Source organism: Xanthomonas sp. XNM01, assembly GCF_014851915.1.
Classification (GTDB): Bacteria; Pseudomonadota; Gammaproteobacteria; order Xanthomonadales; family Xanthomonadaceae; genus Pseudoxanthomonas.
The window spans coordinates 1,244,253-1,357,231 of the sequence record NZ_JACVAP010000001.1; the positions used below are offsets into that span (position 1 = coordinate 1,244,253).

The following is a 112,979-nucleotide window of genomic DNA, read 5'->3' on the forward strand; positions in this document are numbered from 1 at the left end:
TCCTCAAGCTGCTGCACAAGCACCGCATCGAGAAGGTGCTGGTGGTCAACGGCGACTACGCGCTGCGCGGCCTGATCACGGTCAAGGACATCCAGAAGAAGACCGACAACCCGAACGCGGCCAAGGACGCGTCCTCGCGCCTGCTGGTCGGCGCGGCGGTCGGCGTCGGCGGCGACACCGAACTGCGCGTGGAAGCCCTGGTGGCGGCCGGCGTGGACGTGATCGTGGTCGATACCGCGCACGGCCACTCGCAGGCGGTGATCGACCGCGTGGCCTGGGTCAAGAAGAACTTCCCGCAGGTGCAGGTGATCGGCGGCAACATCGTCACCGGCGATGCCGCGCTGGCGCTGTACGACGCCGGCGCCGACGCGGTGAAGGTCGGCGTGGGCCCCGGCTCGATCTGCACCACCCGCGTGGTCGCCGGCGTCGGCGTGCCGCAGATCACCGCGATCGACATGGTCGCCGAGGCGCTGCAGGACCGCATCCCGCTGATCGCCGACGGCGGCATCCGCTACTCGGGCGACATCGGCAAGGCGATCGCCGCCGGTGCCTCGACGGTGATGGCCGGTGGCCTGTTCGCCGGCACCGAGGAGGCGCCGGGCGAGGTCGAGCTGTTCCAGGGCCGCGCCTACAAGAGCTACCGCGGCATGGGCAGCCTGGGCGCGATGGAGAAGGGGTCCAAGGACCGCTATTTCCAGGACGCCTCGGATGCCGACAAGCTGGTGCCGGAAGGCATCGAGGGCCGGGTCCCGGTGCGTGGTCCGCTGGCGGCGGTGATCCACCAGCTGCTCGGCGGCCTGCGTGCCACCATGGGCTATGTCGGCTGCGCGACCATCGAGGAGATGCGCAGCAAGCCGAAGTTCGTGGTGATCACCGGTGCCGGCCAGCGCGAAAGCCACGTCCACGACGTGCAGATCACCAAAGAACCGCCGAACTACCGCGCCGGATGAGACCGGGCGTGGCGAAGGTGGCCGCGGCGACACTGACCGTCGCGGCCGCGCTGCTGGCCGGCGGTTGCGCGCAGGGCCGTGCGACGGCACCGGTCGTCTCGCAACCGGCGTCCACCGATGGCGCCGTCGGCGCGGCAGACGCCGCCGATGCCGGGCAGCAGCCCGGGCAGATGTTCACGGCCTGTGGCGCGCGATTCCGCATTCCCGACCAGTGGCAGCCGGCCGCGCTGGATGAGCTGCACTGGCAGCTGACCGGTGCCGGTGGGCTCGGAAACGGCTTCTCGGTCAGCGTACGCTGCATCGAGGAGCCGGCATCGCCGGCCACGCCGTTTACCGACCTTGCCCAGGTCGTTGCCGAACTGGGGGGCGAGGGGCCCGAGTACGCCGCCGCATTCCGGCTCCACACGCTCTGGCTGGAGTCCTCGCCACGACGGCCGCAGGCCCTGATCGGCCTGCGCCAGGAACAGCATGAAGGCCCAGGCCGGAGCGAAGTGGTGGTCTGGACCGACGGTGACCGCCGCACGCCCACCTCGCCGCGCCGGGAGCATCAGGGCATGCTCGCAGTGCACTGGTCGGCAGACGATCCAGACCAGGTCCGGCAGTACCAGGCATTCCGCGCACTCATCGATCCATCCTTCACCACGACGTCGCCCAGGATCGGGCGCAACCGGGCTACTACGCGATGACCGACATCCACAGCGACAAGATCCTCATCCTCGATTTCGGCGCGCAGTACACGCAGCTGATCGCCCGCCGCATCCGCGAGATCGGCGTCTACTGCGAGATCTGGGCCTGGGACCACGATCCGGCCGAGATCGCCGCATTCGGTGCCAGGGGCATCATCCTGTCCGGCGGCCCGGAATCGACCACCGTCGACGGCTCGCCGCGCGCGCCGCAGCAGGTGTTCGATGCCGGCCTGCCGATCCTGGGCATCTGCTACGGCATGCAGACGATGGCCAAGCAGCTCGGTGGCGACACCGAGGCCGCCGACCAGCGCGAGTTCGGCCACGCCGAGGTGTCGCTGGTCGCGCAGGACCGCCTGTTCGACGGGCTGAAGGACCATCCCGGCTCGCCGCCGCGGCTGGACGTGTGGATGAGCCATGGCGACCACGTGTCGGTGGCGCCGCCGGGCTTCACCGTCACCGCGAAGACCGACCGCATCCCGGTCGCGGCCTTCGCCGACGACGCACGCGGCTGGTATGGCGTGCAGTTCCACCCGGAAGTGACCCACACCAAGCAGGGCCAGGCGCTGCTGCAGCGCTTCGTCACCGAGATCTGCGGCTGCCAGACGCTGTGGACCGCCGCTCACATCATCGACGACCAGATCGCGCGCGTGCGCGAGCAGGTCGGCAGCGACGAGGTGATCCTCGGCCTGTCCGGCGGTGTCGATTCGTCGGTGGTCGCCGCGCTGCTGCACAAGGCGATCGGCGACCAGCTGACCTGCGTGTTCGTCGACACCGGCCTGCTGCGCTGGCAGGAAGGCGACCAGGTGATGGCGATGTTCGCCGAGCACATGGGCGTCAAGGTCGTGCGCGTCAACGCCGCCGAGCGCTACTTCACCGCGCTGCAGGGCGTGGCCGACCCGGAAGCCAAGCGCAAGATCATCGGCAACCTGTTCGTCGAGATCTTCGAGGAAGAGTCGAACAAGCTGAAGAACGCCAAGTGGCTGGCGCAGGGCACGATCTATCCGGACGTGATCGAGTCGGCCGGCAGCAAGACCGGCAAGGCGCACGTCATCAAGAGCCACCACAACGTCGGTGGCCTGCCCGAGCACATGAAGCTGGGTCTGGTCGAACCGCTGCGCGAGCTGTTCAAGGACGAAGTGCGGCGTCTGGGCGTCGAACTCGGCCTGCCGCGCACCATGGTCTACCGCCACCCGTTCCCGGGCCCGGGCCTGGGCGTGCGCATCCTCGGCGAAGTGAAGCCGGAGTACGCCGAGCTGCTGGCCCGCGCCGATGCGATCTTCATCGAGGAACTGCGCGCCTGGGACCTGTACGACAAGACCAGCCAGGCGTTCGCGGTGTTCCTGCCGGTCAAGTCGGTCGGCGTGGTCGGTGACGCGCGCGCCTACGAGTGGGTGATCGCGCTGCGCGCGGTGGAGACCATCGACTTCATGACCGCGCACTGGGCGCACCTGCCGTACGAGTTCCTCGGCAAGGTGTCCAACCGCATCATCAACGAGCTGCGCGGCGTGTCGCGCGTGGTCTACGACATCAGCGGCAAGCCGCCGGCGACGATCGAATGGGAGTGACCGCGCGGTCGCGCTGATCAATGGACAGGGCGCCCAAGGGCGCCCTGTCCGTTTCCGCCGGCCGTGGTGCTTACCAGCGCGACCGGCGCGCGTCCGGGCGCGGTTCGAATGCCGGCACCACCTGCTGCTGCAGGGGCTTGCCCGCATTGTTCCAGACACTGGTCTGGACCGGAAATTCCTCGCTGCGGGTGAGCGTGTCGACGATGGAGACCAGTGCCTTGCCGGAAGCCGCGTTGTCCGGGTTCCATGCGAATACCCCGGCCTGCGGGTAGAACACCACGGCCGCATCGCCTTCCAGGCGCCGGTCCGGGCAGAGCACGAAGTCGCGCCGGGCGAGCACCCGCAGCGCACCCACCGGCATGGCGCGGACGGTCGGCCCGGTCCGCTCGGCCGAGTGGCCGGGGCAGACGGCGGCACTGACCTCGATCGCGCGTTCGGCGACCTCGCGGTCGCTCTGGGCGAAGACGGCTGCGGGCATGAGCCCGGCGGCGAGCAGTGCGGAAGGCAGGAGCAGGGGCGGTCGCATCGGTTCCTCGTCGTCGTGCGCGCTGGCGCGTTGCACCGGATGATGTCGCGGCACAGGCGCGCGGGTGTTAGCGACGCGTGCAGGCTCGGACGCGGATGGCAGGCGCGGTTCATGCGCGGCCTGCCGGCATGCAGGAGTATCCTTGGCGGCCGCGGCGATGGCGCCGCGCGCAGCCTGCGGAGCATTCCATGCGACACAGACCTTTCGGCCGCAGTGGCCGCACCGTCGGCGAGATTGGCTTCGGTGCCTGGGCCATCGGCGATGCGTGGGGGCAGGTGGACGACGGTGCGTCGATCGCCGCCCTGCATGCCGCACTGGACGCCGGGCTCGACTTCATCGATACCGCCGATGTGTACGGCGACGGCCACTCCGAGCGCCTGATCGCGCGCGTGCTGCGCGAGCGCGGCGGCCCGCGTCCGTTCGTCGCGACCAAGGCCGGACGCCGGCTGCCGGTCCAGGACGTAGCCGGATACAGCGAGGGAAACCTTCAGGCCTGGATCGACCGCAGCCGGCGCAACCTCGAGGTCGACACGCTCGACCTGCTCCAGCTGCATTGTCCTCCGACCGATGCGTACTACCACCCTGAGCTGTTCGAGCGGATGGAGCGGCTGGTCGAGCGTGGCGCCGTCGCCGCGTACGGGGTCAGCGTCGAGCGCGTGGAAGAAGCGGTCAAGGCGATCGAGTACCCGGGCGTGGCCAGCGTCCAGATCATCTACAACCTGTTCCGGCAGCGCCCGGCCGAGCTGTTCTTCCGGCAGGCGCAGCAGCGTGGCGTGGCGGTGATCGTGCGCGTGCCGCTGGCCAGCGGCCTGCTCAGCGGCAAGTTCGACGCCGGCACGCAGTTCGAAGCCAACGACCATCGCCGGTTCAATCGCAACGGCGAGGCCTTCGATGTCGGCGAGACCTTCGCCGGCGTGCCGTACGAGATCGGTCTTGCCGCGGTGGAGAAGCTGCGTCCGCTGGTGCCCGGCGGGACCACGCTGGCGCAGCTGGCACTGCGCTGGATCCTGATGGACGAGGCGGTCAGCGTGGTGATTCCCGGCGCCCGCAACCGGCAGCAGGCCCTGGCCAACATCGCCGCGGCGGGGCTGCCGGCGCTGGACGATGCGCGGATGGCGGCGATGCGGGCGATCTACGACGCCGACATCCGTCCGTACGTGCACCAGCGCTGGTGAGTGCGGCGATGACACACGGAAACACCCCTGCGGACACGGCTGCCGCCGTCCCGGTGCCGCCGTGCAGCGACGACGACCTGCGCTGGATGCGGCATGCGCTGGCGCTGGCCGAACGCGCGCAGCGCGAGTTCGACGAGATCCCGGTCGGCGCGCTGCTGGTCGGTGCGGATGGCCGGCTGCTGGGCGAGGGCTGGAACCGCAACATCGTCGACCATGATCCCAGCGCGCATGCCGAGATCGTGGCGATGCGCGAGGCGGGCAGGGCGCTGGGCAACCATCGGCTGGTGGGGGCCACCCTGTACGTGACCCTGGAGCCCTGCGCGATGTGCGCGATGGCGCTGGTGCATGCCCGTGTGGCGCGTGTGGTCTATGCGGCGACCGATCCGAAGACCGGTGCCTGCGGCAGCGTGTTCGACCTGATGGGCGATCCGCGCCACAACCATCGCATCGCGGTCACCGGCGGCATCCTCGGCGACGAGGCCGGGCGGCGCCTGACCAACTACTTCCGTGCCAAGCGCGGCCGCCCGCCGCTGCCCTGACCGCGCCTGCTCACGCCTTCGCGCGTGGCACGTGGCGGTGGTCCATCTCTTCGTTGATCGCGGTGACCGCGAGCGAGGATTCGTGCGCCAGCAGCAGGCTGGCCACCAGCATTGCCAGCACGCCGAAACCCGCAAGGACCGTCGGTGTCATGCCGAGCCTGTGGTCGAGCACCGAGTCGGCGGCCACGGCCAGGCTGGTGCCCACGAAGAAGCAGATCGCCGCGTACAGGAGCTGGCCGGCGCGCATCACGATCAGGCTGCGGCGACGCTGCAGCGCGATGCGCTGTTCGTACAGCGCGCGCTCCACCTCGTCGCCGGCGTCCGGAAGTTCGCGCAGCAGGCCACGGGCGCGATCGATGATGCGCGACAGGCGGTTGTTGGCCGACAGCAGCAGCGAGGCGGTGGCGGTCAGGAAGAACGCCGGGGCCAGCATCGCGGTGAGCACGGCATAGTGGCTGGTCATCGGGTTCATCGGCCGGCGGGTGGTGGGTCCTGCGTTATCATGCCAGCCCGCGCGCGGCTGGCAAGCACGCTGCCGTGCACTCCAACGCACAGGACACACACGCATGCGCGCAGCCTCCACCGGCCAGGACCGGCTGATCTGGATCGACCTCGAGATGACCGGTCTGGATACCGACCGCGATTCCATCCTGGAGATCGCCACGGTGGTGACCGATGCGCAGCTCAACGTGCTCGCCGAAGGCCCTGAGCTGGCGATCGGCCATGCGCTGGAGACGCTGGAGGCGATGGACGAGTGGAACCGCAACCAGCACCGCCGTTCGGGCCTGTGGGAGCGGGTGGTGGCCAGTGACGTCACCCTGGCCCAGGCCGAGGCGCGCACCGTCGCCTTCCTGCAGGACTGGGTTCCGGCCGCGACCTCGCCGATGTCGGGCAATTCGATCTGCCAGGACCGGCGCTTCCTGCACCGGCTGATGCCGCGGCTGGAGAAGTACTTCCACTACCGAAACCTCGACGTGTCCACGATCAAGGAACTGGCGCGCCGCTGGGCGCCGGACGTGCTGGCCGGGGTGCGCAAGCAGTCCTCGCACACCGCACTGAGCGACGTGCACGACTCGATCGACGAACTGCGCTACTACCGCCAGCACATCGCCCGGCTTGCCGCCGAGTAGGAGTTGAGCGGCATGGACGTCGACATCAGGAATCCCGATCCACGCCTGCGTCCGTTTCCCGATGCCGGCGAGGTTTTCGCCGACGACCAGGCCTGGCTGGCCCGGCACCTGCATCCGCTGGTTTCGATCGACCTGGCCGCGATCGAGCCGTCGTGGCAGGGCTGGCTGCACCTGCTGAACCCGCTGGAGCCTCACGAGGGCTACGTCGGCGACCACAGCACCGCATTCCACGACCGGCATGCGCGCGAGAACTGGCTGGCGTTCCGTCGCGATGGGGACGGCCGCTACCGCTTCCTCGGGCGCCAGGGCTATTTCCTGCTCGAACAGGACGCCGCTGGCGCCGATGCGGACGCCATGCGCCTGCGTGACGGACTCAAGGCCCACTACGCCGCCCAGCAGGCCGCCTACGAGGCGTCGCGGCAGCGCTATGCCCGGTATGGCGTGCTGACCTTCGCCGACGATGACGATCCGTCGCAGCGCAGCAGTTCGGGCGGTGAGGGACATCTGCTCGACCAGCTCGGCGGGACCACCGGCTATGCCAACTGGACGGTCTGCCCGGACCCGCCCGATGCGTTTGAGCTCGATACCCGCGACGAAGACGACGTGTTTCCGCGCTGGAAGGACGGCGCTGCGTTCCGCTTCATCGCCAGCGTGTCCGGCTATCCCTGGCAGCATTCCGGGGCGGACGCGATCATGCTGTTCTACGAGCCGCAGTCGGACACCGTGCTGCTGACCTTCGACTGGAGCTGAGCCGCTCCAGCCACCGCAAGATCGCAGCTGCCGCGCCTGCGGAAATCTGGCGTTCATCGGTCGACGGCGGCGAACGCCCTATGATCGGCCCATGCAGATGCCGACGCTTCCTCCTCGCGCCATCGACGCCCATCCGCGCGACCTAGCCGACCTGCAGCGCGCCGTCGCCCTGCTTGAAGCGCCGACGATCACCGCGCGCATGGCCAACCTGGTCGGCGCGCCACTGGAGTTCGCGGTCAAGCGCCTGCCCGATGGCGTGACCCGACGCATCCACGGCGCGGTCGAGGCGGCGCTGCACAAGGCCGTGCAGACCGCGCTGTGGAGCATGGACAACACGCCGGGCCGGGCGGCTTCGCCGCGCTGGCACAAGCTTGCGGCTGCCACCACCGGCGCGGTCGGCGGTGCCTTCGGCTTCACTGCGCTGCTGGTCGAGCTGCCGGTGTCGACCACGATCATGATGCGTGCGGTGGCCGACGTGGCCCGCAGCGAAGGCTTCGACCTGCGCGACCTCGCCACGCGCCAGGCGTGCCTGGAGGTGTTCGCGCTGGGCGGCAACAGCGGCGGCGACGATGCCAGCGAGACCGGTTACTACCTCGCGCGCGGATTCACTGCCGACGTGGTCCGCCACCTGTCGGCCGAACTCGCCGGCCGGGTCGCGACCGGGCAGGGGCTCACGCTCGGCGTCGCCCCGAAGGAGGCCGGCAAGCTGTTGGCCAAGCTGGTGGAGAAAGTAGCCGCGCGGTTCGGCGTGGTCGTCGGCGAGAAGTTCGCCGCACAGGCGGTGCCGGTGATCGGTGCGGCGGCCGGCGCGACGCTCAACACCATGTTCACCGACTACTACCAGGACGTGGCGCGCGGGCATTTCATCGTGCGCCGGCTCGAGAAGACGTACGGCGAGACCGCGGTACGCGAGGCCTACGACAGGATCGCGGCGGGCCGGGACTGAGGCCGGGCGCATCGCGCCACCTCTTGCGCCAGGTGCCGATCGCAGCACGTGCGTGACCGATGATGTGCGGCCATGTGCTGCCCCGTCATCGGCGCCTGCAGGATGCTCCGCAGACGAAAAACCCCGCCGAAGCGGGGTTTTCGTTGCAGGCGGCGTGGTGTCGTCAGCCCGCGGCCTTGGTCTTGGCCAGACGCAGCCAGGTATCGACCACGGTATCGGGGTTGAGCGACACCGACTCGATGCCTTCCTGCATCAGCCATTCCGCCAGGTCCGGATGGTCGGAGGGCCCCTGGCCGCAGATGCCGACGTACTTGCCCTTGGCACGCGCGGCCTTGATCGCCATCGACAGCAGCTTCTTGACCGCCGGATTCCGCTCGTCGAACAGGTGGGCGACGATCGACGAATCGCGGTCCAGGCCGAGGCTGAGCTGGGTCAGGTCGTTGGAGCCGATCGAGAAGCCGTCGAAGATCTCCAGGAACTCGTCGGCGAGCAGTGCGTTGGACGGCACCTCACACATCATGATGATCTTCAGGCCGTTCTCGCCCTGCTTCAGACCGTTCTGTTCCAGCACCTCGACGACCTTGCGGCCTTCTTCCAGGGTGCGCACGAACGGGATCATCACCCACAGGTTGTCCAGGCCCATCTCGTTGCGCACGCGCAGCACGGCCTTGCACTCCAGCGCGAACGCCTCGGAGAAGCTCGGGTCGACGTAACGACTGGCGCCGCGGAAGCCGATCATCGGGTTCTCTTCATGCGGCTCGTAGTTGCTGCCGCCGATCAGGTTGGCGTACTCGTTGGACTTGAAGTCCGACAGGCGCACGATCACCGGGTTCGGGGCCACCGAGGCGGTCAGCGTGGCGATGCCTTCGGCCAGGCGGTCGACGTAGAAGCCCACCGGATCGGAGTAACCGGCGATCTTCTCGTCGATCTTCTTCTTCGTGGCGGCGTCCTGCCTGTCGTATTCCAGCAGCGCGTTCGGGTGGATGCCGATGTGGCTGGCGATGATCATTTCCAGACGGGCCAGACCGATGCCGGCGTTGGGCAGCTGGCCGAAGTCGAAGGCACGCTCCGGGTTGGCCACGTTCATCATGATCTTCAGCGGGGCCGGCGGCATGTTGCCCAGATCGGTGGTGGTGCGCTCGAAGGCCAGCTTGCCTTCGTAGATGAAGCCGGTGTCGCCCTCGGCGCAGCTGACCGTCACGTCCTGGCCGTCCTGGATCAGGTCGGTCGCGTTGCCCGACCCGACCACTGCCGGCACACCCAGTTCGCGCGCGATGATCGCGGCATGGCAGGTGCGGCCGCCGCGGTTGGTGACGATGGCCGATGCGCGCTTCATCACCGGCTCCCAGTCGGGGTCGGTCATGTCGGCGACCAGCACGTCGCCGGGCTGCACGCGGTTCATGTCGTCCAGCGAGCGCACCACGCGCGCGGTACCGGCGCCGATCTTGGCGCCGACGGCGCGGCCTTCGGCCAGCACCTTGCCGTCCTTGTCGCCCAGCGCGAAACGCTCGATCTGGGTGGCATGGCTGCGCGACTTCACCGTCTCCGGGCGCGCCTGCACGATGAACAGCTTGCCGCTCACCCCGTCCTTGGCCCACTCGATGTCCATCGGGCGGCCGTAGTGCTTTTCGATGGTCAGCGCCTGGCGCGAGAGCTCGGCGACGTCTTCATCGCTGATCGAGAAGGTGCTGCGCAGTTCGGCGGGCGTGTCCTCGGTGCGCACACGCTCGCCCGGCACGTCCGAATAGACCATGCGGATCGCCTTGCTGCCCAGCGAACGGCGCAGGATCGCCGGCTTGCCGGCCTGCAGCGTGGGCTTGTAGACGTAGAACTCGTCGGGATTGACCGCACCCTGCACGACCATCTCGCCCAGGCCGAACGAAGAGGTGACGAACACCACGTCGCGGAAGCCCGATTCGGTGTCCAGCGTGAACAGCACACCGGAGGAGCCCACACCCGAGCGCACCATCAGCTGCACGCCGGCGGACAGGAACACGTCCTCGTGCTTGAAGCCGTGGTGGACGCGGTAGGCGATCGCGCGGTCGTTGTACAGCGAGGCGAAGACTTCCTTGACCTTGTGCACGACATCGTCGGCACCGGTGACGTTGAGGAAGGTTTCCTGCTGGCCCGCGAACGAGGCGTCGGGCAGATCCTCGGCGGTGGCCGAGGAGCGCACCGCCACCGCGACATCGCCGCCGCCGTTGTCGGCGGAAAGCTTCGCGTAGGCGGCGCGGATGTCGGCGTCGAGATCGGGCTGCAGCGGTGCGTCGATGACCCAGCCGCGGATCTCCTTGCCGGCAGCGGTCAGCGCGCCGACGTCCTCGACGTCCAGCGTTGCCAGCCTGTCGAAGATGCGCTTGGACAGATCGTTGTGCGCGATGAAGGCCTTGAATGCCTCCGCCGTGGTCGCATAACCGCCGGGAACCGAGACGCCGAGCCCGGCCAGGTTGCCGATCATCTCGCCCAGCGACGAATTCTTGCCACCTACGCGGGCCAGATCGGCCAGGCGCAGTTCGTGCAACCACAGGATGTTGTCGTTCAAGCGCGATGCTCCGTAGGACCATCGCCCGGCCGGGCGATGGCCGCGTCCAAGGTATGTGGAACCGTTATGATGCAGCCCAGCATCCGGGCATATCAAGCGTGAAAACGGCTACATATGGTGACGACATGGTGACGAACGAAACCACGACCATCCGCCCGGTGTTCTACGTGTCCGATGGCACCGGTATCACTGCCGAAACCATCGGCCATAGTCTGCTAACGCAGTTCAGCGGCTTCCGCTTCGTCACCGATCGCATTTCCTTCGTCGACGATCCGGAGAAGGCGCGCGAGGCGTGCGGCAGGATCGTGGCTTCCGGGCAACTGCATGGCACGCGTCCGATCGTGGTCAATTCCTGCGTGGATCCGGCCCTGAGCCTGATCCTGGCCGAGAGCGGCGCGCTGATGCTCGACGTGTTCGCGCCCTTCATCGATCCGCTGGAGCGCGAACTGAACGAGCCCAGGCAGTCGCGCGTGGGGCAGGCGCATGGCATGGTCGATTTCGATACCTACCATCGCCGCATCAATGCGATGAACTACGCGCTGACCCACGACGACGGCGTGGCGATCAACTACGACGAAGCCGACGTGATCCTGGTCGGCGTGTCGCGCGCCGGCAAGACCCCGACCTGCGTCTATCTGGCGCTGCATTACGGCGTGCGTGCGGCCAACTACCCGCTGACCGACGAGGATCTGGAGGACGACCGCCTGCCCCCACGGCTGCGTGCGCACCGACGCAAGCTGTTCGGCCTGACCATCGACCCGGTGCGGCTCCAGCAGATCCGGCAGGAGCGCAAGCCCGATTCGCGGTATGCGCGGCTGGAGACCTGCAAGCGCGAGGTGCTTGCCGCAGAGACGATGTTCCGCATGGAGCGCATTCCCACGCTGAGCACCACCTACACCTCGATCGAGGAGATCTCGAGCAAGGTGCTGAGCACGCTGGGACTGCAGCGTGAGATGCTCTGACAGCCGTCCGGGCTGAACGGCGTGCTGAATGGAACGGGGCGTGTCGTCAGGCGTCTGTCGTGCCGCCGGTGCGGTGTGTAGGATCGTCCCATGCAGCAGGTGATCCCGCGTCACACCCGGTTCCCCCGGCTCAGCCGTTTCGGCTGGCTGATGGGTCTTTATGGCGAGAACCACCAGCGGCTTTCGCGGCTGTTCGCGCCGATGGCCCTGGCCGAAGGGCGCTATGTGTCCTCGGTCGGCGATGGGCTGGACCTGCGCCTGGACGTGCTGGAGCGCCATCGCTACACGGTCGAGCTGCGCCTGACCTACGATCTGGTCGATCCATTGACCGGCGAGCCCGATCCTTCCGCCTACCTGCGCGTCTATGCCGACACCGGGCAGGTCGAGACCACCCACTGCTACGTGGGCCGGCGCTGGCAGGACGTGGTCGGTTTCCATCCGCCTGCCGCCGAACTGATCGGGCACCGGCTGCGGATGAACACCTTCCTCGGCAAATGGCTGGAGTATCTGGCCGAACGCGGCCATGGCGTCGCCACCCTGGTCCGGGAAGGGCCCTACATCGCGCCCCGGGCGGTCCGGCCCGAGCGCGCGCCGACCGCCTAGAGGTTTACCGGTGTCATCGATTCCGCTTTCCGTCCTCGACCTGGCCCCCGTCTGCGAGGGCAGCGATGTCGCTGCCGCGTTCGCCAACAGCCTGGACCTGGCCCGTCACGTCGAGGCGCTCGGCTACAACCGGTTCTGGCTGGCCGAGCACCACAACATGCCCGGCATCGCCAGCGCCGCGACCTCGGTGCTGATCGGCCACATCGCCGGCGGCACCCGCCGGATCCGGGTCGGCGCGGGCGGGATCATGCTGCCCAACCATGCGCCGCTGCAGGTGGCCGAGCAGTTCGGCACGCTGGCCGCGCTGCATCCGGACCGGATCGACCTGGGTCTGGGCCGTGCGCCCGGCACCGACCACGCGACGATGCGGGCGCTGCGCCGCTATGCCGACAGCGCCGACACCTTCCCGCAGGACGTGCGCGAGCTGCTGCATTACTTCGCCCCGGTCCAGCCGGGCCAGCTGGTGCAGGCGGTCCCGGGCGGCGGGCTGCGGGTGCCGGTGTGGATCCTCGGCTCCAGCCTGTTCGGGGCCCAGCTGGCCGCCGCGCTGGGCCTGCCGTTCGCGTTCGCCTCGCACTTCGCGCCCGATGCGATGGACCAGGCGCTGATGCTCTATCACCGCGATTTCCGCCCGTCCGAGCATCTCAGGCAGCCCTACGCGATGCTGGCGGTGAACGTGATCGCCGCCGACACCGATGCCGAGGCCAGGCGCCTGTTCACCACCGCCCAGCAGGCCTTCGTCAACCTGCGCCGCGGCCGGCCAGGCCTGATCCCGCCGCCGATCGACGACATCGAGGCCTACTGGTCGCCGGAGGAGCGGGCAGGGGTGGAGCGGGCGCTCGCCTGCAGCGTGGTCGGCGGTCCGGCGACGGTCGCGCGTGGGCTGGCCGATTTCGCCTCCCGGCATCGTCCGGACGAGCTGATCGTGGTCGCCAACATCCACGACCATGCCGCGCGGCTGGCGTCCTACCGGATCGCCGCGGAGGCCTGGCGGGCGGGGCCGGCGGAACTTTGACGGGGGGACTCGCTATTCCGCGGAAATCCGGGTATGGTGCGCCCACTGTGTTCGCATGGGTCACCGTGAATCGTGGCCTGGTGCAGTCGATCTGACGATCAGCTACATCGTTCCGCTTTGCCTAACACCTGCAACCCAGTACCGCCACGGGGGTTCCGTGGTCGGTTTTCCATTTCAAAGTTGAGGAGTTAGCAAACATGTCCGATCGTCAGACCGGTACCGTCAAGTGGTTCAACGATGCCAAGGGCTTCGGCTTCATCACCCCGGAGAGCGGCGCCGACCTGTTCGTGCATTTCCGTTCGATCCAGGGCAACGGCTTCAAGTCGCTGCAAGAAGGCCAGAAGGTCTCCTTCATCGTCGTGCAGGGCCAGAAGGGCCTGCAGGCCGACCAGGTCCAGGCGATGTAATCGCCTTGCGACCGGCCCAGGCCGGGTCGCAGCCTGAAACGCCGGGGGCGCAAGCCTCCGGCGTTTTTCGTTGTGGAGGGCACTCAGCCAGTGGCGGGAATCCGTCTCTTGCCGCTGCGGGTGCCCGATCTGCGGTGGCGGTGCCTGCGGCACGCCATCCGCGGGGCTGTCGATGGCGTTTCCGCGCCCGCCGATTGTCCCTAGCATGGGCTTCCTTCCGGAGACCCTCCATGCTCACCCTGCATCATCTTGAAAGCTCCCGGTCGCAGCGCGTGCTGTGGCTGCTCGAGGAGCTGGCACTGCCGTACCAGATCGTGCGGTACGCGCGCGATGCCGGCACCCTGCTGGCGCCGGCATCGCTGCGTACGATCCATCCGCTGGGCAAGTCGCCGGTGCTGGAGGACGATGGGCTGGTGCTGGCCGAGTCCGGCGCGATCCTCGAATACCTGGTCGAACGTTACGACACCGGCGGCCAGTTCTCGCCCGGCCCGCAGCCGCTGCAGTCCGACGAGCGCCTGCGCTACCGCTACTGGATGCACTACGCCGAGGGCTCGGCGATGCCGCCGCTGCTGATGAGCCTGATCTTCGGCCGCATCCGCAGCGCGCCGATGCCGTTCTTCGCCAGGCCGGTGGCGCGCGGGATCGTCGACAAGGTGATGCGCGGTTTCGTCGGGCCGCAGCTGAAGCTGCATCTGGGCTGGATGGAACAGGCGCTGGGCGAGCGCACCTGGTTCGCCGGCGAGCGCTTCACCGCGGCCGACATCCAGATGAGCTTTCCGGTCGAGGCCGCGGCGGTGCGTGCCGGGCTGGATGGCCATCCGCAGCTGGCCGGGTTCCTGCAGCGGATCCATGCGCGACCGGCCTACCAGCGGGCGTTGGCGCAGGGCGGCCCGCTGTCGCTGTCCGCCGGCTGAGCCGTCCGCAGGCGGTGGCTGGCGAACGCGCCGGGCCGCCCCCATCTGGGTGCCATGCAGATCGAATTCGACAACAGCGCCCTGCGTGAGCTGCCGGGCGATTCCGAGCGCGGCCCGCGGGTACGCGAGGTGCTGGGCGCAGCCTGGTCGGCGGTCGAGCCGACCCCGGTCGCCGCGCCGCGACTGCTGGCCTGGTCGCCGGACGCGGCGTCGCTGATCGGCCTGGATGCGGGCGATGCGGAGGAATCCGACTTTGCCAGGGTCTTCGGCGGCAATGCGCTGCTGCCGGGCATGGCGCCGTGGGCAGCCAACTACGGCGGGCACCAGTTCGGAAACTGGGCAGGCCAGCTCGGCGACGGCCGCGCGATCTCGCTGGGCGAGGCGATTGCCGCCGACGGCCGGCGCTGGGAACTGCAGCTCAAGGGCGCCGGACGCACCCCGTACTCGCGCTTCGCCGATGGGCGCGCGGTGCTGCGCTCGTCGCTGCGCGAGTTCGTCTGCAGCGAGGCGATGCATCACCTGGGCGTGCCGACCACGCGGGCGCTGAGCCTGGTCGGTACCGGCGAGGCGGTGGTGCGCGACATGTTCTACGACGGCCGCGCCCGGCCCGAGCCCGGCGCTGTCGTGTGCCGGATGGCGCCCAGCTTCCTGCGTTTCGGCAGTTACGAGCTGCCGACCTCCCGCGGCGATGTCGCCCTGCTGCGGCAGCTGGCCGACTACACCATCCGCCACCACTACCCGGCGCTGGACCTGCCCGCCGGTCCCGACTACGGCGAGTGGTTCGGCCAGGTCTGCGAGCGCACCGCGCGGCTGGTCGCCGAGTGGATGCGGGTGGGCTTCGTGCACGGGGTGATGAACACCGACAACCTGTCGATCCTCGGCCTGACCATCGATTACGGCCCGTATGGCTGGGTCGAGGACTACGACCCGGACTGGACGCCGAACACCACCGACGCCCAGGGCAGGCGCTACCGCTTCGGCTGGCAGTCGCGCATCGCCGGCTGGAACCTGACCCGGCTGGCCCAGGCGCTGGCGCCGCTGTTCGAGGATGTCGCGCCGCTGCAGGAAGGCCTGGAGCGCTTCCAGGCGGCCTGGGACGAGGCCGAATGCGAGACCGCCGCGCGCAAGCTCGGGCTGTCGGTCGCCGATGCCGGCACGCTGGCACTGATGGCAGATCTGCATGAACTGCTGCAGGACGGCATGGTCGACATGACGCTGTTCTTCCGCGGTCTGCTCGACGTCGACCCGCAGGCGCCGTCGGCCGCGCCCTTGGAGCATGCGTTCTACGACCCGCACCGCCGCGCCGCGGTCGATGCCCGGCTGCAGGATTGGCTGGCGCGGCATGCCGCCCGGCGCCTGGCCGATCCGCTGTCGCCGCAGGCCGGGCGCGAGCGCATGCGCCTGGCCAACCCGCGCTACGTGCCGCGCAACTGGCTGGCCCAGCAGGCCATCGACCGGGCCGAGCAGGGCGATCTGGCGGAGCTGCACACGTTGATGGACGTGCTGCGGCTGCCCTACGACGACCAGCCCGGTCGCGAGGCCTACGCCGTGCGCCGGCCGGACTGGGCGCTGCAGCGCGCCGGGTGCTCGGCGCTGTCCTGCAGCTCCTGATGACCATGCCGTCGGCTGACGGCGCACGACCCGGTCCCGCGGCGGAGCAGGGACGGTTGCCGCACCCACGCCCATGCGCGCGGCCGTGGCGCTGTCTTTCCTTCGCATGCTTGCGCGCCAGTCGCACTGGATGAGATCGGGATCACTGGCATCGGTCCAAGGCTGCGTCGGTCTGCTGGCGCTGTTCTCCGGATCGACTCGCGCCTGCTGGCGGCCATGCTCGCGCCTGCTGGCGGCCATGGACGTCATGCCGCCGCGCGACACCAGCGCTGGATGACGGCTGTGCAATCCGGCGCGACGGCACAGGGTGCGCGGGTGCCCGCGGCAGGTGCCGGGCTGCAGGCATCGTGATCAAGGCACCCGAGAGCGGGAGAGGCCATCAACTCGCCCATGCCTGCCCAGCCGCTGGAACGCCCGGTCAGTCGGGCCAGGCAGCCCGGACCTCCGCGCAAAGCAACTCGCGGCCCTTCGGACATTCCGCTCCGCTGCGTGGCTGATGACGGCTGGGCTGATGACGGCCGACGCCGCCTCGACTGCAGCGCGCTCACGCCGGCGTGATCCAGCGTTCACCGGGTTTTCTCCGTGATCCGGCTTGAATCGAGTCCTCATTCGATCCCGCGGAGTCTCAGATGCAGCAGCCCCCCCACCACCCCGACCGCCACGAGGCCATCGCCGCCCTGCGCGAGATGATCAAGGACGTCGAAGTCGCGATGCTCACCACGCGCCAGGCCGATGGAAAGCTGGTCAGCCGGCCGCTGGGCACCCAGGACGTCGAGTTCGACGGCGACCTGTGGTTCGCCACAGGCGCCGACAGCGAGAAGGTGCGCGAGATCCAGGCCGATCCGCGGGTCAACGTGGCCTACGGCTCGCGCGGCAGGAACACCTACGTTTCGGTGTCCGGCACCGCCAGCATCGTGCGCGACCAGGCGAAGATCGACGAACTGTGGTCGCCGGCGATGAAGATCTTCTTCCCCGGCGGCAAGGATGACCCGAACCTGGTCCTGATCCGGGTGCAGGCCGAGAGCGCCGAGTACTGGGACGGCCCCGGCACGGTGCTGGGCAAGGCGCTGTACTTCCTGATGGCGGCGATGAAGGAAGACCCGGGCACGATGTCCGACCAGGGCACGCTGCAGATCCGCTGAGCGCGTCTGTTGCGCGGCACCGCCCGCGGGCAGGACACTCACTCATACGTGCGTCCAGCGGACGCGTTGCCCCGACGCGTCCGCTGGGCGGGTGACTGTCCGTGCGCTGGCGCCCCCACCGTGACCCGCGCGACCCGACGGCGCGATGCGCCCGGCCCGGAACCCGCGAGGATCAGCGCGGCGCACACCGCGTCGCGTCTTCGTTCATCGGCGAGATCCAGATCCCGCGCTTGCATTCGTGTCCGACGCGGCTCCGGGAGCCTCTTGGTGCACGTGAGCGGCGTATCGCGGGGACGTGCGGGCGGACCGGCAGTGGCTCCCGGCTAGAATGGCCGGCCCCACGCCGAAGCGCCGTCATGCCCGAATCCGTTTCCACGCCCCACTGGTCCCAGCTCGTTCGCGACGTGGCCGATTTCCCGAAACCGGGCGTCACTTTCCGCGATTTCTCGCCGCTGCTGGCCGACCCGGTCGCATTCGGCCTGATGCTGGCCGAACTGGCGGCGCCGTGGCGCGACGCGGGCCTGGTGGCGGTGGCCGGGATCGAGTCGCGCGGCTTCATTCTCGGCGCCGCGCTGGCGCGCGAGCTGGAGGTCGGCTTCGTGCCGGTGCGCAAGCCGGGCAAGCTGCCTGGCGCTGTGTTGGAAGAAAGCTACGCGCTGGAGTACGGCAGCGATCGCCTGCAGGTGCAGGCCGATGCGCTTCCGCCGGGTGCGCGCGTACTGCTGGTCGATGACGTGCTGGCCACTGGCGGCACGCTGGCCGCGGCTGCGGCGTTGCTGCAGCGCCAAGGCGCGGAACTGGCCGGTGCGGCGGTGCTGGTCGAACTACCGGCACTGGCCGGGCGCACGCGCTGGGTGTCGCCGATGCCGCTGCAGGCGCTGCTGGCGCTCTGAGCTGCATCCGGGCCAGGCATGGATGAAGCGCCTGGCCTCTGATCGACGGCTTGGATTGATTGCGGACGCCACGTGGAAGCTGGCGCGGCGCACCGTGTGCATCCTGCTGCCTGACGGCGGTTGGTGCCGGGGTCCAGCAGTCGTGGCCCGTTGTCGTCGGGAACGTCGCGCTGTCGAGCGCAACGGATGCGTCGTCCTGATCGACCGCGATGCATCGGCCGATCCGCGCTGAAGCCGAGCATCGGCAATGGCGTCGTGCATGGAGCCAGCCGAGGCGCTGCCCGCATGAGGAGCCGCTTCATCCGCGGTGCGCGGACCATCCGGCCCGCGCATCCGCTGCATCAGCCGCGTACGACGCTCAGAGCCTGCGCACGCGGAAGCGGCGGCCCTTGATCTTTCCGGCTTCCAGCTGGGCCAGCGCCCTGGCGACATGCTGGCGGGCGATGGCGACGTAGGAGCGGGTGGGGAAGATCGCGATCTTGCCGATCGCCGCGCCGGACAGCCCGGCCTCGCCGGTCAGCGCGCCGAGGATGTCGCCCGGACGCAGCTTGTCGGTCTTGCCGCCGTCGATGCGCAGCGTGGTCATCGCCGCGGCCGGCGGCTGCGCCGGGCGGCCGGTGGCCAGCGGCGAGTTGGAGCGGCGCACGCTGTGGCCGAGTTCGGCCTCCACCGCCTGCGCGCGCGGCAGCTCGCGCGAAGCGATCAGGCTCAGCGCGCTGCCGGTCTTGCCGGCCCGGGCCGTGCGGCCGGTGCGATGGCGATAGGTCGCCACGTCGGTCGGCAGTTCGTAGTTGACCACCGCATCGATGTCCTCGACGTCCAGCCCGCGTGCGGCCACGTCGCTGGCGACCAGCACGTTGCAGCTGCGGTTGGCGAAGCGCACCAGCACCTCGTCGCGGTCGCGCTGCTCGAGCTCGCCGTGCAGCGCCAGCGCGGAGAAGCCGAACTGCTGCAGCGAGTTGGCGACCTCGTCCACGTCCTTGCGGGTATTGCAGAACACCACCGCCGATTCCGGGGCGAAGCGCAGCAGCAGCCCGGCCACGGCCTTCTGCCGGTGCGCCGGTTCGACGTCGAAGAACTGGTGGTCGATTGCCGGCGCACTGTCGGCGCCGTCGACGGTGACCTCGACCGGCTCCTTCAGCAGCTGCCGGGCCAGTTCGCGGATCTCCTCGGGGAAGGTGGCCGAGAACAGCAGACTCTGTCTGTGCTTGTCGCAGCGGCCGGCGATCTCGGTGATCGGCTCGGCGAAGCCCATGTCGAGCATGCGGTCGGCCTCGTCCAGCACCAGGGTGCGCACGCCGCCCAGATGCAGGACGCGCTTGCGGGCCAGCTCCTGGATCCGGCCGGGGGTGCCGACCACGACCTGCGGATCGTGCGCCTGCAGCGAGGCGATCTGCGGCTCCAGCGCGACGCCGCCGGTCAGCACCGACAGCTTCATGTTCGGGATGCCGGTCGCCAGCCGGCGCAGCTGCTTGCCGACCTGGTCGGCCAGTTCGCGGGTCGGGCACAGCACCAGCGCCTGGGCGCGCGACAGGCCGGGATCGAGCCGGTGCAGCAGGCCCAGGCCGAACGCGGCGGTCTTGCCGCTGCCGGTGGGGGCCTGGGCGATCACGTCGCGGCCCTCCAGGATCGGCGGCAGGCTGCGCTCCTGGATCGGGGTCAGGGTGGTATAGCCCAGGGCATCGATGCCGGGAGCGAGTGCCGGCGAGAGCGGCAGCGAGGTGAAGGCGGTCATGCGGCATTTTCGCACGCCGCGGGCGAGGGCATGCGTCCCGGTGCCGCGGGACCGGGGCGCTGGCGCGACAGGATCAGACCGCGTGGTCTGGAGACTGCGAGGCCGCTGCCCGGCAGGCCGCTCCCGTACAATGCGCAGATGTCCCTGATCACCCTGCAGAACGTCGACTACAGTGTCGGCGGCCCGTTGTTGCTGGAAAAAGTCGACCTGTCGATCGAGCGCGGCGAACGCATCGCCCTGATCGGCCGCAACGGCGCCGGCAAATCCACCTTGATGAAACTGATCGCCGGCGAGCTCAAGCCCGACGACGGCGAAGCGCGCGTGCAGCCGGGCGTACGCATCGCCCGGCTCGAGCAGGAGGTGCCGCAGGGCACCGGCGGCAGCGTGTTCGACGTCGTGGCCGGCGGCCTGGGCGAGCTGGGCCAGTGGCTGGCCGAGTTCCACCACCTGAGCCACGCCGAAGAGTTCGACGGCGACGCGATGGGCAAGGTGCAGGCGAAGATCGACGCCGCCGACGGCTGGGCGCTGGACCAGCGCGTGGCCGAGACCCTGACCAAGCTGGAACTGGATGGCGAGGCCGAGTTCGCGCGCCTGTCCGGCGGCATGAAGCGGCGCGTGCTGCTGGCCCGCGCGCTGGTGTCGGCGCCGGACCTGCTGCTGCTGGACGAACCGACCAACCACCTGGACATCGAGGCGATCGACTGGCTCGAGGGCTTCTTGAAGGGCTGGGCCGGCAGCGTGCTGTTCGTCACCCACGACCGCCGCTTCCTGCGCGCGCTGGCCACCCGCATCGTCGAGATCGACCGTGGCCAGGTCAGCAGCTGGCCCGGCGACTGGGCCAACTACGAGCGCCGTCGCGAGGAGCGGCTCAATGCCGAGGCGCAGGAGAACGCGCGCTTCGACAAGCTGCTCGCGCAGGAAGAAGTCTGGATCCGGCAGGGCATCAAGGCCCGCCGCACCCGCGACGAAGGCCGCGTGCGCCGCCTGAAGGCGATGCGCAGCGAACGCGGCCAGCGTCGCGAGCTGGGCGGCAACGTGCGGATGGAAGCGGCCCAGGGCGAGAATTCGGGCAAGAAGGTCATCGACGTCAAGGACGTGTCGTTCTCGTTCGGTGCGCGCCGGATGGTCGACGATTTCTCCACGGTGATCCTGCGCGGCGACCGGATCGGCCTGATCGGCCCCAACGGCAGCGGCAAGACCACGCTGCTGAAGCTGCTGCTGGGCGACCTGCAGCCGCAGTCCGGCGAGATCCGCCTGGGCACCAACCTGCAGATCGCCTATTTCGACCAGTACCGCTCGACGCTGCGCGAGGACTGGAGCGCGATCGAGAACGTGGCCGAAGGCGCGGACTTCCTCGACATCAACGGCAAGCGCAAGCATGTGCATGCCTACCTGCAGGACTTCCTGTTCACCCCGGAACGCGCGCGCGCGCCGATCACCCGCCTGTCCGGCGGCGAGCGCAACCGCCTGCTGCTGGCCAAGCTGTTCGCGCAGCCGTCCAACCTGCTGGTGATGGACGAACCCACCAACGACCTGGACGTGGAGACGCTGGAGCTGCTGGAAGAACTGCTCGGCGAGTACACCGGTACCCTGCTGCTGGTCAGCCACGACCGCGACTTCATCGACAACGTGGTCACCTCGACGATGGTGATGGAGGGCGAGGGGCGGATCGGCGAGTACGTCGGCGGATACACCGACTGGGTGCGGCAGCGTCCGTCGGTGCCGGTCAGTGGCATGCAGGTGGCCAAGGCTTCCGCCACGGCCGCTGCGACCACGCCAGTGGCGGCCGCTGCGCCTGCACCGGCCGTGGAGGCTGCACCGAAGCGCAAACTCAGCTACAAGGATGCGCGCGAACTGGAGCAGCTGCCCGGTCGTATCGAAGCGCTCGAGGCCGAGCTGGCCGCGCTTGCGGCGGCGATGGCCGATGCCGGGTTCTACCAGCAGGATACCGGGCAGGTGACCGCGCATACCCAGCGCATGGCGGCCGCGCAGGCCGGGCTGGACGCGGCCTACGCGCGCTGGTCCGAACTGGACGGCTGAGCGGCCTCGCTCGCGACGACCGCGCGCCCTGGCGTCGCGGTTCGACCGGATGCGCCTGCCGGGCATGAAGGCAGGTGGCGTCGAAGATGATGTAACCGGCGCTCGCTGCGCCGCGGCGCGGCACGATCGGTCGCGCTCGCTGCCGCACCGGCGCGGTCCTGACACGCGCGTTCGGTGCGTGGCATCACGGAAGCAGGGCCGTGGGACGCATCGCGCTGGGCCGGGACCGGCGTTTTTTGCTTAAATGCGGCGAGCGGCCTGGATGGTCGTCGCGCGCGCCCGGGGAGTCCGGCGCGTCGCCTGCTCCGACAACGTTCGAGGAACCGTCAATGTTCAAGCGCCTGGCCAATGTCTTCCGGGGTTTCCTCGCGTTGTTCGTCAAGGATCTCGAACGCCGCAATCCCGAGGCGCTGCTGGAGCTGGAACAGGAGAATCTGCGCAAGCAGATCGCCGGCTACAACCAGGGACTGGCCTCGCACGCCGGCCTGGCCGAGCGCCTGATGAGCCAGGTGCGCAAGCTCGAGGCCGAGGAGCGCGACCTGCGCGCGAAGACCACCGCGCACCTGCGCGCCGGCAACACCGACTCCGCCGGCCAGTACGCGCTGCGCCTGCAGACCATCGCCCGCGAACTGGAAGAGAACCGCCGCCAGCTGGAGCAGGCCGAGGCCACCTACCAGGATCTGGTCAAGGCCCGCGACGTGGCGGTGGCCGCGGCCCGCGCCAAGATCGAGAGCCTGAAGGGCGCGATCAACGACATGCGGATGAAGCAGGCCGTAGCCGAGATGAGCGAAATGGCCTCGGGCATGATCGGCCAGATCGGTGGCTCGGGCGACACGCTCAACCGGCTGCACGAGATGGTCGAGGAAGAGCGCACCCGCGCCGCCGGCCGCGCCCGTGTCGCCCGCGATTCGCTGGACATGGGCGAGGTCAACCTGAAGGAAGCCGAGATGAAGGCGCTGGCCGACCAGGCCCTGGCCGACTTCGCCGCCAGCGAGGGCATCAGTCTGGGCACGGCCGAGGCCGCACCGGCACCGCGCACGATGGGGGCGGCCACGCCGGCCCGCGCCAGCGACAGCGAAAGCTGAGCGCCGCACGCGGCGGCACGGCATGAGCATCTCCGATTCCACGCCTGCGTGGCTGGACGAACTGCGGCTGGCCTACGAGAGCGGTGCGCACGGCCAGTTCGTGCTGTACGGCAACGTCGGCGACCGCTTCCCGCTGGACGGCCGCCTGACCGGGCTGGTGCGCTATCTGGATGCGCGTTTGCTGGGCGGCTTCGATCTGGTCTTCGTCTACGACCCCGGCAACGGCCTGCAGCTGCTGCGCGGCGCCGAACGCTTCCATGAGTGGCCGGCGACCAGGGACCTCGGCCCGCTGCCGCGCGATCCGCAGGCGGCGGTCGAACTGCTCGGACGATGGCTGCGTTACCACGCCAACCTGGTCGCGATGGGGCGGGCCACGCCGCTGCACGTGGCCTGCCTGCTGCGCGGCGCCGACCAGGTGCTGCCGGCCGCGTCGGGCGCAGGCTTCGATGCGGCCAGCCTGGCCAGCCAGGTGCGCGACTGGGCGTCGGAACCGCCGTTTACCGAACTGAGCTTCGCCAGCATCCTGATCGCCGACAACCTGGCCGATCTGGACCAGCGCATCGCATCGAATCCGCGCGCGGCGAAGATCCGCGTGCCGCTGCCGGAAGCGCCGATGCTGGAGCAGGTGCTGGCGCAGCTGCGCATCGATCATCCGCAGGCGTTTCCGGCCGGGCAGGGCGATGTCGAGATCGCCGCCGCGCTGTCCGGCGTCGGCGTCAGCGCGTTGCAGAGCCTGGTCCGCACCCGTGCGCACCAGGGCCTCGAGCTGGCGCCATCGGACTGGAGCGGGATCAAGAAGCGGCTGGTCGAAGAGGACGCCGGCGAGCTGGTCGAGTTCATCGACTCGCGCCGCACGCTGGACGACTACCACGGCCAGGACGCGCTGAAGCAATGGCTGCGCCAGGACATCGCGCTGTGGCGCGGTTCGGACCTGCGCGCGCTGCCGATGGGTTACCTGCTCGGCGGCCCGGTCGGCACCGGCAAGACCTTCCTTGTCGAATGCCTGGCTGGCGAGGCCGGCGTGCCGGTGCTGAAACTGAAGAACTTCCGGGACCGCTGGGTCGGTTCCAGCGAGGGTAACCTGGAGAAGATCTTCCGGCTGATCCGGGCGCTGGGCCGCTGCATGGTGTTCATCGACGAGGCCGACCAGACCCTGGGCCGGCGCGATGCCGGCAGTGGCGACAGCGGCCTGTCCGGGCGCATCTATTCGATGATCGCGCAGGAGATGAGCCGCAGCGACAACCGCGGCCGGGTGATGTGGCTGCTGGCTTCGTCGCGCCCCGACCTGATCGAGGTCGACCTGAAGCGGCCCGGCCGGGTCGACATCAAGATCCCGCTATTGCCGACCACGAGCATCGAGGAAAGTGCGCTGCTGCTGGGCGCGCTGCTGCGCCGCTTCGACCTGCAGATCGATGCCGAGGCGCTGCGCGCGCTGCCATTGCCGTTGCTGCTGACCCCGGGTGCGGCCGAGGCGCTGGCGGTGACCGTCTACCGGCGCGCGAAGACCGGGCCGATGTCGGCGCTCGAGGCGCTGCGCGCCAGCCTCGACGGCTACCAGCCGCCGGTGCCGGCGGACGTGATGGAGTTCCAGATGCGCATCGCGGTGCGCGAGGCCAGTCACATGCAGTTCGTGCCGCCGTCGCTGCGGCATCTGGGCGACGCCGGAGCCGGCGCATGAGCGCGCTGCGCTACCTGCGTGCGGCGTTCAATGCGCGGCCGCTGGGCATGCCGATCCCGCCGAACTGGCTGGGCCTGGCCGCGGTCGGCATGCTCGGCTGGGCGCTGAGTCCGGGCTTCCTGCTGGTCGGGCTGGGGCTGGAAGTGGCCTATCTCGCGTGGCTGTCGAGCAACCCGCGTTTTCGCGCGGTGGTCGATGCGGGTGAACCCGTGGCCGAGGATCCGGCCGAGCGCGAGTACCAGACGATGCTCGGCCAGCTGGCGGCGCAGGCGCGACGCAGGCAGGAGCGGCTGGAAGCGCGCGCGACCGAGATCGTGCGCACGCTGGAGCGCTCGCCGGTGATGGCCTCGCACGTGGACAGCGTCGAGCAGCTGGTCTGGCTGCACCTGCGTCTGCTGGTCGCGCGGCAGACCATCGCGCGCGTGGTCGAGAACGCGCGCGCCGACCGCGAATCGCTGCGCCAGCAGCAGACCCAGATCGGGCAGCGGCTGGAGCGCGAGGATGCCAGCGCCGAGCTGCGCCGCAGCCTGGAGCAGCAGCTGCAGGTGATCGAGGCGCGGCAGGCCGCGCACGGCGATGCCACGCGCCGGCTGGAGCACGTGGAATCCGAACTCGAACGCATCGACCAGCAGGTCGCGCTGATCCACGAACAGGCGCTGCTGGCCACCGACGAGGAGCGCATCGGCACCTCGCTCGATGCACTGGCCGCGTCCTACAACGAGGCTAGCCGCTGGCTGTCCGGCCAGCGCGACCTGCTGGGCGCGCTGGACACCTTCGATACACGACGTCTGCCGCGGCGCGTGCTGCACGGCGGCGATCGCCCCAACGCCATCAAGGAAGGAACTTGAAATGAGCCGAAACACGTCTCCGTCGGGCGGCAGCCGCAAGAGCGGGCTGCTGGTCACCCTGGTGCTGGTCGCCGGTCTGATCGCGCTGGGCGTGTGGCTGATCGGGCGGGATGTGGGCGGTGAAGGCGGCGACAAGGCCATCGCCTCGTCCAGCGCCGCGCGCGCAGGCAGCGGCGAGGCGCCCGAACCGATCGAACCGGTCACCGGCGCGCCGACGCTGGACCGTGCGGCGGCCTACCAGCCGAAGGACGGCATCGTCGATGTCGACATCAGCGAGTACGCCGGCTACGCCGGCCTGATCGTCGCCAACGGCGGCCTCGAGCCGAATCCGGATTCGTTCTTCGCCCGCGAGTACGGCTTCCAGGTGCGGCTGACGCTGAGCGAGGAGGAGGGCTGGTCCAAGCTCAACAACGGCCGCGTCGCCGCGTCGGTGACCACCGCCGACACGCTGGCCGTGCTCGGCCGCCAGTTCGAGGTCGCGGTGCCGGCGCAGATCGGGTTCTCGCGCGGCGCCGACATGGTCGTGGTCGACACCGGCATCACCAGCATCAACCAGCTCAAGGGCAAGGTGCTGGCCGCCTCGCAGTTCAACGAAAGCGAGTTCTTCATCCGCTACCTGGCCAGCGAGGCCGGGGTGCCGGTCAAGGTGCTGCGCGACCTGGAAGCCCGGCCCGGTGCCAACGAACTGGGTCTGGTGTTCTACGAGGACGCGTTCGTCGCCTGCGACGCGTACGCGGTCGAGCTGGAAGCGCGCGCGCCGCGCCTGAACGGCTGCGTCGGCTGGGCGCCGCGCACCGACGAGGTGATCGCCGGTTCCGGCGGCCGCGCCAAGTCGCTGGTCTCCAACCGCAACCTGCTGATCGTGGCCGACCTGCTGCTGGTCAACAAGGGCTATGCCGAAGCGCATCCGGAGCAGGTCAAGGGCCTGGTCCACGGCCTGCTGGAAGGCAACCGCCTGGTCCGCGAGAACGCCGAGCCGCACCTGGGCACGATCGGTCGCGCGTTCGGCTGGAACGAGGGCGATACCCGCACCGAGCTGTCCAAGGTGCACCTGTCCAACCTGCCGGAGAACCTGGCGTTCTTCGAGGGCACGATCGACGCGGCCGGCTCGTTCCAGGGCATCTTCCAGTCCTCGGTGCTGGCCTACGGCAGCCTGATCCGCAATCCCGCCGATCCGGCCCGCTTCGTCGATCTCAAGGCGCTGCAGGCGCTGAAGGGCGAGGGCCGCTTCGCCGACCAGCAGATCGCGATCGCGCCGATCCGCACCGGCGGCGCCAACATCGCACTGGAAGGCGACGCGCTGCTGAGCAAGGACATCCGCTTCTACTTCCTGCCCAACTCCGCGCAGCTGGACCGCGAGGCGAAGGAGAACGACGCCTACCTGGAGACGATCCGCAACTTCCTGCAGGTCAGCCCGGGCTCGGTGGTGGTGCTGCGCGGCCACGTCGACAACGCGCGCCTGGCCGAGTTCGAGCGCCAGGGGGGGCAGCAGCTGGTGCGCTCGATGGCGTTGAAGGCGATGGAGCTGTCGCGCCAGCGCTCGCAGGCCGTCAGCGACGAACTGCGTCGCAAGTATCCCAAGATCGACGGCTCGCGCGTCGAGGTGGTCGGGCGTGGCTGGGAAGAGCCTGCAGGGCCGGACAGCGACCTCAACCGGCGGGTCGAGGTGCAGTGGTTCACGCTGGAGTGACCGCCACGCATGGCCCGCCATGGTGCGCGGGCCATGCCGTCGTGGCGGGCGATTCATTCCGTACCGGTCGCCATGAACGCGTGGAACGGGACGTCGTCCTGCATCCACCACTGCGCGGCCTCGTCCAGGATGTCCAGCAGGGTCTGGCTGTCCTGCGGCCGCAGCGCATGCAGCTGGTCCGCCGCTTCGAACAGCAGCGCGTAGCCGGGGGCCGGCAGCCAGGACAGGTCGCGCAGCGCATCCGACAGCCCATCCCAGTTGCGGCCGATGCCCGACGGCAGGTCCAGCACCGTGGCCAGCCGCAGCAGCAGGCCCTGCTTGTCGCGGCAGCCGTCCAGGTCGATCCGCCGCACCAGCAGGCCGGCATCGCGCGCCGCGGCCGCCAGCGCCGGCAGGTCGCCGGCGTGCACTTCGTAGACGCCCGAGCGGCTGGCATCGCCCAGGCCGAGATCGAATCCGCCGCTCATCGGGCCGGCCCCGCGGTGCGCGGCTGGAAGCTGCGGAAACTGTCGTAGTGGTCGTCGGTGTAGTACCAGTCCCGTGGCGGATCGCCACCGGTCACGATGCGGCGCGCGCCGCGGTGCGACAGGCCGGGCGTGGCCACCGTGTACTCGCGGTAGTAGCCGCGCGGTCGGGCCGGCAGCCGGCCTTCGCGGTTCTGGAAGGTGGTGCCGTCCTGCCGGTGCGGGAAGGGGCCTCCGCGCTGGATCAGGCCGATGGTCTGCTGCGCCTGCGGCGGAAGGAAGGCATCGGCAGCGGCCGTCGCTCCGGCTGGCGATGCCGGTGCGCGGCCGGTCAGCGTCGGCGACAGCTGCGGCCACAGCACCCCGGCGGCGATCAGGACGATGGCGAGGAGGGCGAGCGTGGGCTTGCGCATGGACGACGGCATCGAGGCGGCCGGCCAGTATGCGCGCGTCGCCGGCGGCGGACTTGAACGCCGGCTGCGCCACGCAGTTCACCCCCACGCAACCCGCACGGTCGCAGACTGTGCGCAGTGGCGAATGCAGCCTGCCTGCGCCGACGGGATGCTGATTCCCCGGCCGGGGCCTTGGTAAGCCCGGCACGCATCCCTACACTTGTTCATGCACCGTCCGGACCCCGCCGGGCGACCCATTCAAGGAGACCACCATGGCCTATACCCTTCCCGAGCTGCCGTACGCCTACGATGCGCTGGAACCGCACATCGATACGGAGACCATGAAGATCCACCACACCAAGCACCACCAGACCTACATCAACAACGTCAACGCGGCGCTGGAAGGCACCGAGTTCGCCGATCTGGCGGTCGAGGAGCTGGTGAAGAAGACCAAGTCGCTGCCGGAGAAGCTGCAGGGCGTTGTGCGGAACAACGGTGGCGGCCACGCCAACCACAGCCTGTTCTGGACGGTGATGTCGCCCAACGGCGGCGGCAATCCGGTCGGCGACGTGGCCAAGGCCATCGACAAGGACGTGGGCGGTTTCGACGCGTTCAAGGACGCCTTCACCAAGGCCGCGCTGACCCGTTTCGGCAGCGGCTGGGCCTGGCTGAGCGTCACCCCGGACAAGAAGGTCGTGGTCGAGAGCAGCGCCAACCAGGACAGCCCGCTGATGGACGGCAACACGCCGATCCTCGGCCTGGACGTCTGGGAGCACGCCTACTACCTGAAGTACCAGAACCGTCGTCCTGACTACATCGGCGCGTTCTTCAACGTGATCGACTGGAACGAGGTCGAGCGTCGTTACCAGGACGCGGTGAAGTAAGCCGCCGGCCCCGGCTGGCCGGCAACGGTCGCCGATGCTGATTGGACGCCCCCGCATGCCGGGGGCGTCTGCGTTTCAGGGGGGCGCGTTGGTGGTGCGCTGCTGGCCGTCGCGTGCACGGGCGTTGGATGTCGCGACGGATCCGATGGAGCAGGGCTGGCGGATGGGCGCGTGGCCCGCATGCATCCGATCGTCGCTGCGTGCGCTGCGACCGCGCCGCGCTGCTCGACCGTCGCGACTCCGCCAGCCGGACACGGCTGTGTACCCGGCGTGACGCGTCACGGATCGGGGCCGGCGAATGGCCCCTCCCGGGAAATCCCGAAGCTGGGGCAACTCCGGCACGAGGCCGCCGTGGGCACGGAGCGGGAGTCGGCCACGGCAGCGGACGACCACGATCCGGCACCGCCGCCTGGGGAGTGAACGCCACCGCCGCAATCGCGCGCCTTGCCGGACCACGCTGCAGCGCTCCGGATACGACACGGCCCCGGCGTTGTGCGCCGGGGCCGTGGATCACGAACGGTGATGGTCCGGATCAGTGCGTGGCGGGCGCCTGGCCCTTGCGCTGCTGCTCCAGGTACTCGCGCGAGGGCTCGTCCATCCGGTCGCCAAGCATGCGCCGGACCACGATGAAGAACACCGGGATCATCAGCAGGCCCAGGAAGGTGGCGAACAGCATGCCGCCGATCACGCCGGTACCGATCGCATGGCGTGCGTTGGCGCCGGCGCCGGTGGAGATGGCCATCGGCACCACGCCCATGATGAACGCGAACGAGGTCATCAGGATCGGGCGGAAACGCAGGCGTGCCGCTTCGATCGTGGCCTCGCGCAGGCTCTTGCCGGCCGCCCGCTGCTCGACCGCGAACTCGACGATCAGGATCGCGTTCTTGGCCGCCAGGCCGATGATGGTGATCAGGCCGATCTTGAAGAAGATGTCGTTCGGCAGGCCACGCATCAGGCTGAAGACCACCGCGCCGAGCACGCCCAGCGGCACCACCAGCAGCACCGCCACCGGGATCGACCAGCTCTCGTACAGCGCCGCCAGGCACAGGAACACGACCACGATCGACAACACCAGCAGCAGCGTGGCGGTGTTGCCGGCCAGGATCTCCTGGTAGGACAGGCCCGACCAGTCGTAGCCGAATCCCGGCGGCAGGTCGTTGTCGACGATGTCCTCCATCGCCTGCATCGCCTCGCCGGACGCGCGGCCCGGGGCCGGCGAACCGACGATGTTCACCGCCGAGTAGCCGTTGTAGCGGCTCAGCGACGGCGCGCTGGTGGTCCACTCGGTGCTGACCACGCTGGTCAGCGGGATCATCTCGCCGGCGGCGTTGGGCGTGTAGAAGCTGCCCAGCGCCTCGGCACCCATGCGGTAGGGCGCTTCGGCACGCAGGTTCACGCGCTTGATGCGGCCTTCGTAGAAGAAGTCGTTGGCGTAGACCGGGGCCAGCATCAGGCCGATCGCGTTGTAGATGTCGCTGACCGACAGGTTCATCGACTGCGCCTGCACGCGGTCGACGTGCAGCTGCAGCTGCGGTGCGTCCTCGAGACCGTTCGGACGCACACCCACCAGCCCCTGGTTCTGCGATGCGGCACCCAGCAGCATGTTGCGCGCCTGGGTCAGGGCGGCATTGCCCTGGCCGGTGCGGTCCTGCAGCCACATGTCGAAGCCGCCGAACTGGCCCAGGCCCTGCACGGTCGGCAGGTTGACCACGAAGATGCCGGCCTCCTTGATGCCGTACAGCGCGCCATTGGCCTCCTGGATGAACTCCGGTGCGGTGTGGTCGCGGTCGGCCCAGTCCTTGAGCTTGATGAAGGCCATGCCGACGTTCTCGCCCGAACCGACGAAGCTGAAGCCGGCCACCTGCAGCATGCTCTCGTAGCCGTCCAGGCCTTCCAGCCGGCCACGCATCTGGTCGAACACCGCCTGGGTGCGCTGCAGCGAGGCGCCCGGCGGCAGCTGCACGATGGCCATCGCGTAGCCCTGGTCCTCTTCCGGCAGGAAGCTGCCCGGCATCCGGGTGAACAGGAAGCCGCACAGGATCGACAGCACAGCGAACAGGATCATCCAGCGCGGCGCGTGCTTGACCGCGCTGCCGATGTGGCCGACGTAGGTGTGGCTGATCCGGTCGTAGTACTTGTTGAAGACGCGGAACACCACGTTGGAGTTGGCGTGGTGGCTGGGCTTGAGGAAAGTGGCGCACAGCGCCGGGGTGAAGCCCAGTGCCAGGAACGCCGAGAAGCCCATCGCGATGGCGATGGTCAGCGCGAACTGCTTGTAGATCTCACCGGCCGCGCCGCCCTGCAGCGCGGACGGGATGAACACCGCCGCCAGCACCACGGTGATGGCCACGACCGCGCCGGTGATCTGGCCCATGGCCTTGACCGTGGCCTCGTACGGCGGCAGGCCTTCCTCGGTCATGATGCGTTCGACGTTCTCGATCACCACGATCGCGTCGTCGACGACGATGCCGATCGACAGCACCAGCGCGAACAGGGTCAGCTGATTGACGGTGAAGCCGATGATCGACAGGCCCAGGAAGGTGCCGAGCAGGGCGACCGGGATGACCAGGGTAGGGATGATCGTCGCGCGGAAGTTCTGCAGGAAGATCAGCATCACCAGGAACACCAGGATCACCGCCTCGACCAGGGTCTTGATGACTTCCTTGATCGAGATCTTGACGAAGGTGGTGCTGTCGTACGGCGACATCCAGCTCACACCCTGCGGGAACGTGGGCTGCAATTCGTCCATCTTCGCGCGCACGGCGTCGGCCACGTTCAGCGCGTTGGCGCCCGGCAGCAGCTGGATCGCGAACGCGCCCATCGGCTTGCCGTTGTACTTGGTGTCGAACCCGTAGCTGCCGGGGCCGAACGCCACGCGGGCGACGTCCTTCAGGCGCACGGTGGTGCCGTCGCTGTCGGCGCGCAGGATCACGTTCTCGAACTGGTCCGGCGAGCTGAAGCGGCCCTCGGCCGAGACCGTGGCGGTGAACACCTGGCCTTCCGGCGCAGGGTCGGCGCCGACCGAACCGGCGGCGAACTGCACGTTCTGCGCGCGCACCGCGGCCAGCACCTGGCTGGCCGACAGGCCGTAGCCCTGCAGCTTCTCCGGGTTGAGCCAGATGTTCATCGAATACTCGGAGCCGAACTGCTGCACGCTGCCGACGCCGGGGATGCGCGAAATCTGCTCGATCACGCGCGAGCCGTTGATGTCGTTGAGCTGGTTGCGGTCGACCGCCGGGTTGTCGGAGATCAGGCCGACCACCATCAGGAAGCCGGCGTTGGCCTTGGCCACCACCACGCCCTGCTGGGTGACCTCGGTCGGTAGGCGCGGCGTGGCCAGCGAAACCTTGTTCTGCACCTGCACCTGGGCGATGTCCGGATCGGTGCCGGTCTCGAAGGTCAGGGTGATCGAGGCGCGGCCGTTGGCGCTGGACGAGGAGCTGAAGTACAGCAGGTGGTCGATGCCGGTCAGCTGCTGCTCGATCACCTGGGTGACGGCTTTCTCGACCGTGTCGGCGGAGGCGCCGGGGTAGGTGGCGCCCACCGTGACCTGCGGCGGCGCGATGTTGGGATAGGACTCCACGCCGAGGCCGAGGATCGCGATCACGCCCGACAGCGAGATCAGGATCGCCACGACCCAGGCGAAGACCGGGTGGTTGATGAAGAACTTGGGCATCGGGGCGCTTCCTTAAGCGGCCGGCTCGGCGGCCGCGTCGCTGCGTTCCGCTTCCGGGCCCGGCGCGGTGGCGGGCGCCTGCGCCGGCTTGGCGGCGTCCTCAGGCTTCCACGGTACGGCGTTGACCGGCGCGCCCTCGGCGGCCTTCTGCACGCCGGACACGATCACCTTGTCGCCGGCAGCCAGGCCGCCGGTCACGATCCAGTGGCCCGGGGTGCTGCCGCCGGTCTGCACCGGCTTGCGCACCACGTTGCCATCGCCGCCGACCACGCGGGTGTAGGCGCCGGTGGCGTCGCGCAGCACCGCTTCCTGCGGCACCAGGAACACGCCGCTCTGTTCGCCCAGATTGACCTTCAGGGTCACGAAGCTGCCCGGCAGCAGCGCCTGCTGCGGATTGGGCAGCTGCGCGCGCAGCGAGACCGCGCCGGTGGCCGCGTCGACGGTGGTGTCGGAGAAGTCCAGCGTGCCGGTGTGCTCGTAGGTACGGCCACCCGACAGCAGCACCTGCACGGTCGACTTGCCGGTTCCGGCCAGGGCGACGTTGCTGGAGGTGCGCAGCGACTCGAGCTCGTTCGAGCTGATCGAGAAGTTGGCGTACAGCGGGTCGAGCTGGTCGATGGTGGTCAACAGGGTGGCTTCACCCTGGCCGACCAGCGCGCCTTCGGTCACCTGCTGCTTGCCGGCGCGGCCGGAGATCGGCGCGACCACCTTGGCGTAGCCCAGGTCGATCTGCGCGTTCTGGACCTGGGCGCGGGCGGCCTGGGCGGCCGCGGCGGCGCTGCGCTCGGTCGCCACGGCGTTGTCCAGATCGTTCTGCGAGACGTAGCGCTGCGGCGCCAGCTGGCGCGCGCGCTCGGCCGCGGTGCGGGCATTGGCCGCGGTGGCCTCGGCCTGGGCGAGCTGCGCCTGCGCGGCGGCCAGCGAGGCGCGCAACGGGGCCGGGTCGATCTCGAACAGGACCTGGCCTTCGGTGACGTCGCTGCCTTCCTGGTAGACGCGCTTGAGCAGCACGCCCGGCACCCGCGCGCGCACGTCGGCGCTGCGGTACGGGGCCAGGCGGCCGACCAGGTCGCGCTGCACCGGCACGGTCTGTGGCTGGATCTCGATCACGCCGACTTCCGGCGGCGGTGGCGCGGCGGCTTCCTGCTGCTTGCAGGCGGCGAGGGCCAGCACGGCACAGGCCAGTGCGATGGAACGGGCGGGGGCGGACATGGGGAACTCCGGCGTCTTGAGTCTGGTGGAATGCGGGTTACTGGCGCGGCGCGGGTGGCGCGAACGCCCTGAGAAAGCCATCGACGGCGAAGCGTGCCCACCGGGCACGGGCATCGGCGTCGCGATGCGGCAGCAGGCAGTGCTGCCGGTCCAGGTCCAGACCGGCGAGCATGCCCAGCAGCAGTTCGGCCGCACAGTGCGGATCGTCATGGCGCAGCAGGCCACGGCGCATCGCCTGCTGCAACCAGCTGGCGATGCGGACCACCAGCGCGCCGGCGCCGGCCTCGAACAGGTCGGCGACCTCCTCGGGGAAATGGCTGGCCTGGGCGGTGATCAGGCGCGAGGCCCCGACCGCGTCGGGCTCGCCCAGCCGGGCCAGGTGGCTTTCGGCGAACTGCTGCAGCTCGCTGCGCAGATCCTCGGCGGTGAGCGCCGGCTGCAGGCTGGCATGGGCCAGGCGCTGGCCGATCACCCGCAGCATCAGTGCCTGCTTGGAGCCGTAACGGGCATACAGCGTCTGCTTGGAGCAGCCCGCGCGGGCGGCCACCGCATCCATGCTGATCTGCACGCCCTGTTCGGCGATCAGGGCGCGCACGGCGGCGTGCACCCGCTCGTCGCGGGCGTCGCAGGAAGTGCCCGGCGGGGACTGGATCGACATGCGGAGTGGACTATACCGTCCAGTTCATTATTTTGAAAGTGACGATTCTTGACGCTGTGCAGCACGAGTTTCGCGCGCGGACGGCTACAATCCGGCCACTTCCTTCCACGGTGTGCGTGTCCATGAAAACCCGGCCTCAGGCCTCCAAGGGCAAGAAAGTTTCCTCCAGCGCCGTCAAGGCCGCGTCGACGGGCGTGACGACCGTCGCGATCGAGGCCGGCACCGGCTTTTCGCTGGCGCCCGTGCATGCAGCGGCGCGCAAGCTGGTGCCGGCGGCCCGGCATGCGGAGCTGAAGGAGTTTCTCGACGAGTTCTACCGTCGGATGGAAGAGGACGAGTACCCCAACCACGCCCCCGAGGCCTGGGCGGCGATCGGCGTGGACATGCTGGAGTTCGCGCGCAAGCGCAAGCCGGGCACCGCGAGCGTGCGCGTGTTCAACCCCAGCGCCAAGGCGGACGGCTGGGAGACGCCGTACACGGTGCTGCAGATCGTCAACGACGACATGCCGTTCCTGGTCGATTCGGTCAGCATGGCGCTGGCCGACATGGGCGTGGGCGTGCACGTGCTCGGCCATCCGCTGGTGCGGATCGAGCGCGACAAGGCCGGCAAGCTGCTCCAGGTCGGCGACGGCAAGCCCGAATCGCTGATGCTGCTGGAGATCGACCGCCAGCCGGCCGAGGCGATGGATGCCATCGCCGCCCGCGTCGGCAGCGTGCTCGACGAGGTGCGCGGCGTGGTCCGCGACTGGGGCCTGATGCGCGACCGCATGCAGGTGCTGGCCGACGACCTGGCCACCCGCCGCCTGCCGATCGACGACACCTCGCGGCGCGAGGCGCAGGAGTTCCTGCGCTGGGCCGCGGCCGATCACTTCATCCTGTTCGGCTATCGCGAGTACCGCGTGGTCAAGCAGGGCGGCGAGGACGTGCTGGCGGCGGTCGACGGCTCCGGCCTGGGCCTGATGCGCGGCAAGGACAAGGCCGCGCCGCGCCCGGTGCGCACCCTGGCCGCGCAGGGCCTGAACGAATCCGGTGTCAGCGAGGCGCTGATCCTGACCAAGACCAACGGCCGCTCGCGTCTGCACCGCAAGGGCTACATGGACTACATCGGCGTGCTCGAGTTCGACGCCAGGGGCCGCATCGTCGGCGAGCAGCGCTTCCTGGGCCTGTACACCTCCAGCGCCTACAACCGCCGCCCCTGGGAGATCCCGCTGGTGCGCGGCCGTCACGAGTACGTGATGCGCAAGAGCGGGCTGGCGCCCAACAGCCACAGCGGCAAGGCGCTGCGCCACATCCTGGAGACGCTGCCGCGCGAGGAACTGTTCCAGTCCAGCGAGGAGGAACTGTTCCGCACCGCGACCGGCGTGCTCGGCCTGCAGGAGCGCGTGCGCAGCCGCCTGTTCCTGCGCCGCGACCGCTACGGCCGCTTCTTCTCGGCGCTGGTCTACATCCCGCGCGAGCGCTTCAACACCGATGTGCGCCTGCGCATCGAGGCGCTGCTCAAGGATGCGCTGCACGGCGAGCAGATCGATTCCAGCGTGGTCCTGGGCGAATCGCCGCTGGCGCAGCTGCACCTGATCGTGCGGCCCAAGGCCGGCGAAGTGGTCACTCTGGACACCGCCGCGCTGGAGGGGCGCCTGGCGCACCTGCTGCGCAACTGGCAGGACGACCTGCGCGAACTGCTGATCGCCCGCCACGGCGAGGCCGAGGGCCTGCGCATGGCGTCCGGCTACGGGCGTGCGCTGCCGGCCGGCTACATCGAGGACATCTCGCCGGAGCTGGCCGCCAACGACGTCGAGCAGCTGGCCGCGCTGACCGGCCCGGACGACCTGCGCCTGAACCTGCAGTCGGTGCCGCGCGAAGGCACCGCCGGACTGCGCCTGAAGCTGTACCGCCAGCATGACGACATCCCGCTGTCGGACGTGCTGCCGCTGATGGAGAACATGGGCCTGCGGGTCATCTCCGAACATCCGTACCGCCTGCAGGCCAACGTGCCCGGCGAGGGCGTGCAGCCGATCTACATCCAGGACTTCGAGGTCGAGTCGGCGACGCTGGAAGGCGCCGACGTGGCCGCGCTGGCGCCGGCCTTCGAAGCCGCGTTCGCCGCGATCTGGGCCGGCGACGCGGAGAACGACGGCCTGAACCGGCTGGTCCTGTCGGCCGGCCTGGAGTGGCGCCAGGTCGCGCTGCTGCGCGGCTACTGGAAGTACCTGCTGCAGACCGGCGTGCCGTTCTCGCAGAACTACGTCGAGGAGACGCTGGGCCGTTATCCGCTGCTGGCGCGCCTGCTGGTCGAGCTGTTCGAGGCGCGCTTCCATCCGGTCACCGGATCGGAGTCGGCGGCCGACGTGCGTGCCGGCCAGCAGCGCCTGGCCGATGGCCTGCGCGTGCTCGCCGCCGGCGACGAGGCGACCATCAAACTGCTGCAGGAGGTGGTCGACGCGCGTGCGGGCGACCGCGGCGCGCAGACCGATGCCACCCGCGACGCGCTGCTGAAGCTGCTCGACCGGGTTTCCAGCCTGGATGACGACCGCATCCTGCGCGGCTTCATCGGCGCGATCGACGCGACCCTGCGCACTAGCTACTTCCAGACCGGGGCCGACGGCCGTCCGGGGCACTGCATCAGCTTCAAGTTCGATTCGGCGCTGGTGCCCGACCTGCCCAAGCCGCGCCCGTACCGCGAGATCTTCGTCTACGGCCCGCGCGTGGAAGGCGTGCACCTGCGCTTCGGCCCGGTCGCGCGTGGCGGCCTGCGCTGGTCCGACCGGCGCGAGGATTTCCGTACCGAGGTGCTGGGCCTGGTGAAGGCACAGATGGTCAAGAACACCGTGATCGTGCCGGTCGGCGCGAAGGGCGGCTTCTTCGCCAAGACGCCGCCGGCCAACGGCGACCGCGACGCGGTGTTCGCCAATGGCGTGGCCTGCTACAAGCTGTTCATCCAGGGCCTGCTCGACATCACCGACAACATCGTCGAAGGCAGGATCGTGCCGCCGCTGGACGTGGTCCGCCACGACCAGGACGACCCGTATCTGGTCGTCGCCGCCGACAAGGGCACCGCGACCTTCTCCGACATCGCCAACGGGCTGGCGCTCGACCATGGCTTCTGGATGGGCGATGCGTTCGCCTCCGGCGGCTCGGTCGGCTACGACCACAAGGGCATGGGCATCACCGCGCGCGGCGCCTGGGAGTCGGTCAAGCGCCACTTCCGTGCGCTCGGCCACGACAGCCAGAGCGAGGACTTCACCTGCGCCGGCATCGGCGACATGTCCGGCGACGTGTTCGGCAACGGCATGCTGCTGTCGCGCCACATCCGCCTGGTGGCCGCGTTCGACCACCGCCACATCTTCCTGGATCCGGATCCGGACGCGGCGACCTCGTTCGTCGAGCGCGAGCGCCTGTTCGCGTTGCCGCGCTCGAGCTGGGCCGATTACGACGCCAAGCTGATCAGCAAGGGCGGCGGCATCCATCCGCGCAGCGCCAAGTCGATCGAGATCACCCCGCAGGTGCGCGCGGCGCTGGGCATCGACGAGGGCGTCAAGGCGCTGTCGCCGGCCGAGCTGATGAGCGCGATCCTGAGGGCGCCGGTCGACCTGCTGTGGAACGGTGGCATCGGCACCTACGTCAAGGCCAGCACCGAGCAGCACAGCGATGTCGGCGACCGCGCCAACAACGCGCTGCGCGTCAACGGCGGCGAGCTGCGCTGCAAGGTCGTCGGCGAGGGCGGCAACCTGGGCCTGACCCAGCAGGGCCGCATCGAGGCCGCGCAGGCCGGCGTTCTGCTCAACACCGACTTCATCGACAACTCGGCCGGCGTGGACACCTCGGACCACGAGGTCAACATCAAGATCCTGCTCAACGACGTGGTGCAGGCCAGGAAGCTGACCCTGCCGGCGCGCAACAAGCTGCTGGCCTCGATGACCGACGAAGTCGCGCAGCTGGTGCTGTGGGACAACTACCGCCAGAACCAGGCGATCAGCCTGATGGAGCGGATGAGCGTCAAGCGCCTGGGTTCCAAGCAGCACTTCATCCGCACGCTGGAGGCGCAGGGCCTGCTCGACCGCCAGATCGAATTCCTGCCCAGCGATGCCGAGCTGTCCGCACGCAAGGCGCGCGGCCAAGGCATGACCCGGCCGGAGCTGTCGGTGCTGCTGTCCTACTCCAAGCTGGTGGCCTTCCAGCAGCTGCTGGACTCGGACATCCCCGAGGATCCGTACCTGTCCAAGGAACTGCAGCGCTACTTCCCGGCGCCGCTGCAGAAGAAGTACGCCGATGCGATGGAACGGCACCGCCTGAAGCGCGAGATCATCGCCACCGCGGTGACCAACACCACCATCAACCGGATGGGCGCGACCTTCCTGCTGCGCATGCAGGAAGACACCGGCCGCAGCCCGGCCGAGGTCGCCAAGGCCTACACGATCAGCCGTGAGACGCTGGACGCGCGCAGCCTGTGGAACCAGATCGACGCGCTCGACGGCAAGGTGCCGGAGGCTGCACAGATCGACGCCCTGCAGGTGATCTGGAGCCTGCAGCGCTCGTTCGTACGCTGGCTGCTGAACCGCCCGGGCCCGATGCCGAGCATCACCGAGGCCGTCGAGCGCTACCGCGATCCGTTCAACGACATCCGCGTCGCGTCCGGTGTGCTGCCCGATGCACAGCGGCCGGCCTACGAGGCGGCGCTGCAGGAGTGGAAGGACAAGGGCATGCCGGCGGCGCTGGCGCAGCAGCTGTCCGAACTGCCGCACCTGGAACGGGCGTTCGACATCATCGAGCTGGCGCGTTCGCGCAAGCTCAAGCCGGTCGATGTCTCGCGCGTGCATTTCCGCATCGGCGACGCGCTCGGCCTGCCGTGGCTGTTCGAGCAGATCGACGCGCTGGCCGTCGACGGGCGCTGGCATGCGGTCGCCCGTGGCGTGCTGCGCGACGAACTGTCCGCGCACCAGCGCGTGCTGGCCGGGCAGGCCATCGCGCAGCCGGCCGGCGATGCCGATGCCAAGGTCCAGCAGTGGCTGAACCGCGAGGATGCCTCGCTGCGCTTCACCCTGGGCATGCTGGCCGAGCTGTCGGCGCAGAAGACGCTCGACTATCCGACCCTGTCGGTGGCCGTGCAGAAGCTGGGCCAGCTGGCCGCACATGGCTGAACCGGCGCGCCCACCGCGGACCGTCCCGGTCCGCGGTGAGGCGTCCATCGTGGTGATGGCGGAGTCTGCGCGTGGGCCGGGCAGGACGGTATCCTGAGCCGGTCCACACGGAGCCAGCGATGAGCCTCACCCCACGGATCGCCTTCCTCGCCAGTACCGCGCCGGCCGCGCAGGAAGCCCTGGCGACCATGGTCGCCAGGCACGGCCAGCACGCGCCCGACGAGGCCGACGTGATCTGCGCGCTCGGCGGCGATGGTTTCATGCTGCAGACGCTGCACCGGCACGGCGCCAACGGCAGGCCGGTGTATGGCATGAAGCTGGGAACGGTCGGGTTCCTGATGAACCAGTATCCCGGCGACGATCTGCTCGAGCGCCTGGCCGCGGCCGAACCGGCCACGCTGCGACCGCTGGAGATGCTGGCCCAGACCGAGTCGGGCAGCAGCACCGGCTCGCTGGCCTACAACGAGGTCTCGCTGCTGCGCCAGACCCGGCAGGCCGCGCATATCCGCATCGGCCTCAACGGGCAGACCCGCCTGGACGAGTTGATCGGCGACGGCGTGATGGTCGCCACCCCGGCCGGCAGCACCGCCTACAACTTCTCCGCGCATGGCCCGATCCTGCCGCTGGGCTCGCACACGATCGCGCTGACGCCGATCGCCGCGTTCCGTCCGCGCCGCTGGCGTGGGGCCATCCTCAAGGCCGACACCGAGATCCGCTTCGAGGTGCTCGACCCGTACAAGCGGCCGGTCAGCGTCACCGCCGATTCGCACGAGACCCGCAACGTGCTGGAAGTGGTGATCCGCGAATCGAGCGAACACACCGTGACCCTGCTGTTCGACCCCGAGCACAACCTCGAGGAACGTATCCTCAGCGAGCAGTTCGTGGTATGACGTCCACGCCCGTCCGCGCCCTGCGGACGGCGGCGGACGGGCCGAGGGGAGGATCCTTCCCGCTCCGGAAAAACCGAGCAAAGCTTCAACTGAAGGGGAGGGGTCCCGTGAAGTTGGTGTATCTGGTCCTGCTCTGCGCCGTGTCGGCGCAGGCGGCAGGCGCATGCGTGTTCAAAAGCAATTTGTCGCCGTTCCCGGCAGAGGCGGCCACGCTGGTCGACACCGCCGAGCTGCCGGCGCCCGAGATCGAGGCGACGCAGGTCACCCGGGGGCTCGGCGGCGGCGCGACCTGCGACGCGCTCGGGTTCCTGTCGGTGCAGCTGCGCTGGCCGCGCGGCAGCCGCTGGAACCTGGAGCAGATCGGCTTCGAGTACCGGCTCGTCTCGGGCGAGGCGCCCGACGGCATGCTGCCGGACGGCATCGTGCGCTCGCCGGCGTCGGGGCGCCGGGCCGAGCATCAGTTCACCTGGCCCGACGGGACGCCCGACCGCCAGCAGGCGTTGCGGCTGCAGCTGGAGGTGCGCGCGGTCACGCCCGACCGCCAGCGCGGCCCGCCGGTGCTGCTGCGCATCGATGCGTCGCCTGGCAGCTGAGCCGGCAACGGCCGGCTGCGTCGTGGCGGCGGTTTGCGGATAATGCGCGCATGAATCCACTCGACGACAACGCCACCCGCCTGCTGACCATCGCCGTCACCTCGCGCGCCCTGTTCGATCTCGAAGAAAGCCATGCGATCTACGAAGAGCAGGGGCTGGAGGCGTATGCCGAGTACCAGCGGCAGATGGAGGACGAGATCCTCGAGCCGGGCGTGGCCTTTCCGGTGGTGCGCAAGCTGATGGCGCTGAACCGGATCCTGCCGCCGGAAGTGCCGCGGGTCGAGGTGATCCTGCTGTCGCGCAACTCGGCCGATACCGGCCTGCGGATCTTCAACTCGATCCAGCACTACGACCTGGGCATCATCCGCGCGGTGTTCACCTCCGGCGAGCCGACCTGGCCGTACGTGGCGCCGTTCGGCACCAACCTGTTCCTGTCGGCCAACCCCGAGTCGGTCCGACGCTCGCTGCAGCACGACGTGGCGGCGGCGACGATCCTGCCGGCGCGTGCGGTCAATGCGCCGCGCGACCAGCTGCGCATCGCCTTCGACGGCGATGCGGTGATCTTCAGCGACGAGAGCGAGCGCATCTCGCGCGAGCAGGGCGTGGAGGCGTTCGGCCTGCACGAGCGCCAGCGCGCACGCGAGGCGCTGTCGGGGGGGCCGTTCCGCAGCTTCCTGTCGGCGCTGCACGAACTGCAGGCGGTGTTTCCGCCGGGCGAGAACGCACCGATCCGCACCGCGCTGGTCACCGCGCGCTCGGCGCCGGCCCATGAGCGGGTGATCCGCACGCTGCGCGAATGGGGGGTGCGCCTGGACGAGGCGCTGTTCCTCGGCGGTCGCGCCAAGGGACCGTTCCTGGCCGCCTTCGGCGCGGACATCTTCTTCGACGATTCGGCGCACAACATCGACAGCGCCCGCCTGCATGTGGCGGCGGGCCACGTACCGCATGGCGTGGCCAATCCGGAAAACGACTGACCGGTTCCGCCGGGAAAGCTGCACTGCACGGCGCGGCGATCACCGATGGCGCGTCCACGCGAGGTTCCGGCAGCCTCGAAGAGCATCCGCGCCGCCTGTCACACGCCCAGGCACATGGACGCATGCGCTGTCCGCGGAGGCACCGGGCACGGCGTCGCGCGGTCAGGGCATCTGCTGCAGCGCCAGCTGCACGTCCACCACGCGCCAGCGCAGGCCCTGAGGCTCCAGTACGACCTGCAGCGGCGGCAGGTCCGGCCCGCGCGCGATCTCGAGCACGAAGCGGTCCAGGCGTTCGAAGCGGTGGTGCGCGTCCTGCAATGGACGCGCGGGCTCCACCGGCGCATGGATGCTCTCGCCCTGCAGCTCGTTGCGGCCGCGCTGCCACAGCACGTGGCCCTGCAGCATCGCGCCGATGCCCAGCGGGGTCAGCAGCGTGTCCAGCGCCGCTCCGCCGAGCTGGTCGCCCAGTCCGTGCAGCAGGGCGCCGAACGGCCCGGCGGCGATGTCCGGCCCGGCCCGTCGCAGCAGATGGTCGTTGAGCTGTGCACGCAGGCTGGCACGCACGCGCGGGAAGTCGACGTAGCGGTCCAGCTGCGAGACGTCGCGCCGCTCGATCGCGCGCGACAGGCCGTGCACCGCCAGATAGGGGCCGGAGAACCACCAGCCGGCCAGCAGCACGGCCAGCACGACGAGCAGGGCAAGCGTTTTCTTCATGGCGGCACCGGGCTGGGCAGACCACGCAAGACTGCCGCAGCGCGTGCGCGGCCGGGTGAAGGCTCAGTGACTGGGGGAGCCGCTGCCATCGCCGAAAGCCGTTCGCAGGCGCGCGAACGATTCGGCGTCCAGCGCATCCGGGTCGGTGCGCAGTATCTGGGCCAGGTTGCCGGGCCGGGTCGTGCCGAGGATCGCCGAGGCGACGCCGGGGTGCCGGAGAACGTAGGCGAAGGCGTTCTGCGCCGGCGACTGGCTGCCGATCGAAGCGAGCGCCCTGCGCATCGTCGCGGCGCTGCGCATCAGCCGCCGGCTGCTCGGCTTGAGCAGGGCGCGGGCCAGATACCAGCCGTCGGCCAGCCGTGGCCAGTGCAGTCGCCGTGGCAGCAGGTGGCCCTGGGCGAGCACGGTGCCGGCCAGCACGCCGATCCCGGCCGCGTGCAGGCGCTCGATCAATGGCGCGCGATCCTGCTGCAGCGCGTTGAAGTCCAGCAACACCGCATCGAACAGCGTCGGCTGCGCGATCATCCACTCCACGGTCGATGCGCTGTGCGTGTTGATTCCCAGGTGACGCACCAGCCCGCGTTCGCGCAGTCGCTGCAGTGCCTCCAGCAGCGGCGCATCGACCTGGTGTTCGCCGATGCCGTGCAGTTGGAACAGGTCGAGGTAGTCGGTGCCGAGGTTGCGCAGCGAGGCCTCGCAGCTGGCGATGATCGCGGCCGGGGAGAAGTCGCGGTGCTCGATGCCGCGCACGCCAGCCTGCCCGGTCAGGGTGCCGGCCTTGCTGGAGATCACCAGCGTGTCGCGCGGGAAGCGGGACCACAGCGGACGCAGGATGCGACCCAGGCGCGGCTCGGCATTGAAGCCCGAATAGTTGTGGCCTGTGTCCAGCAGGTTGACGCCCGATTCCAGCGCCTGCGACACCACGCGCGCCGCATCGGCTTCCGGAAAGCGGCGATGGCCCCAGAAGCCGGAACAACCAAGCCCAACCGGCGAGACCTCGATCCCGCTGCGTCCAAGCACGCGTCGCTGATGCGGCAGTGCGACCGGTGCCGGCATCGCGCTCAGAACTCCAGGTCCAGCGCCGCGCACAGGTAATCGACGAATGGGGCCAGCGTGACCAGGTCGGCCTCCAGCGTGCTGCGCAGGCGCGGGCCGGTCATCGCCGCGTCGTCCAGTGCGCGCAGGAACACCCAGTTGCGGTGCTTGAGGTCGTCGATGAACGCGAAGTCGGCCGGGAAGCCGCGCGGCGGCCGCACCAGGGTCTCCGAGTCGTCCAGGGTGAACTTCCGGCGCAGTTTCGGATCGTGCGCCGCGGTCTTCCAGCTGCCGGGGTTGTCGAAGATGAACTGGCGCACGCGACGCTGGGTGTCGGATTCGGGATGCCACAGCCCGGCGCCGACGAAACTGCCGCCGGGCTGCAGGTGCACGTAGAACGACGGTGCGGCCACTTCGCGCCGCCGCGCATGGAACAGACGCGCCCCCTGCCAGGTCTTGTAGGGAGACTTGTCGTTGGAGAAGCGCGCGTCGCGGTGGATCCGGAACAGCGAACCGCCGACCCCGCGCGTGTCGGCGCGGAAGTGCGGGCTGATGCCGGCCAGCGCCGGCTGCAGGTCGCCGATCAGGCGCAGGAACGGCTGGCGGACGTGGTCCTCGTACTGCTGGCGGTGGTCGTTGAACCAGGCCTTGTCGTTGTGGCGGGCGAGCCCGCGCAGGAACCTGAAACTGGCATCGCTGAAATAGGTGGTCATAGCGTGTTCTGCAGGTCGCGGCCCCACCGCTCGAGCTGGTCGAGCAGGACCAGCCGCCCGCCGTCGCCGGCGTGGGTGCCGCGCAGTGTGGCGATCTCGTCGAAGAAGCCGGTGAAGGTGTACTCGGACAGCCCGCTGTCGTCGCACAGGCGTCGGCGGCGGTAGTCGTCCCAGCGCTGGCGCTCGTCGCCCGACAGCGTCTCGGGCCAGTTCCGTGCCCGGTAGCGGAACAGCAGTTCGGGCAGCCGCGCATCGCGGAAATCGAAGCTACGCGTGGCCAGGTCGGTGGGCGAGGTCGCCCGGACCTGGCCGATCAGGCGGCGGTCGCCTTCGCCGGTGAACCCGTCGTAGAGCGAGGCGTCGACATCGGACGGCGCGCGGGCCTCGGCACGTGCGAACACCTGGCGCGCCTTCTCGGCGAGTTCCGGACCGAGCGCGCGAATGCGTTCGGCCCTGGCCAGCATGGTGTCGGGGTCGATGCCCAGGCGCGCGAAATCCGGCGCGCGCAGATGTGCCCACGGCACCAGCATCGGCGAACGGTTCAGGTGCACTTCCTTGAGCGGCACCCGCTGCACGTCGGGCGGGAGATCGGCGGCCGGCGTGTACAGACGGTCGGCGATGGCGTCGGCCGGCAGCGACAGCAGCGCATCGACATCGCCGTCCAGGTCGAACACGATCGCGCGATTGCCGATCGACGGATGCATCGCCAGCGGCAGCACCGGCGCGGCGCACAGGCGGGTAGCCGGATAGCGCTGCGACACGTGCAGCAGCGGCTGCATCGCGACCGGATCGACCAGGCTGGCCGCGTGGCGCTTGTCGCGCAGCTTCAGCGCGTAGTCCCAGAGCCGCGGCTGCGCCTGGCGGAACAGCCGGGCCAGGCCGATCGTGGCGTACACGTCGGACAGCGCCTCGTGCGCGTCGCCTTCGCGCACGTCGTTGGCCAGGGCCAGGTGCTCGAGCTTGAACGAGGTCGCGCCATCCTCGCGCCTGGGCCAGACGATGCCGTCCGGACGCAGCGCATGCGCCAGGCGCATCACGTCGAGCAGGTCCCAGCGCGAGTTGCCGCCGCGCCACTCGCGCTCGTACGGGTCGTGGAAGTTGCGGAACAGCGTGTGCCGCACGTACTCGTCGTCGAAGCGCAGCGAGTTGTAGCCCAGCGTGCAGGTACGCGGACGCGCCATCTCCTCGGCGATGCGGCCGATGGCGTCGGCCTCGGTCAGGCCCTCGCGCAGCGCATGCTGCGGGGCGATGCCGGTGATCAGCGTGGCCACGGGCGAGGGCAGCAGATCGTCGGCCGGGCGCACGAACAGGCTGATCGGCTCGTCGATCACGCGCAGCTCCACGTCGGTACGGACCGCGGCGAACTGGGCGATGCGGCTGCGGCGCGGATCGGCGCCGAAGGTCTCCAGGTCGTAGAAGAGGAAGCTGTCGGACATGGGCGGCCGGATCGGGAATCTGCGGCCATTGTAGGGCGCCGCCGGTGGCTTGCCGACCTTGCCGCGTCGGGAATTCAGCGCGCGCCCGGCAGCGGCTGCAGCAGGGCGAGGACCTGCTGGTCCAGCGCATCCCAGTCGATCCGCGACAGGTCGTCGTGGCCCCGGGTGGCGCGCACCAGCAGCTCGTGCTGGATCCGGGTGCGTTCCAGCGCCACCGCGTACGGCGTGCGCAGGAAGGTGACCATCGTGTAGTGCGGGACGAAGCGCTGCGGGTGGCGCGCCTGCAGCGCCAGTTCCAGCGCGCGTCGCAGCTGGAAACCGGGATCGGCCACGCGGTCGCGCATCTCGATGTAGTTCTCCAGCGCCATCGCCTGGATCGCCGCGGCGTTCGGCCGGCGTTCGGCCTCGAACGCTGCGAACGCCGACTCCAGGTCGCCATGCGCGTCCATCGCCTCGGCCAGCGCCACGCAGTCCTCGAACGCGCAGTTCATGCCCTGGCCATGGAAGGGCACCATCGCGTGCGCGGCGTCGCCCAGCACCACAGCGCGCCCGTCCAGATGCCAGCGATCCAGCGTCAGCGTGCCGAGCAGGCCCGGCGGATGCCGTTCCCAGTCCTGTTCCAGGTCCGGCATCAACGGCAGTGCATCGGCGAACTCGCGTGCGAACAGTGCCCGGACTTCGGCGCCGCTGCGTACGCTGGCGAAGCTGGGTTCGTCACTGCCTGCCGTGGTGTGGTTGGGCAGGAACAGGGTGACGGTGAAGCTGCGCTCGTCGTTGGGCAGGGCGATGCACATGTAGCGGCCGCGCGGCCAGATGTGCAGCGCGTTCGGCTCGATCCGGAACCCGCCATCGGCGGCGGGCGGGATCGTCAGTTCCTTGTAGGAGTGGTCCAGGAACGCGGTGTGCTCGCCGAAGCCGGCCCTGCGCACCATCTCCGCGCGCAGCGCCGAACCGGCGCCATCGCTGCCGATCAACGTCCGGAAGCGGATGTCCTCGGGCTGGTCGTCGCGGTCGTCGATCAGGCGTGCGGTGCCCGCGTCGAAATCCACCGTGTGCAGGCGGCGGTGGAAATGCACGGTCGCGCCGGCGCGCTCGGCTGCTTCGAGCAGGGTGATGTTGAGATCGGCCCGGTGCACCGACCAGATCACTTCGCTGTCGTCGCGCCCGTAACGCTGCAGCGTGGTGGTGCCATCCAGGGCATGCAGCATGCGCCCGCGCATCATCACCGCCTGCGCCATCACCGCCGCGTCGACGCCCGCCGCGCGCAGCGCATGGCGGCCACGTTCGGCCAGGGCCAGGTTGATCGAGCGGCCGGATTCGTAGCCCTTGATCCGCGGATCGCCGCGGCGCTCGTAGACGGTGACCTTCCAGCCGCGCTGCGACAGCAGCACCGCCAGCAGCGATCCGGCCAGGCCGGCACCGATCAGGGTCAGGTCGCGCGTGTCGGAGCTGTTCAATGCGGTGCTTTCCTGGTGCCGCGCGTGCATGGGGGTGTATCGCGCGGGATGTTCCGATGGCCGATGCCGATCGGAGGATCGTGTTGGTGGCTGTCCGATGCGCTGGCGCCGCCGGTTCGGAACGCCGGTGACGGCCGACGGCACGGAAGCCGCGGGATGCCGCCCTCAGACGCCGCGCCAGTGCTCGACTTCCTCGACGAAGCGCAGCACGTCGGCATGGCGGTTGTACAAGGGCACCGGCGAAATGCGGATCACGTCGGGCTCGCGCCAGTCGCCGAGAACGCCGGTGTCGCGCAGGTAGTCGAACAGGGCGCGGCCCTGCGTGCGCCCACCGGCCACGCGCAGCGACAGCTGGCAGCCTCGCTGGCGCGGGTCGGCCGGAGTGACGATCTGCAGCACGGCCGACAGCCGCTCGTGGATCAGGTGTTCCAGGAAGCCGGTCAGCGATTCGGACTTGCGCCGCAGCGCCTCCATGCCTGCGCGCTCGAACTGGTCCAGCGAGGCGCGCAGCGGCGCCAGCGCCAGCACCGGCGGATTGGACAGCTGCCAGCCGTCGGCACCGGGAGCGGGAATGAAGCCTGCGGCCATCTGGAAGCGGCTGGCCGGATCGTGGCCCCACCAGCCGGCCAGGCGCGGCAGATCGGCGCCATGGTGACGCGCATGCACGAAGCAGCCGGCGACCGCACCGGGGCCTGAATTGAGGTACTTGTAATGGCACCAGACCGCGAAGTCGGCGCCGTCGTCGTGCAGGGCCAGCGGCAGGTTGCCCACCGCATGGGCCAGGTCGAAGCCCGCGACCGCGCCCTGCGCGTGCGCCAGCCGCGCGATCTCGCCCAGGTCGAAGGCCTGGCCGGTGCGGTACTGCACGCCCGGCCACAGCACCACCGCCAGCCGCGGGCCATGGCTGGCGATGGCCGCGGCGATCGCCTGCATCGACAGTGTGCCGTCGGCCTGGTCGGCCTCGACCTCGATCAGGTCGGTGGCCGGGTCGAAGCCGTGCAGCAGGATCTGCGATTCCACCGCGTGCCGGTCGGATGGAAACGCGCCGGCCTCGATCAGGATCGCGGGCCGTTCGCGCGTGGGCCGGTAGAAGCTGGCCAGCATCAGGTGCAGGTTCACCGTCAGCGTGTTCATCGCCACCACTTCGGCCGGCTCGGCGCCGACCAGGCGCGCCAGCGGCTCGCGGACCAGGCCGTGGTAATGCATCCACGGCGCTTCGCCTTCGAAATGGCCTTCGACCGCGCGTTCGGACCAGGCATCGAGCACCTGCTGCACCTGCGCGCGCGCCGCGCGCGGCTGCAACCCCAGCGAATTGCCGACGAAGTACGTCTGCTCGCCATCGCGATGGCGCGGGATCAGGAACTCGGCACGGAAGCCACGCAGCGGATCGGCGGCATCGAGGGCAAGCGCGTGGGTGCGGGCGGACAGTGCGGTCATCGGGTCGCTCGTCGGTGGCGGTCGGTGGGCAGCGGCGACGCGGAGGCGGCTCAGGCCGGATCGGCGTCGTAGCGGGCGGGGCGCGGATGCAGATGCCCGCACTGCGTGCAGGTCCGCAGCGCGTCCGATCCGTAGAAGCGGTCGAACACGGGCGGGAAGTCCTGCTCGATGTCCTGCAGCTGGAAGAACTCCTCGTGCAGCTTGTGGTTGCAGCGTTCGCAGTACCACAGCAGGCCGTCGCGCTCGTGCGGCATGCGCCGGCGTTCGATCACCAGGCCGACACCGCCGGCGCTGCGCTGCGGCGAGTGCGGCACGCGTGGCGGCAGCAGGAAGATCTCGCCGGCGCGGATCGGGATCTCGCGCAGGGCCCCCGGACCACCAGCGGGATCGTCCTGCACGCGCAGCACCATCTCGCCCTCGAGCTGGTAGAACCACTCCGGACCTTCGTCCCAGTGGAAATCGGTGCGTGCGTTCGGCCCGCCGACGACCATGACGATGAAGTCGCCGTCGTGGATGCACTTGTTGCCGACCGGCGGCTTCAGCAGGTGCCGATGTTCCTCGATCCAGCCGAGCAGGTTCAGCGGTGCGGACAGCGCGTTCATTCGCTCGCCTTGCCGGCGGCGGCCGCGGCACGTTCGGCACGCAGTGCTTCCAGGGTCGGCGCGGATGTCCGCACCGGCATGCCGAGCCGCTCGGCACCCTCGGAGACGCGCGCCTGGCTGGCGGCCAGCGTGGGCACGCCCATTGCCTCGCGCTCGGCGTCGGTCACCGCCTCGGCGTCGACCGGATACAGGTACATGCCCTGGCTGTCGGAGCGGTACTGGGTGCCATACCACTGCGGCGCCAGCCGGCTCATCAGCATCCGGTCGAAGGCCGCGGCGCTGAGCCAGCGCGCGCGCGGGTAGTCCGGATCGATGGCCGCGGCCATGGTCGCCAGCGCGAACGCCAGCCGGTAGTCCTCCAACGTGTCGCCGTGCTGGAAGACCATCGCCGCATGGTGATGGTCGGCGGCGCTGCGCAGCCCGCCCTCGGCCATGATCGCGCGTACCCGCGCACGGCGGATGCCGTCTTCGGCGTTGAGCCTGGGCCAGTCGATCGACGGTTGCCTGCGTGCGGCCTGGTCGGCCTCGTAAAGCGCGGCCAGTTCGGCATTGTCGCCAGGCGTGGCCGCCATGGACGGAATGGACAGGGTGAGGCCGAGGGCCAGCAGCAACGGCGTGAAAGCGCGCATCGAAACTCCAGTGGACGGGTGGTTCAACGATCCTCGCGATCGGCCTGGATCCGGGCCAGCGAGATCTCGTAACGCTGGTCGAGCCCGTCCAGCGTGTCGATGTCCATGCCCAGGTCGTGGACGCGGCCATCGCGCAGGCTGTAGACCCAGCCGTGCACGGTCAGGTCCTGCCCGCGCGCCCAGGCATCGCGGACGATCGTGGTGCGGCAGACGTTGATCACCTGCTCGAGCACGTTGAGTTCGCACAGGCGCGCGTGCTGCAGGGCGATGTCGCCGGCCTGGTGCAGGCAGTCGGTATGGCGCTCGGCCACGTCGGTGACGTGCCGGATCCAGTTGTCGACCAGGCCCAGGCGCTGCTGGGTCAGGCCGGCATGGACGCCGCCGCAGCCGTAGTGGCCGACCACCAGGATGTGCTTGACCTTGAGCACGTCGACCGCGAACTGGATCACCGACAGGCAGTTCAGGTCGGTATGCACCACCACGTTGGCGACGTTGCGATGGACGAACACCTCGCCCGGCGCCATGTCGATGATCTGGTTGGCCGGTACGCGCGAGTCGGAACAGCCGATCCACAGGTACTCCGGCGCCTGCTGTTGCGAGAGGCGGCTGAAGAACTCCGGATCCTCGGCGCGGACGCGTTCGGACCAGGCGTGGTTGCGGGCGATCAGGGGCTTGAGGTTGTCGGGCATGGGTGTTGTCCGGGGCGGAATAGGGGGCGCGCGTCGGTGCGTCAGGCGGAAGGCGGCCGCTGCGCCTGCATCATCGCGGCCATCTCCAGTGCCGACGAGGTGCCGAGCGCGCGCAGGCCGTCGATCACGCCATCGACGTTGGCCGACGGGTGGTTCTGGCTGAGTTTGAGCTTCAGGCTGGTGTGCGCGACATCGAAGCGGAAGCCGACGATGCCGCGCAGCTGGCGACGCTCGGCCGGCGCATCGTGGTCGTAGCGCCAGTCGCCGCCGACTGCCGCCTCATGGCGATCGCCGAGCGCGGCGACGATGGCGGCCAGGTCGGACTCTCCGTGCAGCGCATGCAGCGTGCCCTGCAGATGGGCGATGGCGTAGTTCCAGGTGGGCACGCGCGTCGCTTCGGCCTTGTCCGGGTACCAGCCCGGTGACACGTAATGATGCGGCCCCTGCACGATGACCAGTGCAGGTCCGGTGTGGCCGGCCTGCGGATTGGCCCGCGCCCAGTGGCCGCGCAGCACGTGCCGGTCGCCGTCACGGCTGGACAGCACGGGCAGGTGCGAGGCGAACGGCAGCCCCTGCGCATCCACCGTCACCAGAGTGACGAAGGCGTCGCGCTCGAGCAGGGCGTCGAGCGTGGCCGGGTCGTCGCCGGCAAAGGCCGAGGGCAGGTACATGCCGGCCGTGGTCCTGGTCAGGCGCGGCCGCCGAGCGACAGCATCATCTGCGAGGCGAGTCCGGCGTCCTCGTCGGCCCGCGGCGGCGAGACCTCATGCAGCGAGAAGCCCTTGGCCAGCGCGTCGTCCTCGTCCATGCCGTCGAATTCGACGTAGCCGGCGTCGAGCAGCATCGAACGCGCGGTATCCAGGCTGTCGTAGACGTGCAGCTTGCCGTCGTTGTCGAAGACCTCGGCGATGCCGGCCTCGCGTTCGCGCAGGCGCGCCCAGACCAGGGTGCGGCCGAGCACGGCCAGCCACCAGGTATCGTGATTCATCAGAGGATCTCCGAAAGCAGCCACAGCAGCAGGGATGCGCCCAGCCCCGTGAAAATGGTGATGAGGGCGACCCGGGCCGGCGTGGCCAGCCCGGTCAGCGACGGGTCGCGGCTGCCGCGGTAGCGCCCGCTGAGCAGCCAGCCGAGCGCGGCCGGCTTCAGGAACGCGCCCTCGCCGAAGTCGTGTTCGCTGGCGCCGTGGCGGTCGCGCACGTGGATCAGGGTCAGCGGCCAGAAGATCGCGAACGCGCTCAGTCCGGCGATCGCGACGCCGACGAAGCACAGGGCGAAGAACAGCATCATCGGCAGGATCTCCGGTCATCGGCCCGCGCCGGCACCGTGCAGGTGCCGCGCAGGCAGGAAGCGGGCATCGCGCCGCGCATGCTCAGAACTCGGCGCTGCCCGGCGCGCGCGGGTAGGGGATCGCGTCGCGGATGTTGGACAGGCCGCAGACGTAGACCACCAGGCGCTCGAAGCCCAGGCCGAAACCGGCATGCGGGACCGAGCCGTAGCGGCGGAAGTCGCGGTACCAGCCGTAGTGCTCCGGATCCAGGCCGAACTGCGCCATGCGCGCGTCGAGCACGTCCAGGCGCTCCTCGCGCTGGCTGCCGCCGATGATCTCGCCGATGCCCGGCGCCAGCACGTCCATCGCGGCGACGGTCCTGCCGTCGTCGTTCAGGCGCATGTAGAAGGCCTTGATGTGCTCGGGGTAGTTGGTCACCACCACCGGGCGGCCGACGTGTTCTTCGGTCAGCCAGCGCTCGTGCTCGGTCTGCAGGTCCAGGCCCCATTCGACCGGGAAGTCGAACTTCTTCCCGGCCTTCTGCAGCAGGGCGACCGCGTCGGTGTAGTCGATCCGCTCGAACGGTGCGTTGACGAAGGTCTCCAGGCGGCTGATCGCATCCTTCTGCACGCGCTCGGCGATGAAGCCCATGTCGTCGGCGCGCTCGTCGAGCACCGCGCGGAACAGGTACTTGAGGAAGTCCTCGGCCACGCGCGCGTCCTCGGCCAGGTCGGCGAAGGCGATCTCCGGCTCGACCATCCAGAACTCGGCCAGGTGGCGGGTGGTGTGGCTGTTCTCGGCGCGGAAGGTCGGGCCGAAGGTGTAGACCTTGCTCAGCGCCAGGCAGTAGGCCTCGACATTGAGCTGGCCGGACACCGTCAGGAAGGTCTCCTTGCCGAAGAAGTCGCGGCTGAAGTCGACCTGGCCGTCGCCGGTGCGCGGCAGGTTGGCCAGGTCCAGGGTCGAGACCCGGAACATCTGGCCGGCGCCCTCGGCGTCGGAGGTGGTCACGATCGGCGTGCTGATCCAGTAGTAGCCGTTCTCGTGGAAATAGCGGTGCACCGCCTTGGCCAGGCAGTCGCGGATGCGGGTGACCGCGCCGAACAGGTTGGTGCGCGGGCGCAGGTGGGCGACCTCGCGCAGGAACTCCGGCGACATCGGCTTGGGCTGGATCGGGTAGGTCAGCGGATCCTCGACCCAGCCGACGATCTCGATGGCGTCGGCCTGGATCTCGAAGCTCTGGCCCTTGCCCTGTGACTTCACCAGCTGGCCGCGCGCGATCACCGAGCAGCCGGGGGTCAGGCGCTTGATCTCGTCGAAGTTGCCCAGCGCATCGGTGGCCACCGCCTGGATCGGATGGAAGCCCGAGCCGTCGCTGACGTTGACGAAGGCCAGATTGGCCGAGCCGCGCACCGTGCGGACCCAGCCGCGGACCGTGACTTCTCCGCCTTCGGCGATCTTCCCGGCAAGTGCCTGCGCAACGCTGACCACCGTCATGGCTTGAATCCTTCTGCGACGTGCTTATCTAGGGGGACAGGAAGTGTACCGGCAGCGCGTGCGCGCTTGCGAGATCGGCAGGCCCGCAACGCAGGGCGCCGTCATCGGCGGCCATCCGCCCGCCGCGCCGGCACGTCCTATAATCGCAGCGACCCCCGGAGGCCCCCCATGTCCGTGACCCTTACCCCCGTTGCCCTCGAACGCGTGCAGCGCTTCCTCGCCCGCGATGCCGCCGCGCTCGGCCTGCGTTTCGGTGTCGAGCGCACCGGCTGTTCCGGCTGGGGCCACCAGGCCGAGGTCGCGCACGAGCAGCGCGACGGCGATACCGTGTTCGACGCGCAGGGCGTGCGCATCTTCGTCGACGCCAGGAGCCTGCCGCTGGTGGATGGCACCGAGATCGACTTCGCCCGGCAGGGCCTGGGCGAGGCCTTCGTGTTCCGCAATCCCAATGCCACCGCCGAGTGCGGCTGCGGCGAGAGCTTCACCACCGGACCGGGCTGATCCGGCACCTCCCGGCCCGGGTGTTCACGCCCCGAACCGCGGGCGGACGGCCTGACCAGAGGCCGATTTGCGTCCAAGTCACTGAGCCGGCATAATTTCCGGCTCTCCGGCCGCCGTGCAGGCGTCGGGAGACCTTGCTCCACCGCATCCAGCCGGATGTCGGGGGGCTGCCAGGCCCATCCGGGCCGCATCCACAAGGAAACCAACATGCGTCATTACGAAGTCGTGTTCCTGGTCCATCCGGACCAGAGCGAGCAGGTCCCGGCCATGATCGAGCGCTACAAGTCGATCATCGAAGGCGCCGAGGGCACCATCCACCGCCTGGAAGACTGGGGCCGCCGTCAGCTGGCCTACCCGATCCAGAACCTGGTGAAGGCCCACTACGTGCTGTTCAACGTCGAAGTCGGCCAGGCCGCCATCGACGAGCTGGTCGAGACCTTCCGTTTCAACGACGCGATCCTGCGCCACCTGGTGATCCGTCGTGACGGCCCGGATACCGAGCAGTCGCTGATCATGAAGAGCAAGGACGAGAAGGGCGACAAGCCCGAGCGTGGCGAGCGCCGCCGCCGTGACGACGAAGAAGGCGAGGGTGGCAGCACCGCCGCTGCCGAGACCGACGCCGGCACCGCCGACGCCGCCTGATCGACCCTTCCAGGAGCACACCCATGTCCAAGTTCTTCCGTCGCCGCAAGTTCTGCAAGTTCACTGCCGAGGGCGTCACCGAGATCGACTACAAGGATCTCAACACCCTGCGCCAGTACCTGACCGAGAACGGCAAGATCGTTCCGAGCCGCGTCACCGGCACCAAGTCGCGTTACCAGCGCCAGCTGTCGACCGCGATCAAGCGCGCCCGTTTCCTGGCCCTGATCCCGTACACCGACAACCACGACGTTTAATCCGAGTCCCTCGGAAGAGCCCGCACATCCATGTGCGGGCTTCTAAACGAACAACGGACTTCGATTGCATCGCTGCATTCCCCGTCCAGACCGTCCTATTCGGACAGCACACGTTGCGGCGCCAGTGGCCACCGGCCAGCGCCGCTAACGGATAACGGAGCAAGACAATGGATCTGATCCTTCTGCAGAAGGTCACCAACCTCGGCAACCTGGGCGACAAGGTCAGCGTGAAGCCGGGCTACGGCCGCAACTTCCTGGTCCCGAAGGGCAAGGCCGTGCCGGCCACCGCCGCCAACGTCGCCGAGTTCGAGGCCAAGCGCGCCGAGTACGAAGCCAAGGCCAAGGCGATCTCCGACGAGGCCAGCAGCCGTCTGGCCAAGCTGGAAGGCGCCAGCGTCACCCTGAAGGCTAACGCTTCGACCGAAGGCAAGCTGTACGGCTCGGTCGGCCCGCGCGACATCGCCGAGGCGTTCACCGCCGCCGGCCTGCCGCTGGAGAAGAGCGAAGTGGTGATGGGCGAAGGCCCGCTGCGCAACATCGGCGAGTTCGACGTGCTGGTCCACCTGCACGCCGACGCCGAGACCACGGTCAAGGTCGTGATCGAGCCGGAAGCCTGATCGGCCCCGCCGTTCATGGTTCCAGCGAAGGGCGCCCTCGGGCGCCCTTCGTGTTTGTGCGGGCCCGGTGCGGTCGCATCCGCTGAGATGCCCACCGGTTATCCACATGGTTATCTGCAACCCCGCCCGTGCCGGCGCGGCTACCATGTCCGATCCGCTCCCGTTCGCCCCGCGTTTCCAGGAGTCCGCGTCCCCCATGTCCGCCCGCTCCGGCTTCCGTAGAGACCGCCAAGACCGCGACGACCGTTTCGAGCGCGGCGACGACGGGCGGGTCGACCAGCTGCGCGTGCCGCCGCATTCGGTCGAGGCCGAGCAGGCGGTGCTCGGCGGCCTGATGCTGGCGCCGGAGGCCTACGACCGGGTCAACGACCAGCTGGCCGAAGGCGATTTCTACCGCCGCGACCACCAGCTGATCTACCGGGCGATCCGCGAACTGTCCGAGCGCGACCGGCCGTTCGACGTGGTCACCCTGGGCGAATGGTTCGAGTCGCAGGGCAAGCTGGAGATGGTCGGCGACGGCGCCTACCTGATCGAGCTGGCCAGCACCACGCCGTCGGCGGCCAACATCGCCGCCTACGCCGAGATCGTGCGCGACAAGGCGGTGCTGCGGCAGCTGATCCAGGTCGGCACCGACATCGTCAACGACGGCTTCCAGCCGGAGGGGCGTGACAGTTCCGAGCTGCTGGCCTCGGCCGAGAAGTCGGTGTTCGCGATCGCCGAGCAGGGCGCGCGCGGCCGGACCGATTTCGTCGCCATGCCCGGCGCGCTGAAGGATGCGTTCGAGGAGCTGCGCAACCGCTTCGAGAATGGCGGCAACATCACCGGCCTGCCGACCGGCTACACCGACTTCGACGCGATGACGGCCGGCCTGCAGCCGACCGACCTGATCATCCTCGCCGCGCGTCCGGCGATGGGCAAGACCACCTTCGCGCTCAACATCGCCGAGTTCGCCGCGATCAAGTCGAAGAAGGGCGTGGCGGTGTTCTCGATGGAAATGTCGGCCTCGCAGCTGGCGATGCGCCTGATCTCCTCCAACGGCCGCATCAACGCCCAGCGCCTGCGTACCGGCCAGCTGGAAGACGAGGACTGGAGCCGGGTCACCGCCGCGATCCGGATGCTGAAGGAAACCAAGATCTTCATCGACGACACGCCGGGCGTGTCGCCGGAAGTGCTGCGCTCCAAGTGCCGCCGCCTCAAGCGCGAGCACGACCTGGGCCTGATCGTCATCGACTACCTGCAGCTGATGTCGGTGCCGGGCAACAGCGAAAACCGCGCGACGGAAATCTCGGAGATCTCGCGCTCGCTCAAGGGCCTGGCCAAGGAACTGAACGTGCCGGTGATCGCGCTGTCGCAGCTCAACCGCTCGCTGGAAACGCGTACCGACAAACGCCCGGTGATGGCCGACCTGCGCGAGTCGGGCGCGATCGAGCAGGACGCGGACATGATCGTGTTCATCTACCGCGACGACTACTACAACAAGGAAAATTCGCCGGACAAGGGCCTGGCCGAGATCATCATCGGCAAGCACCGTGGTGGCCCGACCGGCTCGTGCAAGCTGAAGTTCTTCGGCGAGTACACCCGCTTCGACAACCTCAGTCATGACAGCGTGGGCGTGTTCGAGTAGACCGTGCGCGCGGTCGCTCAGGGCGTCCTGCGCGGCATCGCACCGGTGCAACGCTGCAGCGAGGCGAGCAGGCGGTCGGCGTGTTCGGCGGCGCTGCGCTGCGCCTGCTGTCGCTGTGCAGGCGTCGCGTCCCGGCCGGGAATGGCCAGCACCGCCACTTCCAGGCGGTCAGGCCTGCGCGAGAACACACGGGTTTCGCCCCAGCTCACGACCTCCGGCGCGTCGTAGAACTCGAGTTCGAGCGGGAACAGCGCGTCGCCCCGTTCCGGCATCACGTTGCGCAGGCCGAATGCGATCACCGGCCCGAGGGGACTGTCACGGGTCTCGGCGCTGACCAGCCCGTCGAGCTGCTCGACGACCTGCCGCGCACGCGCGAGCTGGTGCTGGTGCTCGTCCGCGTCGCTGAGGCCGGCGGGCAGCGTCGAGGCAACGATGAAGGCCGCCAGCCGGTCTTCGGGATACTCGACCCGGGCCAGCGCAACCGCCGTCCCGTTGAGCAGCCCGGTGGTGCGCGCATGCGCCCGCTCGGGCGACGGGAAATCCACGCAGTAGACCTCGCCGAATGCGAGATGGCCATTCCAGGAGCGGTTGGCCAGCATGACCGACTCGCCATCGACGAAGCCCGTGCCGACCGCTGCCGGCGGGGCGGCGTGGAGGGACGGACCCGCCGGCAGCGCGAGCAGGCCTGGCAGGCATAGCAGCAGTCGGCGGATCGATCCCATGGCCTGTTCCCTGGCGGAGTAGATGCTGTGCCGGAGCATGCCCCATCCGCGATGCCGGGCCGGTGAATCGCGGCCGCGCGATGCGTGCGACCGTCCTGATCGACGGATGAACGTCCCTTGTTCATGTTTGTGTTCCCGTCACGCTGGCTGCCGTAGCATCCGCGTCCGTGAACCCCGCCTGCCGCGTGGCAGGAGGTTCGACCGGTCACTCGAGGAGAGCACCCATGATCCGATCGCAGACGCTGAACCTGCTGGCCGCGGCCGCGCTGACCGCCCTGGTCGCCACCGGTTGCCAGACCACCAATCCCTACACGGGCGATGCCCAGATGAACCGCACCAGCCGCAACGCGCTGATCGGCGCGGGTATCGGCGTCGCCGCGGGTCTGCTGACCGGCAACAGCGCGGTCGAGCGCCGCCAGCATGCGCTGATCGGCGCCGGTGTCGGCGGCCTGGCCGGCGGCGCGGTCGGTGCCTACCAGGACCGCCAGCAGGCGGTGCTGCGCGACAAGCTGCAGGGCAGCGGCGTCAGCGTCACCCGCACCGGCGACAACATCACGCTGAACATGCCGGGCAATGTGACCTTCGCGTTCAACAGCGCCAACCTGGACCCGCAGTTCTATCCGGTGCTGAGCAGCGTCGCCGACGTGCTCAAGGAGTACGACAAGACCGTGGTGGAAGTGGCGGGCCACACCGACAGCATCGGTGGCGACGACGTCAACCAGCGTCTGTCCGAGCAGCGCGCCAATGCCGTTGCCCAGTTCCTGACCGCGCAGAACGTCAACCAGGCGCGCTTCATCGTGGTCGGCGCGGGCAAGCGTCACCCGATCGCCAGCAACGACACCGAAGCCGGGCGCGCGGCCAACCGCCGCGTCGAGATCACCCTGGTGCCCGTGCGTTCCTGATCCATCGCAGGCAAGCGTCGACGAACACGGGCCGCACATGCGGCCCGTGTCCATTCCGGCACCGGCCTCCGCCGGGTGTGCCCCGGCGACTGCGTCAGCCGACCACTTCCTCGAGAATCCGCTTGCCTTCGCTCACCGCCGTTGCATCGACACGCGCGGCATCCGCTGTCGCCGCGGCCGCGGCCACGTTCGCATCGGCCAGCCCCTGCAGGCACTTCGACGGACACTGCATCATCATGTAGTCGGCGTTCGAACTCAGCCGTTCGACCAGGAAATCGACGAAGGCGCGGACTTTCGGCGACATCACCCGGCCCCGCGGGAACACTGCGTTGAGGTCCACCTCCGGCCCGGTCCAGCCGGCAAGCACGCGGCGCAGCGCGCCGGCTTCGACGTACGGCTTGACCGTGACGTCGCTGGCCAGGGTCAGGCCCTCGCCGCACAGCACAGCGCCCAGCAGGGCGGACGGGTCGTTGGCCACCATCAGCGGCTGGATCGCGTAATCGACGGTGCGCGTGCCATCGCTCAACGGCCAGGTGATGCGCGAGGGGTGGTGGTGGTGGGCCTTGCGGACCGCGACGATGCGGTGGTGCTGCAGTTCTTCCGGATGCAGCGGCTCGCCATGGCGTTCGATGTACTGCGGGCTGGCGAACACCTGGGTCCGGAAGCCGGCCAGACGGCGCGCGATCAGGGTCGAGTCGGGCAGGTTGCCGACGCGCAGTGCGACATCGATCTCGCTGCCGATCAGGTCGACCGGATCATTGCTCAGATGCATGTCCAGGCGGATGTCCGGGTACTGTGAGTGGAACTCGCCCAGCAGCGGCGAAATCCACGAAATGCCGATCGAGTAGGGCACGGTGAAACGCAGCCAGCCGCGCGGCCCACCCTGCAGCTGCCCGACCGCGCTGGCCGCTTCCTCCAGTTCCTGCGAGATGCGCTGGCAGTGTTCGTAGTAGATCGTGCCGGCTTCGGTCAGGCCGAGCCGGCGCGTGGTCCGGTGCAGCAGCTGCGCGCCCAGGCGCGCTTCCAGTTCCTGCACCTTGCGGCTGACCGTGGTCTTGGGCAGGCCCAGACTCTTTGCGGCGGCGATGAAGCTGCCCTGGTCGACCACCTTGACGAAGACCAGGGTGTCGTTGAGATCGTGGGACATGCGGAGGCTCCAGACGGGGGGAGAGGCGATTGGCCCTGTTGCGGGACGATTATTCCCTTTAATCCAGACTAATCAAGTCCCGATTCGGCGCGTAACGTGGCGGCCATTGCTGATCCACGGGTGACATGCCATGTCCTTCAAGCGCCTGTTCGCGTCCTTGCTGCCTTCGCCGAAGTCCAACGATGGCGCGGGTTTCGTCGCCTCTGTGTTCGGTGGCAGCAAGCCGCGCGGGCATTTCCGGGAGTTCACCGTGCCGCGCCGCTATCAGCGCGGCGGTGCCGCCAGGAGCGGATCGGGCTCACGTCCGGTCGGGTGCGCGGATGGGATTATCCCCTGCACGGGAGGAAATATCCCGTGACCGGGACATTGAGCCCTGAAGTGGTCGTTCTTGGTGCAAGCGGCACCGTCGGCGCCGGCGTGGTGGCCGCGCTGCTGGAAGCCGGCAGCCCGGTACTGGCGGTCGGGCGCGACCGGCACCGCCTGCAGAAGCTGGCCGCGCTGTATCCGGACGAACCCGGGCTGGAGCTGCTGGTCGGTTCGGTGGCCACCGAGAAGGCCGGCGCCGCGCTGGCCGCGACGGTCTCCGGCCGTGCCCGGCCGCTGCGCGCGGTGATCGACGCCACCTCCGGCCCGCGCCCGCGCAGCACGCGGGTCCTGGACGCGCCGGCCGCGCGGTTGCGGCGCACGCTGGACCAGGAGCTGCTGCCGCACCTGATCGCCGCCCATCACCTGCTGCCGCTGCTGGCCGGCCACCACGACGCCCAGTTCCTGCTGGTCGGCGGACCGGCAGGCGAACGCGCCTGGTCCGGCTACGGCCTGCAGTCGGTGGCCTCGGCGGCGACCCGGATGCTGATCAACGTGCTGCACGAGGAGGCGAGGCCGCTGGGCGTGCGCGTGCAGCTGATCGGCGTCGATGCGCCGCTGCAGACGCCGCAGAACGCCGCGCATGCCTGCCCGGGCTGGCCGCGCGCGCTCGAGGTCGGCCGCTGCGTGGTCACGCAGCTGATCAATGGCCGGCGCCGCCCCGGCCCGCTGGTGCCGTTCCGCCGCGACTGCAGCGATCCGCCGGGCCAGACCCTGTTCACCAGCCTGGTCGACCCACCGTGGGCGGCGCGCGGCGATCCATTGCCGCACTGAGTCCCTGCCTGCTGATTCCGCACCACCGTCATCCGTTTCGCCAATCCACCCGGAGAGAGCCCCATGCATTCCCCCATCCTCAACGCCACACGCCCGTCGCGCATCGTGACGCTGGGTCTGGTCTCGCTGCTGGCGATGGCCGTCACCGCCGGCTGTTCCACCCAGGCCAATGAGAATCCGCCGCCGCCGGCGGTGTCGGTCGCGCCGGTCCTGGTCGAGGACGTCGCCCTGTGGGACAGCTTCAGCGGCCGCATCGAGGCCGCCGAAAGCGTGCAGCTGCGTCCGCGCGTGTCCGGCTACATCGACCGCGTGCACTTCGCCGAAGGCGAGGACGTGCGCAAGGGCGACGTGCTGTTCACCATCGACCCGCGCCCGTACCAGGCGGTGCTGGCCCGTGCCCGCGCCGACCTGGCCCGCGCGAAGACGCTCGCGACCCAGTCGCGCAGCGAGGCCGACCGCGCCCGTCGCCTGTCCGAGCAGCAGGCGATCTCGACCGAGACCTGGGAGCAGCGCCGCGCCACCGCCGAGCAGGCCCAGGCCGACGTGCTGGCCGCGCAGGCCGCCGTCGATGCCGCGCAGCTGGACCTGGAGTTCACCCGCGTACGCGCGCCGATCGACGGCCGTGCCGGGCGCGCCCTGGTCACAGCCGGCAACCTGGTCGGCGCCGGCGACGCGGCCGGCGTGCTGGCCACCGTGGTCTCGCGCGAGGTCTATGCCTACTTCGACGCGGACGAGCACACCTTCCTGCGCTACGCCGGCATGGCCCGCTCGGGCGAGCGCCCGAGCGAGCGCGATGCCGGTGTGCCGGTGCGGATCGGCCTGGCCAATGAAGAAGGCTATCCGCACGCGGGCACGGTCGACTTCCTCGACAACCAGATCGACCGCAGCACCGGCACCATCCGCGCGCGTGCCCGCTTCGACAACCGCGATGGCGTGTTCACGCCCGGCCTGTTCGCCCGCGTGCAGGTGCTGGGCAGCGGCGAGCGCCGCACGGTGCTGATCGACGACAAGGCGGTGCTGACCGACCAGGACCGCAAGTACGTCTACGTGGTCGACGCGCAGGGCCTGGCCCAACGCCGCGACGTGCGCCTGGGGCGCCAGGCCGACGGCCTGCGCATCGTCGAGAACGGCCTGGCTGAAGGCGACAAGGTGATCGTCAGCGGCCTGCAGAAGGTGTTCTTCCCCGGCATGCCGGTGGACGCCAAGCCGGTCGCGATGCGCGGTGGTGCCGCCGCTGCCGAAGGCGCCGTCGCCGCCCGCTGAGCCAGCGCTCCAGCTCGAATGTCCCTGTGTCCCGTCGCCTTCGTGCGGCGGGGACGGGGGCGGCTTGACCCTTTCCAGGACAGACTCCAATGGACTTTTCCAGATTCTTCATCGACAGGCCGATCTTCGCGGCCGTGCTGTCGATCGTGATCTTCGCCGCCGGCCTGATCGCGGTGCCGCTGCTGCCGGTCGGCGAGTACCCCGAAGTGGTGCCGCCATCGGTGGTGGTGCGCACCGTGTATCCGGGCGCCAACCCGAAGGTGATCGCCGAGACCGTCGCCACACCGCTGGAGGAAGCGATCAACGGCGTCGAGGACATGATGTACTTCAAGTCCGTCGCCGGCTCCGACGGCGTGCTGCAGCTGACCGTGACCTTCAAGCCGGGCACCGACCCGGACGAGGCCGCGGTGCGCGTGCAGAACCGCGTCGCCCAGGCGCAGGCGCGCCTGCCGGAGGACGTACGCCGGCAGGGCGTGACCACGCAGAAGCAGTCGCCGGTGTTCCTGATGGTCGTGCACCTGACCTCGGAGGACGGGCAGTACGACTCGCTGTACCTGCGCAACTACATGCGGCTGCACGTCAAGGACGAACTGGCGCGCATCCCCGGCGTCGGCGACGCGCAGCTGTTCGGCGGCGGCGACTACGCGATGCGGCTGTGGCTGGATCCGGACAGGATCGCCGCACGCGGCCTGACCGCCAGCGACGTGCTGGCCGCGGTGCGCGAGCAGAACGTGCAGGTCTCAGCCGGCCAGCTCGGCGCCGAGCCGATGCCCACCGGCAGCGACTTCCTGCTGCCGATCAACGCCAAGGGTCGCCTGGAAAGCGTCGAGGAATTCGGCGACATCGTGCTCAAGAGCGGGGCGGACGGCGAGATCGTGCGCCTGGCCGACGTGGCCCGGATCGAGCTGGCCGCCGGCGACTACACCCTGCGCGCGCGCCTGAACGGCAAGAACGCGTCGGCGATCGGCGTGTTCCAAGCGCCGGGCGCGAACGCGCTGCAGATCCGCGATGCCGTCTACGGCAAGATGGAGGAGATCACCAGAACCCTGCCGCCGGGCGTGAAGATCCAGTCGGTGTACGACACCACCGTGTTCGTGCGCGATTCGATCAAGTCGGTGATCACCACGCTGCTGGAAGCCACGCTGCTGGTGGTGCTGGTGGTGATCCTGTTCCTGCAGACCTGGCGCGCGTCGATCATTCCGCTGCTGGCGGTGCCGGTGTCGGTGGTGGGCACGTTCGCGGTGCTGTACCTGCTCGGCTATTCGATCAACACGCTGACCCTGTTCGGCCTGGTGCTGGCGATCGGCATCGTCGTCGACGATGCGATCGTGGTGGTCGAGAACGTCGAGCGCCACATCGAACTCGGCGCCAGCCCGCTGGAAGCCGCGCATCTGGCGATGAAGGAAGTCTCCGGCCCGATCATCGCGATCGCGCTGGTGCTGTGCGCGGTGTTCGTGCCGATGGCCTTCCTGACCGGCGTCACCGGCCAGTTCTACAAGCAGTTCGCGGTGACCATCGCCATTTCCACGGTGATCTCGGCAATCAACTCGCTGACCCTGTCGCCGGCGCTGGCGGCCAAGCTGCTCAAGCCGCACGACGCACCGAAGGATGGGGCCTCGCGCCTGATCGACCGCCTGTTCGGCTGGGTGTTCCGCCCGTTCAACCGGTTCTTCGGCCGCAGCTCGCAGCGCTACGAGGGCGCGGTGTCGCGTGCGCTCGGCCGCCGCGGCGCGGTGTTCGTGGTGTACGCGCTGCTGCTGGTGGGCGCGGGCGTGATGTTCAAGGCGGTGCCGGCCGGCTTCATCCCGGTGCAGGACAAGCAGTACCTGATCGCCGGCGTGAAGATGCCGGAGGGCGCATCGATCGAGCGCACCGACGCGGCGATGAAGAAGATGACCGCCATGGCGATGGAGATCGAGGGCGTGCAGGACGAGATCGCCTTCCCGGGCCTGAACGCGCTGCAGTTCACCAACACCCCGAACAGCGGCGTGATCTTCTTCAACCTCAAGCCGTCCACCGAGCGCAGCAACACGGCCGAGCAGATCGTGGCCCAGCTCAACCAGCGCTTCGCGTCGATCGAGGAAGGCTTCACCTTCGCCTTCATGCCACCGCCGATCCAGGGCCTGGGCAACGGTTCGGGCTGGTCGCTGTTCGTCGAGGACCGCACCCGTCTGGGCTACGGTGAACTGCAGAACGCGGTGATGGCGTTCCAGGGCGCGGCCGCGCAGACGCCGGGCCTGGGCTATCCGATCAGCAGCTACCAGGCCAACGTGCCGCAGCTCGATGCCGAGGTGGACCGGGTCAAGGCCAAGGCGCAGGGCGTACCGCTGACCGGCCTGTTCGACACGCTGCAGACCTACCTGGGCTCTGCCTACGTCAACGACTTCAACATGTTCGGCCGCACCTGGCAGGTGATCGCCCAGGCCGACGGCCAGTTCCGCGACCAGGTCGAGGACATCGCCAACCTGCGTACCCGCAATGCCAATGGCGAGATGGTGCCGATCGGCTCGGTGGTCAACATCCGCCAGACCTATGGCCCCGACCCGGTGATCCGCTTCAACGGCTATCCGGCCGCCGATCTGCTCGGCGATGCCGACCCGCGCGTGATGTCCTCGGGCGAGGCGATGGCCAAGGTCACCGAGCTGGCCGGGCAGGTGCTGCCGCCGGGCATGGCGATCGACTGGAGCGACCTGAGCTACCAGCAGGCGACCCAGGGCAACGCCGCGCTGGTGGTGTTCCCGCTGGCGGTGCTGCTGGCCTTCCTGGTGCTGGCCGCGCTGTACGAAAGCTGGACCCTGCCGCTGGCGGTGATCCTGATCGTGCCGATGACCCTGCTGTCCGCGCTGGCAGGCGTGTGGCTGGTCGGCGGCGACAACAACGTGTTCGTGCAGGTGGGCCTGGTGGTGCTGATGGGCCTGGCGTGCAAGAACGCGATCCTGATCGTCGAGTTCGCCCGCGAGCTGGAACTGCAGGGCAAGAGCATCATCGACTCGGCGCTGGAGGCCTGCCGCCTGCGCCTGCGTCCGATCATCATGACCTCGGTGGCGTTCATCGCCGGCACCGTGCCGCTGGTGTTCTCCAGCGGTGCCGGCGCCGAGGTGCGCTCGGTCACCGGCATCACGGTGTTCGCCGGCATGGTCGGCGTGACGTTGTTCGGCCTGTTCCTGACCCCGGTGTTCTACGTCGCGCTGCGCAAACTGGCCAACCGGCCGCTGGTGTCGCACGCGCCGGCCGAGTCCGCCCATGCTGCCGCTTCGCACTGACGTATCCGTCTTTCCATTCGAATCCAACAAGGTGTTCCCATGACTCACGCAAACAAGATCGCCCTGGTCACCGGCGCCACCCGCGGCATCGGCCTGGAAACCGTGCGCCAGCTGGCCCGGGCCGGCGTGCACGTGCTGCTGGCCGGCCGCGACCGCGGCCGGGCGGTGGAGGCGGCGCTGTCGCTGCAGGCCGAAGGGCTGAGCGTCGAGGCGCTGCAGCTGGACGTCACCGACCAGACCAGCATCGACGCGGCGGTCGAGCAGGTGAACCAGCGCCACGGCGTGCTCGACATCCTGGTCAACAACGCCGGCATCATGATCGACGACATCGCGCTCAAGCCCTCGCAGCAGACGCTGGAGACCTGGCGCACGACCTTCGACACCAATCTGTTCGCGGTGGTCGCCACCACACGCGCCTTCCTCCCGCTGCTGCGTGCGGCGCGCGCAGGCCGCATCGTCAACGTGTCCAGCATCCTCGGCTCGCTGACCCTGCATGCGCAGCCGGGCTCGCCGATCTACGACTTCAAGGTGCCGGCCTACAACGCGTCCAAGAGCGCGGTGAACGCATGGACGGTGCAGCTGGCCTACGAGCTGCGCGACAGCACGGTCAAGGTCAACACCGTGCACCCCGGCTACGTGAAGACCGACATGAATGCCGGCGAGGGCGAAATCGAAGTCGAGCAGGGCGCGCACAGCAGCGTCGCGATGGCGCTGCTGGACGACGACGGCCCCAACGGCAGCTTCACCTACCTGGGCGAGGTGCTGCCATGGTGATCCGTCCGCTGGTGGTCGCGCTGGCGACCGCGGTGCTGGCGGCGTGCACGGTCGGCCCGGAGTACCGGGCCGCCGAGCCGGCGCCGGTCGAACTCGGCAATGCGGCGGTCGACGGCGTGTTCGTCGCGCAGTCGCCGGTCGCGGCCTGGTGGCGGCAGTTCGACGATCCGGTGCTGGACCGGCTGGTGGTCGACGCGTTGATCGCCAACCCGGACCTGCGCCTGGCGATGACCCGCGTGCAGGAGGCGCGCTCGGTCTTCGTCGAGCGCCGCTTGGACGTGCTGCCGCACGTCACCGCCGGCGCCACCCAGACCCGCACCGGCACGCCCGACGGGCAGGGCGCGCGCACCGTCACCGAGGAGAACAGCCTGGGCCTGGACGTGGCCTGGGAGCTGGATCTGTTCGGGCGTCTGCGCCGCGGCGCGCAGGCGGCGCGGGCCGACCTGGAGGCCGAGCAGGCCGGCCTGGCCGATGCCCAGGTCAGCGTCGCGGCCGAAGTCGCCGGCAACTACTTCCAGCTGCGCGGCGCGCAGCAGCGGATCGCGGTGGCCGAGCGCACGCTGGAGAACCTGCGCGACACCCAGCGCTTGACCGAAACCCGGCACGAACTGGGTGCCGGCAGCGAGCTGGACGTGCAGAGCAGCCGTGCGCGGCTGAAGGCAATCGAGGCCGAACTGCCGCTGCTGCGCACCACCGAGGCGCAGGCGCGGCACCGGCTGGCGGTGCTGCTCGGCTTGCGTCCTGGTGCGCTGGACACGCGTCTGGTGCCGCGCGACACGCCGGCCTACGCGCGCGCGTTGCCGATCGGCGATGCACGTGACCTGCTGCGCAACCGTCCCGATGTGCGTGCGGCCGAGCGACGCCTGGCCTCGGCCACCGCGCGGGTCGGCGTGGCCACCGCCGACCTCTTCCCGCGGATCAGCCTGCAGGGCTTCGCCGGGTTCCTGTCCGGCAGCAGCTCCGGCCTGGTCAACGGCGACAACCGCGGCTGGTCGGTGACGCCGGGCATCAGCTGGGCCGCGTTCGACCTCGGCAGCGTGCGTGCGCGCCTGCGTGCCAGCGAGGCCCGTGCGGACGGCGTGGCGATCCAGTACGAGCAGGCGGTGCTGACCGCGCTGGAGGAGACCGAAAACGCCCTGGTCGCCCACGCACGACAGCGCCAGCGGCTCGAGCTGGTGGTCGAACAGGCCAGCGCGGCGCGCCGCGCGGCCGAACTGGCCGACATCAGCTACCGCGAGGGCGCGGCCGACTTCCTGGTCCTGCTCGATGCGCAGCGCAACCAGCTGCAGGCCGACGATGCACTGGCTGCCGCCGAAGCGGCGGTCAACACCTCGGCGGTGGCGGTCTACAAGGCGCTCGGCGGCTGGGGCGAGAACCCGCCGCCGGATGCACAGGGCGGCCTCGCCGGCGGTTGAGCACGGTGGTGCCACATCCGACACGGCGGCTTCACGCGAAGCCGCCGATGTTGCGCGCATGACCGACTGGATCGCCGAACTGCAGCTGCTGCCGGGTGTGCTCTATGCGATGGCCCTGGGTGGGGCCATCGGCTACGAACGCGAACTGAAGAACCGTCCGGCAGGCTTCCGCACGCACATGCTGGTGGCCGGCACGGCGTCGCTGCTGCTGGGGTTGAGCCTGTTCGTGCTCGAGCACGAGCGTTACGCCGGCGAGGGCCTGCAGATCGATCCGCTGCGTCTGGTCGAGGCGGTGATCGCCGGTGTCTCGTTCATCGGAGCCGGCACCATCTTCGCCTCGCGCGGCGGCCGCGGCGTCGAGGGCATCACCACCGCTGCGTCGCTGCTGATGGTCGCCGCGATCGGCATCACCGTCGGCTTCCGCTACTACGTGCTGGCACTGGCGATCACCCTGCTGGCACTGGTCGTACTGACCATGCTGCGCTGGCTGGAACGCCGCCCACGGCGGCAGACGCGGGATGCCCGGCCGGCCGTTGACGACGGTGACGATGAAACCGGCGCCGATCTGGTCCGTCGTGCCGGCAAGCCCTGAGCCGCCGCCACCGTAACGGGGGCGGCGCATCACGAGGCGATGCGGCAGGAGCTACCGCTCAGACGCGGTCCTGGAGGCCATCCACGCCGGCATGAACCGCGCAGTGGGCGCAGCAGAAGACGCGTCCGTCATGTTCGGCACCGTGGCCGATGATCCTGCAACCGCAATGCGCACAGGTCGGCGCCAATGCCTGGATCGCGCATTCGAAGGCGTCGAACCGCCCGCCGCGGCCGTCGGCCAGCGTGACGGTGAACGCCTTGTCGTAATCGTTGCCGCAGGTATCGCACCTGGCCATGGCGCCTCTCCGATGCAGTGAACAGGCGGCTCATTGCACACTCCCGGTGGTGAACGCAGGGCGAGATCCGGTGGCCTTCCTGTGGCGATGCAGCCAGGCGTACAGCGTCGGCAGCACCAGCAGGGTCAGCAGGGTCGAGGAGACGATGCCGCCGATCACCACGGTCGCCAGCGGGCGCTGCACCTCGGCGCCGGCGCCGACGTTGAACGCCATCGGCACGAAGCCCAGCGACGCGACCAGCGCGGTCATCAGCACCGGACGCAGGCGGCCCATCGCGCCTGTGGTGACGGCGTCAGCCAGCGGCATGCCGTCATCGAGCAGCCTGCGGATGAAGGACACCATCACCACGCCGTTGAGCACGGCCACGCCGGACAACGCGATGAAGCCGACGCCTGCCGAGATCGACAGCGGAATGCCACGCGCGGCGAGGGCGAGCACGCCGCCGGTCAGCGCCAGCGGCACGCCGGAGAACACGATCAGCGCATCGCGGCCCGAGCCGAACGCCATGAACAGCAGGCCGAAGATCAGCAGCAGGGTCGCCGGCACCACCATGCTCAGGCGCCGGCTGGCCGAGATCAGCTGCTCGAAGCTGCCGCCATAGGCGATCCAGTAGCCGGTCGGCACCTCGACATCGGCCTCGATCTTCGACTTCAGTTCCTCGACGAAGCCACCCAGGTCGCGGCCGCGCACGTTGGCGGTGACCACGACGCGGCGCTTGCCGTCCTCGCGGTTGACCTGGTTCGGTCCGCTGCGGCTCTCGATCTTCGCGACCTCGCGCAGCGGAATCGTCTGCGGCATGCTACGCATGCCGCCGCCCCAGCCGGCCTCGTCGGCACCGTTGGCCACGCCCAGCGACACCGGCAGGTCGGCCAGTGCCGACGGATCCTGGCGCAGGCGCTCCGGCAGGCGCACGACGATGTCGAAGCGGCGGTCGCCCTCGAAGAACTGGCCGGCCTCGGCGCCACCGACCGCGGTCGCGACCAGGTCCTGCACGTCGCTGGCGTTGAGCCCGTAGCGCACCAGCGAGGCGGTCTGTGGCAGCACCTCCAGCATCGGCAGGCCTTCGGTTTCTTCCAGGCGCACGTCGGCCGCGCCCGGCACCGTCTGCGCGACCTGCTCGATCCGCTTGCCGACCTCGGCCAGCTTTTCCAGATCGTCGCCGTAGAGCTTGATCGCCACGTCCGCGCGGACGCCGGAAATCAGCTCGTTCATGCGCATCTGGATCGGCTGGGTGAACTCGTAGTTGTTGCCGGGCAGCTGCTCGACCGCCTCCTCGATCTCGGTCACCAGCGTGGCCTTCAGCTTGCGTGGGTTGGGCCAATCGGAACGCGGCTTGAGCATCACGAAGGTGTCTGCCACCGATGGCGGCATCGGGTCGCTGGCGACCTCGGCGGTACCGATTTTCGAGAACACCCGCAGCACCTCGGGGAACTGCAGGATCCGCCGCTCCACCGTCTGCTGCATCCGCACCGACTGCTCCACGCCAGTGCCGGGAATGCGCATCGCATGCAGCGCGATGTCGCCTTCGTCCAGGTTGGGAATGAACTCGGTGCCCAGACGCGGCGCGAGCAGGGCGCAGCCGACGGTCAACACGACCGCGCCGGTCAGCACCGGCACGCGGTGGCGCAGCGACCAGCGCAGCAGCGGCGCATAGCGGTCGCTGGACCAGCGCATCAGCCGGTTGTCGTGCTCCTGCACGCGCCCGCCCATGAACACCGCGATCGCGGCCGGCACGAAGGTCAGCGCCAGCAGCATCGCGCCGGTCAGGGCCAGCACCACGGTGATCGCCATCGGGTGGAACATCTTGCCTTCGACGCCGGTCAGCGCGAACACCGGCAGATACACCGCCGCGATGATGCCGACGCCGAACAGGCTGGGGCGGATCACCTCGGCGGTGGCGCTGGCGGTCAGCGAGAAGCGTTCCTCCAGCGACAGCACGCGGCCCAGCCGCGCCTGCAGTTCGCCGAAGCGGCGCAGGCAGTTCTCGATGATGATCACCGCGCCGTCGACGATCAGGCCGAAGTCCAGTGCGCCCAGACTCATCAGGTTGCCGGACACGCCGCCGCGGACCATGCCGGTCAGGGTGAACAGCATCGCCAGCGGGATCACCGCCGCGGTGATCAGCGCCGCCCGCACGTTGCCCAGCAGCAGGAACAGCACCGCGATGACCAGCAGCGCGCCTTCGACCAGGTTCCTGGTGACGGTGCCGATCGTGCGGTCGACCAGCGCGGTGCGGTCGTAGACCGGGATCGCCTTGACCCCCGCCGGCAGGCTGCGCGTGGCCACTTCCAGACGCGCGGCCGCGGCCTGCGACACATCGCGGCTGTTGGCGCCGACCAGCATGAACACCGTGCCCAGCACGACTTCCTCGCCGTCCATCGTCGCCGCACCGCTGCGCAGTTCTCGGCCTTCGCCGACCTCGGCGACATCGCCCACACGGATCGGCACGCCGTCGCGACGGTCCAGCACGATGTCGCCGATCGCGTCGACGTCGGCCACCTGTCCGGGCGCACGCACCAGCAGCTGCTGGCCGTTGCGTTCGATGTAGCCGGCACCGACGTTGCGGTTGTTGGCGGTGACCGCGGCGGTGATCTCGGCGAAGCCCAGCCCATACGCCGACAGCCGTGCCGGATCGGGGGTCACATGGATCTGCCGCGCATAGCCGCCGATGGTGTTGATCTCGGTGACGCCGGGCACGTTGCGCAGCTGGGGCCGGATCACCCAGTCCTGCAGCGTGCGCAGGTCGGTGGCGGTGTAGCGCTGGCCGTCGGGACGGCGCGCGTCCGGTTCGGCCTCGACCGTGTACATGAAGATCTCGCCCAGACCGGTGGCGACCGGGCCGAGCTCGGGCTCCAGCCCGGGCGGCAGCTGCGCGCGCACCTGCTGCAGGCGTTCGGCCACCTGCTGGCGGGCGAAGTACAGGTCGGTGCCGTCGTGGAAGGCGACGGTCACCTGCGACAGGCCGTAGCGCGACAGCGAGCGCGTGTAGTCCAGGCCGGGAATGCCGGCCATCGCGGTCTCGACCGGGAAGGTGACGCGCTGTTCGGCCTCCATTGGCGAGTGGCCGGGCGCGGCGGTGTTGATCTGTACCTGGACGTTGGTGATGTCGGGGGTGGCGTCGATCGGCAGGCGCAGGCCGCTCCACACGCCGACGGCGACAAGGACAGCGGTCAACGCCAGCATCAGCCAGCGGTGCCGGATCGAACATCGGATCAGGGTCTCGAGCATGGCGGCGTCCTCAGTGCGCGTGGGTCGCGCCGGCCTTTTCGATGTCGGCCTTCACCACGTAGCTCTGCGCGACCACGACCTGCTCGCCGGCCTTCAGGCCGTCGAGGATCTCGACCTGGCGGTCGTCGCGGTAACCGAGCTTCACCGGACGTGCGTCGTAACGCTCGCCGGTGTTGATGAACACCACGTCCTGGCCGTCCATCTGCTGGACCGCATCCTGCGGCAGCACCAGCGCCGCATCGCGCTTCTCGACGGTGACCCGGGCCTTGACCGCCGAGCCCGGGCGCCAGCGGCCATCGCTGTTGTCGATGCGCGCGCGTGCGACCGTGCTCTGGCTGGCGGTGGCCATGCCGGGCAGCACGCGGTCGAGCACGGTGTCGATGCTGACCCCGTCGCTGAGCCGGCTGACCGTGGCCGGCGCGCCGGCGGCGATGTGCTCGGCGTCGGCGCCGAACAGGTGCAGGTCCACCCACAGCGTGGACAGATCGGCGATCTCGAACAACACCGCGCCCTCGGCGGCCATGCCGCCGACCTCGGCCTGGCGGCTCATCACTACGCCGGCCAGCGGTGCGGTGATCGCATAGCTGCTCAGGCTCAGGTTGCTTTCCACCGTGGCCAGCACCTGGCCGGCGCGGACGGTATCGCCGGCCTGCACCCTGACGCTGCGGATCGGCCCGGCGAAGCGGGCCGCGACCTGGGCGCTGCGGCCTTCGACCGGCAGCAGCAGGCCCTGCACTTCATGCGCATCGGTCAGCACGCCGGCGCCTGCGGTGGCGACCCGGATGCCGGCATCGGCAGCGATCGCGGCATCGATCGTCGTAGAGGTCGCGTGCCCGTCTTCCGCGTGGTCTTCGTCCTCGGCGTGGTCGTGTCGGTCGCCGCTTCTGCCTTCGGAAGAGGCGGCCTTCGGTGCGTGGTCGTGGTCATGCGCGGCGTCGGCCTTATCGTCGCCGCAGCCGGACAGCAGCAGGCAGAGCAGGGCAGCCGGTACCGCGGCGCGGATGGGGAGACGGCTCATCGGGACACCTCCGCAGCAGCCGGCGCAGTGCTGTCGGTGTGTTCGTGGCCATCGTCGTGTACGTGGTCGTCGTCTTTGGCGTGCGCGTCATCCTGCGCGGCGGCATCGGCATCGCCGTGCCGTCCGCCATCGGCCGGAGCCGCGTGCGCGTCGTCGTCATGCGCATGCGTGTCGTTATGGGCATGGTCGTCGCCGTCGTCATGCGCATGCGGGCCGTTCGCGGCATCGGTGCCGGCGGCATGCTCATGCTCGTGGTCGTGCGTGTCTTCGTTCTTGCCGCCACCACAGGCGATCAGCAGCAGCGACAGCAGCGCGGCCGGCAGGGCGGCGCGGATCAGGAAACGGATCATCGTGAAGCATCCTTGGAGTCGTTGGACGGGCCGGCGACGAACGCCTGGCCGGTGAGGCGCTGGATCTCGATCAGCGCGGCATGGGCGTCGAGCACGGCGTCCAGTTGGCGGCGCAGCGCGGCGATGCGCTCGGCCTGCAGCTGGTGCCATTCCAGCGCGCTGGCCGCGCCATTGCGATAGGCGTTGCCGGCGGCGGTCTCTGCGCGTTCGATCAGCGGCAGCACCTCGCTGCGCAGCTGGCGGCTCTGCCAGGCGGCGGCCTGGTAGCGGTCGTGCGCGTCGACCAGGGTCGAGTACAGCGTGGTGGACTGGACCTCGCGTTCGATCTCCAGCGCGGCCAGCGCGTTTTCGGCCGAGCGGATTCCGGGCTGGGCGCGTTGACGGCTGCCCAGTGCGATGCCCAGACCGGCGACCAGACCGACGTCGCCGCTGGCTTGTTCGCGACGCAGGCCCAGCGACCACGCGATGTCGGGGCTGACGTCGCTGCGGGCCAGGCGCAGGCGCGCCTCGGCCAGCCGCTGCGCATCGGTGAAGCGGGCCAGTTCCGGCGTGCGCTCGAGCCAGTCCGACAACGTCTCCAGATCCGACAGCTCCGGCAGCTGGCCGAGGTCGGTGCTCACCGGATCGAAACGCGGGTTGCGTTCGCCCCACAGCGCGGCCAGATGACGGCGTGCGGCATCGGTGCGCTGCTGCGCGGCCGCGCCGTCGAGCTGGGCTTCCACCAGCTGCGCCTGCGCGCCGAGCAGGACCGACTCCGGCGAGGCACCGGCCTGGAAGCGATGGCGCGCGGCCGTGACCATGCGCTGGCGCTGGGCGACGTCGGTCGCGGCGATGGCCTGGCGTTCGTGCGCGGCCAGCAGCGCCAGATAACGGCGTGCGGTCTCGGCCATCAGATCCACGCGCTGGGTCTCGCGCTGGACGGCGAGGCCATCGATCTGCTGCTGCGCCAGCGCGCGACGGGCGTCGAGCTTGCCGCCACGTTCGAACACCGACGCCAGCCCGAAGGTGACTTCGCTGTTGCCGGTGCCGCTGGCTTCGCCGCTGCCGAAAGCGTTCTCGATCTCGACACCGGCCTGCAGCGCGGGGCGCTGCGCGGCGATGTCGCGCTGGGTTTCAAGTTCGACCTGCTGGTACTGCCACAGGCGCAGGTCGGGATGGGTCCTGGCGACACGTGCAAGCGCATCGTCCAGGCTCAGGCGGTCGCCGGCATGCGCGGGCAGGGCCCACGCAAGCAGGGCGACCAGCGCGGCGGTGGCCGCGGGTCGTACGGACATGGTGTTGCTCTCCGAAGAAGACGGGGCGAGGACGCGGCCGCGTGATGGCCGCCAGGCTCAGCCGGCGATCGGAGGGCGGAACGGTGCGAGCAGGCGCATGCTGGCGATGTCGGGCGCCTCGGCCGACGGCGCGTCGGCGTGCGGAGGCAGCGGCAGCATCGCGGTCAGCGAGGTGGCCGGCGTCGCCGGCTGGTGACCGCAGCAGTGTGCGAAGTGGAGCAGGGCGTGCAGACCGCCGTCATCGTCGTGCGCGTCGCCGGCGTGGCTGTCCTGGTGCAGGTGGGTACCGGCCGGGTCATGGGCGAACTCATGCAGTTCGCCAAGCGCGGACAAGGTCGGGCGCGCGAGCAGGCTCAACACCAGCAGCGCCATCGCAAGCAGCTGCAGCAGGGTAGGACGGCGGCGGAGGCGCGTGAGGCGCGGCATCCATGGAGCCTAGCCGGCGTTCACCTCGTTACACAATTGCCGGGCCGCCATGCACGCATGGATGAGGAAGACGCACCGCCCCGGCATCTTCGCGGGGCAGGATCGGCCGCCGTCCGTACCGATCTCAGAGTTTGCTGCTGTCGACCAGCTGCCGGCCCTGCTGGGTCAGGTCGATGTCGCCATCCTCGCCCTGCGCCGCATATCCCTCGCGTACCGCACGGTTGGCGTCCTCGTCGCTGACCGGCCTGGTCGCCTGGATGTCCTGCAGGATCCGCAGCAGTTCGCGGTCGGATTCCATGGATGTCGTCCTCTGGCCGTGGGGGACGACCACGCTGACGTGCGGGCCGTGACGGACGCGTGGCGGCCCAGGACGCGTGTGCTGCAGGCAACAAAAAAGCCGGGCCCCAACGACGGGATCCCGGCTTTTCCTGGCCCTTGCAGGCCGCGTTGGTGGAGGTGGGCGGAGTTGAACCGCCGTCCGAAGGTACTCCATCTCCAGCACTACATGCTTAGCTCACCGTTGGATCTCGCTCCGGAACAGCACGGTGCGCGAAGCGCATCCCGGAACCAGCCTGTTTTGTTCAAGCCGTGACTGACAGGCAGCCGTCACAGCCGGTTCCGTGATAATGACCCTACACCTACGAGCACGGGCACAAGATAGGTTCGGGGCTTACGCCTTAAGCGGCGAGAGCGTAGTTGTCGTCGTTGGCAACTAGAGTTTTGCCGCTGGATTAACGAGGAAAGCTGCCCCCTCGGCATGCGCCAGTCGACTTCGCAGCCCCCGTCGAAACCAGGACACCCCCGGAAACTTCGGGCGAGAAAGATCGCCAGACGGGGAGCAGTGTAGGGGCGGGCGGGCAGGCCCACAAGGGCGCGCGCCGCTCGCGATGCCCTGCATTCATGACCGCACCACCCACCGGCACAGCGCTGCGCCCGGATCAGGCGTCCTTGTTGTGCCGGCGCATCACGCGCTGCTTCTCGCGCTGCCAGTCGCGCTCCTTCAGCGTCTCGCGCTTGTCGTGGTCCTGCTTGCCCTTGGCCAGCGCGATCTCGAGCTTGATCTTGTTCTTGCTCCAGTACATCGCGGTCGGCACCAGGGTGTAGCCGTCGCGCTGGACGCCGCCGATCAGCTTGTCGATCTCGTGCCGGTGCAGCAGCAGCTTGCGCTGGCGGCGGTCGTTGGCGATCACATGGGTCGAGGCCTGGATCAGCGGGGTGATCTGGGCGCCGATCAGGAAGATCTCGCCATCCTGCACGTAGGCGTAGCCGTCGGTGAGGTTGGCGCGACCGGCACGGATCGCCTTCACCTCCCAGCCCTGAAGCGCCAGGCCGGCCTCGACCCGGTCGACCAGGTGGTACTCGTGGCGGGCGCGCTTGTTCAGCGCGATGGTGCGGTTGGCCGGCTCGTTCTTCGCCTTTGCCTTATCATTGGCGGACTTCTTGCTCATGCGCCCATTGTCGCCGAATTCGGGGCGGCAGGCTGCACCCGTACAGGTTTTTCCTTCCACATGCCGCAGATCCAACGCAGCGCCCTGGTCGGCCACCCGGCCCACCGCATGTTCGACCTGGTCAACGACGTCGCCGCCTATCCGCGCCGCTTCAGCTGGTGCGAAACCGCCGAAGTGCTCGAACACGACGACACCCGCATGCTGGCGCGGCTGGACCTGGGCCTGGGATCGTTGCGGACCTGGTTCACCACCGAGAACCTGCTGGAGCGGCCGCACCGGATCGACATGCAGCTGCGCGACGGACCGTTCAAGCGGCTGCACGGGCTGTGGCAGTTCCAGCCGCTGTCGGACGAAGCCTGCAAGGTCACCCTGACCCTGGATTTCGAGCCTGCATCACGCCTGCTGGGCCCGGTGTTCGCGCTGGGTTTCCAGGGACTGGCCGACCGCATGGTCGACGATTTCGTGCGTGTGGCCGACCGCGAGGGTTGATCGATGCTGCGCGTGCAGCTGGTGATGGCCTGGCCGGGGCGCCACGTGCTGCGCGAGCTGCAGCTGCCCGACGGTGCGTGCGTGGACGACGCCCTGCGCATGGCGGCCCTGGACGACACCGGGAGCGTGGCCGGCTATGCGGTGTTCGGCGTGGCTGCCGACCGGCAGACCTTGCTGCACGATGGCGACCGGGTCGAACTGCTGCGGGCGCTGGTGGCCGACCCGAAGGACGCGCGGCGCAGGCGCGCTGATCGCCAGCGCGAAGGCTGACGCGGATCCGGTCGTGTTTGCTGCGGCGCCCGCGGGCACGGGCGCCGTGACTGCGATCGACGCCTCAGCGACGGCGCTGGTTCTTGTCGCGGGCCAGGTTCGGGCCGAACTGGCGCAGCGACTTGCCGGCGAGCTCGGCGTCCTGTTCGGCGAAGTAGTCGCCTTCCCAGCTGACCAGCGCATCGTTCTCGAAGTGCAGGACCAGGTTCTTGCGCTCGACGTTGCCGGCGCGGTCCACACGCTGCGAACCGGCGTAGTCCCAGCGCTGCGCATGGAACGGATCGGCGACCGACGGCGTACCCAGCAGGCCGACGACCTGCTGCTTGGTCAGGCCGGCACGTAGTTGTTCGACCGCTTCCTTCTCGACCAGGTTGCCCTGGTAGATCGGCTGCTTGTAGAGGATGCCGCAGCCGGCGACGGCGAGCGACAGGGGGGCGATCAGCAGCAGGCGTCGGAGCATCGTGCGGGTACGCGGGAAGGACGGTGGGGCGATGATACACTCCCGGCGCTTGTCGCGGCCCGCTACATGGCGGCCGGCGGTAAACCGCCAGTGAACGGAGAAAGAGCCATGGAATCGAACGATCTGCGCCGCGTCGGCCTCAAGGTGACGCATCCGCGCATGCGCATCCTCGAACTGCTCGAGCAGAAGAAGCCCGAGCACCACATGACCGCCGAGGACATCTACCGGGCGCTGCTCGAGCATGGCGACGAGATCGGGCTGGCCACGGTGTACCGCGTGCTGACCCAGTTCGAAGCCGCGGGGCTGGTGCTCAAGCACAACTTCGAGGGCGGCCAGGCGATGTACGAACTGGACCGCGGCGGCCACCACGACCACATGGTCGACGTCGACACTGGTGCGATCATCGAGTTCGAAAGCGCCGAGATCGAAAAGCTGCAGCGCGAGATCGCCGCCAAGTACGGCTACGAGCTGGAAGAACACTCGCTGGTGCTGTACGTCCGCAAGAAGCGGCGCTGAGCCGTCGTCTGCCGGCCGGCGCGGACCGCGCCGGTCGCTTCCGGCGACGCATCGCCGGGGCATCCACTTCCCCCGGTTCCGGCGCCCGTATCGCCAGCGTCGGCATGCCTGCCGGTCGGCGACCATCCGCCGGGCGATGACGTCGCGCCGCGGCTCGGCGCCTGCCCGATGGCTGGACGGCGCGGGTCGGGAGCCCGGCGCGCGTCCATGGTGCTGGAGTTCCGGTCCTGCCCGGAGCCGGACGGCCGCAGATGGGCGCACCTTCCTGCTTCATGGGGGATGATCCGTTGGAGTGCGTTTCCAGCCGGGGCGTGTCGACGCGCCGGTTCGTGCAGGCAACCGGGTCCCGCACCGTCTCCGCTCAGGCCGCGCCGGCAATCAACCGGCGCGCGGCCGCATGCGCTTCCTTGCTGACCTCGACGCCGCCGAGCATGCGCGCCACTTCCTGCTCGCGGGCCTTGGCGTCCAGACGCTCGACCGAACTCTGGGTCATGCCTTCGACCGGCGCCTTGCTGACCCGGTAGTGGGCGTGGCCCTGCGCGGCGACCTGCGGCTGGTGGGTCACGCACAGCACCTGGCGTTCGGTGCCGAGCGCACGCAGCTTCTGGCCGACGATCTCGGCGACCGCGCCGCCGATGCCGGAGTCGACCTCGTCGAACACCATGGTCGGCACCGCGTCCGAGCCGAGCGCGGCGACCTCGATCGCCAGCGAAATGCGCGACAGCTCGCCGCCGGACGCGACCTTGCGCAGCGGCCGCGGTGGCTGGCCGGCATTGGCCGCGACCAGGAACTCGGCGCGTTCGGCCCCGTTCGGGTCCGGCTTGCCGGGCTCGACCGGCTCCAGTTCGATGACGAAGCGCCCGCCGCCCATCCCGAGCTCGCCGATCAGCGTGCTGGTCGCCTTCGAGAGCGCATCGGCCGCCTTGCGCCGGGTGGTGCCCAGGGCGTCGGCCGCCTTCTGCCAGGCGTCGCGGGACTGGGCGATCTCCTGGTCGAGGATGGCCAGGCGTTCGCCGGCGCCGCGCAGCGCGCTCAGTTCGCTGCCGAGCGCGTCGCGGCGCTCGGCCAGCTGGGTCGGAGTGACCCGGTGCTTGCGGGCCAGGTCGTGGACACGGGCCAGCCGCGCCTCGAGTTCTTCCAGCCGGGCCGGGTCCAGTTCCAGGTCGTCGCGGATGCGGTTGACCATCGCCAGCGCCTCGTCGATCTGCAGGCCGGCGCTTTCCAGCAGCGCGTCGGCTTCGCCCAGGCGCGGTTCGTGTTCGGTGGCACGGCCGAGCGCGGCGCGGACCTGCAGCAGCAGACGGTCCAGCGACGGGCCCTCGTCGCCACCGAGGCGGGCGACGGCTTCGTCGCAGGCGGCGATCAGGCCGGCCGCATGCGCCTGGCGACGGTGCGCGGCATCCAGTGCCTCCAGCGCGGCCGGGTCCAGGTCCTCGCGCTCCAGTTCGGCGTGCTGATGCTCCAGCCAGGCGATGCGGTCGGACACGTCGCCCTGGGCAGAGAGCCGCTCGCGCTCGTCGAGCAGGCCCTGCCAGTGACGCGCGGCCTCGCGTACGCGGGCGCGCTGCGCGGCGTTGCCGGCATGGGCGTCGAGCAGGGCCAGCTGGCTGGCGCGCGCCATCAGCGACTGGTGCTCGTGCTGGCCGTGGATCTCGACCAGCAGCCCGGCCAGTTCGCCGAGCTGGGCCATCGTCGCCGGGCGCCCGTTGATCCAGGCGCGCGAGCCGCCATCGGCACGGATCACGCGGCGCAGCTGGCACTGGCCGTCCTCGTCCAGTTCGTTGGCCTGCAGCCAGGCCAGGGCCGGCGCGCCGTCGTCCAGCTCGAATTCGGCGGCCAGTTCGGCGCGTTCGCTGCCATGGCGGACGACGCCGCTGTCGGCGCGCAGGCCGGACAGGAAGCCCAGCGCGTCGACCAGCAGCGACTTGCCGGCGCCGGTTTCGCCGGAAATGACGGTCATGCCTGGTCCGAACTCCAGCTCGGTGACGCGGACGACGGCGAAATCCTTGAGTGCGAGATGTCTGAGCATGCGCGGTGGGCTCCGTGGACACCCATTAGAACGCATCGCCGCCGTCGCCGACCACCGTCGCCGGCGCTTGCAATGGCCGATGGCGCCGGCTATCAATCCGCCATGCCTCCCGCCGCCCCCGTCCAGCTCGATCCACGTGCACGCCAGCTGCTGCGTACGCTGATCGGCCGCTACATCCAGGATGGCGAGCCGGTGGGCTCGCAGACCCTGGCCCGGCACGCGGGGCTGGATGTCAGTGCGGCGACGATCCGTAACATCCTGGCCGACCTGGAGGACAGCGGCCTGCTCAGTTCGCCGCACACCTCGGCCGGGCGGGTGCCGACCGCGCAGGGCTACCGGGTCTTCGTCGACAGCCTGCTGCAGGTGCGCTCGCTGGGCGAGCGCGAGCTGGCCAGGCTGCGCAGCGAGCTGAGTGCGGCCAACGGGACCCAGGCGCTGCTGGGCAGCACCTCCGAGCTGCTGTCGGCGATGACCCGCTTCGTCGGGGTGGTCGGTGCGCCGCAGCGCGGCCAGTTCGCGTTCCGGCAGATCGATTTCGTGCCGCTTGGCGGGCGCCGGATCCTGGCCATCGTGGTGTTCGCCGACGGCGAGGTGCAGAACCGGGTGATCGAGCCCCAGCGCAGTTACGAGCCGGCCGAACTCGAGCGGGTCGCCAACTACCTCAACGCGCACTGCGCCGGCCGGCCGCTGGCGCAGATCCGGGCCACGCTGCTGCATGAGCTGCGCCAGGCCCGCGACGAAATGGAGCAGCTGCTGGCGCAGTCGGTGGAACTGGCCGAGGGCGCGCTGCAGCCGCCGGACGACGACATGGTGCTGGCCGGGCAGACCCGCCTGATGGGGCTGTCCGACCTGTCCGACCTGGACCGGCTGCGCGACCTGTTCGAGGCCTTCGCCAGCAAGCGCGAGATCCTGCAGCTGCTCGAGCGCACCCAGAAGGCGCCCGGCGTGCGCATCTTCATCGGCGAGGAAACCGGGCTGGCCCCGCTGGACGGGATGTCGCTGGTCACCGCGCCGTACGCGGCGGGCGGACAGGTGCTGGGCGTGCTGGGGGTGATCGGCCCGAGCCGGATGGCCTACGACCGGGTGATTCCGGTGGTCCAGGCCACGGCCGACATGCTCGGCGCCGCCCTGCAGCCGCCCGGAGAGCGCGCGGCGACTTGAATCCGTTCGGGGCGGGCCCCATAGCGGCGGGGTGGGCGGCCGGGAGCGCCGCCAGAGAGCCGAGTGCATGACCCAGAACGAAACGCCTTCCACCCCGAACGCGACCGAGTCGCACGAGACGCCCCTGGAGCAGCAGCTGCGCGACGAGATCGCGGCGCTGCACAGCGAGATCGAGCAGCTGCGTATGGATTCCCTGCGCGAGCGCGCCGACCTGGAGAACCAGCGCAAGCGCGTGGCCCGCGACGTCGAGCAGGCCCGCAAGTTCGCCAACGAGCGCCTGCTCGGCGAGCTGCTGCCGGTGTTCGACAGCCTGGATGCCGGCCTGTCGGCCGCGGGCGGCGAAGGCGGCCCGCTGCGCGACGGCATGGAGCTGACCTACAAGCAGCTGCTCAAGGTCGCCGGCGACAACGGCCTGAGCCTGGTCGACCCGGTCGGCCAGCCGTTCAATCCCGAACACCACCAGGCGATCAGCCAGGCCGACGCGGCCGGCGTGGCGCCGGGCAGCGTGGTGCAGGTGTTCCAGAAGGGCTACCTGCTCAACGAGCGCCTGCTGCGACCGGCCCTGGTCGTGGTCGCGCGCCAGGACTGAACCATTCTCCATCGACGGTGAGACGCCCTTGAACGGCGTCCACCGGGCCCCACATAGCGCTCATGGCCGCTGTGTCCGGCCCCGACCATCTTCTTGAGGAACCCGAACAATGAGCAAGATCATCGGCATCGACCTGGGCACGACCAACTCGTGCGTCGCGATCATGGACGGCGGCAAGGCCCGCGTCATCGAGAACGCCGAAGGCGACCGCACCACCCCGTCCATCGTCGCCTACACCAAGGACGGCGAAGTGCTGGTGGGCGCGTCGGCCAAGCGCCAGGCGGTCACCAACCCGAAGAACACCTTCTATGCGGTCAAGCGCCTGATCGGCCGCAAGTTCACCGATGCCGAGGTCAAGAAGGACCTGGACCTGGTGCCGTACACCATCCAGGCGCACGACAACGGCGACGCCTGGGTGGCGACCTCCGAGGGCCGCAAGATGGCGCCGCAGGAGATCTCGGCCAAGGTGCTGGAGAAGATGAAGAAGACCGCCGAGGCCTTCCTGGGCGAGTCGGTCACCGAGGCGGTCATCACCGTGCCGGCGTACTTCAACGACAGCCAGCGCCAGGCGACCAAGGACGCCGGCCGCATCGCCGGCCTGGACGTCAAGCGCATCATCAACGAGCCGACCGCGGCCGCGCTGGCCTACGGCCTGGACAAGGACGACAACAAGGACCGCAAGATCGTCGTCTACGACCTGGGCGGCGGTACCTTCGACGTGTCGATCATCGAGATCGCCAACATCGACGGCGAGAAGCAGTTCGAGGTGCTGGCCACCAACGGCGACACGTTCCTGGGTGGCGAGGACTTCGACGCGCGCGTCATCGACTACCTCGTCGAGGAGTTCCAGAAGGACCAGGGCATCGATCTGCGCAAGGATCCGCTGGCCCTGCAGCGCCTGAAGGACGCGGCCGAGCGCGCCAAGATCGAGCTGTCGTCCGCGCAGCAGACCGAGGTCAACCTGCCGTACATCACCGCCGATGCCAGCGGCCCGAAGCACCTGACCATCAAGCTGACCCGCGCCAAGCTGGAAGCCCTGGTCGACGAGCTGATCCGCAAGTCGATCGAGCCGTGCCGCATCGCGCTGAAGGATGCCGGCCTGCGCGCCAGCGACATCGGCGAGGTGATCCTGGTCGGTGGCCAGACCCGCATGCCGAAGGTGCAGGCCGCAGTGGCCGAGTTCTTCGGCAAGGAGCCGCGCAAGGACGTCAACCCGGACGAGGCCGTGGCGCTGGGCGCCGCGATCCAGGGCGGCGTGCTGGCCGGTGACGTCAAGGACGTGCTGCTGCTGGACGTGACCCCGCTGTCGCTGGGCATCGAGACCCTGGGCGGCGTGTTCACCAAGATCATCGAGAAGAACACCACGATCCCGACCAAGGCTTCGCAGACCTTCTCCACCGCCGAGGACAACCAGTCCGCCGTGACGGTGCACGTACTGCAGGGCGAGCGCGAGCAGGCCCGCTTCAACAAGTCGCTGGCCAAGTTCGACCTGTCCGGCATCGAGGCAGCGCCGCGCGGCATGCCGCAGGTCGAGGTGTCCTTCGACATCGACGCCAACGGCATCCTGCACGTGTCGGCCAAGGACAAGAAGACCAACAAGGAACAGAAGGTCGAGATCAAGGCCGGTTCGGGCCTGTCCGAGGACGAGATCAACAAGATGGTCGCCGACGCCGAGGCGCACCGCGAAGAGGACAAGAAGTTCCACGAGCTGGTGCAGGCGCGCAACCAGGCCGACGGCCTGATCCACGCCACCCGCGGCGCGATCACCGAGCACGGCGAGAAGGTGCCGGGCGACGTGATCGGCCGGGTCGAGTCGGCGATCGCCGAGCTGGAGAGCGCGCTGAAGGGCGACGACAAGGCCCAGATCGAGGCCAAGGCCAAGGCGCTGGAAGAGGCCGGCCAGGCGCTGTACGCGGCGGTGGGTTCGGCCCAGCAGCCGGGTGCCGAGGCCGGCCAGGCCGGTGGCGCCCAGCAGGGCGGCGCGCACGACGACGTGGTCGATGCCGAGTTCACCGAGGTCAAGGACGACGAGAAGAAGTAACCGTCACGGCGCCCTGCGCGCCGGGTGGTGATCGCAGCCCGCGTCGTGCCGGTCACGGCGCGGGCTTTCGATTGAGGTGGATCGAGCAATGAGAAGGCCGGTTATCCGATGAGCAAGCGCGACTATTACGACGTCCTGGGCGTGGCCCGCACCGCCAGCGAAGACGAGCTGAAGAAGGCCTATCGCCGCTGCGCGATGAAGTACCACCCGGACCGCAATCCGGGCGATGCGGCCGCCGAGGCCTCCTTCAAGGAGTGCAAGGAGGCCTACGAGGTCCTGTCCGACGGCAACAAGCGCCGCGCCTACGATGCGCACGGCCATGCCGCGTTCGAGCACGGCATGGGTGGCGGCGGTGGTGGCGGCCCCGACATGAACGACATCTTCGGCGACATCTTCGGCACCATCTTCGGTGGCGCCGGCGGTGGTCGCGGCGGCGCGCGGCGCGGTGCCGACGTCGGCTACGTGATGGAGCTGGACCTCGAGGAAGCCGTTGCCGGTATCGAGAAGCGGATCGAGATTCCTACGCTGGCCGAGTGCGAACCCTGCAAGGGCAGCGGCTCGGAGGACGGCAAGGTCGAGACCTGCCAGACCTGCCGCGGCGTCGGCCAGGTCCGGTTCCAGCGCGGCATCTTCGCGATGCAGCAGGCCTGCCCGGACTGCGGCGGTCGCGGCCAGACCATCCGCAATCCGTGCAAGGAGTGCCACGGTGCCGGCCGGATCGAGGACGAGAAGGTCCTGTCGGTCAAGATTCCCGCCGGTGTCGACAGCGGCGACCGCATCCGCCTGACCGGCGAAGGCGAGGCGGGGCCGCCGGGCACGCCGCCGGGCGATCTGTACGTGGAAGTGCGGGTGCGCGAGCACGCGATCTTCCAGCGCGACGGCGACGACCTGCATTGCGAGGTGCCGATCCGGATCTCGCAGGCGGCGCTGGGCGACATCGCGCGCGTGCCGACGCTGGACGGCGATGCGGAGATCCGGATCCCGGCCGAGACCCAGACCGGCAAGGTGTTCCGCCTGCGCGGCAAGGGCGTCAAGTCGGTGCGCAGCCGTGTCGCCGGCGACCTGTACTGCCGCGTGGTGGTCGAAACGCCGGTCAACCTGACGCCCGAGCAGCGCGAGCTGCTGGAGAAGTTCGAGGCGACCTTCGTCGGCGAGGAGGGGCGTCGCCACTCGCCGCGTTCGGCGACGTTCCTGGATGGCGTCAAGTCGTTCTGGGACCGGATGACCTCGTCCTGATCGCACGCGTGTCCGGCGATCCGCAGCCGATGCGATGACCGTGACGAGCAGGTTGCCGACGATGCCCGCGTACGACGGCCGCTGATGCGGCCGTCGTCGTTTGCGCCCCGAGCCCCGGGCGCCTGGATCGACACCCTGCGCTGGCCGAGCCGATGCCGATGCCGATGCGTCGGCATGCGCACGCACGATGTGGCTCCGTTGCAGCATGCGCGCGTGTCCGTTGCACCTGAAACGCTGCATTCGCGCGTGGCTTCCGCGCTAGCATGACCGGCTGTGTTGTCCGTCGAGCCGAACATGAGCGACACCCTGGAAAGCCATCTGGTCCACGAGCGCCGCAACCGCCCGCAGGGCGCCGCGCCGGTGGACATCGTCACCGTGCAGTCGCAGCTGGCCTATGGCCATGCCGGCAACAGCGCGGCGGTCCCGGTGCAGCGCATGCTCGGCCTGCGCGTGGTCGAAGTACCGACCACGCTGCTGTCCAACACGCCGTTCTATCCGACGCTGCGTGGCCGCGTGCTGCCGGCCGACTGGCTGGCCGACCTGCTGCTGGGCCTGGACGAACGCGGCGTCTCCACGCGCACCCGGCTGCTGGTGTCCGGCTACTTCGGCAGCGTCGCCAATGGCGAGGTGTTTGCCGACTGGCTGGAGCGCCACCAGGTGGCCGGCACCGCGCCGCGCTACCTGCTCGATCCGGTGATCGGTGATACCCACACCGGGCCCTACGTCGAGCCGGGCCTGGAGGCGGTGTTCGCGCAGCGGCTGCTGCCGCTGGCCTGGATGGTCACGCCCAATGCCTTCGAGCTCGAACGGCTGAGCGGACAGCCGGCGCTGCGCGAGGCCGACGCGCTGTCTGCCGCGCGCACGCTGCTCGCACGTGGCCCCGAGTGGGTGCTGGCCCACAGCGTCCTAGGCGACGACGACAGCCTGCTGACCCTGCTGGTCGGCCGCGAGGGCGTGTGGCGCCTGCGTTCGCCGCGGCTGGACGTGGACGTGGCCGGTACCGGCGATGTGCTGACCGCGCTGCTGGCGACCTTCCTGCTGCGCGGCGAGCCGCCGCAACGGGCGGCGGAGCGTGCACTGGTCGGCGTGCATGCGGCGCTGGAAGCGACCCTGGTGCAGGGCATCGAGGAACTGGACGTGCTGGCCGCGGCGCCAGCCGCGCTGGACGATGCCGCCGCCGCGCCACGTTTCCCCGCGCAGCGCGTGGACGGCGGCGCATGACGGCAGCACCGGTGATCGGCATCGTCGGCAGCGCCGGTGCGTATGGCCGCTGGCTGCGTTGTTTTTTCGAGCAGCGCATGGGGCTGGCGGTGATCGGTCACGATCCTGCCGATCCGGGCAGCGACACGCCTGAGCAGCTGCTGGCGCGGGCCGACGTGCTGATCTTCTCGACGCCGATCCGCCACACCACCGCCGTGATCGCCGAGTACACCGCGCGTTCGGCAGGACGCGAGCGTGGCCGGCTGTGGCTGGACGTCACCTCGGTCAAGGAAGGGCCGGTCGCCGCGCTGCTGGCGTCGCAGGCCGAGGTCGCAGGTCTGCATCCGATGACCGCACCACCGAAGACGCCCACACTGAAGGGCAGGGTGGTCGTGGTCTGCGAGGAGCGGGTCGAGGTGTGGCGGCCATGGCTGCAGACGCTGCTGGACGCGCTCGACGGGCAGTACGTGCGGACCACGCCGGCCCACCATGACCGGGTCATGGCGCTGGTGCAGGCCATGGTGCACGCCGCGCATCTGGGTCAGGCGGGTGTGCTGCGCAGCTTCGCCGGCGAGCTCGGTCCGCCAGCAGATCTGCTGCCGTATCGTTCGACCGGATTCGAGCTCGACCAGGCGGTGATCGCGCGGATCCTGTCGCTGAATCCGGCGATCTACGAGGACATCCAGTTCGGCAATCCGCATACCGCACCGATGCTGGCGCGCCTGGAAGCGGAAATCGGGCGGCTGCGGACACTGGTCGAGGCCGGCGACGATGCCGCCCGTGCCGCGTTCCGTACGCACTTCCTGCAGGACGCGAAGGCCGCCTTCGGTGCGGACGCGTTGGACCATGGCAGCTACACCTTCGAGCGGCTCGGCTACCTGCTGGCCGACCTGACCGAAACCCGGCAGTTGAGCGTCTACCTGCCGGAGGACAGGCCTGGTTCGCTGCGGGCGCTGCTGCACGTGTTCGAGCGCCATGGCATCAGCCTGGCGTCGATCCATTCCTCGCGCACCCCGTCGGGCGAAATCCATTTCCGGATCGGCTTCGATGCGGCGGCCGAACCCGATGTGCTGCGCGCCGCCGCGGCGGAGGTCGATGCCAGCGGCCTCGGCCGGGTGCTCGACGCGGTCTGACCGGCCTGGAGTGCCCCGGCCGGCCGCCGATCAGGCAGCGGTCAGTACCAGGGTGCCGTCGGCATTGGTGAACTGCCGCTCATGCCGGCGCAGGCGCTGGCCGTCGGGCAGCTCGTAACGCAGCTCGGCATCCTGGCCGCTGCCGGGCTGGGCCGGGGAGTGGAACTCGATGATCACGTAGTCGTTGCCATCGTTGCCGGTGGCGGGGAACTGGCGGAAGGACATCGTCGACCTCCTGGGGAAGGCGGCACCATGCCGCCGATGCGGGATCGGCCACGATTATCGGCGGTCCGGGTCAAGCCGGCGTCGGATGGACGTGAAGATTGCGCTGAGCCGGTCGTCCCTGAGGCTACAATGCGGGCATGACCACGACCTACACCCTGTCCCGACGCGCCCAGGCGCTGACCAGCTCGGCGATCCGCGAGATCCTCAAGATCACCGAACGTCCCGAAGTGATTTCGTTCGCAGGCGGCCTGCCGTCGCCGGCGACGTTTCCGGTCGAGCGCATGCGCGAAGCGACCGACAAGGTCCTGCGCGAGGCCCCGCAGGCCGCGCTGCAGTACGGCCCGACCGAAGGCTTCACCCCGCTGCGCGAGTGGATCGCCGCGCGCCTGAGCCGTGATGGCGCCACCATCGATCCGGCCCGCGTGCTGATCACCACCGGCTCGCAGCAGGGCCTGGACCTGCTCGGCAAGGTGCTGATCGACGAAGGCAGCAAGGTGCTGGTCGAGACCCCGAGCTACCTCGGCGCGCTGCAGGCGTTCTCGATGTTCGCGCCGGCCTTCGCCGGCCTGCCCAGCGACCAGCAGGGCATCGTCACCGACGCGCTGGACCCGGAGCAGATGCGCGGCGCGCGCTTCCTGTACTGCCTGCCGAACTTCCAGAACCCGACCGGCCGGCGCATGCCGCTGGAGCGCCGCAAGGCCCTGGTCGAACTTGCCCGCCAGGCCGGCGTGCCGCTGGTCGAGGACGACCCGTACGGCGAGCTGTCCTACGGCGGCGAAGCGCTGCCCAGCCTGCTGTCGATGAACCCCGATGGCGTGATCTACATGGGCTCGTTCTCCAAGGTGCTGGCCCCGGGCCTGCGTCTGGGCTACGTGGTCGCGCCCGAGCCGGTGTTCGGCAAGCTGGTCCAGGCCAAGCAGGCCGCCGACCTGCACACCCCGTCGTTCTCGCAGCGGATCGTTTACGAGGCGGTGCAGGACGGCTTCATCGACCGCCACATCCCGGCGATCCGCACGCTGTACGCGCAGCAGTGCGAGCACATGCTGGCTGCACTGGAACGCGAGTTCCCGGCCGAGGTGACCTGGAACCGTCCGGACGGCGGCATGTTCATCTGGTGCGACCTGCCCAAGGGCCTGGACAGCGGCGCGCTGCTGGCCAAGGCGGTGGCGCGCAACGTGGCCTTCGTGCCGGGTGCGCCGTTCTATGCGGTCGAGCCGCAGACCAACACCCTGCGCCTGTCGTTCGTGACCGTGCCGGGCGAACGCATCGATGCCGGCATCAAGGTCCTCGGCGAACTGCTGAAGGCCGAGATCGCCGCGCTGCAGGCGGGCTGAGGCGGGCGCGGCGGTGTCGACGACGCTGCCGCGCACGCTGGCGACCATCGAGGCGGTGCTGACCGGGCGGGCGGTGGACTACACCCGCCCCGGAAGCCGCAGCGCCATCGCCAAGCAGGCGGTGGCTGCGGCGCTGGCCGGGACCGAAGGTCTGGATGGCGACGAGCAGGGCGACCGCCGCGTGCACGGCGGGCCCGACAAGGCGATCCACCACTATCCGCGCGACCACTACGCCACCTGGCGTGGCGAGATCGGTGCGCATGCGCTGCTCGACTCCGCCGGCGCGTTCGGCGAGAACATCAGCACGCATGGCCTGGTCGAGGCCGATGTATGCCTGGGCGACCAGCTGCGGCTCGGTGCTGCGCTGGTCGAGGTCTCGCAGTTCCGGCAGCCGTGCTGGAAGCTGTCAGACCGCTTCGGCGTGGCCGACATGGCGCGGCGCGTGCAGGACAGTGGCCGTGGCGGCTGGTACTACCGCGTGCTGGAGCCGGGCGAGGTCAGGGCCGGCGATGACGTGGTGCTGGTCGAACGGCAATATCCGGACTGGCCGCTGCCGCGGCTGGCGGACCTGTTCTACCGCCGCATGCAGGAGCGCGCTGAGCTGGAGGCGGCGCTTGCGCTGCCGCTGGTGCCGTCATGGCGCGCCGTGTTCGAGCGTCGCCTGGCGCAGGGCACGACCGAGAGCTGGCAGACGCGGCTGGAAGGGCCGGCCCGCGACTGAGGTGCAGGCCTTTTCCTGCCGCAAAAACGAAGAAGCCCGGCATCCTGCCGGGCCCGATCCTCCCCCCTGATGCTGTGACGCAGCGATCAGGCAGCCTCGATACCCGCACGCCGCAACTGCGCGCGCACGATCCGTTCCATCGTCCGCAGCGACTTCTCGCCCAGACCCAGTGCGGTGTCCACCCACACCTCGGTGATGCCCAGCAGTTCGTCGTAACCGACCGGCTGGCCGAGCCGGCGCACCGCGTTCATCGCAAGATACGAGTGCGGAGCGCGCTGCTGCTGGCGGATCAGCTCCTGCACCGCCGACTCGCCGTGGCCCTTCGGCACCAGCACGTCGACCACACCGAGCCGGTACATTTCCTCGCTGCTGTAGATCTCCCCGCTCAGGATCATCTTCTCGGCCTGGCGCGGCGTGACCCGCTTGCACAGGAACGAGTAGGCGCCCATGCCGGGGAACAGGCCGAACAGCACCTCGGGCAGGCCCATGCCGACGCCTTCTTCGGCCACGATGGTGTGGCAGGCCAGCGCCATCTCCAGGCCGCCACCCAGCGCATCGCCCTGGATCAGCGCGATGGTGTGCATGTCGCCGCCGAAGCCGGTGTGCACGTGGTGCACGCCCTCGACGCAGCGCTGCGCGTACGCGAGCAGGCGCTCACGATCACCGGCGCGGATCAGGCGCATGAACAGGTCCAGGTCGCCACCCAGATTGAAGGCCGACGCGGCCGAGGCCATCACGAAGTGGCGCAGGCGTCCCGGCGAACGCTGCTCGGGACGCGCGGTGATCGCGCTCATGTAGGTCCACATGTCTTCGAGCATCTCGAAGCGGCAGCACGGACGCACGCCGGCCTGCGCGGCGTCGGCGTGCATGTGCAGCCAGTGCGCGTTGCCGTCCGGCGAAGTCTGGACACGGATGGTGGGGAAGCTCGAACTGCGCTGCAGTTTTTCGATCGTGTTCATGGCGGTCTCCGGCATGGATGGGCCCGGACAGGGGTCCGGGCGGGGTGGGCCCGGACCGATGCTACACCTGAACGTATCGTTAAAAAGAAAGGCCGCCACCCGCCATGGCTGCGTCTGCAGCGTGGCCGATGACGGCCCGGACCTGCGGCTGTCGCGCGTCAGTGATGCGCGTCGGCAGCCTCGGCGCGCGGCGCGGAATCACGCAGTTCCTTGCGCAGGATCTTGCCGACGTTGGTCTTCGGCAGTTCCTTGCGGAACTCGATCTGGCGCGGCTGCTTGTAGCCGGTCAGTTCCTGCCGGCAGAACGCCTTGATGTCCTCGGCCGTCAGTGCCGGATCCTTGCGGACCACGAACAGCTTGACCACTTCGCCGGAGCGCTCGTCGGGCACTCCGACCGCGGCGACTTCGAGCACGCCCGGCATCGAGGCGACCACGTCCTCGATCTCGTTCGGATACACGTTGAAGCCGGACACCAGGATCATGTCCTTCTTGCGGTCGACGATGTAGACGAAACCCTGCGCGTCCATCTTCGCCATGTCGCCGGTGTGCAGCCAGCCGTCGGCGTCGATCGCCTTGGCGGTCTCCTCCGGCTTCTGCCAGTAGCCCTTCATCACCTGCGGGCCCTTGATGCACAGCTCGCCGATCTCGCCCAGCGCGACGGGATTGCCGTCGTCGTCGCGAATGCTGGCATCGGTGGACGGGATCGGCAGGCCGATGGAGCCGTTGAACTCCTTCAGGTCCAGCGGATTGATGCAGGCGGCCGGCGAGGTTTCGGTCAGGCCGTAGGCTTCGACCAGGGTCACGCCGGTGACCTGCTTCCAGCGTTCGGCCACGGCGCGCTGCACCGCCATGCCGCCGCCCAGGGTGACCTTGAGCTGCGAGAAATCCACCTGGTCGAAGCCCGGCGTGTTGAGCAGCCCGTTGAACAGCGTGTTGACGCCGGTGATCGCGGTGAAGCGGGTGCCCTTGAGTTCCTTGACGAAGCCGGGCATGTCGCGCGGATTGGTGATCAGGTGGTTGCAGCCGCCCATCTCCATGAAGGCCAGGCCGTTCGCCGTCAACGCGAAGATGTGGTACAGCGGCAGCGCGGTGATGACCACCTCGTTGCCGCGCTCCAGATTGTTGCTGCCCAGCCAGGCCGAGGCCTGCTGCATGTTCGCCACCAGGTTGCGGTGGGTCAGCATCGCGCCCTTGGCCACGCCGGTGGTACCGCCGGTGTACTGCAGGAACGCGATGTCGTTCTGGTCGATGTCGACCTGGGGCAGGGGATGACGCTTGCCCTGGTCGAGCGCCTCGCGGAAGCGGACCGCGCCGGGGATGTCGTAGTCCGGCACCATCTTCTTCACGTACTTGAGCACGAAGTTGATGATGGCGCCCTTGGGGAAGCCGATCATGTCGCCCAGGCCGGTGGTGATCACCTGCCGCAGCGGCGTCTGCGCCAGCACTTCCTGCACGGTGTGGCCGAAGTTGTCGACCACCACGATCGCCGAGACGCCGGCATCGACCAGCTGGTGCTTCAGCTCGCGCGCGGTGTACAGCGGATTGACGTTCACCACCGTCAGGCCTGCGCGCAGGATGCCGAACGTGGCGATCGGATACTGCAGGCAGTTGGGCGCCATGATCGCGACGCGGTCGCCCTTCTTCAGGCCGAGCGAACCGAGCAGGTAGGCCGCGAACTGGCGGCTGAGGGCATCGAGCTCGCTGTAGGTCAGGGTCTTGCCGAAGTTGCTGTAGGCCGGCCGGTCGCCGTACTTGCTGACCGAGGCGGCGAACACGTCGGCGATCGAGCGGTACTGGTCTGGGTCGATCTCGGCGGGAACTCCGTTCGGATAACTCTGCAGCCAAGGACGATCCGGACTCATGCGCTTCCCTCCCGAGGAATGTCTGTTGCCGGCGGACTCGCAATCCGCTGGTCGTGATGGGAGCATACCGTCACGGATGGAAAAGGCGAAGCCGGGAGCGTGCGATGCGGGACAGATCACCGGGTGCGTGGGCGACGCTGCTGCTGGCGGCGTTGCTGGTCCTTGGCGCGTCCTGTTCCAGGACACCGCCGGAACAACGGCTGCGCGAACAGGTTTCGGCGATGCAGGCGGCGCTCGAGGCGCGCGATGCGCGCGCCTTCATGGACGGTGTCGGCGAGGAGTTCGTGGGCAACGGTGGCATGGATCGTGCTGCGTTGCAGCAGGTGATCCGAACCCAGGTACTGGCCAACATGCGCATCGGCATCACCCTGACGCCGACCGAGGTGGCGCTGCATGGCGACCGGGCGACGGTGCGTTTCACCGCAATGACCACGGGCGGCAGCGGCCGCTTCGTGCCTGATCGCGGTCAGGTGTACGAGGTCACCAGCGGCTGGCAGGACGTGGACGGCCAGTGGCGCCTGTACAGCGCGGAGTGGAAGCCGCGGCTGTAACCGTGAACGACTCCCGGCCCGCAGCGCGGGCCGGGAGCGATGCCTCAGGCCGCTTCGCGCGCCGCCAGCTGGCGCAGCACGTACTGCAGCAGGCCGCCGTGCTTGAAGTACTCCACTTCCTTCGGCGTCAGCAGCAGCACCTTGACCTGGAACTGCTTGACGCTGCCGTCCGGCTTGCGCGCATCGACGGTGGCGCGCTTGCTCGCACCGTCCTCCAGCCCGGTAATGTCGAACACCTCCGAGCCGTCCAGGCCCAGTGTCTGCGCGTTCTCGTTCTCCAGGAACTGCAGCGGCAGCACGCCCATGCCGACCAGGTTGGAGCGGTGGATGCGCTCGAAGCTCTCGGCGATCACCGCCTTCGCGCCGAGCAGGTTGGTGCCCTTGGCCGCCCAGTCGCGCGATGAGCCGGTGCCGTATTCCTTGCCGGCGATCACCACCAGCGGAACACCGTCGGCCTTGTACTTCATCGCCGCGTCGTAGATCGCCAGCTTTTCCGGCTGGCCGCCACCCTGCGGGTAGTACAGCGTGTTGCCGCCTTCCTCGCCGCCGAACATCAGGTTCTTGATCCGGATGTTGGCGAAGGTACCGCGCACCATCACGTCGTCGTTGCCGCGGCGGCTGCCGTAGCTGTTGAAGTCGGCCGGCTGCACGCCGCGTTCCTGCAGGAAGCGGCCGGCGGGCGAATCCTTCTTGATGTTGCCGGCCGGGGAGATGTGGTCGGTGGTGATCGAGTCGCCGAACAGTCCGAGCACGCGCGCGCCGTGCACGTCGGCCACATGACCGACCTGCATCGTCATGCCCTCGAAGTAGGGCGGGTTCTTGATGTAGGTGGAGCCGTCGTCCCACGCGTACAGGTCGCCATCCGGCGAGGCGATGGTGTTCCAGCGGCTGTCGCCCTTGAACACGTCGGCATAGTTCTGCTTGAACATCTCCGGGCCGATGGTCGCGGCGATGACGTCGCCGATTTCCTTGTTGCTCGGCCAGATGTCGCGCAGGTACACCGGTTGTCCGTCGCTGCCGTTGCCCAGCGGCTCGGTGGTCAGGTCGATGTCGGTGGTGCCGGCGATCGCGTAGGCCACCACCAGCGGCGGGCTGGCCAGGTAGTTCATCTTCACTTCGGGATGCACGCGGCCCTCGAAGTTGCGATTGCCCGACAGCACCGAGGCGACCACCAGGTCGTCGGCGGCGATCGCATCGGACACGTCATCCGGCAGCGGGCCGGAATTGCCGATGCAGGTGGTGCAGCCGTAGCCGACCACGTAGAAGCCGAGCTTCTCCAGGTCGCCGAGCACGCCGGCTTTTTCCAGGTAATCGGTAACCACGCGGGAGCCGGGGCCGAGCGAGGTCTTGACCCAGGGCTGGGCCTTCAGGCCCTTCGCCACCGCATTACGCGCGAGCAGGCCGGCGCCGAGCATCACCGCCGGATTGGAGGTGTTGGTGCAGGAGGTGATCGCGGCGATGACCACCGCGCCGTCGCGCAGATGCCAGCCGGCGCCGCTGTCGGGCGAGGACTCGCTGCTGGATTCGCGAGCGCCGACCGCGGTGCCGCCGCCGCCCTCGTTCTTGAGCCTGTCCTCCTGGACCAGGTCGATGCGCCGGCGGCGCGCATCGGCGAACGGGGCCAGGTTGTCGCGGTAGTTCTGCTTGACGTCCTCCAGCAGCACGCGGTCCTGCGGCCGCTTGGGGCCGGCCAGCGACGGCTTGACCGTGCCCATGTCCAGCTCCAGCGTGGCGCTGTACTGCGCCGGCGCGCTGCCTGGTTCGTGCCACAGGCCCTGCGCTTTCGCGTAGGCCTCGACGATGGCGATCTGGTCCTCGCTGCGGCCGGACAGGCGCAGGTACTCCAGCGACTCGGCGTCGATCGGGAAGATGCCGCAGGTGGCGCCGTACTCGGGCGCCATGTTGCCGATGGTGGCCCGGTCGGCCAGCGGCAGGTGCTGCAGGCCGTCGCCGAAGAACTCGACGAACTTGCCGACCACGCCGTGCTTGCGCAGCATCTGGGTGACCGTCAGCACCAGGTCGGTCGCGGTCGCGCCTTCGGGCAGCTTGCCGGTCAGGCGGAAGCCGACCACCTGCGGGATCAGCATGGACGAGGGCTGGCCCAGCATCGCCGCTTCGGCCTCGATGCCACCCACGCCCCAGCCGAGCACGCCGATGCCGTTGATCATCGTCGTGTGGCTGTCGGTGCCGAACACGGTGTCGGGGTAGGCCACCGCCTCGCCATCCTTCTCGGCGGTCATCACCACCCGGGCCAGGTTTTCCAGGTTCACCTGGTGGACGATGCCGGTGTTGGGCGGCACCACCTTGAAGTTGTCGAAGGCCTTCTGGCCCCAGCGCAGGAAGCCGTAGCGTTCCTGGTTGCGCTGGAACTCGATCCTGCCGTTCTCGTCCAGCGCATCGGGCGAGCCGAACACGTCGACCTGGACCGAGTGGTCGATCACCAGCTCCGAGGGAATCTGCGGATTGATCTGCTCCGGGCGGCCGCCAAGCTTGACCACCGCGTCGCGCATCGCGGCCAGATCGACCACGCAGGGCACGCCGGTGAAGTCCTGCAGCACCACGCGTGCCGGCATGAAGGCGATCTCGGTGTCGGATTCGGCGGTCGGGTTCCAGCTGGCCACGGCCTCGATGTGCTCGCGGCCGACGGTGACGCCGCCGTCCTCGTGCCGGAGCAGGTTCTCCAGCAGGATCTTCATCGAGTAGGGCAGGTGCGCGATGTCGAAGCGCTCGCCCAGCTTCGGCAGGCTGTAGTAGGCGTATCGGTGTCCGCCCACCTCGAGGTGGCTGCGGGTCGAGAACGAGTCGCTCATGGGTGCACTCCTATGGCATCGGCGGCTGTAGGGACTGACGGCATTCTGACCGATTCAGTGTGTAGGTTCGGTGTCCCGGATGTCTTATGCGACCTTGAGTATGAATCTTCAAGTATGTATGATTCGTGCATACTTTCTGGAGCCTACCGATGGAAGCGACCGTCGCCGAGCGGGGCCAGATCACCCTGCCCAAGACCGTGCGCGACGCGCTCGGCCTGACCAAGGGCAGCGTCCTCAAGGTCGAACTGGAAGGCAGCCGCATCGTGCTGCGCAAGAGCGTGGACGACGCCATTTCCCGCGTCCGCGGCAAGTTCGCGCTGGACCCGTCGGCCGGCGAATCCGACGCCTCGGGCAGCTGACGTCCTGATGATCGCCATCGACGCCCCCGTCCTGGTCGAACTGCTCGCCGACGGCCCGCAGGCCGATGCGGTCGAAGCCTGCCTGCGCCAGTGCCTGGGCAGCGGCCGGGTCGTGGTGTCCGACGCCGCCCTGGCCGAGCTGTGCGCCGCACTGAAGAACGGCGCCGAGGCGCTGGGCGCGCTGGAGGAGATGGGCATCCATTTCAGTCCGCTGGAAGCCAAGTCGGCGCTGCGCGCGGGCGAGATGCAGCGGCGGCTGCGCCAGCGCGGCGCGCCGCCGCGGCCGCTGGCCGATTTCCTGGTCGGTGCGCACGCGCTGCTGCAGTGCGACGCGCTGATCACCAACGACACCACCTTTTACCGCGACTACTTCAAGGGCCTGAAGCTGATCGTGCCGCAAGCCTGAGCCCGCCCCAGACCGTTTTTCCTGTTCCGCATTCCCGGAGAGTTGTCATGTTGGAAGCCTACCGCCACCACGTCGACGAGCGCGCCGCGCTCGGCATCCCGCCGCTGCCGCTGAGCGCGCAGCAGACCGCCGAGCTGATCGAGCTGATCAAGCATCCGCCGGCCGGCGAGGAAGCCTTCCTCGTCGAGCTGCTCTCCTACCGCGTCCCCGCCGGCGTCGATGACGCGGCCAAGGTCAAGGCCTCGTACCTGGCTGCGGTCGCCTTCGGCACCGAGAAGACCCCGCTGATCAGCGCGCAGCGCGCCACCGAGCTGCTGGGCACGATGCTGGGCGGCTACAACATCCACCCGCTGATCGAGCTGCTCGACAACGCCGAGCTGGGCCCGGTCGCGGCCGAGGGCCTGAAGCACACGCTGCTGGTGTTCGATGCGTTCCACGACGTCGAAGAGAAGGCCAAGGCCGGCAACGCCAACGCCCAGGCCGTGCTGCAGAGCTGGGCTGATGCCGAGTGGTTCACCAGCAAGCCGGAAGTGCCGCAGAGTCTGACCATCACCGTGTTCAAGGTGCCTGGCGAGACCAACACCGACGACCTGTCGCCGGCGCCGGATGCCACCACCCGTCCGGACATCCCGATGCACGCGCTGGCGATGCTGAAGAACAAGCGTCCCGACGCGCCGTTCGTGCCGGAGGAAGACGGCAAGCGCGGCCCGATCCAGGAAATCCTGTCGCTGAAGGACAAGGGCCACCTGGTCGCCTACGTCGGCGACGTGGTCGGCACCGGTTCCTCGCGCAAGTCGGCGACCAACAGCGTGCTGTGGTTCACCGGCGAGGACATCCCGTACATCCCGAACAAGCGCTTCGGCGGCGTCTGCCTGGGTTCGAAGATCGCCCCGATCTTCTACAACACGATGGAAGACGCCGGCGCGCTGCCGATCGAGCTGGACGTGTCGCAGATGAACCACGGCGACGTGGTCGAGCTGCAGCCGTACGCCGGCAAGGCGATCAAGGACGGGCAGGTGATCGCCGAGTTCCAGGTCAAGTCCGACGTGCTGTTCGACGAAGTGCGCGCCGGTGGCCGCATCCCGCTGATCATCGGCCGTGGTCTGACCGCCAAGGCACGCGAGGCCCTCGGCCTGCCGGTGACCGAGCTGTTCCGCCAGCCGCAGCAGCCGGCCGATACCGGCACCGGCTTCTCCCTGGCGCAGAAGATGGTCGGCCGCGCCTGCGGTCTGCCGGAAGGCCAGGGCGTGCGCCCGGGCACCTACTGCGAGCCGAAGATGACCTCGGTCGGCTCGCAGGACACCACCGGCCCGATGACCCGCGACGAGCTGAAGGACCTGGCCTGCCTGGGCTTCTCGGCCGACCTGGTGATGCAGTCGTTCTGCCACACCGCCGCGTATCCGAAGCCGGTGGACGTCAAGACCCACCACACCCTGCCGGAGTTCATCTCCACCCGCGGCGGCATCTCGCTGCGCCCGGGCGACGGCGTGATCCACAGCTGGCTCAACCGCATGCTGCTGCCCGACACGGTCGGCACCGGCGGCGACTCGCACACCCGCTTCCCGGTGGGCATCTCGTTCCCGGCCGGTTCGGGCCTGGTCGCCTTCGCCGCGGCCACCGGCGTGATGCCGCTGGACATGCCGGAATCGGTGCTGGTGCGGTTCAAGGGCGAGCTGCAGCCGGGCGTGACCCTGCGCGACCTGGTCAACGCGATCCCGCTGTACGCGATCAAGGCCGGTCTGCTGACCGTGGCCAAGGCAGGCAAGAAGAACATCTTCTCCGGTCGCATCCTCGAGATCGAAGGTCTGCCGGACCTGAAGGTGGAGCAGGCGTTCGAGCTGTCCGACGCCTCGGCCGAGCGCTCGGCCGCCGGCTGCACCGTGCGCCTGAACAAGGAGCCGATCATCGAGTACCTCAACAGCAACATCACGCTGCTGAAGTGGATGATCGCCGAGGGGTATCAGGACCCGCGTTCGCTGGCCCGCCGCATCGCCAAGATGGAAGCGTGGCTGGCCGACCCGCAGCTGCTCGAGCCCGATGCCGACGCCGAGTACGCGGCGGTCATCGAGATCGACCTGGCCGACGTGCATGAGCCGATCGTGGCCTGCCCGAACGACCCGGACGACGTGAAGACCCTGTCCGACGTCGCCGGCGCGACCATCGACGAGGTGTTCATCGGTTCGTGCATGACCAACATCGGCCACTTCCGTGCGGCCGCGAAGCTGCTGGAAGGCAAGCGCGACATCCCGACCAAGCTGTGGGTCGCGCCGCCGACCAAGATGGACGCCTCGGAGCTGACCAAGGAAGGCCATTACGGCACCTTCGGCGCCGCCGGCGCGCGCATGGAAATGCCGGGCTGCTCGCTGTGCATGGGCAACCAGGCGCAGGTGCGCGAGGGCGCGACGGTGTTCTCCACCAGCACCCGCAACTTCCCGAACCGTCTGGGCCGCAACTCCAACGTGTACCTGGGCTCGGCCGAGCTGGCCGCGATCTGCTCGCGTCTGGGCCGGATCCCGACCAAGGCCGAGTACATGGTCGACGTCGGCGTGCTCGACGCCAGCGGCAAGGAGATCTACCGCTACATGAACTTCGACCAGATCGAGGACTACAGCAAGGTCGCCGGGAAGGTGCCGGCCGCCGCCTGCTGACGCAGCCTCACGGCTCGACGAAAACGCCCGGCACCGCCGGGCGTTTTCGTGTGTGCGGATGCAGCGCGATGCACGCGGCGGACTTGCGTCGCTGCTGTGTCGCCGTCAGCGGTCGCCGGTCGCCGCGTTCCAGCATTCGACCCGGTCGCGGCCCAACGCCTTGGCCCGGTACAGCGCCTGGTCGGCCTGGTCGATCAGCAGGACCCTGCTGTCGTCCGGGCCGGGAGACAGGCAGGCGCAGCCGACGCTGATGGTGATGTGGGCATGCCCGCTGGCCGGGGCGTGCGGCAGGGCGAGGGCGGTGACCGCCGCGCGCAGCCGCTCGCCGACCCGTGCCGCCGCGGCGATGTCGCAGTCGGGCAACAGCACCACGAACTCCTCGCCGCCATAGCGCGCGAGCATCGCGGTGCCGCTCAGCTGCGCATGCATTGCGTGGGCAATCGCGCACAGCGCGTCGTCGCCTGCCAGGTGGCCGAAGTGGTCGTTGTAGGCCTTGAAATGATCCACGTCGATCAGCAGCAGCGACAGAGGCCGGGCGCTGCCCTGGTGCCGTTTCCAGGCCTCGCCCAGCTGCACGATGAAATGGCGATGGTTGCCGACGCCGGTGAGCGGGTCGCTGTGCGCCTGCTCGACCAGGCGCAGGTTGGCCTGCTCCAACGCCGCGGTACGTTCCCCGACCAGCAGCGCCAGTGCGTCGCTGTGCCGGCGCAGGCGCAGCGTACGCAGCGACCAGGCGGCGTAGACCAGCGCGCCGGACAGCAGCACCAGCGCGGCCAGCCAGGGCGGGCTCAGGTACCAGGGCGCGGGATTGACCAGGATCAGCCGCGCCGGATGCGCCGACCAGGTGCCGGCCTCGCTGCTGGCCGCGATCTGCAGCAGTTGCTCGCCCCAGGGCACCACCGGGAAGTGGATGCTGCGCTTGTCGCCGATGTCGATCCAGTCGCCGCCGGCCAGCCGGTAGCGGAAGCGGATCTTCTCCGGCGCGCTGAAGGTGGGCGCGGTGAAGCTGATCTCGACGTTGCGGACGCCGCCTTCCAGCACCAGCCGCGCGCGCAGCGGCAACACCGTGCCGCCGGCGCTGATGCGTTCGATGTGGATGGTCGGCGCCTGCGCCGAGGGCGGATGCAGGCGGCCGGGCTCGACCACCGCGAAGCCCGACAGGGTCGGGAACCACAGCCTGCCGGTGGTATCGCGGTGACAGGCCGGCTGGCCGCCGCCATTGGTCTCGGCCGGTTCGAGGCCGTCGCTGGCCGCATAGCCCAGTGCGTGCAGCGAACCGTCGCCGGCGGCGGCGCGGGCCAGCTGCTCGCCGGTGAGCATGGAAATGCCGCGGTTGCCGCTGAGCCACAGCTGGCCGCTGCCGTCTTCGATCAGGCAGGACACCACGTCGTCGAACAGCCCCTGCTGCTGGGTGTAGCTGGCGACCCTGCCGTCCGCGATCCGGTTGAGGCCGCCGCCATAGGTGCCGATCCAGAGCACCCCGTCCCCGGTTTCCAGCAGCGTGCGGGCGAACCGGCTGGACAGCCCGTTGGCGGTGTCCCAGCGCTCGGCCACGTGCTCGCCGTCCAGGCGCAGCACGCCTTCGTGGCCGGCGAACCAGTGGCCGCCTGCACGTGCCGGCACGATCGCGTTGATGGTGGTGTCGCCCAGCGCGGCGATCGGCCTCGGGGTGCCGGTCTGTCCGCGCGCATCCACGTCGAGCCGGTAGGCGCCGGCGCTGGTGGCCACGAGCAGGCCGTCGGCTGTCCTGGCGATCGCGCGGATCGACGGGCGCTGCGGCCAGCGCGCCACCCGTTCGGCCTTGGCCGCGCCCGGGCGCAGGCGGCCGAGGATGCCGTCGGCGCTGCCGATCCACAGCGTGCCATCGGCATCGCGATGCAGCGACCAGACGCAGTTGCTGTCCAGCGCGGCCTGCAGCGGCCAGTCGCGGACGCGTCCGTCGTGCGCGGTCCAGTGGCGCAGGCCGCCGCAGATCATGCCCAGCCACAGGCCGTCGGCGCCATCGCCGGTCACCGGCAGCGCGGCCGAGCCGAAGCCGGCGCCCGCGTCCTGCATGCGACCGATCTGCGCAGGTCGGCGCCGGAACAGGCCATCGCCGTTGCTGCCCAGCCACAGGTTGCCTTCGCCGTCGCCCAGCATGCTCAGGATCGCCCCGCGCGCCATCTCGACGCGGTGCATCTGGTCGTCGCGATCGAGCCGGAACAGGCGGCTGAAGTTGTCCGACAGCCACAGCTGGCCCTGGGCGTCGTGCAGCGCGCCGGAGACGTCCGGCACGGTGTGCGCGTCCAGATACGGCCGCCAGCGGTCCTGCCGCGGGTCGTAATGGAAGAAGTCGGTGTTGGTGCCGATCCAGACCGAGGCATCGAGGCGGCCCAGGCCGGTGACCGCCACCGTGCCCGCCGGCAGCGCGACCGGATCGGCGCGCTCGCCGGTCCAGCGCCAGAGACGGTCGAGCGTGGCCAGCAGCAGCACGCCGTCCTGGACCACGCCGCGGACGTAGGCGCGCGCATCGACGCGGACCGCACCCAGGTCGTTTTCGCCGGCACGGAACAGGCCGGCGCTGGTCGCCACCCAGACGTGGCCGGCGCCGTCGCCGATGAAGGCGTTGACCTTGCAGCGCCCGCCGCACAACGGCAGCCGCTGGAAGCGATCGCCTTCCAGCACCGCGACGCCACCGTCCTCGGTGCCGATCCACAGCCGTGCATGGCCATCGACATGCAGGCGCAGGATGCGGTCGCTCGGTGGGCCGTCCTCGGCCAGGCTGCGATACAGCCGGAAGCTCAATCCATCGAACCGGACCAGGCCGCCGAACGTCCCCAGCCACAGGAAACCGTCCGGTGCCTGGACCATGCTGGTGATCGAGTTCTGCGGCAGGCCGTCCTCGCTGGCGAAGCGACGCACCACGTCGTCGAACTGCGGCTGGACGCCGCTGCGTCCGGTCGCAATTGCGTTGCCCGCGCCGGCGCCGGCGATGCAGCCGAGCAGCATCAGCAGCAGGACGCGCAGCACGCTCATGCGGCGCCACGACCCGCGGCGGCGACGCATCGCGACCGCTGGTCGACCGGTCTCACGCAGCGCTGCCGTGGCCGGCCAGTTCGAGCAGGCGGCGGGCGATCGCGTCCAGCGGCAGGATCTCCTGTGCGGCCCCGAGCTTGGCGGCCGCGCCGGGCATGCCCCAGACCACGCTGGTGGCCTCGTCCTGGACCAGGGTCGCCGCGCCGGCCTGGCGCAGTTCGAGCAGGCCGCGGGCGCCGTCGTCGCCCATGCCGGTGAGGATCGCCGCGACCGCGTTGGCGCCGGCGTTCTGCGCGACCGAATGGAACAGCACGTCCACCGCCGGCTTGTGCCGGTTGACCGGCGGGCCGTCGTCGATCCGGCAGCGCCAGCGCGCACCATCGCGGATCACCCGCAGGTGCTGCCCGCCGGGCGGCAGGTAGGCGTGGCCGGGCAGGATGGTCTCGCCGTCCTGCGCCTCGCGCACCAGCATCGCCGAGTGCCGGTCCAGGCGTTCGACGAAGGCGCGGCTGAAGCCCGCCGGGATGTGCTGGGTCAGCACGATCGCCGGCGCGTCCGGCGGCATCTGCTCGAGCACCACGCGGATCGCTTCGGTGCCGCCGGCCGACGCGCCGATCGCGATCAGCCGGTCGGTGGTGCGGAAACGGGTGGCGACCGCACCGGTGGACGGCGCGACCCCGGCGGCCGGCGCGATCCGCAGCGCCGGCCGGGCCGGGCCATGCACGCGCGCGCGCGCGGCCGCCTTGACCTTGGCGGTGATCTCGTCGGCGTACTCCTCCAGGCCCTGCGCCACGCCGAGCTTGGGCTTGGTCACGAAGTCGACCGCGCCCAGCGCCAGCGCCTGCAGGGTGATGTCGGCACCGCGCTCGGTCAGCGAGGACACCATCACCACCGGCATCGGCCGCAGCCGCATCAGGTTCTCCAGGAACGCCAGGCCGTCCATCCGCGGCATCTCGACGTCCAGGGTCAGCACGTCGGGATTGAGGCGCTTGATCTTCTCGCGCGCCAGCAGCGGATCGGCGGCGCTGCCGACCACCTCGATATCGGGGTCGCGCGCCAGCAGCTCGGTCAGCAGCTGGCGCACCACCGCCGAATCGTCGACCACCAGGACCTTGCAGCGCCCGCTCACTGGAACAGCTCCACGCCACCGCTGACCGGCGTGCGCGACAGCTTGGCGCGCACCGCCGACTCGGCCGCGGCCACCTCGGCATCGTGCGCATGCGGCAGGCGGTGGACCATGACCTTGCCAGTGTGCGGGAAGAACCAGACCTTGCGCGGGTGGATGCCCTGCAGGTCCTCGGCGACCACCGGGATGCGCTCGGCTTCCAGGTAGTTGCGCACGAACTCGGCGTTGCGGGTGCCGACCGGGTTGCTGGTGAAGCCCTTGAGCACGTTGGCGCCCCCGAACACCTTGGCCTCCAGTCGCTTGCGCGCGGCGCCGCGCTTGAGCAGTTCATTGATCAGCATTTCCATCGCATAGCTGCCGTAGCGCGCCGGCGCGCCATCGCCGATGTTGCCCTCGGGCAGCATGAAGTGGTTCATGCCGCCGATCTGCAGCATCGGGTCGCGGATGCAGGCGGCGATGCAGGAGCCGAGCACGGTGACCAGGGCGGTGCCGTCGTCGACCACCAGGTACTGGGTCGGCAGCAGCTTGGCCGCCGGCACCTGGAACTGCGGGTCGCGGTAGCGCAGGACGTCGTCCTGCTGGGCATTGGCCAGGCTCATCAGCGCACCGCCGGATTGCGCCGGTACAGGGTGCGCCCGCAGGGCTGGATCAGGTCGGCGGCGTGCAGATAGTTCTCCGAGTGTCCGGTGTAGAGCAGACTGTTGGCGTCCATGTGCACGACCAGGCGCGACAGGATCGCGCGTTGGGTCGGCTTGTCGAAGTAGATCATGACGTTCCGGCAGAACAGGGCGGTGAACGGCCCGCCGACGTCGTAGCGTGCATCGAGCAGATTCAGGGGGCGGTACTCGATCAGCGCCTGCAGCGCCGGATGCACGCGGCAGACGCCCTCGTTGGGGCCGGTGCCGCGCTGGAAGTAGCGGCGACGCAGGTCCGGATCCAGGCTGGCGACCCGCTCCAGCGGATAGACGCCGCGCCGGGCGGTGGCCAGCACCTGGGTATCGATGTCGGTGGCGACGATGCGCACCGGCGGGGTCAGCGTGCCGAAGGTCTCGCAGGCGGTGATCGCGATCGAGTAGGGCTCCTCGCCGGTCGAGGCCGCGCACGACCAGATCGACAGCGGGCCCTGCGAGGACGCTTCCTGCAGATGGCCGCGCAGGTGCTCGAAATGGTGCGGCTCGCGGAAGAACGCGGTGAGGTTGGTGGTCAGCGCGTTGGTGAACGCCTGCCACTCGCCGCCGTCGGGGTTGCGCTCCAGCATGTCCAGGTAGTCGCCGAACTCCTGGATGCCCAGGCTGCGCAGCCGGCGCGAGAGCCGGCCATAGACCATGTCGCGCTTGCCCGGCGCCAGGGCGATGCCGGCGCGGACGTGGATCATCTGGCACACCCGCTTGAAATCGCGGTCGGTGAACACGAACTCGCGCTGTTCCGGCGGGTGGGGCAGGGTGCTGGTGCTCATCGGGTTTCCGGCATGGACGAAACGGCTCGTCCCGGTTATCGGCCGGCCCCGGGAAAAGTTGACTGGCCGTTCGTCCGGCCGTGCATGCCGGAACGGCCCACGCAAACACGGTCAGCGCGGCGCCGGGAGCGGACGGCATCCATCCATCGGAGCCGGCGCCGGATGACCGGCGCCGCCCCGTCACGGTGCCCGGGTGTGGATCAGGCGCTGCGGGCCAGCGGCCAGCCCGGCCCTGCGTGCCTGGCCGCGGTACCCGCGCCCGCACCGGTCCGGAACACGGCGATGGCGGTGGCCAGGCCGGCGGCCTGTTCCTCCATCGAACGCGCCGCGGCGGTGGCTTCCTCCACCAGCGCCGCGTTCTGCTGGGTGGTCTCGTCCATCTGGGTGATGGTCTGGTTGACCTGCTCGATGCCGGCGGCCTGTTCCTGCGAGGCCGCCGAGATCTCGGCCATGATGTCGGTCACCCGCTGCACCGAGGCCACCAGTTCGCCCATCGTCGCCCCGGCCTGCTGGGCCAGCGCCGAGCCGGTCTCGACCTTGCCGGTCGAATCCTCGATCAGGCCCTTGATCTCCTTGGCCGCGGTGGCCGAACGCTGGGCCAGCGAACGGACCTCGGTGGCGACCACGGCGAAGCCGCGACCCTGCTCGCCGGCGCGGGCCGCTTCCACCGCGGCGTTGAGCGCCAGGATATTGGTCTGGAAGGCGATGCCGTCGATCACCGAGATGATGTCGGCGATCCGGCGCGAGGAGGCCTGGATGTCGGCCATGGTGGTGACGACCTGGCCGACGACCTGACCGCCCTGGGCGGCGACCGAGGCCGCGCCGATGGTGAGCTGGTTGGCCTGGCGGGCATGGTCGGCGTTCTGGCGCACGGTGGAGGTCAGCTCCTCCATCGAGGCGGCGGTCTCCTCAAGGTTGGCGGCCTGCTGCTCGGTGCGGCGCGACAGGTCGCTGTTGCCCGAGGCGATCTCGGTGGCGGCGGTGTTGATGGCCACGTTGGACTGCTGGATGCGGCCGACGATGCCGGTCAACTGCTCGACGGTGGCATTGGCGTCGTCGCGCATCTTCGCGAACACGCCGTGGAAATCGCCGTGCATGCGTGCGGTGAGATCGCCGCCGGCGATGGCCTGCAGCAGCTGCGAGACCTGGGTCAGGTTGTCGTCGGCCGAGCCGATCATGCCGTTGAGGCCATCGATCATCGCGCGGAAGTCATGCTCGAAGCGGGCCGCATCGCCACGCTGGGAGAAGTCGCCGGCGGCGGCGGCCTCGGCCAGGCGGCGGATCTCGCGGTTGATCGCGCCCAGGTTGGCCTTGACCGCGTCCATCGTGTTGCTCAGTACCGCCTTCTCGCCCGGATAGCGGTCCATGTCCTCGGACAGGTCACCCACCGCATAGCGCTGCATCACCGCCACCAGGCGCATCTTGACCGCGATGTGCTGGCCGACCAGCGCGTTGGTGTCGCGCACCATGCGTCCGAATTCGCCCGGGAAGCGGCTGTCGTCGATGCGGTAGCTGATCTGGCCGGCGTCGTGACGGCTGGTCATGTCGGCCAGTGCGGCGATGACCGCCTGCACCTGCTGCTGCATCGCCTGCATCGATGCGAGCAGGCGGCCGGACTCGTCACGCGAGGTGATCTGGATCGTGTTGTCGAGGCGGCCGGCTGCTACGCGGTCGGCGATCTCGACCGCACGCGAGAGCGGGGCCGACACCAGCCGCCGGCTGGCGAACACGACCAGGGCGACCAGCGCCACCAGGGCCAGCAGCGAGACCAGGGCGGTGCGCAGCAGCAGCGCAGCCAGCGCGGCATCGGCACCACGGCGCGGCTGCACCGCGACCAGGTTCCACTGCCAGGGTTCGAACCGCTCGACATGCAGGTCGGCGGCTTCGGCCGCGCCACGGCCATCGCCGGACACCGCGGCGCGCGCGTCGCCGCTGCCGGCCATGAGCATGGCGCTGAACGCGGCCTGGTCGTCGGCGGCGACCAGTTGCGTCGCCTCGATGCCTTCTTCAGCGGACGGATGCGCCAGCACGGTGCCGGCGGACTCGCCCTGGCCGGCATCGACGACGAAGAAATAGCCGTCTTCACCGATCCGGGTCTGGCGCAGCCGGTCCTTCAGGGCCAGCAGCCCTTCGCCGTACTCGACGCCGACGAACAGGATGCCGGCGACCTTGCCGTCCGCGTCGTGCAGCGGCCGGTAATGGGTCATGTACTCGCTGCCGAACAGGCTGGCGCGGCCGGTGTAGGGCGCATCGGCCAGCATCCGCGCATAGGCCGGGTGGGCGTGGTCGAGGCGGGTGCCGATGGCGCGTTCGCCGGCGGCGTTGGTCAGCGAGGTGGTGACGCGGACGAAGTCTTCGCCGTCGCGCACGAACAGGGTCGCGATGGCGTCGGTCGAGGCGAGGAAGCGGTCGACCAGCGAGAAGTCCAGATTGGCGGTGTAGGGCCCGAACGCCATGCGCGGCGTTTCGCTGTCGCCGATCAGGATGCGGCGGCCGGGATCGACGGTGACGGTGTCGGTCGGCAGCAGCGAGGCGAAGCTGCCGCCCAGACGCTCGGTGTTCTCGGTGAGCATGCGGTCGTACAGCGCGACGGTGTCGCGCATGACGACCGAGGCGGTGGCCAGCGAGTGTCGCGCCTCGGTTTCATAGGTTTCCGCGGAATTGCGGTAGGACAGGACGGCCAGGACCAGCAGCGCGATGGTGCTGGCCAGGGTGACGAGCAGCGACAGCTTGGTGCCGATGGTCAGACGGGAGAAGTGGGACATGGTCGGGGCTTGGAGCGGGGGGCGATCGTCTTATCGGCCCCGTCCCGGGAAAACTGATGCCCATCACAATTTCATCATCTGGATTTAACAAATCCACCGGTCCGGTCGTCATTCGGCCCTCCCGCCTGGGCAGGCTCAACGCCTGGCCCATTGCGCCTCGTCGACGATGGTCGGCCCCCGCAGCCGGCGCGGCTGCGGCTGTCCGCCCGGGCCACCGTCGCCAGGCGCCCCGGTGCGGAACACCGAGATCGCCGCCACCAGCCCCTGGGCCTGGTCCTCCATCGACCGGGCCGTGGCCGAGGCCTCCTCGACCAGGGCGGCGTTCTGCTGGGTGGCCTCGTCCATCTGCAGGATGGTCTGGTTGACCTGCTCGATGCCGGCGGCCTGTTCCTGCGAGGCGGCGGCGATCTCGGCCATGATCGCGGCAAGACGCTGGATCGAGGCGGCCATGTCGGCCATGGTCGTGTTGGCGTTGCCGACCAGCACCGATCCTTCGGTCACCCGTTCGACCGAGTCCTCGATCAGGGTCTTGATCTCCTTGGCCGCGGTGGCCGAACGCTGCGCCAGCGAGCGCACCTCGGTGGCGACCACGGCGAAGCCGCGGCCCTGTTCGCCGGCGCGGGCAGCTTCCACTGCCGCATTGAGCGCCAGGATGTTGGTCTGGAAGGCGATGCCGTCGATGACGCTGATGATGTCGGCGATCCGGCGCGAGGACGCTTCGATCCCGACCATGGTCTGGCTGGCCCGGCTGGCCAGGGCGCCGCCCTGGATCGCGCCCTCGGCGGTGCTCGCAGCCAGCTGGTTGGCCTGGCGGGCATGTTCGGCGTTCTGGCGCACGGTCGAGGTCAGCTCCTCCATCGAGGCGGCGGTTTCCTCCAGATTGGCCGCCTGCTGCTCGGTGCGGCGCGAGAGGTCGTTGTTGCCCGCGGCGATCTCGGCCGAGGCCGTACCGATCGCCGCCGAGGCCTGCTGGATCTGCCCGACGATGCCGGTCAGCCGCTCGGCGGTGGCGTTGGCATCGTCGCGCATGCCGGCGAACACGCCGTGGAACTCGCCCTGCATGCGTGCGGTGAGGTCGCCGTCGGACAGCGCGGTGAGCAGGCGCGAGACTTCGGCCAGGCTGACCGAATTGGCATCCAGCAGCGCGTTCAGCTGTTGCGCCAGCTGCAGCAGGAAGCCCTGCTTGCCTTCGGTGGCCACGCGGCCGCTCAGGTCGCCGGCGGCGGCCGCGGCCACGATCCGGGTCAGTTCCTGCTCGACCTCGACCTCGCCGGTGCGGTCCGCCCACTCGACCACGAAGCCCTGGCGCTGCCGTTCGGCATCGAGGATCGGGTTGATCACCAGACGCATGACGCGGCCACCGACGCGGATCTGCGTGCTGAAGGTGTCGTCGAGCTCGGCGAGCATCCTGGCCTGGTGCTCGGGGCGTTTGTGGAAGCCGTCGATATTCGCGCCGATCATGGTGTCGACCGAGAAGCTCGGCAGGTCGCGGCGCAGGTCGGCTTCGGCCGCGCGCAGCATCGCCACCAGCGGCTTGTTGGCGTAGACGATGTTGCGGCCACTGTCGGCGATCATCACGTTGGTGGTGACGCTGTCCAGCGCGGTGCGCACGCGCAGGTTCTCGCGCGCCACCCGGCTGCTGTCGGCATCGCGCCGGGTCAGTTCGGCGGCCATCGCCAGCATCGACTCGGCCAGCGACCCGGACGGCATGCGCTGCTCCAGCAGATGCGCGGGTGGGCGCTGGTTGGCTGCGAGCGCGCGAGAGATGGCGGCCAGTTCGGCCGGGTCGTGGCCGATCGCGTCGAGCTGGCGACGCATCTGCACGGCCATGACCACCAGCACCACCGCCTCGGCCACCACATAGGCCGCATGCAGGGCCAGGGTACCCAGTCCGCTGCCGTCGCCGAAGACCGCGACCGGCAGGCCGCGCTGCTGCAGCCAGAAGAACGCCACGTGATGCACGGCGATGGTGCCGGCGGCCACCACGATCGGAAGCCAGTCGCGATAGCACAGCAGCAGCGCGATCAGCAGGATCACGCCGAAGTGGCTTTCGGGCAGCCCGTGCGACTGATGGATGAGCGTGGCGCTGAGCACCATCAGCGCCATCGCGATCGTGCACGAGGACAGGCGTGTGCCCGGATGCAGCCTGGCCTGCACCGTTGCCACCGCAAGGGCGGGCAGGGCGACGGCCAACAGCGGCAGCCAGAGTTGCTGGCGCAGCGCCAGCAGCAGCGAGATCACGACCAGGACGGCGGCGACGACCAGCAGCAGGCGGTCGGCACCGGCCGACAGATGGCGCAGGTAGGGCATTGCGGATGAGGCGTTCGACGGCTTCATGCGTTCAGACCTCGGCAGCGGCAGGGTTCGGGGATCACGACGGCGGCGCCGTCCATGGCAACCAGCGTCGCAAGCGGTACAGGCGTGTCGCGCAGGGCGCCGCAGCCGGTGGACACGGCGGCCGGCCCCGCGTAGCGGAGCGTGTGGTCGGCATCGAGCAGGAGCAGGGGATAGGCGCTCGCGGCGGCGAGGCGATGCCCGCGCAGATCCAGCGTGGCGGCCTGCGGTAATGGCGATGGCGGTGCCGCGCACGGACAGTCCAGGCGCAGCAGGACCGGTTGCCCGGCGTGCGGGGCGAGCAGGCCCTCGGCGGCGATCGTCGAGACGATCCGGTGCGCGTGGGCGGCATCGCCGTCGTGCGCCTCCGCGCGCAGCAAGGCGGCAAGCGCGGGGATCGTCCAGCCGATCCAGAGCGCGAGCAGCACCAGGCCGGGCCAGGCCGGCGGGCGCGATGTCCATGATCCGGTGGACGAATTCCTTCTCATCCGGCGAGCGCCTCCTACGCTGGGACCGGGTTCTGGCTTATCGGCAGTGCGAGGCGGAACTGAGACGGAGTCGACGGAAATGCTACTACGATCCCTGTTTCACGTCGCTGTATACGACCCCGTCCGGGACATGCCCTGGACGGGGCCAGGCGGTGCGATGGGGCATGACGCTCGATCCCCCGGAGGCGCGCCCGGGGTTCCCGCCCGCTGGTGGCGGAAAACCCCGGGGACCGACCGCTCAGAAGCTGCGGAAATCGCCGTCGGCCGCGACCACACTCAACTGCGGGGCGCGCCTGCGTGCCGACGGCGCGGAGGCGGCAGCGACGGAGGCATCGTGGCGCGCATCGAGCCGGAACACCGACACCGCCTGCGCCAGCTGCCTGGCCTGTTCCTCCATCGAACTGGCGGCGGCCGAGGCTTCCTCGACCAGGGCTGCGTTCTGCTGCGTGGTCTCGTCCATCTGCACGATGGTCTGGCTGACCTGCTCGATGCCGGCGGCCTGCTCCTGCGAGGCCGCCGAGATCTCGGCCATGATGTCGGTCACCCGCTGCACCGAACCGACCAGCTCGCCCATCGTCGCGCCGGCCTTCTCGGCCAGGGCGGCGCCATCGGCGACCTTGCCGGTCGAATCCTCGATCAGGCCCTTGATCTCCTTGGCCGCCGTGGCGCTGCGCTGGGCCAGCGAACGCACCTCGGTGGCGACCACGGCGAAGCCGCGGCCCTGCTCGCCGGCACGGGCCGCCTCGACTGCGGCGTTGAGCGCCAGGATGTTGGTCTGGAACGCGATGCCGTCGATCACCGAGATGATGTCGGCGATCTTGCGGGAGGCGGCCTGGATGTCGGCCATGGTCGACACGACCTGGCCGACGACCTGGCCGCCCTGCGAAGCCACCGACGCGGCGCCGATCGCCAGCTGGTTGGCCTGGCGGGCGTGGTCGGCGTTCTGGCGCACGGTGGAGGTCAGCTCCTCCATCGAGGCGGCGGTCTCTTCCAGGTTGGCCGCCTGCTGCTCGGTGCGGCGCGACAGGTCGTTGTTGCCCGAGGCGATCTCGGTGGCGGCGGTGTTGATGGCCACGTTGGACTGCTGGATGCGGCCGACGATCGAGGTCAGCTGCTCGACGGTGGCGTTGGCGTCGTCGCGCATCTTCGCGAACACGCCGTGGAAATCGCCTTCCATGCGTGCGGTGAGATCGCCGGCGGCGATGGCCTGCAGCAGACCGGACAGGGTCGACAGGTTGCCGTCGGCGGTGGCCATCAGCTGGTTCAGACTGGCGACCATCGCCTTGAAGTCGAACTGGAAGCTGTCGACGTCGCCGCGCAGGGAGAAATCGCCGTCCGCGGCCGCGCCGGCCAGACGCCGGATCTCGGTGTTCATCGCGCTCAGGTTGCGCTTGACCGTGGCCATGGTCCGGGTGATCACCGCCTTCTCTTCCGGCAGCTCGGGCATGTCGTCGGAGAGGTCGCCGATCGCATACCGACCCATCAGTGCCGACAGCTGCGCCTGCAGCTGCAGATGCGAGCCGACCAGCGCATTGGTGTCGTGCACCATCCGCCCGTAGTCGCCGGGGAACGCGGTCTCGTCCATGCGGTGGCTGATGCGGCCGGCATCGTGTTCGCGCGCCATCCGCGACTGCGCCTGCAGGACCGCCTGCAGCTGTTCCTGCATCCGGCGCATGCTGCCGAGCAGGCGTCCGGTTTCGTCGTCGGGCTGCTGGCCGATGGTGTTGTCGAGCTGGCCGCGGGCGATGGCGTCGGCCACCGAGGTCGCGCGCCCGAGCGGACCGGTCAGGCTGCGGGTGATCAGCCACGCCAGCAGCACGCCGGCGATCGCGGCGATGACGCCGAACACGATCAGGATCCGGTTGGCGAAACCGACCGAGGTGTCGATCTGCGCGGCCGAGGCATCGGTATTGCGCTGCTGCAGGTCGATCGCCGCCTGGATCGCATTGCTGCGTGCGTCGAACAGCGGCTCGGCCTCGCCGTAGAGCAGCGTGCGCGCCGCGTCGTGCTCGCCGGCCACGGCCAGCTCGCGGATCTGCGTGTTCAGCCCGTGCGCGGCCTGGTCGGTCTGCACGATCTGCTCCATCGCCGCACGGCCGCTCTCGTCGAAGCGCA

Annotated in this window: 100 protein-coding genes and 1 other RNA gene (2 of these 101 cut by a window edge); 54 read left to right on the plus strand and 47 right to left on the minus strand. The window is 69.6% G+C overall.

What is annotated here, in order from left to right; translation table 11 throughout:
• The 3 genes in view from guaB to guaA are tightly spaced (at most 8 nt apart) and all read left to right on the plus strand, a layout consistent with a single transcriptional unit that may run on beyond the window.
• Positions 1-950, plus strand: partial view of an IMP dehydrogenase gene (gene guaB, locus IB242_RS05670; protein WP_192276717.1) — the 3' portion only. Its footprint begins 511 nt before the window's first position; 950 of the gene's 1,461 nt are visible here — the last part of the coding sequence; its start codon lies beyond the left edge, outside the window; its stop codon occupies positions 948-950.
• A gap of 8 nt (positions 951-958) precedes the next feature.
• Entirely contained in the window at positions 959-1,636 is a 678-nt protein-coding gene (locus tag IB242_RS05675; protein ID WP_192276720.1) for a hypothetical protein, read from the plus strand.
• Positions 1,633-3,201 carry a glutamine-hydrolyzing GMP synthase gene (gene guaA, locus IB242_RS05680; RefSeq protein WP_192276723.1) on the plus strand — a complete coding sequence of 523 codons (1,569 nt, stop codon included), beginning with the start codon at positions 1,633-1,635 and terminating at the stop codon, positions 3,199-3,201. Before IB242_RS05675 ends, guaA begins: the two co-directional genes overlap by 4 nt.
• A 70-nt stretch (positions 3,202-3,271) precedes the next feature.
• Here guaA and IB242_RS05685 read toward each other — a convergent pair whose 3' ends face one another.
• Positions 3,272-3,679: a hypothetical protein gene (locus tag IB242_RS05685; RefSeq protein WP_192276726.1), complete on the minus strand. Its 408-nt coding sequence runs from the start codon at positions 3,677-3,679 to the stop codon at positions 3,272-3,274.
• A gap of 236 nt (positions 3,680-3,915) precedes the next feature.
• On the opposite strand from IB242_RS05685, the gene IB242_RS05690 reads away from it, so the two are divergent.
• Entirely contained in the window at positions 3,916-4,902 is a 987-nt protein-coding gene (locus IB242_RS05690) for an aldo/keto reductase (protein WP_192276729.1), read from the plus strand.
• 8 nt (positions 4,903-4,910) lie between these two features.
• On the plus strand, positions 4,911-5,441 hold the full coding sequence (tadA, locus tag IB242_RS05695) for a tRNA adenosine(34) deaminase TadA (protein WP_192276732.1): 531 nt from the start codon (positions 4,911-4,913) through the stop codon (positions 5,439-5,441).
• Positions 5,442-5,451: 10 nt separating this feature from the next.
• Here the strand turns inward: tadA and IB242_RS05700 are convergent, their stop codons facing one another.
• A complete protein-coding gene (locus IB242_RS05700; RefSeq protein WP_225540047.1) occupies positions 5,452-5,904 on the minus strand; it encodes a DUF2721 domain-containing protein in 453 nt (150 codons plus the stop codon).
• 103 nt (positions 5,905-6,007) lie between these two features.
• On the opposite strand from IB242_RS05700, the gene orn reads away from it, so the two are divergent.
• The 3 genes from orn (at position 6,008) to IB242_RS05715 (ending at position 8,267) form a co-directional block, all read left to right on the plus strand.
• Positions 6,008-6,571: an oligoribonuclease gene (orn, locus tag IB242_RS05705; protein WP_192276738.1), complete on the plus strand. Its 564-nt coding sequence runs from the start codon at positions 6,008-6,010 to the stop codon at positions 6,569-6,571.
• A 12-nt stretch (positions 6,572-6,583) separates the two neighbouring features.
• Positions 6,584-7,321, plus strand: a complete 738-nt coding sequence (locus tag IB242_RS05710) for an enolase (RefSeq protein WP_192276741.1) — start codon at positions 6,584-6,586, stop codon at positions 7,319-7,321.
• A gap of 91 nt (positions 7,322-7,412) precedes the next feature.
• On the plus strand, positions 7,413-8,267 hold the full coding sequence (locus tag IB242_RS05715) for an EcsC family protein (RefSeq protein WP_225540049.1): 855 nt from the start codon (positions 7,413-7,415) through the stop codon (positions 8,265-8,267).
• A 163-nt stretch (positions 8,268-8,430) separates the two neighbouring features.
• Here the strand turns inward: IB242_RS05715 and ppsA are convergent, their stop codons facing one another.
• Positions 8,431-10,809: a phosphoenolpyruvate synthase gene (ppsA, locus tag IB242_RS05720; RefSeq protein WP_192276744.1), complete on the minus strand. Its 2,379-nt coding sequence runs from the start codon at positions 10,807-10,809 to the stop codon at positions 8,431-8,433.
• Between the two features lie 125 nt (positions 10,810-10,934).
• Here ppsA and IB242_RS05725 point away from each other — a divergent pair, with 125 nt between their 5' ends.
• From IB242_RS05725 to IB242_RS05760, 8 genes are all read left to right on the plus strand, one after another.
• Positions 10,935-11,771 carry a pyruvate, water dikinase regulatory protein gene (locus IB242_RS05725; RefSeq protein WP_192276748.1) on the plus strand — a complete coding sequence of 279 codons (837 nt, stop codon included), beginning with the start codon at positions 10,935-10,937 and terminating at the stop codon, positions 11,769-11,771.
• Positions 11,772-11,861: 90 nt separating this feature from the next.
• Complete coding sequence (locus IB242_RS05730; RefSeq protein ID WP_192276751.1) at positions 11,862-12,374, plus strand: DUF1249 domain-containing protein; 513 nt, start codon at positions 11,862-11,864, stop codon at positions 12,372-12,374.
• Positions 12,375-12,384: 10 nt separating this feature from the next.
• On the plus strand, positions 12,385-13,389 hold the full coding sequence (locus IB242_RS05735; protein ID WP_343237091.1) for an LLM class flavin-dependent oxidoreductase: 1,005 nt from the start codon (positions 12,385-12,387) through the stop codon (positions 13,387-13,389).
• A gap of 197 nt (positions 13,390-13,586) precedes the next feature.
• Positions 13,587-13,796, plus strand: a complete 210-nt coding sequence (locus IB242_RS05740; RefSeq protein ID WP_192276757.1) for a cold-shock protein — start codon at positions 13,587-13,589, stop codon at positions 13,794-13,796.
• A 230-nt stretch (positions 13,797-14,026) separates the two neighbouring features.
• On the plus strand, positions 14,027-14,710 hold the full coding sequence (locus IB242_RS05745; RefSeq protein ID WP_192276760.1) for a glutathione S-transferase: 684 nt from the start codon (positions 14,027-14,029) through the stop codon (positions 14,708-14,710).
• A gap of 54 nt (positions 14,711-14,764) precedes the next feature.
• Positions 14,765-16,321 (plus strand): YdiU family protein, encoded by a 1,557-nt coding sequence (locus tag IB242_RS05750; RefSeq protein WP_192276763.1) that lies wholly within the window; start codon positions 14,765-14,767, stop codon positions 16,319-16,321.
• A 629-nt stretch (positions 16,322-16,950) separates the two neighbouring features.
• Entirely contained in the window at positions 16,951-17,463 is a 513-nt protein-coding gene (locus IB242_RS05755) for a pyridoxamine 5'-phosphate oxidase family protein (RefSeq protein ID WP_192276767.1), read from the plus strand.
• 356 nt (positions 17,464-17,819) lie between these two features.
• Entirely contained in the window at positions 17,820-18,356 is a 537-nt protein-coding gene (locus tag IB242_RS05760; RefSeq protein ID WP_192276770.1) for an adenine phosphoribosyltransferase, read from the plus strand.
• Between the two features lie 358 nt (positions 18,357-18,714).
• On the opposite strand, the gene dbpA is transcribed toward IB242_RS05760, so the two are convergent.
• The gene (gene dbpA, locus IB242_RS05765) at positions 18,715-20,091 is read right to left on the minus strand and encodes an ATP-dependent RNA helicase DbpA (protein ID WP_192276773.1); all 1,377 of its coding nucleotides are present in this window, start codon (positions 20,089-20,091) and stop codon (positions 18,715-18,717) included.
• Positions 20,092-20,229: 138 nt separating this feature from the next.
• On the opposite strand from dbpA, the gene IB242_RS05770 reads away from it, so the two are divergent.
• From IB242_RS05770 to IB242_RS05790, 5 genes are all read left to right on the plus strand, one after another.
• Positions 20,230-22,131: an ATP-binding cassette domain-containing protein gene (locus IB242_RS05770; protein ID WP_192276775.1), complete on the plus strand. Its 1,902-nt coding sequence runs from the start codon at positions 20,230-20,232 to the stop codon at positions 22,129-22,131.
• A gap of 329 nt (positions 22,132-22,460) precedes the next feature.
• Positions 22,461-23,216 (plus strand): PspA/IM30 family protein, encoded by a 756-nt coding sequence (locus IB242_RS05775; RefSeq protein ID WP_192276778.1) that lies wholly within the window; start codon positions 22,461-22,463, stop codon positions 23,214-23,216.
• 22 nt (positions 23,217-23,238) lie between these two features.
• A complete protein-coding gene (locus IB242_RS05780) occupies positions 23,239-24,894 on the plus strand; it encodes an ATP-binding protein (RefSeq protein ID WP_192276781.1) in 1,656 nt (551 codons plus the stop codon).
• Entirely contained in the window at positions 24,891-25,742 is an 852-nt protein-coding gene (locus IB242_RS05785) for a hypothetical protein (RefSeq protein ID WP_192276784.1), read from the plus strand. The genes IB242_RS05780 and IB242_RS05785 overlap by 4 nt, the downstream gene beginning before the upstream one ends.
• A 1-nt stretch (position 25,743) precedes the next feature.
• Positions 25,744-27,432 (plus strand): phosphate ABC transporter substrate-binding/OmpA family protein, encoded by a 1,689-nt coding sequence (locus IB242_RS05790; RefSeq protein ID WP_192276787.1) that lies wholly within the window; start codon positions 25,744-25,746, stop codon positions 27,430-27,432.
• A gap of 53 nt (positions 27,433-27,485) precedes the next feature.
• On the opposite strand, the gene IB242_RS05795 is transcribed toward IB242_RS05790, so the two are convergent.
• Together IB242_RS05795 and IB242_RS05800 are read right to left on the minus strand one after the other, a co-directional pair.
• Positions 27,486-27,899: a barstar family protein gene (locus IB242_RS05795; protein ID WP_192276790.1), complete on the minus strand. Its 414-nt coding sequence runs from the start codon at positions 27,897-27,899 to the stop codon at positions 27,486-27,488.
• On the minus strand, positions 27,896-28,309 hold the full coding sequence (locus tag IB242_RS05800) for a ribonuclease domain-containing protein (protein WP_192276794.1): 414 nt from the start codon (positions 28,307-28,309) through the stop codon (positions 27,896-27,898). The genes IB242_RS05795 and IB242_RS05800 overlap by 4 nt, the downstream gene beginning before the upstream one ends.
• Before the next feature lie 251 nt (positions 28,310-28,560).
• On the opposite strand from IB242_RS05800, the gene IB242_RS05805 reads away from it, so the two are divergent.
• On the plus strand, positions 28,561-29,172 hold the full coding sequence (locus IB242_RS05805) for a superoxide dismutase (RefSeq protein ID WP_192276797.1): 612 nt from the start codon (positions 28,561-28,563) through the stop codon (positions 29,170-29,172).
• A 532-nt stretch (positions 29,173-29,704) separates the two neighbouring features.
• Here IB242_RS05805 and IB242_RS05810 read toward each other — a convergent pair.
• The 3 genes from IB242_RS05810 to IB242_RS05820 are packed head-to-tail and all read right to left on the minus strand — an operon-like array spanning position 29,705 to position 34,718.
• Complete coding sequence (locus IB242_RS05810; protein WP_192276800.1) at positions 29,705-32,848, minus strand: multidrug efflux RND transporter permease subunit; 3,144 nt, start codon at positions 32,846-32,848, stop codon at positions 29,705-29,707.
• Between the two features lie 12 nt (positions 32,849-32,860).
• Entirely contained in the window at positions 32,861-34,060 is a 1,200-nt protein-coding gene (locus IB242_RS05815) for an efflux RND transporter periplasmic adaptor subunit (RefSeq protein WP_192276803.1), read from the minus strand.
• A 37-nt stretch (positions 34,061-34,097) separates the two neighbouring features.
• Positions 34,098-34,718, minus strand: coding sequence for a TetR/AcrR family transcriptional regulator (locus tag IB242_RS05820; RefSeq protein WP_192276808.1), 621 nt, complete (start codon positions 34,716-34,718; stop codon positions 34,098-34,100).
• Between the two features lie 194 nt (positions 34,719-34,912).
• On the opposite strand from IB242_RS05820, the gene IB242_RS05825 reads away from it, so the two are divergent.
• From IB242_RS05825 to IB242_RS05840, 4 genes are all read left to right on the plus strand, one after another.
• The gene (locus IB242_RS05825) at positions 34,913-39,853 is read left to right on the plus strand and encodes an NAD-glutamate dehydrogenase domain-containing protein (protein ID WP_343237105.1); all 4,941 of its coding nucleotides are present in this window, start codon (positions 34,913-34,915) and stop codon (positions 39,851-39,853) included.
• Positions 39,854-39,972: 119 nt separating this feature from the next.
• Positions 39,973-40,743: an NAD kinase gene (locus tag IB242_RS05830; protein ID WP_192276814.1), complete on the plus strand. Its 771-nt coding sequence runs from the start codon at positions 39,973-39,975 to the stop codon at positions 40,741-40,743.
• 107 nt (positions 40,744-40,850) lie between these two features.
• Positions 40,851-41,336 carry a hypothetical protein gene (locus IB242_RS05835; protein WP_192276817.1) on the plus strand — a complete coding sequence of 162 codons (486 nt, stop codon included), beginning with the start codon at positions 40,851-40,853 and terminating at the stop codon, positions 41,334-41,336.
• Positions 41,337-41,386: 50 nt separating this feature from the next.
• The gene (locus tag IB242_RS05840; RefSeq protein WP_192276820.1) at positions 41,387-42,310 is read left to right on the plus strand and encodes a 5'-nucleotidase; all 924 of its coding nucleotides are present in this window, start codon (positions 41,387-41,389) and stop codon (positions 42,308-42,310) included.
• Positions 42,311-42,472: 162 nt separating this feature from the next.
• Here the strand turns inward: IB242_RS05840 and IB242_RS05845 are convergent, their stop codons facing one another.
• The 13 genes from IB242_RS05845 to asnS all read right to left on the minus strand — a co-directional run bounded on the left by IB242_RS05845 (position 42,473) and on the right by asnS (position 53,789).
• Complete coding sequence (locus IB242_RS05845) at positions 42,473-43,024, minus strand: DUF2939 domain-containing protein (protein WP_192276822.1); 552 nt, start codon at positions 43,022-43,024, stop codon at positions 42,473-42,475.
• A 63-nt stretch (positions 43,025-43,087) separates the two neighbouring features.
• Positions 43,088-44,080, minus strand: a complete 993-nt coding sequence (locus IB242_RS05850; RefSeq protein ID WP_192276824.1) for an aldo/keto reductase — start codon at positions 44,078-44,080, stop codon at positions 43,088-43,090.
• A 5-nt stretch (positions 44,081-44,085) separates the two neighbouring features.
• Positions 44,086-44,772 (minus strand): DUF2461 domain-containing protein, encoded by a 687-nt coding sequence (locus IB242_RS05855; RefSeq protein ID WP_192276826.1) that lies wholly within the window; start codon positions 44,770-44,772, stop codon positions 44,086-44,088.
• Positions 44,769-46,208, minus strand: a complete 1,440-nt coding sequence (gene sbcB, locus IB242_RS05860) for an exodeoxyribonuclease I (protein ID WP_192276829.1) — start codon at positions 46,206-46,208, stop codon at positions 44,769-44,771. Before sbcB ends, IB242_RS05855 begins: the two co-directional genes overlap by 4 nt.
• Before the next feature lie 74 nt (positions 46,209-46,282).
• A complete protein-coding gene (locus IB242_RS05865) occupies positions 46,283-47,665 on the minus strand; it encodes an NAD(P)/FAD-dependent oxidoreductase (protein ID WP_225540051.1) in 1,383 nt (460 codons plus the stop codon).
• 165 nt (positions 47,666-47,830) lie between these two features.
• The gene (kynU, locus tag IB242_RS05870; protein WP_192276833.1) at positions 47,831-49,102 is read right to left on the minus strand and encodes a kynureninase; all 1,272 of its coding nucleotides are present in this window, start codon (positions 49,100-49,102) and stop codon (positions 47,831-47,833) included.
• A gap of 50 nt (positions 49,103-49,152) precedes the next feature.
• Complete coding sequence (locus tag IB242_RS05875; protein ID WP_192276836.1) at positions 49,153-49,704, minus strand: 3-hydroxyanthranilate 3,4-dioxygenase; 552 nt, start codon at positions 49,702-49,704, stop codon at positions 49,153-49,155.
• The gene (locus tag IB242_RS05880; RefSeq protein WP_192276839.1) at positions 49,701-50,333 is read right to left on the minus strand and encodes a hypothetical protein; all 633 of its coding nucleotides are present in this window, start codon (positions 50,331-50,333) and stop codon (positions 49,701-49,703) included. The genes IB242_RS05875 and IB242_RS05880 overlap by 4 nt, the downstream gene beginning before the upstream one ends.
• A 23-nt stretch (positions 50,334-50,356) precedes the next feature.
• A complete protein-coding gene (gene can, locus IB242_RS05885) occupies positions 50,357-51,022 on the minus strand; it encodes a carbonate dehydratase (RefSeq protein ID WP_192276842.1) in 666 nt (221 codons plus the stop codon).
• 41 nt (positions 51,023-51,063) lie between these two features.
• Positions 51,064-51,693 carry an FMN-binding negative transcriptional regulator gene (locus IB242_RS05890; protein ID WP_192276845.1) on the minus strand — a complete coding sequence of 210 codons (630 nt, stop codon included), beginning with the start codon at positions 51,691-51,693 and terminating at the stop codon, positions 51,064-51,066.
• 17 nt (positions 51,694-51,710) lie between these two features.
• Positions 51,711-52,010, minus strand: coding sequence for a hypothetical protein (locus IB242_RS05895; protein WP_192276848.1), 300 nt, complete (start codon positions 52,008-52,010; stop codon positions 51,711-51,713).
• Positions 52,010-52,312, minus strand: coding sequence for a hypothetical protein (locus IB242_RS05900; RefSeq protein WP_192276851.1), 303 nt, complete (start codon positions 52,310-52,312; stop codon positions 52,010-52,012). Before IB242_RS05900 ends, IB242_RS05895 begins: the two co-directional genes overlap by 1 nt.
• A gap of 82 nt (positions 52,313-52,394) precedes the next feature.
• Positions 52,395-53,789 (minus strand): asparagine--tRNA ligase, encoded by a 1,395-nt coding sequence (gene asnS, locus IB242_RS05905; protein ID WP_192276854.1) that lies wholly within the window; start codon positions 53,787-53,789, stop codon positions 52,395-52,397.
• A gap of 168 nt (positions 53,790-53,957) precedes the next feature.
• Here asnS and IB242_RS05910 point away from each other — a divergent pair, with 168 nt between their 5' ends.
• From IB242_RS05910 to IB242_RS05930, 5 genes are all read left to right on the plus strand, one after another.
• A complete protein-coding gene (locus IB242_RS05910) occupies positions 53,958-54,290 on the plus strand; it encodes an iron-sulfur cluster assembly accessory protein (RefSeq protein ID WP_192276857.1) in 333 nt (110 codons plus the stop codon).
• A 207-nt stretch (positions 54,291-54,497) separates the two neighbouring features.
• Positions 54,498-54,932 (plus strand): 30S ribosomal protein S6, encoded by a 435-nt coding sequence (gene rpsF, locus IB242_RS05915; RefSeq protein ID WP_192276860.1) that lies wholly within the window; start codon positions 54,498-54,500, stop codon positions 54,930-54,932.
• Positions 54,933-54,955: 23 nt separating this feature from the next.
• The gene (gene rpsR / locus IB242_RS05920; RefSeq protein WP_192276863.1) at positions 54,956-55,186 is read left to right on the plus strand and encodes a 30S ribosomal protein S18; all 231 of its coding nucleotides are present in this window, start codon (positions 54,956-54,958) and stop codon (positions 55,184-55,186) included.
• A gap of 167 nt (positions 55,187-55,353) precedes the next feature.
• Positions 55,354-55,803 carry a 50S ribosomal protein L9 gene (gene rplI / locus IB242_RS05925; protein ID WP_192276867.1) on the plus strand — a complete coding sequence of 150 codons (450 nt, stop codon included), beginning with the start codon at positions 55,354-55,356 and terminating at the stop codon, positions 55,801-55,803.
• A gap of 196 nt (positions 55,804-55,999) precedes the next feature.
• Entirely contained in the window at positions 56,000-57,427 is a 1,428-nt protein-coding gene (locus IB242_RS05930) for a replicative DNA helicase (protein ID WP_192276870.1), read from the plus strand.
• A 17-nt stretch (positions 57,428-57,444) separates the two neighbouring features.
• Here IB242_RS05930 and IB242_RS05935 read toward each other — a convergent pair whose 3' ends face one another.
• On the minus strand, positions 57,445-58,149 hold the full coding sequence (locus IB242_RS05935) for a hypothetical protein (RefSeq protein ID WP_192276873.1): 705 nt from the start codon (positions 58,147-58,149) through the stop codon (positions 57,445-57,447).
• A 224-nt stretch (positions 58,150-58,373) separates the two neighbouring features.
• On the opposite strand from IB242_RS05935, the gene IB242_RS05940 reads away from it, so the two are divergent.
• Positions 58,374-59,051, plus strand: coding sequence for an OmpA family protein (locus IB242_RS05940; RefSeq protein ID WP_192276876.1), 678 nt, complete (start codon positions 58,374-58,376; stop codon positions 59,049-59,051).
• Positions 59,052-59,145: 94 nt separating this feature from the next.
• Here IB242_RS05940 and IB242_RS05945 read toward each other — a convergent pair whose 3' ends face one another.
• Complete coding sequence (locus tag IB242_RS05945) at positions 59,146-60,198, minus strand: LysR family transcriptional regulator (protein WP_192276879.1); 1,053 nt, start codon at positions 60,196-60,198, stop codon at positions 59,146-59,148.
• A gap of 130 nt (positions 60,199-60,328) precedes the next feature.
• On the opposite strand from IB242_RS05945, the gene IB242_RS05950 reads away from it, so the two are divergent.
• The 7 genes from IB242_RS05950 to IB242_RS05980 all read left to right on the plus strand — a co-directional run bounded on the left by IB242_RS05950 (position 60,329) and on the right by IB242_RS05980 (position 68,642).
• Positions 60,329-60,556, plus strand: coding sequence for a hypothetical protein (locus IB242_RS05950; protein ID WP_192276881.1), 228 nt, complete (start codon positions 60,329-60,331; stop codon positions 60,554-60,556).
• On the plus strand, positions 60,553-61,335 hold the full coding sequence (locus tag IB242_RS05955; protein WP_192276884.1) for an SDR family NAD(P)-dependent oxidoreductase: 783 nt from the start codon (positions 60,553-60,555) through the stop codon (positions 61,333-61,335). The genes IB242_RS05950 and IB242_RS05955 overlap by 4 nt, the downstream gene beginning before the upstream one ends.
• A 63-nt stretch (positions 61,336-61,398) precedes the next feature.
• Positions 61,399-62,598 (plus strand): efflux RND transporter periplasmic adaptor subunit, encoded by a 1,200-nt coding sequence (locus IB242_RS05960; protein ID WP_192276887.1) that lies wholly within the window; start codon positions 61,399-61,401, stop codon positions 62,596-62,598.
• A gap of 89 nt (positions 62,599-62,687) precedes the next feature.
• Positions 62,688-65,861 (plus strand): multidrug efflux RND transporter permease subunit, encoded by a 3,174-nt coding sequence (locus tag IB242_RS05965; protein WP_192276890.1) that lies wholly within the window; start codon positions 62,688-62,690, stop codon positions 65,859-65,861.
• Positions 65,862-65,900: 39 nt separating this feature from the next.
• Complete coding sequence (locus IB242_RS05970; protein ID WP_192276893.1) at positions 65,901-66,635, plus strand: SDR family oxidoreductase; 735 nt, start codon at positions 65,901-65,903, stop codon at positions 66,633-66,635.
• Positions 66,629-68,050 carry an efflux transporter outer membrane subunit gene (locus tag IB242_RS05975; RefSeq protein ID WP_192276896.1) on the plus strand — a complete coding sequence of 474 codons (1,422 nt, stop codon included), beginning with the start codon at positions 66,629-66,631 and terminating at the stop codon, positions 68,048-68,050. Before IB242_RS05970 ends, IB242_RS05975 begins: the two co-directional genes overlap by 7 nt.
• Positions 68,051-68,108: 58 nt before the next feature.
• Positions 68,109-68,642 carry an MgtC/SapB family protein gene (locus IB242_RS05980; protein WP_192276899.1) on the plus strand — a complete coding sequence of 178 codons (534 nt, stop codon included), beginning with the start codon at positions 68,109-68,111 and terminating at the stop codon, positions 68,640-68,642.
• 58 nt (positions 68,643-68,700) lie between these two features.
• Here IB242_RS05980 and IB242_RS20820 read toward each other — a convergent pair whose 3' ends face one another.
• From IB242_RS20820 to smpB, 9 genes are all read right to left on the minus strand, one after another.
• Positions 68,701-68,937 (minus strand): hypothetical protein, encoded by a 237-nt coding sequence (locus IB242_RS20820; RefSeq protein WP_343237092.1) that lies wholly within the window; start codon positions 68,935-68,937, stop codon positions 68,701-68,703.
• 30 nt (positions 68,938-68,967) lie between these two features.
• Entirely contained in the window at positions 68,968-72,165 is a 3,198-nt protein-coding gene (locus IB242_RS05990; protein WP_192276905.1) for a CusA/CzcA family heavy metal efflux RND transporter, read from the minus strand.
• 10 nt (positions 72,166-72,175) lie between these two features.
• Positions 72,176-73,183, minus strand: coding sequence for an efflux RND transporter periplasmic adaptor subunit (locus IB242_RS05995; protein ID WP_192276908.1), 1,008 nt, complete (start codon positions 73,181-73,183; stop codon positions 72,176-72,178).
• On the minus strand, positions 73,180-73,533 hold the full coding sequence (locus tag IB242_RS06000) for a hypothetical protein (RefSeq protein WP_192276911.1): 354 nt from the start codon (positions 73,531-73,533) through the stop codon (positions 73,180-73,182). The genes IB242_RS05995 and IB242_RS06000 overlap by 4 nt, the downstream gene beginning before the upstream one ends.
• Complete coding sequence (locus tag IB242_RS06005) at positions 73,530-74,807, minus strand: TolC family protein (protein ID WP_192276914.1); 1,278 nt, start codon at positions 74,805-74,807, stop codon at positions 73,530-73,532. The genes IB242_RS06000 and IB242_RS06005 overlap by 4 nt, the downstream gene beginning before the upstream one ends.
• A gap of 57 nt (positions 74,808-74,864) precedes the next feature.
• A complete protein-coding gene (locus IB242_RS06010) occupies positions 74,865-75,233 on the minus strand; it encodes a hypothetical protein (RefSeq protein ID WP_192276917.1) in 369 nt (122 codons plus the stop codon).
• Between the two features lie 124 nt (positions 75,234-75,357).
• On the minus strand, positions 75,358-75,531 hold the full coding sequence (locus tag IB242_RS06015) for a hypothetical protein (protein WP_192276920.1): 174 nt from the start codon (positions 75,529-75,531) through the stop codon (positions 75,358-75,360).
• A 150-nt stretch (positions 75,532-75,681) separates the two neighbouring features.
• Positions 75,682-76,036: a transfer-messenger RNA gene (ssrA, locus tag IB242_RS06020) on the minus strand.
• Between the two features lie 135 nt (positions 76,037-76,171).
• Positions 76,172-76,681 carry an SsrA-binding protein SmpB gene (gene smpB / locus IB242_RS06025; protein ID WP_192276923.1) on the minus strand — a complete coding sequence of 170 codons (510 nt, stop codon included), beginning with the start codon at positions 76,679-76,681 and terminating at the stop codon, positions 76,172-76,174.
• 60 nt (positions 76,682-76,741) lie between these two features.
• Between smpB and IB242_RS06030 the strand changes: the two genes are divergently transcribed.
• The gene (locus IB242_RS06030) at positions 76,742-77,170 is read left to right on the plus strand and encodes a type II toxin-antitoxin system RatA family toxin (protein ID WP_192276926.1); all 429 of its coding nucleotides are present in this window, start codon (positions 76,742-76,744) and stop codon (positions 77,168-77,170) included.
• Positions 77,171-77,173: 3 nt separating this feature from the next.
• The gene (locus IB242_RS06035; RefSeq protein WP_192276929.1) at positions 77,174-77,440 is read left to right on the plus strand and encodes an RnfH family protein; all 267 of its coding nucleotides are present in this window, start codon (positions 77,174-77,176) and stop codon (positions 77,438-77,440) included.
• Between the two features lie 64 nt (positions 77,441-77,504).
• On the opposite strand, the gene bamE is transcribed toward IB242_RS06035, so the two are convergent.
• Positions 77,505-77,900 (minus strand): outer membrane protein assembly factor BamE, encoded by a 396-nt coding sequence (gene bamE, locus IB242_RS06040; protein ID WP_192276932.1) that lies wholly within the window; start codon positions 77,898-77,900, stop codon positions 77,505-77,507.
• Between the two features lie 108 nt (positions 77,901-78,008).
• Here bamE and fur point away from each other — a divergent pair, with 108 nt between their 5' ends.
• On the plus strand, positions 78,009-78,416 hold the full coding sequence (fur, locus tag IB242_RS06045; RefSeq protein ID WP_192276935.1) for a ferric iron uptake transcriptional regulator: 408 nt from the start codon (positions 78,009-78,011) through the stop codon (positions 78,414-78,416).
• Between the two features lie 361 nt (positions 78,417-78,777).
• Here the strand turns inward: fur and recN are convergent, their stop codons facing one another.
• Positions 78,778-80,445, minus strand: coding sequence for a DNA repair protein RecN (recN, locus tag IB242_RS06050; RefSeq protein ID WP_192276938.1), 1,668 nt, complete (start codon positions 80,443-80,445; stop codon positions 78,778-78,780).
• Between the two features lie 102 nt (positions 80,446-80,547).
• Here recN and hrcA point away from each other — a divergent pair, with 102 nt between their 5' ends.
• The 6 genes from hrcA (at position 80,548) to IB242_RS06080 (ending at position 87,805) form a co-directional block, all read left to right on the plus strand.
• A complete protein-coding gene (gene hrcA, locus IB242_RS06055; RefSeq protein ID WP_192276941.1) occupies positions 80,548-81,606 on the plus strand; it encodes a heat-inducible transcriptional repressor HrcA in 1,059 nt (352 codons plus the stop codon).
• A 67-nt stretch (positions 81,607-81,673) separates the two neighbouring features.
• Positions 81,674-82,195 (plus strand): nucleotide exchange factor GrpE, encoded by a 522-nt coding sequence (grpE, locus tag IB242_RS06060; protein ID WP_192276944.1) that lies wholly within the window; start codon positions 81,674-81,676, stop codon positions 82,193-82,195.
• 109 nt (positions 82,196-82,304) lie between these two features.
• On the plus strand, positions 82,305-84,236 hold the full coding sequence (gene dnaK, locus IB242_RS06065; protein WP_192276947.1) for a molecular chaperone DnaK: 1,932 nt from the start codon (positions 82,305-82,307) through the stop codon (positions 84,234-84,236).
• A 108-nt stretch (positions 84,237-84,344) separates the two neighbouring features.
• Positions 84,345-85,472, plus strand: a complete 1,128-nt coding sequence (dnaJ, locus tag IB242_RS06070) for a molecular chaperone DnaJ (protein WP_192276950.1) — start codon at positions 84,345-84,347, stop codon at positions 85,470-85,472.
• 294 nt (positions 85,473-85,766) lie between these two features.
• On the plus strand, positions 85,767-86,693 hold the full coding sequence (gene pdxY, locus IB242_RS06075; RefSeq protein ID WP_192276953.1) for a pyridoxal kinase: 927 nt from the start codon (positions 85,767-85,769) through the stop codon (positions 86,691-86,693).
• Positions 86,690-87,805: a prephenate dehydrogenase gene (locus IB242_RS06080; protein ID WP_192276956.1), complete on the plus strand. Its 1,116-nt coding sequence runs from the start codon at positions 86,690-86,692 to the stop codon at positions 87,803-87,805. Before pdxY ends, IB242_RS06080 begins: the two co-directional genes overlap by 4 nt.
• Positions 87,806-87,835: 30 nt before the next feature.
• Here IB242_RS06080 and IB242_RS06085 read toward each other — a convergent pair whose 3' ends face one another.
• Entirely contained in the window at positions 87,836-88,030 is a 195-nt protein-coding gene (locus IB242_RS06085) for a hypothetical protein (protein WP_192276959.1), read from the minus strand.
• A gap of 137 nt (positions 88,031-88,167) precedes the next feature.
• Here IB242_RS06085 and IB242_RS06090 point away from each other — a divergent pair, with 137 nt between their 5' ends.
• Positions 88,168-89,364, plus strand: coding sequence for a PLP-dependent aminotransferase family protein (locus tag IB242_RS06090; RefSeq protein WP_192276962.1), 1,197 nt, complete (start codon positions 88,168-88,170; stop codon positions 89,362-89,364).
• A 13-nt stretch (positions 89,365-89,377) separates the two neighbouring features.
• Positions 89,378-90,085, plus strand: coding sequence for an MOSC domain-containing protein (locus IB242_RS06095; RefSeq protein WP_192276965.1), 708 nt, complete (start codon positions 89,378-89,380; stop codon positions 90,083-90,085).
• 86 nt (positions 90,086-90,171) lie between these two features.
• On the opposite strand, the gene IB242_RS06100 is transcribed toward IB242_RS06095, so the two are convergent.
• Together IB242_RS06100 and IB242_RS06105 are read right to left on the minus strand one after the other, a co-directional pair.
• Positions 90,172-91,044, minus strand: coding sequence for a crotonase/enoyl-CoA hydratase family protein (locus IB242_RS06100; protein ID WP_192276968.1), 873 nt, complete (start codon positions 91,042-91,044; stop codon positions 90,172-90,174).
• Positions 91,045-91,202: 158 nt separating this feature from the next.
• Positions 91,203-92,906 (minus strand): long-chain fatty acid--CoA ligase, encoded by a 1,704-nt coding sequence (locus IB242_RS06105; protein WP_192276971.1) that lies wholly within the window; start codon positions 92,904-92,906, stop codon positions 91,203-91,205.
• 104 nt (positions 92,907-93,010) lie between these two features.
• Here IB242_RS06105 and IB242_RS06110 point away from each other — a divergent pair, with 104 nt between their 5' ends.
• Positions 93,011-93,457 (plus strand): nuclear transport factor 2 family protein, encoded by a 447-nt coding sequence (locus IB242_RS06110; RefSeq protein ID WP_192276974.1) that lies wholly within the window; start codon positions 93,011-93,013, stop codon positions 93,455-93,457.
• 44 nt (positions 93,458-93,501) lie between these two features.
• Here IB242_RS06110 and acnA read toward each other — a convergent pair whose 3' ends face one another.
• Positions 93,502-96,267, minus strand: a complete 2,766-nt coding sequence (gene acnA / locus IB242_RS06115) for an aconitate hydratase AcnA (protein ID WP_192276977.1) — start codon at positions 96,265-96,267, stop codon at positions 93,502-93,504.
• Between the two features lie 149 nt (positions 96,268-96,416).
• Between acnA and IB242_RS06120 the strand changes: the two genes are divergently transcribed.
• Genes IB242_RS06120 through acnB form a run of 3 tightly spaced genes read left to right on the plus strand, consistent with a single transcriptional unit; the run spans position 96,417 to position 99,680 of the window.
• Positions 96,417-96,626 carry an AbrB/MazE/SpoVT family DNA-binding domain-containing protein gene (locus IB242_RS06120; RefSeq protein WP_192276980.1) on the plus strand — a complete coding sequence of 70 codons (210 nt, stop codon included), beginning with the start codon at positions 96,417-96,419 and terminating at the stop codon, positions 96,624-96,626.
• Positions 96,627-96,633: 7 nt separating this feature from the next.
• A complete protein-coding gene (locus tag IB242_RS06125; protein ID WP_192276983.1) occupies positions 96,634-97,032 on the plus strand; it encodes a type II toxin-antitoxin system VapC family toxin in 399 nt (132 codons plus the stop codon).
• A 47-nt stretch (positions 97,033-97,079) separates the two neighbouring features.
• Positions 97,080-99,680: a bifunctional aconitate hydratase 2/2-methylisocitrate dehydratase gene (acnB, locus tag IB242_RS06130; RefSeq protein WP_192276986.1), complete on the plus strand. Its 2,601-nt coding sequence runs from the start codon at positions 97,080-97,082 to the stop codon at positions 99,678-99,680.
• A 105-nt stretch (positions 99,681-99,785) separates the two neighbouring features.
• Here the strand turns inward: acnB and IB242_RS06135 are convergent, their stop codons facing one another.
• The 8 genes from IB242_RS06135 to IB242_RS06170 all read right to left on the minus strand — a co-directional run.
• Positions 99,786-102,695, minus strand: a complete 2,910-nt coding sequence (locus tag IB242_RS06135; RefSeq protein ID WP_192276989.1) for a diguanylate cyclase — start codon at positions 102,693-102,695, stop codon at positions 99,786-99,788.
• Between the two features lie 52 nt (positions 102,696-102,747).
• Positions 102,748-103,824, minus strand: a complete 1,077-nt coding sequence (locus tag IB242_RS06140) for a chemotaxis response regulator protein-glutamate methylesterase (RefSeq protein WP_192276993.1) — start codon at positions 103,822-103,824, stop codon at positions 102,748-102,750.
• Positions 103,821-104,420, minus strand: coding sequence for a chemoreceptor glutamine deamidase CheD (gene cheD, locus IB242_RS06145; RefSeq protein WP_192276996.1), 600 nt, complete (start codon positions 104,418-104,420; stop codon positions 103,821-103,823). The genes IB242_RS06140 and cheD overlap by 4 nt, the downstream gene beginning before the upstream one ends.
• Positions 104,420-105,277, minus strand: a complete 858-nt coding sequence (locus IB242_RS06150; protein ID WP_192276998.1) for a CheR family methyltransferase — start codon at positions 105,275-105,277, stop codon at positions 104,420-104,422. Before IB242_RS06150 ends, cheD begins: the two co-directional genes overlap by 1 nt.
• A 200-nt stretch (positions 105,278-105,477) precedes the next feature.
• Positions 105,478-108,042, minus strand: coding sequence for a Cache 3/Cache 2 fusion domain-containing protein (locus tag IB242_RS06155; protein ID WP_192277001.1), 2,565 nt, complete (start codon positions 108,040-108,042; stop codon positions 105,478-105,480).
• 135 nt (positions 108,043-108,177) lie between these two features.
• Positions 108,178-110,379, minus strand: a complete 2,202-nt coding sequence (locus IB242_RS06160) for a methyl-accepting chemotaxis protein (RefSeq protein WP_225540053.1) — start codon at positions 110,377-110,379, stop codon at positions 108,178-108,180.
• The gene (locus IB242_RS06165) at positions 110,376-110,864 is read right to left on the minus strand and encodes a hypothetical protein (RefSeq protein WP_192277004.1); all 489 of its coding nucleotides are present in this window, start codon (positions 110,862-110,864) and stop codon (positions 110,376-110,378) included. The genes IB242_RS06160 and IB242_RS06165 overlap by 4 nt, the downstream gene beginning before the upstream one ends.
• A 238-nt stretch (positions 110,865-111,102) precedes the next feature.
• On the minus strand, positions 111,103-112,979 hold the 3' portion of the coding sequence (locus tag IB242_RS06170) for a methyl-accepting chemotaxis protein (protein WP_192277007.1). The gene runs 313 nt beyond the window's last position; only the last 1,877 of its 2,190 coding nucleotides appear in the window; its start codon lies off the right edge, out of view — the gene reads right to left on this strand; its stop codon occupies positions 111,103-111,105.

Excerpts from the sequence above, each read along its gene's own strand:
- guaA (WP_192276723.1), top strand. The coding sequence starts at position 1,633 with ATGACCGACATCCACAGCGACAAGATCCTCATCCTCGATTTCGGCGCG.
- IB242_RS05725 (WP_192276748.1), top strand. The coding sequence starts at position 10,935 with ATGGTGACGAACGAAACCACGACCATCCGCCCGGTGTTCTACGTGTCC.
- rpsF (WP_192276860.1), top strand. The coding sequence starts at position 54,498 with ATGCGTCATTACGAAGTCGTGTTCCTGGTCCATCCGGACCAGAGCGAG.
- IB242_RS05950 (WP_192276881.1), top strand. The coding sequence starts at position 60,329 with ATGTCCTTCAAGCGCCTGTTCGCGTCCTTGCTGCCTTCGCCGAAGTCC.
- IB242_RS05770 (WP_192276775.1), top strand. The coding sequence starts at position 20,230 with ATGTCCCTGATCACCCTGCAGAACGTCGACTACAGTGTCGGCGGCCCG.
- IB242_RS05800 (WP_192276794.1), bottom strand. The coding sequence starts at position 28,309 with ATGCGCAAGCCCACGCTCGCCCTCCTCGCCATCGTCCTGATCGCCGCC.
- IB242_RS06015 (WP_192276920.1), bottom strand. The coding sequence starts at position 75,531 with ATGGAATCCGACCGCGAACTGCTGCGGATCCTGCAGGACATCCAGGCG.
- grpE (WP_192276944.1), top strand. The coding sequence starts at position 81,674 with ATGACCCAGAACGAAACGCCTTCCACCCCGAACGCGACCGAGTCGCAC.
- IB242_RS05930 (WP_192276870.1), top strand. The coding sequence starts at position 56,000 with ATGTCCGCCCGCTCCGGCTTCCGTAGAGACCGCCAAGACCGCGACGAC.
- IB242_RS05890 (WP_192276845.1), bottom strand. The coding sequence starts at position 51,693 with ATGTACCTGCCCTCGGCCTTTGCCGGCGACGACCCGGCCACGCTCGAC.
- orn (WP_192276738.1), top strand. The coding sequence starts at position 6,008 with ATGCGCGCAGCCTCCACCGGCCAGGACCGGCTGATCTGGATCGACCTC.
- IB242_RS05880 (WP_192276839.1), bottom strand. The coding sequence starts at position 50,333 with ATGCGCGCTTTCACGCCGTTGCTGCTGGCCCTCGGCCTCACCCTGTCC.
- dnaK (WP_192276947.1), top strand. The coding sequence starts at position 82,305 with ATGAGCAAGATCATCGGCATCGACCTGGGCACGACCAACTCGTGCGTC.
- IB242_RS06000 (WP_192276911.1), bottom strand. The coding sequence starts at position 73,533 with ATGATCCGTTTCCTGATCCGCGCCGCCCTGCCGGCCGCGCTGCTGTCG.
- cheD (WP_192276996.1), bottom strand. The coding sequence starts at position 104,420 with ATGAGCCTGGCCAATGCCCAGCAGGACGACGTCCTGCGCTACCGCGAC.
- IB242_RS05685 (WP_192276726.1), bottom strand. The coding sequence starts at position 3,679 with ATGCCCGCAGCCGTCTTCGCCCAGAGCGACCGCGAGGTCGCCGAACGC.
- IB242_RS05910 (WP_192276857.1), top strand. The coding sequence starts at position 53,958 with ATGTCCGTGACCCTTACCCCCGTTGCCCTCGAACGCGTGCAGCGCTTC.
- IB242_RS06080 (WP_192276956.1), top strand. The coding sequence starts at position 86,690 with ATGACGGCAGCACCGGTGATCGGCATCGTCGGCAGCGCCGGTGCGTAT.
- IB242_RS06030 (WP_192276926.1), top strand. The coding sequence starts at position 76,742 with ATGCCGCAGATCCAACGCAGCGCCCTGGTCGGCCACCCGGCCCACCGC.
- asnS (WP_192276854.1), bottom strand. The coding sequence starts at position 53,789 with ATGACGGTGGTCAGCGTTGCGCAGGCACTTGCCGGGAAGATCGCCGAA.
- rplI (WP_192276867.1), top strand. The coding sequence starts at position 55,354 with ATGGATCTGATCCTTCTGCAGAAGGTCACCAACCTCGGCAACCTGGGC.
- recN (WP_192276938.1), bottom strand. The coding sequence starts at position 80,445 with ATGCTCAGACATCTCGCACTCAAGGATTTCGCCGTCGTCCGCGTCACC.
- IB242_RS05785 (WP_192276784.1), top strand. The coding sequence starts at position 24,891 with ATGAGCGCGCTGCGCTACCTGCGTGCGGCGTTCAATGCGCGGCCGCTG.
- IB242_RS05790 (WP_192276787.1), top strand. The coding sequence starts at position 25,744 with ATGAGCCGAAACACGTCTCCGTCGGGCGGCAGCCGCAAGAGCGGGCTG.
- IB242_RS05895 (WP_192276848.1), bottom strand. The coding sequence starts at position 52,010 with ATGAATCACGATACCTGGTGGCTGGCCGTGCTCGGCCGCACCCTGGTC.
- acnB (WP_192276986.1), top strand. The coding sequence starts at position 97,080 with ATGTTGGAAGCCTACCGCCACCACGTCGACGAGCGCGCCGCGCTCGGC.
- IB242_RS05900 (WP_192276851.1), bottom strand. The coding sequence starts at position 52,312 with ATGATGCTGTTCTTCGCCCTGTGCTTCGTCGGCGTCGCGATCGCCGGA.
- IB242_RS06090 (WP_192276962.1), top strand. The coding sequence starts at position 88,168 with ATGACCACGACCTACACCCTGTCCCGACGCGCCCAGGCGCTGACCAGC.
- IB242_RS05875 (WP_192276836.1), bottom strand. The coding sequence starts at position 49,704 with ATGAACGCGCTGTCCGCACCGCTGAACCTGCTCGGCTGGATCGAGGAA.
- rpsR (WP_192276863.1), top strand. The coding sequence starts at position 54,956 with ATGTCCAAGTTCTTCCGTCGCCGCAAGTTCTGCAAGTTCACTGCCGAG.
- hrcA (WP_192276941.1), top strand. The coding sequence starts at position 80,548 with ATGCCTCCCGCCGCCCCCGTCCAGCTCGATCCACGTGCACGCCAGCTG.
- IB242_RS05975 (WP_192276896.1), top strand. The coding sequence starts at position 66,629 with ATGGTGATCCGTCCGCTGGTGGTCGCGCTGGCGACCGCGGTGCTGGCG.
- dbpA (WP_192276773.1), bottom strand. The coding sequence starts at position 20,091 with ATGACCGCCTTCACCTCGCTGCCGCTCTCGCCGGCACTCGCTCCCGGC.
- IB242_RS05970 (WP_192276893.1), top strand. The coding sequence starts at position 65,901 with ATGACTCACGCAAACAAGATCGCCCTGGTCACCGGCGCCACCCGCGGC.
- IB242_RS06085 (WP_192276959.1), bottom strand. The coding sequence starts at position 88,030 with ATGTCCTTCCGCCAGTTCCCCGCCACCGGCAACGATGGCAACGACTAC.
- IB242_RS05990 (WP_192276905.1), bottom strand. The coding sequence starts at position 72,165 with ATGCTCGAGACCCTGATCCGATGTTCGATCCGGCACCGCTGGCTGATG.
- IB242_RS06155 (WP_192277001.1), bottom strand. The coding sequence starts at position 108,042 with ATGTCCCACTTCTCCCGTCTGACCATCGGCACCAAGCTGTCGCTGCTC.
- IB242_RS05850 (WP_192276824.1), bottom strand. The coding sequence starts at position 44,080 with ATGCCGGCACCGGTCGCACTGCCGCATCAGCGACGCGTGCTTGGACGC.
- sbcB (WP_192276829.1), bottom strand. The coding sequence starts at position 46,208 with ATGTCCGACAGCTTCCTCTTCTACGACCTGGAGACCTTCGGCGCCGAT.
- IB242_RS05810 (WP_192276800.1), bottom strand. The coding sequence starts at position 32,848 with ATGCCCAAGTTCTTCATCAACCACCCGGTCTTCGCCTGGGTCGTGGCG.
- IB242_RS06100 (WP_192276968.1), bottom strand. The coding sequence starts at position 91,044 with ATGAACACGATCGAAAAACTGCAGCGCAGTTCGAGCTTCCCCACCATC.
- acnA (WP_192276977.1), bottom strand. The coding sequence starts at position 96,267 with ATGAGCGACTCGTTCTCGACCCGCAGCCACCTCGAGGTGGGCGGACAC.
- tadA (WP_192276732.1), top strand. The coding sequence starts at position 4,911 with ATGACACACGGAAACACCCCTGCGGACACGGCTGCCGCCGTCCCGGTG.
- IB242_RS05795 (WP_192276790.1), bottom strand. The coding sequence starts at position 27,899 with ATGAGCGGCGGATTCGATCTCGGCCTGGGCGATGCCAGCCGCTCGGGC.
- IB242_RS06135 (WP_192276989.1), bottom strand. The coding sequence starts at position 102,695 with ATGAGCGTGCTGCGCGTCCTGCTGCTGATGCTGCTCGGCTGCATCGCC.
- IB242_RS05760 (WP_192276770.1), top strand. The coding sequence starts at position 17,820 with ATGCCCGAATCCGTTTCCACGCCCCACTGGTCCCAGCTCGTTCGCGAC.
- IB242_RS06035 (WP_192276929.1), top strand. The coding sequence starts at position 77,174 with ATGCTGCGCGTGCAGCTGGTGATGGCCTGGCCGGGGCGCCACGTGCTG.
- IB242_RS05690 (WP_192276729.1), top strand. The coding sequence starts at position 3,916 with ATGCGACACAGACCTTTCGGCCGCAGTGGCCGCACCGTCGGCGAGATT.
- IB242_RS05745 (WP_192276760.1), top strand. The coding sequence starts at position 14,027 with ATGCTCACCCTGCATCATCTTGAAAGCTCCCGGTCGCAGCGCGTGCTG.
- IB242_RS05715 (WP_225540049.1), top strand. The coding sequence starts at position 7,413 with ATGCAGATGCCGACGCTTCCTCCTCGCGCCATCGACGCCCATCCGCGC.
- IB242_RS05775 (WP_192276778.1), top strand. The coding sequence starts at position 22,461 with ATGTTCAAGCGCCTGGCCAATGTCTTCCGGGGTTTCCTCGCGTTGTTC.
- IB242_RS06150 (WP_192276998.1), bottom strand. The coding sequence starts at position 105,277 with ATGAGCACCAGCACCCTGCCCCACCCGCCGGAACAGCGCGAGTTCGTG.
- IB242_RS05805 (WP_192276797.1), top strand. The coding sequence starts at position 28,561 with ATGGCCTATACCCTTCCCGAGCTGCCGTACGCCTACGATGCGCTGGAA.
- IB242_RS05710 (WP_192276741.1), top strand. The coding sequence starts at position 6,584 with ATGGACGTCGACATCAGGAATCCCGATCCACGCCTGCGTCCGTTTCCC.
- IB242_RS05820 (WP_192276808.1), bottom strand. The coding sequence starts at position 34,718 with ATGTCGATCCAGTCCCCGCCGGGCACTTCCTGCGACGCCCGCGACGAG.
- IB242_RS06120 (WP_192276980.1), top strand. The coding sequence starts at position 96,417 with ATGGAAGCGACCGTCGCCGAGCGGGGCCAGATCACCCTGCCCAAGACC.
- bamE (WP_192276932.1), bottom strand. The coding sequence starts at position 77,900 with ATGCTCCGACGCCTGCTGCTGATCGCCCCCCTGTCGCTCGCCGTCGCC.
- IB242_RS05730 (WP_192276751.1), top strand. The coding sequence starts at position 11,862 with ATGCAGCAGGTGATCCCGCGTCACACCCGGTTCCCCCGGCTCAGCCGT.
- IB242_RS06010 (WP_192276917.1), bottom strand. The coding sequence starts at position 75,233 with ATGCCGCGCCTCACGCGCCTCCGCCGCCGTCCTACCCTGCTGCAGCTG.
- IB242_RS05855 (WP_192276826.1), bottom strand. The coding sequence starts at position 44,772 with ATGACCACCTATTTCAGCGATGCCAGTTTCAGGTTCCTGCGCGGGCTC.
- dnaJ (WP_192276950.1), top strand. The coding sequence starts at position 84,345 with ATGAGCAAGCGCGACTATTACGACGTCCTGGGCGTGGCCCGCACCGCC.
- IB242_RS05995 (WP_192276908.1), bottom strand. The coding sequence starts at position 73,183 with ATGAGCCGTCTCCCCATCCGCGCCGCGGTACCGGCTGCCCTGCTCTGC.
- IB242_RS05700 (WP_225540047.1), bottom strand. The coding sequence starts at position 5,904 with ATGACCAGCCACTATGCCGTGCTCACCGCGATGCTGGCCCCGGCGTTC.
- IB242_RS06125 (WP_192276983.1), top strand. The coding sequence starts at position 96,634 with ATGATCGCCATCGACGCCCCCGTCCTGGTCGAACTGCTCGCCGACGGC.
- IB242_RS05965 (WP_192276890.1), top strand. The coding sequence starts at position 62,688 with ATGGACTTTTCCAGATTCTTCATCGACAGGCCGATCTTCGCGGCCGTG.
- IB242_RS05960 (WP_192276887.1), top strand. The coding sequence starts at position 61,399 with ATGCATTCCCCCATCCTCAACGCCACACGCCCGTCGCGCATCGTGACG.
- IB242_RS05980 (WP_192276899.1), top strand. The coding sequence starts at position 68,109 with ATGACCGACTGGATCGCCGAACTGCAGCTGCTGCCGGGTGTGCTCTAT.
- IB242_RS05755 (WP_192276767.1), top strand. The coding sequence starts at position 16,951 with ATGCAGCAGCCCCCCCACCACCCCGACCGCCACGAGGCCATCGCCGCC.
- IB242_RS05940 (WP_192276876.1), top strand. The coding sequence starts at position 58,374 with ATGATCCGATCGCAGACGCTGAACCTGCTGGCCGCGGCCGCGCTGACC.
- IB242_RS05935 (WP_192276873.1), bottom strand. The coding sequence starts at position 58,149 with ATGGGATCGATCCGCCGACTGCTGCTATGCCTGCCAGGCCTGCTCGCG.
- IB242_RS05830 (WP_192276814.1), top strand. The coding sequence starts at position 39,973 with ATGAGCCTCACCCCACGGATCGCCTTCCTCGCCAGTACCGCGCCGGCC.
- IB242_RS06160 (WP_225540053.1), bottom strand. The coding sequence starts at position 110,379 with ATGAAGCCGTCGAACGCCTCATCCGCAATGCCCTACCTGCGCCATCTG.
- IB242_RS06110 (WP_192276974.1), top strand. The coding sequence starts at position 93,011 with ATGCGGGACAGATCACCGGGTGCGTGGGCGACGCTGCTGCTGGCGGCG.
- IB242_RS20820 (WP_343237092.1), bottom strand. The coding sequence starts at position 68,937 with ATGGCCAGGTGCGATACCTGCGGCAACGATTACGACAAGGCGTTCACC.
- IB242_RS05750 (WP_192276763.1), top strand. The coding sequence starts at position 14,765 with ATGCAGATCGAATTCGACAACAGCGCCCTGCGTGAGCTGCCGGGCGAT.
- IB242_RS06165 (WP_192277004.1), bottom strand. The coding sequence starts at position 110,864 with ATGAGAAGGAATTCGTCCACCGGATCATGGACATCGCGCCCGCCGGCC.
- can (WP_192276842.1), bottom strand. The coding sequence starts at position 51,022 with ATGCCCGACAACCTCAAGCCCCTGATCGCCCGCAACCACGCCTGGTCC.
- IB242_RS06005 (WP_192276914.1), bottom strand. The coding sequence starts at position 74,807 with ATGTCCGTACGACCCGCGGCCACCGCCGCGCTGGTCGCCCTGCTTGCG.
- fur (WP_192276935.1), top strand. The coding sequence starts at position 78,009 with ATGGAATCGAACGATCTGCGCCGCGTCGGCCTCAAGGTGACGCATCCG.
- smpB (WP_192276923.1), bottom strand. The coding sequence starts at position 76,681 with ATGAGCAAGAAGTCCGCCAATGATAAGGCAAAGGCGAAGAACGAGCCG.
- IB242_RS05740 (WP_192276757.1), top strand. The coding sequence starts at position 13,587 with ATGTCCGATCGTCAGACCGGTACCGTCAAGTGGTTCAACGATGCCAAG.
- pdxY (WP_192276953.1), top strand. The coding sequence starts at position 85,767 with ATGAGCGACACCCTGGAAAGCCATCTGGTCCACGAGCGCCGCAACCGC.
- IB242_RS06105 (WP_192276971.1), bottom strand. The coding sequence starts at position 92,906 with ATGAGTCCGGATCGTCCTTGGCTGCAGAGTTATCCGAACGGAGTTCCC.
- IB242_RS05780 (WP_192276781.1), top strand. The coding sequence starts at position 23,239 with ATGAGCATCTCCGATTCCACGCCTGCGTGGCTGGACGAACTGCGGCTG.
- IB242_RS05945 (WP_192276879.1), bottom strand. The coding sequence starts at position 60,198 with ATGTCCCACGATCTCAACGACACCCTGGTCTTCGTCAAGGTGGTCGAC.
- IB242_RS05845 (WP_192276822.1), bottom strand. The coding sequence starts at position 43,024 with ATGAAGAAAACGCTTGCCCTGCTCGTCGTGCTGGCCGTGCTGCTGGCC.
- kynU (WP_192276833.1), bottom strand. The coding sequence starts at position 49,102 with ATGACCGCACTGTCCGCCCGCACCCACGCGCTTGCCCTCGATGCCGCC.
- IB242_RS05815 (WP_192276803.1), bottom strand. The coding sequence starts at position 34,060 with ATGTCCGCCCCCGCCCGTTCCATCGCACTGGCCTGTGCCGTGCTGGCC.
- IB242_RS05840 (WP_192276820.1), top strand. The coding sequence starts at position 41,387 with ATGAATCCACTCGACGACAACGCCACCCGCCTGCTGACCATCGCCGTC.